Source organism: Spirillospora sp. NPDC052269, from assembly GCF_040679435.1.
Lineage (GTDB): Bacteria > Actinomycetota > Actinomycetes > Streptosporangiales > Streptosporangiaceae > Spirillospora.
The window spans coordinates 323,735-436,515 of record NZ_JBFAUU010000005.1; the positions used below are offsets into that span (position 1 = coordinate 323,735).

The 112,781-nt window shown below is 73.0% G+C and carries 102 protein-coding genes and 1 pseudogene (2 of these 103 running past the window's edge); 50 read left to right on the top strand and 53 right to left on the bottom strand.

Annotated elements, in window-relative coordinates; translation table 11 throughout:
* From AB0L06_RS12965 to AB0L06_RS12985, 5 genes are all read left to right on the top strand, one after another.
* Positions 1-76 carry the 3' end of a WXG100 family type VII secretion target gene (locus AB0L06_RS12965; RefSeq protein WP_500231145.1) on the top strand. It extends 245 nt beyond the left edge of the window, so the window shows 76 of its 321 coding nt (coding positions 246-321); the start codon falls outside the window, past its left edge; its stop codon occupies positions 74-76.
* Positions 77-131: 55 nt separating this feature from the next.
* A complete protein-coding gene (locus AB0L06_RS12970; RefSeq protein ID WP_500231146.1) occupies positions 132-425 on the top strand; it encodes a WXG100 family type VII secretion target in 294 nt (97 codons plus the stop codon).
* 125 nt (positions 426-550) lie between these two features.
* Complete coding sequence (locus AB0L06_RS12975; protein WP_500231147.1) at positions 551-1,135, top strand: hypothetical protein; 585 nt, start codon at positions 551-553, stop codon at positions 1,133-1,135.
* Positions 1,136-1,159: 24 nt separating this feature from the next.
* On the top strand, positions 1,160-2,359 hold the full coding sequence (locus AB0L06_RS12980; RefSeq protein ID WP_500231148.1) for a WXG100 family type VII secretion target: 1,200 nt from the start codon (positions 1,160-1,162) through the stop codon (positions 2,357-2,359).
* Between the two features lie 89 nt (positions 2,360-2,448).
* Positions 2,449-3,798, top strand: coding sequence for a S8 family serine peptidase (locus tag AB0L06_RS12985; protein ID WP_500231149.1), 1,350 nt, complete (start codon positions 2,449-2,451; stop codon positions 3,796-3,798).
* A gap of 96 nt (positions 3,799-3,894) precedes the next feature.
* Here the strand turns inward: AB0L06_RS12985 and AB0L06_RS12990 are convergent, their stop codons facing one another.
* The 14 genes from AB0L06_RS12990 to AB0L06_RS13055 all read right to left on the bottom strand — a co-directional run bounded on the left by AB0L06_RS12990 (position 3,895) and on the right by AB0L06_RS13055 (position 19,185).
* Positions 3,895-4,335 carry a hypothetical protein gene (locus AB0L06_RS12990; RefSeq protein ID WP_500231150.1) on the bottom strand — a complete coding sequence of 147 codons (441 nt, stop codon included), beginning with the start codon at positions 4,333-4,335 and terminating at the stop codon, positions 3,895-3,897.
* Between the two features lie 143 nt (positions 4,336-4,478).
* Complete coding sequence (locus AB0L06_RS12995) at positions 4,479-5,138, bottom strand: hypothetical protein (protein WP_500231151.1); 660 nt, start codon at positions 5,136-5,138, stop codon at positions 4,479-4,481.
* A gap of 255 nt (positions 5,139-5,393) precedes the next feature.
* Positions 5,394-7,148, bottom strand: coding sequence for a hypothetical protein (locus tag AB0L06_RS13000; RefSeq protein ID WP_500231152.1), 1,755 nt, complete (start codon positions 7,146-7,148; stop codon positions 5,394-5,396).
* Complete coding sequence (locus tag AB0L06_RS13005; protein WP_500231153.1) at positions 7,145-7,531, bottom strand: YbaB/EbfC family nucleoid-associated protein; 387 nt, start codon at positions 7,529-7,531, stop codon at positions 7,145-7,147. Before AB0L06_RS13005 ends, AB0L06_RS13000 begins: the two co-directional genes overlap by 4 nt.
* A gap of 623 nt (positions 7,532-8,154) precedes the next feature.
* Positions 8,155-8,643, bottom strand: coding sequence for a hypothetical protein (locus tag AB0L06_RS13010; protein ID WP_500231154.1), 489 nt, complete (start codon positions 8,641-8,643; stop codon positions 8,155-8,157).
* Positions 8,644-8,721: 78 nt separating this feature from the next.
* Positions 8,722-9,270: a hypothetical protein gene (locus AB0L06_RS13015; RefSeq protein ID WP_500231155.1), complete on the bottom strand. Its 549-nt coding sequence runs from the start codon at positions 9,268-9,270 to the stop codon at positions 8,722-8,724.
* A 166-nt stretch (positions 9,271-9,436) separates the two neighbouring features.
* The gene (locus tag AB0L06_RS13020; protein ID WP_500231156.1) at positions 9,437-10,372 is read right to left on the bottom strand and encodes a hypothetical protein; all 936 of its coding nucleotides are present in this window, start codon (positions 10,370-10,372) and stop codon (positions 9,437-9,439) included.
* A gap of 9 nt (positions 10,373-10,381) precedes the next feature.
* Entirely contained in the window at positions 10,382-11,623 is a 1,242-nt protein-coding gene (locus AB0L06_RS13025; RefSeq protein WP_500231157.1) for a hypothetical protein, read from the bottom strand.
* A 127-nt stretch (positions 11,624-11,750) separates the two neighbouring features.
* Entirely contained in the window at positions 11,751-12,197 is a 447-nt protein-coding gene (locus AB0L06_RS13030) for a TY-Chap domain-containing protein (RefSeq protein WP_500231158.1), read from the bottom strand.
* Positions 12,198-12,201: 4 nt separating this feature from the next.
* Entirely contained in the window at positions 12,202-12,690 is a 489-nt protein-coding gene (locus AB0L06_RS13035) for a DUF6301 family protein (RefSeq protein WP_500231159.1), read from the bottom strand.
* Between the two features lie 9 nt (positions 12,691-12,699).
* The gene (locus AB0L06_RS13040) at positions 12,700-17,430 is read right to left on the bottom strand and encodes a DUF8616 domain-containing protein (RefSeq protein WP_500231321.1); all 4,731 of its coding nucleotides are present in this window, start codon (positions 17,428-17,430) and stop codon (positions 12,700-12,702) included.
* Between the two features lie 158 nt (positions 17,431-17,588).
* Positions 17,589-17,894, bottom strand: coding sequence for a WXG100 family type VII secretion target (locus AB0L06_RS13045; RefSeq protein WP_500231160.1), 306 nt, complete (start codon positions 17,892-17,894; stop codon positions 17,589-17,591).
* Complete coding sequence (locus AB0L06_RS13050) at positions 17,891-18,304, bottom strand: YbaB/EbfC family nucleoid-associated protein (RefSeq protein WP_500231161.1); 414 nt, start codon at positions 18,302-18,304, stop codon at positions 17,891-17,893. The genes AB0L06_RS13045 and AB0L06_RS13050 overlap by 4 nt, the downstream gene beginning before the upstream one ends.
* A gap of 212 nt (positions 18,305-18,516) precedes the next feature.
* Positions 18,517-19,185 (bottom strand): hypothetical protein, encoded by a 669-nt coding sequence (locus AB0L06_RS13055; RefSeq protein WP_500231162.1) that lies wholly within the window; start codon positions 19,183-19,185, stop codon positions 18,517-18,519.
* Between the two features lie 509 nt (positions 19,186-19,694).
* Between AB0L06_RS13055 and AB0L06_RS13060 the strand changes: the two genes are divergently transcribed.
* Both AB0L06_RS13060 and AB0L06_RS13065 read left to right on the top strand, forming a co-directional pair.
* Entirely contained in the window at positions 19,695-22,214 is a 2,520-nt protein-coding gene (locus tag AB0L06_RS13060; protein ID WP_500231163.1) for a nucleotide-binding protein, read from the top strand.
* On the top strand, positions 22,214-22,651 hold the full coding sequence (locus AB0L06_RS13065; protein ID WP_500231164.1) for a hypothetical protein: 438 nt from the start codon (positions 22,214-22,216) through the stop codon (positions 22,649-22,651). Before AB0L06_RS13060 ends, AB0L06_RS13065 begins: the two co-directional genes overlap by 1 nt.
* Before the next feature lie 187 nt (positions 22,652-22,838).
* Here AB0L06_RS13065 and AB0L06_RS13070 read toward each other — a convergent pair whose 3' ends face one another.
* From AB0L06_RS13070 to AB0L06_RS13085, 4 genes are all read right to left on the bottom strand, one after another.
* Positions 22,839-23,285, bottom strand: a complete 447-nt coding sequence (locus tag AB0L06_RS13070; RefSeq protein ID WP_500231165.1) for a YbaB/EbfC family nucleoid-associated protein — start codon at positions 23,283-23,285, stop codon at positions 22,839-22,841.
* Positions 23,286-23,291: 6 nt separating this feature from the next.
* Positions 23,292-24,215 (bottom strand): hypothetical protein, encoded by a 924-nt coding sequence (locus tag AB0L06_RS13075; protein ID WP_500231166.1) that lies wholly within the window; start codon positions 24,213-24,215, stop codon positions 23,292-23,294.
* Between the two features lie 4 nt (positions 24,216-24,219).
* Positions 24,220-24,684: a hypothetical protein gene (locus AB0L06_RS13080; protein ID WP_500231167.1), complete on the bottom strand. Its 465-nt coding sequence runs from the start codon at positions 24,682-24,684 to the stop codon at positions 24,220-24,222.
* Between the two features lie 86 nt (positions 24,685-24,770).
* Positions 24,771-25,721 (bottom strand): DUF6177 family protein, encoded by a 951-nt coding sequence (locus tag AB0L06_RS13085; RefSeq protein WP_500231168.1) that lies wholly within the window; start codon positions 25,719-25,721, stop codon positions 24,771-24,773.
* Positions 25,722-25,836: 115 nt separating this feature from the next.
* On the opposite strand from AB0L06_RS13085, the gene AB0L06_RS13090 reads away from it, so the two are divergent.
* Together AB0L06_RS13090 and AB0L06_RS13095 are read left to right on the top strand one after the other, a co-directional pair.
* The gene (locus AB0L06_RS13090; RefSeq protein WP_500231169.1) at positions 25,837-27,474 is read left to right on the top strand and encodes an LCP family protein; all 1,638 of its coding nucleotides are present in this window, start codon (positions 25,837-25,839) and stop codon (positions 27,472-27,474) included.
* A 182-nt stretch (positions 27,475-27,656) separates the two neighbouring features.
* Entirely contained in the window at positions 27,657-28,556 is a 900-nt protein-coding gene (locus tag AB0L06_RS13095) for a glycosyltransferase (RefSeq protein WP_500231170.1), read from the top strand.
* Between the two features lie 69 nt (positions 28,557-28,625).
* Here the strand turns inward: AB0L06_RS13095 and AB0L06_RS13100 are convergent, their stop codons facing one another.
* Positions 28,626-31,637: a hypothetical protein gene (locus AB0L06_RS13100; RefSeq protein ID WP_500231171.1), complete on the bottom strand. Its 3,012-nt coding sequence runs from the start codon at positions 31,635-31,637 to the stop codon at positions 28,626-28,628.
* A gap of 107 nt (positions 31,638-31,744) precedes the next feature.
* Positions 31,745-33,250 (bottom strand): sulfatase family protein, encoded by a 1,506-nt coding sequence (locus tag AB0L06_RS13105; RefSeq protein WP_500231172.1) that lies wholly within the window; start codon positions 33,248-33,250, stop codon positions 31,745-31,747.
* Positions 33,251-33,403: 153 nt separating this feature from the next.
* Between AB0L06_RS13105 and AB0L06_RS13110 the strand changes: the two genes are divergently transcribed.
* Positions 33,404-34,960 carry a family 43 glycosylhydrolase gene (locus AB0L06_RS13110; protein ID WP_500231173.1) on the top strand — a complete coding sequence of 519 codons (1,557 nt, stop codon included), beginning with the start codon at positions 33,404-33,406 and terminating at the stop codon, positions 34,958-34,960.
* A gap of 844 nt (positions 34,961-35,804) precedes the next feature.
* On the opposite strand, the pseudogene AB0L06_RS13115 reads toward AB0L06_RS13110, so the two are convergent.
* From AB0L06_RS13115 to AB0L06_RS13130, 4 genes and pseudogenes are all read right to left on the bottom strand, one after another.
* A pseudogene (locus tag AB0L06_RS13115) lies at positions 35,805-36,320 on the bottom strand (glycosyltransferase family 39 protein); the annotation flags it as partial.
* 184 nt (positions 36,321-36,504) lie between these two features.
* The gene (locus AB0L06_RS13120) at positions 36,505-37,497 is read right to left on the bottom strand and encodes a glycosyltransferase (protein ID WP_500231174.1); all 993 of its coding nucleotides are present in this window, start codon (positions 37,495-37,497) and stop codon (positions 36,505-36,507) included.
* On the bottom strand, positions 37,494-38,672 hold the full coding sequence (locus AB0L06_RS13125) for a hypothetical protein (protein ID WP_500231175.1): 1,179 nt from the start codon (positions 38,670-38,672) through the stop codon (positions 37,494-37,496). Before AB0L06_RS13125 ends, AB0L06_RS13120 begins: the two co-directional genes overlap by 4 nt.
* A gap of 8 nt (positions 38,673-38,680) precedes the next feature.
* Positions 38,681-40,051: a hypothetical protein gene (locus AB0L06_RS13130; RefSeq protein ID WP_500231176.1), complete on the bottom strand. Its 1,371-nt coding sequence runs from the start codon at positions 40,049-40,051 to the stop codon at positions 38,681-38,683.
* Positions 40,052-40,199: 148 nt separating this feature from the next.
* Between AB0L06_RS13130 and glf the strand changes: the two genes are divergently transcribed.
* The 12 genes from glf to AB0L06_RS13190 all read left to right on the top strand — a co-directional run bounded on the left by glf (position 40,200) and on the right by AB0L06_RS13190 (position 59,463).
* Complete coding sequence (gene glf, locus AB0L06_RS13135; RefSeq protein ID WP_500231177.1) at positions 40,200-41,369, top strand: UDP-galactopyranose mutase; 1,170 nt, start codon at positions 40,200-40,202, stop codon at positions 41,367-41,369.
* Positions 41,366-43,411 (top strand): glycosyltransferase, encoded by a 2,046-nt coding sequence (locus tag AB0L06_RS13140; protein WP_500231178.1) that lies wholly within the window; start codon positions 41,366-41,368, stop codon positions 43,409-43,411. Before glf ends, AB0L06_RS13140 begins: the two co-directional genes overlap by 4 nt.
* Complete coding sequence (locus AB0L06_RS13145; RefSeq protein ID WP_500231179.1) at positions 43,411-44,772, top strand: ABC transporter permease; 1,362 nt, start codon at positions 43,411-43,413, stop codon at positions 44,770-44,772. The genes AB0L06_RS13140 and AB0L06_RS13145 overlap by 1 nt, the downstream gene beginning before the upstream one ends.
* 1 nt (position 44,773) lies before the next feature.
* Positions 44,774-45,577, top strand: coding sequence for an ABC transporter ATP-binding protein (locus AB0L06_RS13150; protein WP_500231180.1), 804 nt, complete (start codon positions 44,774-44,776; stop codon positions 45,575-45,577).
* The gene (locus AB0L06_RS13155) at positions 45,570-48,305 is read left to right on the top strand and encodes an HAD family hydrolase (RefSeq protein WP_500231181.1); all 2,736 of its coding nucleotides are present in this window, start codon (positions 45,570-45,572) and stop codon (positions 48,303-48,305) included. Before AB0L06_RS13150 ends, AB0L06_RS13155 begins: the two co-directional genes overlap by 8 nt.
* A gap of 71 nt (positions 48,306-48,376) precedes the next feature.
* Complete coding sequence (locus tag AB0L06_RS13160) at positions 48,377-49,378, top strand: class I SAM-dependent methyltransferase (protein WP_500231182.1); 1,002 nt, start codon at positions 48,377-48,379, stop codon at positions 49,376-49,378.
* Positions 49,375-50,991: a DUF2142 domain-containing protein gene (locus tag AB0L06_RS13165; protein WP_500231183.1), complete on the top strand. Its 1,617-nt coding sequence runs from the start codon at positions 49,375-49,377 to the stop codon at positions 50,989-50,991. Before AB0L06_RS13160 ends, AB0L06_RS13165 begins: the two co-directional genes overlap by 4 nt.
* Positions 50,894-51,784, top strand: a complete 891-nt coding sequence (locus tag AB0L06_RS13170; protein WP_500231184.1) for a class I SAM-dependent methyltransferase — start codon at positions 50,894-50,896, stop codon at positions 51,782-51,784. The genes AB0L06_RS13165 and AB0L06_RS13170 overlap by 98 nt, the downstream gene beginning before the upstream one ends.
* A gap of 270 nt (positions 51,785-52,054) precedes the next feature.
* The gene (locus tag AB0L06_RS13175; RefSeq protein WP_500231185.1) at positions 52,055-53,938 is read left to right on the top strand and encodes a hypothetical protein; all 1,884 of its coding nucleotides are present in this window, start codon (positions 52,055-52,057) and stop codon (positions 53,936-53,938) included.
* 66 nt (positions 53,939-54,004) lie between these two features.
* Positions 54,005-57,088, top strand: coding sequence for a helicase HerA-like domain-containing protein (locus tag AB0L06_RS13180; protein ID WP_500231186.1), 3,084 nt, complete (start codon positions 54,005-54,007; stop codon positions 57,086-57,088).
* A gap of 213 nt (positions 57,089-57,301) precedes the next feature.
* On the top strand, positions 57,302-59,086 hold the full coding sequence (locus AB0L06_RS13185; protein ID WP_500231187.1) for an AbeC-like domain-containing protein: 1,785 nt from the start codon (positions 57,302-57,304) through the stop codon (positions 59,084-59,086).
* A 20-nt stretch (positions 59,087-59,106) separates the two neighbouring features.
* Positions 59,107-59,463: a DUF5955 family protein gene (locus AB0L06_RS13190; RefSeq protein WP_500231188.1), complete on the top strand. Its 357-nt coding sequence runs from the start codon at positions 59,107-59,109 to the stop codon at positions 59,461-59,463.
* Positions 59,464-59,489: 26 nt separating this feature from the next.
* Here the strand turns inward: AB0L06_RS13190 and AB0L06_RS13195 are convergent, their stop codons facing one another.
* Positions 59,490-60,740 (bottom strand): hypothetical protein, encoded by a 1,251-nt coding sequence (locus AB0L06_RS13195; protein WP_500231189.1) that lies wholly within the window; start codon positions 60,738-60,740, stop codon positions 59,490-59,492.
* A gap of 156 nt (positions 60,741-60,896) precedes the next feature.
* The gene (locus AB0L06_RS13200) at positions 60,897-62,531 is read right to left on the bottom strand and encodes a hypothetical protein (protein WP_500231190.1); all 1,635 of its coding nucleotides are present in this window, start codon (positions 62,529-62,531) and stop codon (positions 60,897-60,899) included.
* Between the two features lie 390 nt (positions 62,532-62,921).
* On the opposite strand from AB0L06_RS13200, the gene AB0L06_RS13205 reads away from it, so the two are divergent.
* The 3 genes from AB0L06_RS13205 to AB0L06_RS13215 all read left to right on the top strand — a co-directional run bounded on the left by AB0L06_RS13205 (position 62,922) and on the right by AB0L06_RS13215 (position 66,399).
* Complete coding sequence (locus AB0L06_RS13205) at positions 62,922-64,172, top strand: MurT ligase domain-containing protein (protein WP_500231191.1); 1,251 nt, start codon at positions 62,922-62,924, stop codon at positions 64,170-64,172.
* Complete coding sequence (locus tag AB0L06_RS13210; RefSeq protein WP_500231192.1) at positions 64,162-64,890, top strand: type 1 glutamine amidotransferase; 729 nt, start codon at positions 64,162-64,164, stop codon at positions 64,888-64,890. The genes AB0L06_RS13205 and AB0L06_RS13210 overlap by 11 nt, the downstream gene beginning before the upstream one ends.
* 90 nt (positions 64,891-64,980) lie before the next feature.
* Positions 64,981-66,399 (top strand): purple acid phosphatase family protein, encoded by a 1,419-nt coding sequence (locus tag AB0L06_RS13215; RefSeq protein WP_500231193.1) that lies wholly within the window; start codon positions 64,981-64,983, stop codon positions 66,397-66,399.
* A 43-nt stretch (positions 66,400-66,442) separates the two neighbouring features.
* On the opposite strand, the gene AB0L06_RS13220 is transcribed toward AB0L06_RS13215, so the two are convergent.
* Positions 66,443-66,805: a DsrE family protein gene (locus AB0L06_RS13220; RefSeq protein ID WP_500231194.1), complete on the bottom strand. Its 363-nt coding sequence runs from the start codon at positions 66,803-66,805 to the stop codon at positions 66,443-66,445.
* A gap of 228 nt (positions 66,806-67,033) precedes the next feature.
* Here AB0L06_RS13220 and AB0L06_RS13225 point away from each other — a divergent pair, with 228 nt between their 5' ends.
* The 4 genes from AB0L06_RS13225 to AB0L06_RS13240 all read left to right on the top strand — a co-directional run bounded on the left by AB0L06_RS13225 (position 67,034) and on the right by AB0L06_RS13240 (position 70,205).
* Complete coding sequence (locus tag AB0L06_RS13225) at positions 67,034-67,534, top strand: heme-binding beta-barrel domain-containing protein (RefSeq protein WP_500231195.1); 501 nt, start codon at positions 67,034-67,036, stop codon at positions 67,532-67,534.
* A 365-nt stretch (positions 67,535-67,899) separates the two neighbouring features.
* Positions 67,900-68,316, top strand: coding sequence for a Fur family transcriptional regulator (locus tag AB0L06_RS13230; protein ID WP_500231196.1), 417 nt, complete (start codon positions 67,900-67,902; stop codon positions 68,314-68,316).
* A 68-nt stretch (positions 68,317-68,384) separates the two neighbouring features.
* Complete coding sequence (gene ygfZ, locus AB0L06_RS13235) at positions 68,385-69,374, top strand: CAF17-like 4Fe-4S cluster assembly/insertion protein YgfZ (RefSeq protein ID WP_500231197.1); 990 nt, start codon at positions 68,385-68,387, stop codon at positions 69,372-69,374.
* A gap of 279 nt (positions 69,375-69,653) precedes the next feature.
* Positions 69,654-70,205 (top strand): hypothetical protein, encoded by a 552-nt coding sequence (locus AB0L06_RS13240; RefSeq protein WP_500231198.1) that lies wholly within the window; start codon positions 69,654-69,656, stop codon positions 70,203-70,205.
* A 33-nt stretch (positions 70,206-70,238) separates the two neighbouring features.
* On the opposite strand, the gene dtd is transcribed toward AB0L06_RS13240, so the two are convergent.
* Positions 70,239-70,664 carry a D-aminoacyl-tRNA deacylase gene (dtd, locus tag AB0L06_RS13245; RefSeq protein WP_500231199.1) on the bottom strand — a complete coding sequence of 142 codons (426 nt, stop codon included), beginning with the start codon at positions 70,662-70,664 and terminating at the stop codon, positions 70,239-70,241.
* Between the two features lie 19 nt (positions 70,665-70,683).
* On the opposite strand from dtd, the gene AB0L06_RS13250 reads away from it, so the two are divergent.
* Together AB0L06_RS13250 and AB0L06_RS13255 are read left to right on the top strand one after the other, a co-directional pair.
* Positions 70,684-71,517: a beta-keto acid cleavage family enzyme gene (locus tag AB0L06_RS13250; RefSeq protein WP_500231200.1), complete on the top strand. Its 834-nt coding sequence runs from the start codon at positions 70,684-70,686 to the stop codon at positions 71,515-71,517.
* 161 nt (positions 71,518-71,678) lie between these two features.
* A complete protein-coding gene (locus AB0L06_RS13255; RefSeq protein ID WP_500231201.1) occupies positions 71,679-72,638 on the top strand; it encodes an asparaginase in 960 nt (319 codons plus the stop codon).
* Between the two features lie 69 nt (positions 72,639-72,707).
* On the opposite strand, the gene AB0L06_RS13260 is transcribed toward AB0L06_RS13255, so the two are convergent.
* From AB0L06_RS13260 to AB0L06_RS13270, 3 genes are all read right to left on the bottom strand, one after another.
* On the bottom strand, positions 72,708-73,979 hold the full coding sequence (locus AB0L06_RS13260; protein WP_500231202.1) for a CynX/NimT family MFS transporter: 1,272 nt from the start codon (positions 73,977-73,979) through the stop codon (positions 72,708-72,710).
* Positions 73,980-73,988: 9 nt separating this feature from the next.
* Positions 73,989-74,678: a FadR/GntR family transcriptional regulator gene (locus AB0L06_RS13265; protein WP_500231203.1), complete on the bottom strand. Its 690-nt coding sequence runs from the start codon at positions 74,676-74,678 to the stop codon at positions 73,989-73,991.
* Positions 74,679-74,824: 146 nt separating this feature from the next.
* Positions 74,825-76,540, bottom strand: a complete 1,716-nt coding sequence (locus AB0L06_RS13270; RefSeq protein ID WP_500231204.1) for a DUF2207 domain-containing protein — start codon at positions 76,538-76,540, stop codon at positions 74,825-74,827.
* Between the two features lie 41 nt (positions 76,541-76,581).
* On the opposite strand from AB0L06_RS13270, the gene AB0L06_RS13275 reads away from it, so the two are divergent.
* A complete protein-coding gene (locus tag AB0L06_RS13275; RefSeq protein ID WP_500231205.1) occupies positions 76,582-77,736 on the top strand; it encodes a neutral zinc metallopeptidase in 1,155 nt (384 codons plus the stop codon).
* A 57-nt stretch (positions 77,737-77,793) separates the two neighbouring features.
* Here the strand turns inward: AB0L06_RS13275 and AB0L06_RS13280 are convergent, their stop codons facing one another.
* Positions 77,794-78,576 carry an SDR family NAD(P)-dependent oxidoreductase gene (locus AB0L06_RS13280; RefSeq protein ID WP_500231206.1) on the bottom strand — a complete coding sequence of 261 codons (783 nt, stop codon included), beginning with the start codon at positions 78,574-78,576 and terminating at the stop codon, positions 77,794-77,796.
* 66 nt (positions 78,577-78,642) lie between these two features.
* Between AB0L06_RS13280 and AB0L06_RS13285 the strand changes: the two genes are divergently transcribed.
* The 5 genes from AB0L06_RS13285 to AB0L06_RS13305 all read left to right on the top strand — a co-directional run bounded on the left by AB0L06_RS13285 (position 78,643) and on the right by AB0L06_RS13305 (position 81,967).
* Entirely contained in the window at positions 78,643-79,254 is a 612-nt protein-coding gene (locus tag AB0L06_RS13285) for a TetR/AcrR family transcriptional regulator (RefSeq protein WP_500231207.1), read from the top strand.
* 98 nt (positions 79,255-79,352) lie between these two features.
* Complete coding sequence (locus tag AB0L06_RS13290) at positions 79,353-79,787, top strand: helix-turn-helix domain-containing protein (protein WP_500231208.1); 435 nt, start codon at positions 79,353-79,355, stop codon at positions 79,785-79,787.
* Entirely contained in the window at positions 79,784-80,374 is a 591-nt protein-coding gene (locus tag AB0L06_RS13295; protein ID WP_500231209.1) for a hypothetical protein, read from the top strand. Before AB0L06_RS13290 ends, AB0L06_RS13295 begins: the two co-directional genes overlap by 4 nt.
* Before the next feature lie 188 nt (positions 80,375-80,562).
* Entirely contained in the window at positions 80,563-80,925 is a 363-nt protein-coding gene (locus tag AB0L06_RS13300) for a DUF2516 family protein (RefSeq protein ID WP_500231210.1), read from the top strand.
* 163 nt (positions 80,926-81,088) lie between these two features.
* Positions 81,089-81,967 (top strand): oxygenase MpaB family protein, encoded by an 879-nt coding sequence (locus tag AB0L06_RS13305; RefSeq protein WP_500231211.1) that lies wholly within the window; start codon positions 81,089-81,091, stop codon positions 81,965-81,967.
* A 34-nt stretch (positions 81,968-82,001) separates the two neighbouring features.
* Here the strand turns inward: AB0L06_RS13305 and AB0L06_RS13310 are convergent, their stop codons facing one another.
* Positions 82,002-82,943 carry a cytochrome d ubiquinol oxidase subunit II gene (locus tag AB0L06_RS13310; RefSeq protein ID WP_500231212.1) on the bottom strand — a complete coding sequence of 314 codons (942 nt, stop codon included), beginning with the start codon at positions 82,941-82,943 and terminating at the stop codon, positions 82,002-82,004.
* A gap of 94 nt (positions 82,944-83,037) precedes the next feature.
* On the opposite strand from AB0L06_RS13310, the gene AB0L06_RS13315 reads away from it, so the two are divergent.
* Positions 83,038-83,418 carry a BlaI/MecI/CopY family transcriptional regulator gene (locus AB0L06_RS13315; RefSeq protein ID WP_500231213.1) on the top strand — a complete coding sequence of 127 codons (381 nt, stop codon included), beginning with the start codon at positions 83,038-83,040 and terminating at the stop codon, positions 83,416-83,418.
* Positions 83,415-84,326: a M56 family metallopeptidase gene (locus tag AB0L06_RS13320; protein WP_500231214.1), complete on the top strand. Its 912-nt coding sequence runs from the start codon at positions 83,415-83,417 to the stop codon at positions 84,324-84,326. The genes AB0L06_RS13315 and AB0L06_RS13320 overlap by 4 nt, the downstream gene beginning before the upstream one ends.
* 14 nt (positions 84,327-84,340) lie before the next feature.
* On the opposite strand, the gene AB0L06_RS13325 is transcribed toward AB0L06_RS13320, so the two are convergent.
* Complete coding sequence (locus AB0L06_RS13325) at positions 84,341-85,744, bottom strand: MFS transporter (RefSeq protein WP_500231215.1); 1,404 nt, start codon at positions 85,742-85,744, stop codon at positions 84,341-84,343.
* 128 nt (positions 85,745-85,872) lie between these two features.
* Between AB0L06_RS13325 and AB0L06_RS13330 the strand changes: the two genes are divergently transcribed.
* On the top strand, positions 85,873-88,521 hold the full coding sequence (locus tag AB0L06_RS13330; protein ID WP_500231216.1) for an ATP-binding protein: 2,649 nt from the start codon (positions 85,873-85,875) through the stop codon (positions 88,519-88,521).
* Between the two features lie 14 nt (positions 88,522-88,535).
* On the opposite strand, the gene AB0L06_RS13335 is transcribed toward AB0L06_RS13330, so the two are convergent.
* A complete protein-coding gene (locus AB0L06_RS13335; protein WP_500231217.1) occupies positions 88,536-89,486 on the bottom strand; it encodes an aldo/keto reductase in 951 nt (316 codons plus the stop codon).
* 94 nt (positions 89,487-89,580) lie between these two features.
* Between AB0L06_RS13335 and AB0L06_RS13340 the strand changes: the two genes are divergently transcribed.
* Positions 89,581-90,729, top strand: coding sequence for a type III PLP-dependent enzyme (locus AB0L06_RS13340; RefSeq protein ID WP_500231218.1), 1,149 nt, complete (start codon positions 89,581-89,583; stop codon positions 90,727-90,729).
* Here the strand turns inward: AB0L06_RS13340 and AB0L06_RS13345 are convergent.
* The 3 genes from AB0L06_RS13345 to AB0L06_RS13355 all read right to left on the bottom strand — a co-directional run bounded on the left by AB0L06_RS13345 (position 90,705) and on the right by AB0L06_RS13355 (position 93,389).
* Complete coding sequence (locus AB0L06_RS13345; RefSeq protein WP_500231219.1) at positions 90,705-91,172, bottom strand: pyridoxamine 5'-phosphate oxidase family protein; 468 nt, start codon at positions 91,170-91,172, stop codon at positions 90,705-90,707. The two genes, AB0L06_RS13340 and AB0L06_RS13345, sit on opposite strands and share 25 nt — an antisense overlap.
* Positions 91,173-91,186: 14 nt before the next feature.
* A complete protein-coding gene (locus AB0L06_RS13350; protein ID WP_500231220.1) occupies positions 91,187-92,632 on the bottom strand; it encodes an MFS transporter in 1,446 nt (481 codons plus the stop codon).
* Between the two features lie 148 nt (positions 92,633-92,780).
* Positions 92,781-93,389, bottom strand: a complete 609-nt coding sequence (locus tag AB0L06_RS13355) for a CatB-related O-acetyltransferase (RefSeq protein WP_500231322.1) — start codon at positions 93,387-93,389, stop codon at positions 92,781-92,783.
* 91 nt (positions 93,390-93,480) lie between these two features.
* On the opposite strand from AB0L06_RS13355, the gene AB0L06_RS13360 reads away from it, so the two are divergent.
* Entirely contained in the window at positions 93,481-94,119 is a 639-nt protein-coding gene (locus AB0L06_RS13360; protein ID WP_500231221.1) for a TetR/AcrR family transcriptional regulator, read from the top strand.
* A gap of 61 nt (positions 94,120-94,180) precedes the next feature.
* Here AB0L06_RS13360 and AB0L06_RS13365 read toward each other — a convergent pair whose 3' ends face one another.
* Positions 94,181-94,669 carry a MarR family winged helix-turn-helix transcriptional regulator gene (locus AB0L06_RS13365; protein WP_500231222.1) on the bottom strand — a complete coding sequence of 163 codons (489 nt, stop codon included), beginning with the start codon at positions 94,667-94,669 and terminating at the stop codon, positions 94,181-94,183.
* 227 nt (positions 94,670-94,896) lie between these two features.
* On the opposite strand from AB0L06_RS13365, the gene trpS reads away from it, so the two are divergent.
* Positions 94,897-95,922, top strand: a complete 1,026-nt coding sequence (trpS, locus tag AB0L06_RS13370; RefSeq protein WP_500231223.1) for a tryptophan--tRNA ligase — start codon at positions 94,897-94,899, stop codon at positions 95,920-95,922.
* A gap of 10 nt (positions 95,923-95,932) precedes the next feature.
* Here trpS and AB0L06_RS13375 read toward each other — a convergent pair whose 3' ends face one another.
* Together AB0L06_RS13375 and AB0L06_RS13380 are read right to left on the bottom strand one after the other, a co-directional pair.
* Complete coding sequence (locus AB0L06_RS13375) at positions 95,933-96,562, bottom strand: TetR/AcrR family transcriptional regulator (protein ID WP_500231224.1); 630 nt, start codon at positions 96,560-96,562, stop codon at positions 95,933-95,935.
* Positions 96,510-97,403: a class I SAM-dependent methyltransferase gene (locus AB0L06_RS13380; protein ID WP_500231225.1), complete on the bottom strand. Its 894-nt coding sequence runs from the start codon at positions 97,401-97,403 to the stop codon at positions 96,510-96,512. The genes AB0L06_RS13375 and AB0L06_RS13380 overlap by 53 nt, the downstream gene beginning before the upstream one ends.
* A 223-nt stretch (positions 97,404-97,626) precedes the next feature.
* Here AB0L06_RS13380 and AB0L06_RS13385 point away from each other — a divergent pair, with 223 nt between their 5' ends.
* Entirely contained in the window at positions 97,627-98,217 is a 591-nt protein-coding gene (locus AB0L06_RS13385) for a hypothetical protein (protein WP_500231226.1), read from the top strand.
* Positions 98,218-98,259: 42 nt separating this feature from the next.
* On the opposite strand, the gene AB0L06_RS13390 is transcribed toward AB0L06_RS13385, so the two are convergent.
* On the bottom strand, positions 98,260-98,841 hold the full coding sequence (locus tag AB0L06_RS13390) for a TetR/AcrR family transcriptional regulator (protein ID WP_500231227.1): 582 nt from the start codon (positions 98,839-98,841) through the stop codon (positions 98,260-98,262).
* 83 nt (positions 98,842-98,924) lie between these two features.
* On the opposite strand from AB0L06_RS13390, the gene AB0L06_RS13395 reads away from it, so the two are divergent.
* On the top strand, positions 98,925-99,251 hold the full coding sequence (locus tag AB0L06_RS13395; RefSeq protein WP_500231228.1) for a rhodanese-like domain-containing protein: 327 nt from the start codon (positions 98,925-98,927) through the stop codon (positions 99,249-99,251).
* Positions 99,252-99,299: 48 nt separating this feature from the next.
* Here AB0L06_RS13395 and AB0L06_RS13400 read toward each other — a convergent pair whose 3' ends face one another.
* Positions 99,300-99,758 (bottom strand): winged helix-turn-helix transcriptional regulator, encoded by a 459-nt coding sequence (locus tag AB0L06_RS13400; protein WP_500231229.1) that lies wholly within the window; start codon positions 99,756-99,758, stop codon positions 99,300-99,302.
* Between the two features lie 118 nt (positions 99,759-99,876).
* Between AB0L06_RS13400 and AB0L06_RS13405 the strand changes: the two genes are divergently transcribed.
* The 3 genes from AB0L06_RS13405 to AB0L06_RS13415 are packed head-to-tail and all read left to right on the top strand — an operon-like array spanning position 99,877 to position 102,889.
* Positions 99,877-101,295: an MFS transporter gene (locus AB0L06_RS13405; protein WP_500231230.1), complete on the top strand. Its 1,419-nt coding sequence runs from the start codon at positions 99,877-99,879 to the stop codon at positions 101,293-101,295.
* Positions 101,296-101,355: 60 nt separating this feature from the next.
* Positions 101,356-101,790 carry a GNAT family N-acetyltransferase gene (locus tag AB0L06_RS13410; protein ID WP_500231231.1) on the top strand — a complete coding sequence of 145 codons (435 nt, stop codon included), beginning with the start codon at positions 101,356-101,358 and terminating at the stop codon, positions 101,788-101,790.
* Between the two features lies 1 nt (position 101,791).
* Positions 101,792-102,889: a winged helix DNA-binding domain-containing protein gene (locus tag AB0L06_RS13415; RefSeq protein WP_500231232.1), complete on the top strand. Its 1,098-nt coding sequence runs from the start codon at positions 101,792-101,794 to the stop codon at positions 102,887-102,889.
* A gap of 12 nt (positions 102,890-102,901) precedes the next feature.
* Here the strand turns inward: AB0L06_RS13415 and AB0L06_RS13420 are convergent, their stop codons facing one another.
* The 5 genes from AB0L06_RS13420 to AB0L06_RS13440 all read right to left on the bottom strand — a co-directional run bounded on the left by AB0L06_RS13420 (position 102,902) and on the right by AB0L06_RS13440 (position 106,960).
* Positions 102,902-103,282 (bottom strand): MmcQ/YjbR family DNA-binding protein, encoded by a 381-nt coding sequence (locus AB0L06_RS13420; protein WP_500231233.1) that lies wholly within the window; start codon positions 103,280-103,282, stop codon positions 102,902-102,904.
* A gap of 43 nt (positions 103,283-103,325) precedes the next feature.
* Positions 103,326-103,967 (bottom strand): LuxR C-terminal-related transcriptional regulator, encoded by a 642-nt coding sequence (locus AB0L06_RS13425; RefSeq protein WP_500231323.1) that lies wholly within the window; start codon positions 103,965-103,967, stop codon positions 103,326-103,328.
* A gap of 5 nt (positions 103,968-103,972) precedes the next feature.
* Entirely contained in the window at positions 103,973-105,238 is a 1,266-nt protein-coding gene (locus AB0L06_RS13430; RefSeq protein ID WP_500231234.1) for a sensor histidine kinase, read from the bottom strand.
* 84 nt (positions 105,239-105,322) lie between these two features.
* Complete coding sequence (locus AB0L06_RS13435; protein WP_500231235.1) at positions 105,323-105,907, bottom strand: MarR family winged helix-turn-helix transcriptional regulator; 585 nt, start codon at positions 105,905-105,907, stop codon at positions 105,323-105,325.
* Positions 105,908-106,126: 219 nt separating this feature from the next.
* Complete coding sequence (locus tag AB0L06_RS13440) at positions 106,127-106,960, bottom strand: NAD-dependent epimerase/dehydratase family protein (protein WP_500231236.1); 834 nt, start codon at positions 106,958-106,960, stop codon at positions 106,127-106,129.
* Positions 106,961-107,320: 360 nt separating this feature from the next.
* Between AB0L06_RS13440 and AB0L06_RS13445 the strand changes: the two genes are divergently transcribed.
* Positions 107,321-107,839 (top strand): O-acetyl-ADP-ribose deacetylase, encoded by a 519-nt coding sequence (locus tag AB0L06_RS13445; protein WP_500231237.1) that lies wholly within the window; start codon positions 107,321-107,323, stop codon positions 107,837-107,839.
* Positions 107,840-107,857: 18 nt separating this feature from the next.
* Here AB0L06_RS13445 and AB0L06_RS13450 read toward each other — a convergent pair whose 3' ends face one another.
* Both AB0L06_RS13450 and AB0L06_RS13455 read right to left on the bottom strand, forming a co-directional pair.
* Positions 107,858-108,496, bottom strand: a complete 639-nt coding sequence (locus tag AB0L06_RS13450) for a response regulator (RefSeq protein ID WP_500231238.1) — start codon at positions 108,494-108,496, stop codon at positions 107,858-107,860.
* Entirely contained in the window at positions 108,463-109,710 is a 1,248-nt protein-coding gene (locus AB0L06_RS13455; protein WP_500231239.1) for a sensor histidine kinase, read from the bottom strand. The genes AB0L06_RS13450 and AB0L06_RS13455 overlap by 34 nt, the downstream gene beginning before the upstream one ends.
* A gap of 68 nt (positions 109,711-109,778) precedes the next feature.
* Here AB0L06_RS13455 and AB0L06_RS13460 point away from each other — a divergent pair, with 68 nt between their 5' ends.
* Positions 109,779-109,994 carry a hypothetical protein gene (locus AB0L06_RS13460; protein WP_500231240.1) on the top strand — a complete coding sequence of 72 codons (216 nt, stop codon included), beginning with the start codon at positions 109,779-109,781 and terminating at the stop codon, positions 109,992-109,994.
* A gap of 90 nt (positions 109,995-110,084) precedes the next feature.
* On the opposite strand, the gene AB0L06_RS13465 is transcribed toward AB0L06_RS13460, so the two are convergent.
* From AB0L06_RS13465 to AB0L06_RS13475, 3 genes are all read right to left on the bottom strand, one after another.
* Complete coding sequence (locus tag AB0L06_RS13465; protein WP_500231241.1) at positions 110,085-110,549, bottom strand: universal stress protein; 465 nt, start codon at positions 110,547-110,549, stop codon at positions 110,085-110,087.
* Between the two features lie 80 nt (positions 110,550-110,629).
* Positions 110,630-111,403: a TIGR03084 family metal-binding protein gene (locus AB0L06_RS13470; protein WP_500231242.1), complete on the bottom strand. Its 774-nt coding sequence runs from the start codon at positions 111,401-111,403 to the stop codon at positions 110,630-110,632.
* A gap of 10 nt (positions 111,404-111,413) precedes the next feature.
* Positions 111,414-112,781 carry the 3' portion of an AMP-binding protein gene (locus AB0L06_RS13475; RefSeq protein ID WP_500231243.1) on the bottom strand. 288 nt of this gene lie beyond the right edge of the window, so 1,368 of the gene's 1,656 nt are visible here — the last part of the coding sequence; the start codon falls outside the window, past its right edge; it ends in the stop codon at positions 111,414-111,416.

Sequence of the window (112,781 nt, forward strand, 5' to 3'; positions counted from 1 at the left end):
CCAGTACGAGAGCACCGAGCAGGAGCAGAACGACGCGGTCAACAAGATCAACGCGCTGCTCAACGGCGGCACCTGATCCCCCCGGATCCCTCAGTCCAGACCGGTCTCAGACCACTCGAAGGAATTCCATCGTGAGCGACAGCTACACCAAGGCCAATTTCGGCACGATGCAGCAGGCGCAGGCCGACTTCAGCCTCACCTACCGCGCCCTGGTCGACGAGCTCCAGGACCTGGAGAAGGAGCTCGAGAAGCACCTCCAGCAGTGGGAGGGCGACGCCGTCTCGGCGTACTGGGACGCCAAGCGCCAGTGGGACGCGGCCGCCCAGCACATCGGCACCGTCCTCAACCAGCTCGGCGTCGTCATCGGCGAGGCGCACTCGAACTACAGCGCCGCCGAGCGTAAGAACGCGGGCATCTGGGGTTAGTGACGCAGCCTCGTGTTCTTTCCGGCTGCGTCGCTCGGGCCGTGCTCAGCTGTGAACGGTTGGGTCGGGACGAGCTGACGCGGCCGGTTCCCGGGCCGTGACCCTCCGTAGCCAGGAGAACCAGCATGAGCACCAAATACCAGCTGACCGACGGTCAGCTCGCCCAGATCGACCACGTTTACACTGTCGGCTACGGCGAGTACTCGCAGGTCAAGGAACAGCACGGGCTGACGCGGCAGGAGTTCAACAACCTGCCGGAGTACGAGCAGCGCCAGTACTACTACAAGTACGGCCCGGGCAAGCATGCCGGGGCGCCCGGCGACGACGACCACAAACTTCCCAGGGATGAGCCGGACCGCGCCTGGAAGGCCGACGCCAACCCCGGCTACAAGGTCGACCCGGCAGAGCTGCGTCAGATCGCCAAGGACATGAAGTACAAGCTGGCCCTGTGGCAGGACAGGCTGAGCGGCGTCAACGGGGTCGCGATCTCCGCTGAGCACCTGGGCGGCGTCAAGGGGTCGGACGACTTCATCAAGCTGACCGAACGGTCGAAGAGAAATTTCGGGCTCTACCTCCAGGACATCGTGAACTCCTACAACGGTGTCATCACCAAGCTGAACGCGGCCGCGGACGCCTACGAACAGGCGCACGACACCACCAAGCAGCAGGTGGCCAAGGTCGACAACAGCGGCACCCCGAACCTGACGTGATCTGAGACCGGGAGACGCTCACCCATGGGAGACAACAAGGACTCGCTTCCGATCCGTGACGGGATGGCCTGGGGTAAACAGGACTTCTCGGACATGGATTTCGACGCGATCAAGGGCCAGCTGAAGAAGGTCAACCCTGACCCGGTCATGGCCGCCGCGAACAAGTACAAGGACGCGGCCGACGCCCTGGCGGAGATGACCAAGGAGCTGTCCAACAACTTCAGGCCGCGCATCATCGAGCACTGGGAGGGCGACTCCTCCCAGAAGGCGCTGGACCAGATGGGCCAGATCCACTCGACCGCGGTGAACCTGTCGGACAGCAGCCACACCAACGCCGAGCTGTACAACTGGTACGGCTCCCCCTCGATGCTCGGCTGGTACAAGAACGTCGGCCACGACATGTCGGACGGCTGGATCCACACGGACGGGGACGACAAGCGTGCCCGCGAGACGATGGACCATTTCAGCAGCCGGATGGGTGAGGCGTTCAACCACCACCCCATCAAGATCGACAAGGATCTTCCGGGGGACATGGGCTCGCTGGGCGACGGTCCCGGCGGCGGTCCCGGTGGTGGCCCGGGCGGCGGCCCCGGTGGTGGCCCCGGCGGCTTCCACCCTGGTGGCGGTCCCGGCGGAGGGCCGGGCGGTCTGGGCGGCGGTCCGCACAGCAACTTCCCGAGCTCGGACCCGAGCAAGAGCTTCCACCCGAGCAGCAACTTCCCGACGCAGGACCACAACAACCCGTTCAACCACAAGCCCGACAGCAACAACCCGTTCCAGGACCCGAGCAAGAACCACAACAACTACCCCTGGAACCAGAACCACAACAACCCGTTCAACCCGAACCACAAGACCGACCTTTCGTCGTTCAACCCGTCCAGCGGACCGGGCGGCGGCGGAGGCGGTGGCGGCGGCCTTGGTGGCGGTCCCGGTGGCGGTTTCGGCGGCGGCGGTGGTCTCGGCTCCGACGGTGGCGGTTTCGGCGGCGGCGGCGGTGGCATGGGCGGCGGCGGCATCGCCGGTGTCCCGGGCGGGGCGGCCGGTGGCCTCGGCTCGGGGGCGGGCGCGGCCGGTCGCAACGGCATGGGCGGCATGCCCATGGGCGGCGGCCAGCACGGCGGCCAGGGTGAGGGCGAGAAGGAGCGCGAGCGCTCCACCTGGCTCACCGAGGACGAGGATGTGTGGGGCGCGGACGACGACACCGCGCCTCCGGTGATCGGCTGACCACTGCGAGAACATCGCACGACCCGGGTGGACGGGGGCCACGGCCCCTGCCCACCCTCTTCGCTGTCTGGACAAAGGGAGATCAACTCATGCGACGGCTGATTCGATCGGCTGCGGCGGCCACGGCCGCGGTCGGCCTGGCCGTGATCCCGACCGCCTCCGCCAACGCCGCTCCCGGCCCCGGCCCGAGCCAGTGGTGGTTCAAGGGGTGGAGCATCCAGCAGCTGGTCTGGCCGCAGACGAAGGGGGCGGGCGTCACGGTCGCGGTCATCGACAGTGGCGTCAACGCGAAGCTGCCGGACATGAGGGACGCGACGGTGCCTGGCGCGGACTTCTCGGAAGGCGGCACCGACGGCAGGACCGATGTCGACACCGCGGAGGGGCACGGCACCGCGATGGCGAGCCTGATCGCGTCGCGCGGGACCAGCTCGGGTTTCGTCGGCATCGCTCCCGAAGCCAAGATCCTTCCGATCGTGGTCCGGGCGGTGAGCCCGGACAGCGAGGCCAAGGCCATCCGGTTCGCCGTGGACCACGGGGCCAAGGTGGTCAACATCTCGCAGGGTGAGGGCAACCCCCAGTTCAAGCAGGACCCGTGCCCGGACCCCCTCCTGGGGGCGGTGCAGTACGCGGCCCAGAAGGACGTCGTCATCGTCGCGGCGGCGGGCAACGAAGGAGACTCCGCCAACCTGCCGTCCATTCCGGGTTCGTGTCCCGGGGTGGTCTCGGTCGGCGCGCTCGGCAAGAACGGCAAGGCATGGGTCTCCTCTCAGCGGCAGCCGTACGTGACCCTCGGCGCGCCGGGCGCCGACGTCGGTGGCATCGGTAAGACCGGTCACGTCTACACCACGGGCGAGGGGACCAGTCAGGCGAGTGCTCTCACCTCGGGCGCCGTCGCACTGCTCCGGGCGAAGTACCCGCAGGAGTCCGCGCGCAGGATCGTCCAGATCCTGACCAACACCACCAAGGACTTCGGGTCGCCCGACCAGCTTGGCCACGGTGTCATCAGCATCCCGCGCGCCCTTCGCGTCAAGGTGCCCGCGAGCGCGCCGAACCCGGTGTACGAGCGCCTCGACAAGGCCGGTGGGGCGAAGCCCAAGAGCTCCGGCGGCGGGGACACCTCGTCCGCTCCGGCCGAGAAGAAGAGTTCCAGCAACACGATGCTCTACCTGGGCATCGGTGTGGTCGTCATCGTCGTCCTGGTGGTCGGTGGTGTCGTCCTGATGCGGCGTGGCAAGGGCAAGAGCGGTGTCGGCGCGCCGCCGCCCGCGCCGATGGGGCCGCCGTCGTTCGGGCAGCAGCCGGGTGGGCACGCCGGGCCGCAGCAGTCGCCGTACGCGAATCCGCAGCAGCCGTCCGGTTTCGGGCAGCCTGGCGGTCAGCCTGGTAACGGCGCGCCGCAGTTCCAGCCCCCGGCGGGCGGTCAGGAGCCGCGCCAGTAGGCGCCGAGGCCGCAGTACTCGTCAGCGGGATGGCTCAGTTCGTGTTCACGGACTGAGCCATCCCGCTTTCGTTTCTCCTCGACGGGTCGTCCGGCGTCAGGCGGTGTCCTGGTGGGGTGTCGGGCGAGTCTTCCTTCGTGCCTGGCGCCGGGTCAGGACGCGGTATCCGAGAAAGCCACCGATGCCGATCAGGATGGCCAAGTCCAGAGGATCGCCCATGAGGAACTCGGTGTTGAGGGCGACCGCGTGGTCTCCAGAAGCGTGGACGGCCAGGACCTTTCCCCGGCTGTCGGAGCCGGCTCCGAACACGCGGCCCTGTCGTGGTTCGCCGCCTGGTGACGTCCAGTGGCCGGTGCATGTCAGGCGAAGAAGGTTCCGGTGCGACTCGTGGCGGCATCCGTCGACGGTCGCGTGCGTGGCGGTTCCGGTGGCGTACCACCAGGTGGGCAGGACGGCCCGGGTGATCACCGCGTAGAGCAGCCCACCGAGCACCAGGGTCACGACGCACCCCACCGAACTCAGACGTTTCGTACGCATGGCCCTCCCAGGACCGTCGGACGGCATGACATGGGCTTCGTCGCGGGGGGCATGCTCACCGAGACCCTGACCGGAACGGGATGTCCCGTCCGCCGTTGGAGGGTGCCGCCGCCGTCATCGGCCGCCTCGTTTCGAGGAGAGGGTCAGGAAGGAGTTCGGCAGGGAGCGCAGGAGGTGAGGGCGGTGACGACCTCGCGGGCGAGGGCGTCGGTGGAGGGGCGGCCGGCGGTGGCGGTCAGGGGCGTTGAGGCTCCCCGGTTCGTCCCGCCGGAGCGGTCGGCGGTCGCGTCGAGGCCGCGGTAGGAGACGATCACGACGGCGTTGCGGACGCGGACGGTCTCCTCGGCGGTTCCGAGGGTGCCGAGGCCGCTGGTGGCCGTGCGGTGAGTGAAGAACGCCTGGTCGCCGATGCCGTCGACACGGATGGCGGCGTCGCTGTGCAGGGTCCCGGGGGACGTGGCGCCGCTGGTCTGGAGGGCGCCCCGCCAGGCCGTCTCGAAGTCGCGCCTGGCCGCGGTGTCGTTCGCGCTCAGCCGGACGGCGACCATGACGCCGCGCTCGTCGCCGCGCTTCGCGCCGGGCCGTGCGTCCGTCGAGGAGCTCCAGCCGCAGTAGGTGTAGCGCCGGCCCGGATACGTCCCCGACGCGGGCGGAACCTTCGCGTCGGGGACGAGCCGGTCGAGTGTCGCCCGGGACACCGCCTCGCACATGGCCGGGGCCGCGGCGAAGGCCGCCCGCTCCTTCGTACCGTCCGAGCCCCCGGCCGCCCAGGTGGCGCCGCCCACCGCGACGAGCAGCGCCAAGGCCGCGCCGATGATCCACCGCCTCCTTCTCCCCAGAGGCGTGGGATGTCCAGCCGGCGCCGGGGGAGCCGAAGAGGCGGGCGGAGCCCCGGGCTCGTCGCCCGGGGCTCCGCCCGGGGAAGGAAACGTCGGTCGGTTCATGGCGACTGGAAGGATAGACGCCACTCGGCCTCGGGCCGACGTGTTCGTCGTCGGCGGTCATCCCCTGCCCAATGTGCGCTTCATGCGATCTGGCAGCAGGCCGGTGCCGTTGTCCTAGAGATCACGGCGTATGCGGCCGGGCTTGTCGTCTGGTTCGATGCCGAAGACGTGGTTGATCGCGTCTTGTGCTCGTCGGTCGGCCTCGGTCGGCTCGGGCTGGGGTTCGGGGTGTATTAGTTTGTCGACCCAGCTCGGTTCGTGGGGTTGCTGGTCTTGTTGTTGGGCGTCTTTCACGAAGTCGAGCCAGTTCTTGTCGGGTTCGAAGCCCAGGGCGTGGTTGATCGCGTCTTGTGCTTTTCGATCGGCTTCGGTCGGCTCGGGTTGCGGTTCGGGGTGTAGCAGTTTGTCGACCCAGCTCGGCTCGTGGGGTTGTTGCTGGTCTTGTTGTTGGGCGTCTTTCACGAAGTCGAGCCAGTTCTTGTCGGGCTCGAAACCCATGGCGTGGTTGATCGCGTCCAGTGCTCGCTTGGCGGGGTCGTCCTGGGCGTTGGGGTCGAGGTTCAGCATGTGCTCGAGCATCTTGCCGTCCGGCACCTTGCTGTCGTTGTCCTGGATGCCCTGGAAGAGGCCGCCCCCGATCTTGTCGGCGGCAGCCCTCTCGGCGTCCACGGGGTCGTAGCCGAACGGCAGGCGCTTCCCGTCGCGTGCCGCCTCCGCGGCATCTTTGCCGTCCTTCAGCAGGTCCTTGCCGAACTTGGCGTCGGAGAGCTTGGACAGGCCCTTGATGTGGGACAGCCGGGTGAGGATCCGGCCGATGGCCTCCGAGAGGCGCCGGAACTCGGCGAGGAGTCGCTGGATGATGCGGCCGCCGCGGGACACCGCGGTAGACACCTCGGCGCTGGTCGCGGCCGCGGCGGCCCCCTCGCTCGCGCCGAAGGAGAAGGGCGCGGCGGCCTGCGCGGCGAGCCAGGTGACGATCAGCCACTCGACGAGCTGCGAGATCAGATCCTTGAGCGCGGACATCGCGGTGTCCATGACGGACGCGCTGACCGCGAGGATCCCGGTGATGCCGCCGATCTCGCCGCCGATGTCGTTGACCCCCTGGAGGAAGTCCCCGATCCGCTTGTGGGCCTGGTCGCTGGCCTGCCCCCTCCAGTCGTCGAGGTCCAGCGACAGCCGCGCGGCCATTTCGTGGGAGAGCCCGCGGAGGTTGTCGGCGACCTGCTTCCACGCCTTCCGGTGGTCGCTGATGGCGCCGTCGTCCCCGGTGGCCATGGTGAGCATCTTGTGGAGCGGCTCGATGTAGTCGACCAGGAACCCGACGCCCGCGCCGACCAGGGCGCCGAGCGGGTCGAAGAACGTGCTGACCGTGGTGAGGGCCGCATCGCCGACGTCCGAGCCGAGCAGGCCCCAGTCATCGCCGCTCGTGTGCTCGATGATCTTGAAGGTCTGGCTGACGAACGGGGTGTTGTCCTGGAACGCCTTCACGGCGCCGTCCGGCTCGTCCCCGCCCCCGCCCCCGGCGCTGGCCCCGGGCTTCCCCTGGGAGATCGTGGGAAAGTCGCTCTCCAGCGCCTTGATCTTGGCCACCAGCGCCGCGTCGGTGACCGCGTAGGTGAGGGCGGTGGCCTCGATGGCGGCCTCGATGGACGAGAGCGTCTGGTTGAGCGTGGTGAGGTGCCCGTCGACCTGCCTGGCGTAGTCGTCGTAGAAGCTCTTGAAGCCCAGTCCGACCATGCCCCACTCGTTGCCGGAGATGGTGATGTCCCGGGCCTCGGACTGGATGTACTTGGCGTCGTTGCTGAACATGTCGAGGTCTTCGGCGGCCTGCTCCAGCTTGTGCACCTTGACCAGGAACTCGTCGCTCATCGCCGCTCTCCGTTCGTCGGGTCGTCCACGGAGGCGGGCGACTGGGACCGCATCATGGACGCGATGTCCAGGCCCGGCGGGGTGACGTCCTGGACGAGTTCCGCCATCTGCCGGGACACGTCCGCGCTCGCCGTCGCGACGCACGACATGAGCAATCCGCGCAGGCCTTGCGTGCCGTGCCGTAGCGCGGCCTCGGTGAGCCGGATGTCGGTGACCACTCCACCCGGCGCGACCGTCACGGTCACCGAATCGTCGGCGGACTGGGCGGTGGCGCGCAGCGCGGGGATCCGACCGCGAATCTCCTCGTACTTCTCCATGTTGCGTTCGGCGTCTTCGATAAGGCGTTCCAGCGCCTTCTCCATGGAGGTCGGCTCGCTCGTCACGGGGCTCCTTCGTGAGTGCGGGGGTAACTCGACTCGGGCCAGGACGGCCGTGGCGACGGTGAGGGCGCCGCCCTCGGCCTGGTCCTGGGCAAGGGGGCGCGGTAGGGCGCCAGGGGCGGGTGCGACGCCCGAACGGCGGAGGATGACCACGACGTCCCTGGGGCGCGCGACCTTGTGTGGCGACTCGGCCTTGAGCGGGGGCTCGGTCTTGAAGCTCGTCCTGTCCGTCGGTCTCACCTCCAGGGCTCCGACGTGTTCGCCGGACATGGCGTTCCAGGCATTTGCCCGGCGGACGCGACGGGGCGGGGAACGAACGCGTCGGCGTCGTGCCCCGCCCTCAGGACGGCTCTGTCGGCGGACTATCCCGAATCCAAGGGTCGAATTTTCCGACCATAGCGGGACGCTGACCGCGTCAGGTGTTCAAAATTGACCATTACTGGACTGGCCGGACCGGTCGGCAGGTTTCTGCGAGGACGAACGGCGTGATGGTCTCGGAACGTGGTGGTCGTTCAGGGGTTGAGATGGGTGACGCCCAGATCGCCGAGCGTGTTCATGAAATACGTGGACTCGGCCACGTGAAAGGCGAGTCGCCGTAATATTCGGCCTTTTACTTGGGCCCGGAATCAGTTGCTGGAGCGGGTGGAGGCCAGGTCGCCGACCGCGTCGGCGTAGTAGGACGATTCGTCCATATGAAACGCGATCTGCCGGAACGTCCAGCCGGTTCCGGGGGAGTCGTCCAGGAGCTCTGGGGAAAGGGAGTTCAGGCGGGCGGACCAGATCTCGGCCAGGCGTTCCAGGCGGCTGCGGGCCTCGTCCAGGTCCTGCTGGGTGAACAGGGCGAGATCGGCCGGGGTCGTACTTGCCGAGGCGTGCCAATGGTCAGGGAGGGGAGTCCGGCCGACCAGGCGTGCCTCGATTTCGGCCAGGTGGTCGACAAGGTGATCGGTGACCCGGCGGATCGCCTTGTGCGGGGTGTAGACGCGGTCGTCGGTGTGGAACGGGCGCCCGTCCCAGGACGTCCAGGTCGAGGCGAGGTTCAGCACGTGATCGACCATTTCGGTGACGATTCCGGCGGGGTCGCGGTCATCGGTGAGTGGAGTTTCATCGGACATGGTCGAGCCTCCTCGAGAAGAGAGAGGCTCAACATACTCGCCGGAAAATGCGGCGGCCGTCGAAATATGCGCGTCCGGTCAGGCGGTGGCTTCGGCGGGCGCGGGCGCGGGCACGGGCTCGGGGGTGTGGGTTCGGCGGAGGTAGTAGGCGACGGTGACGATGGCCAGAAGCGGCCCCCAGAGAAGGAGTGGCGCGTAGCAGGCGGTCATGACGGCCCCGGCGAGGCCGTGCGGGGCGTCGGGGTCGCCCATCGCGCCGGGGTCCGTCCAGAGCACGGCTCCGGTGAGGGTGATCGCGGTGACGGCGAGGGAGCCGAGGGCCGCCGGGACGGCCGCGGCCAGTGTCGGGATCCGCCGTCCGCCCAGGAAGGGGATCCAGGACGGCATGACCTCGCCCCACGGCCGGACGAGGCCCATGGTCAGCATGGCCAGTCCCTCCGCGATCAGGCTCAGCACGATCACGTACGACGCCAGTTGCCAGCCCGGACGGTACAGGTCGGCGAGTTCGCCGGAGAACCCGACCGGGACGCCGAACCCGAGCGCGATCCGCCAGAGCCCGGAGGGCAGTGCCGCGAGGCTGGCGACGCGAGCCGTCCATTCGATCCAGCGGGGGGTGGTGGCGTCCATGAGAACTCCCAGGTCGAGGGGCCTTTCTTCATGGACCATGCTGCTGGGAGGCAGTGGGGCGGCACTTCCCCCGCCGGGCTCGGGACCGTCCCCGGACGGGGCATTTCCCTGCTCCCCCGCATGGGGGAGACGGCCGGGCGGTGACGCCCGGCGCGTCCGGGTTCGGTCAGATGCGGTGGCGGCAGGTCGTGCAGGCGTTGAGCGCGTTGACGGCGTCGTGGGCCAAGGCGTCCGCGCCGGGACGGCCCGTCGCGCTGTCGAGCGGGGTCTGGCCCTTCGTCGCGGGGGTGCCCAGCTCGTCGGCGGGGGCGTTGAAGCCGTTGACGGTGACGGTGAGCATCAGGTTCCGGACGCGGATCGTCTCCCCGGACTCACCGGATCGGCCCAGTGCCGTGGTGCTCGTGCGGTGGTAGTAGAACGCCTGGTCGCCGAGCCCGTTGATCGGCTCGGAGGCGTCCCCGACCAGCTTTCCGCCCCCGATGGTCGAGTTGGAGCCGGAGAACGCGATGGCGGTCCGCCAGGAGGCGTCGTACGCGGACTTCGCGGACACGATGCTCTCGTAGGCGACGATGTCGATCCGGGCCGTCCGGTACAGGATCCGCTTGCTGCCCGGCTCGGCGCGCAAGGGCCCGGCCCACATGCACCAGGAGTGCTGCTTCGAGCCGGATTTGTCGCCCACAGGCGGCTCGGCGCGCGGGACGAACTGGTCGAGCGTGGGCTTCGTGACCACCGCGCAGGCGGCGGGGAAGGACGTGTAGCGCTCTTCCGTCGGCTTGTCGTCGGACGGGCCGCCGACCGCCCAGGCGGCGCCGCCGAGGATCGCGAGGGCGGCCACACCGGCCGCACCGGCGATCAGAAGGCGACGGTTGCCCCGTGGGGTGGCGGGCGGAGGCGGGCCCGGGGTGAGGACGTCCGGCGCGGACGGGGCCACGAACGGGTCCTCGGGCGGGAGGAACTGGGGTCGGGGAGGCGCCGTCGGCGAGGCGGCCACAGGCTCCGCCGGTGCGGGCTCGGCGGGCAGGAACTCCACGGCCGCCCTGTCAGACGGCGTTCCCGCGGACGAGTCGTCCGCGGGGACGGGGAGGGAGGTCTCGTCGGTCATGTGATCGGATCAGGTCCGGATCAGCGTGACCGCGGCGTCGCGCGCCGCGTCGTCCACCTCCGGCAGCTGGAAGCCGTTGCCGCGCACGTGCGCGACCAGCTCCGGGTCGGGCGCGACGCCGTGCGCCCGCAGGTAGTAGCCGACCGCGCCCGGCCACACCCACGTCCCGTCGGTGTGGAACGTCAGCGGCACGCGCGCGGCGCGCTCGGGGTCGAGTTCGTCCACGTCCAGGCTGCGCGCCGCCAGGACGATCGGCGCCCGCGTCAGATACTGGACGAGCGCCTCCTTCTCGTCCTCCGGGACGTCCGGACGCGACTCGCCGTCCGTCGGCAGGGACACCCCCGACATCCGCAACCCGCCCGGGGCGTCCTGCCCGTCCACGGCCTCCGGCGCGTCCTGTTCCGCCGGAGCGGCCTGCTCAGGCTGGGGAGCGGCCTGCTCTGCTGGAGCGGTCTGCTCGGCCGGAGTCGGTTGCGGAGGCTGAGGGACGGCCTGGACGGGCTGCTGTGGCGGAGCGGCGGGCTCGTAGGCGATCTCGTGGGTGTCCGGGAAGGTCAGGCGGAAGGTGGCCGCCGTCCACGGCTCGGAGGCGCCCTGCCTGAGGACGGCGAACATCTCGTTCAGCGCCGGGGGCGCGGCGAACGCGCTGGTCCGGCCGTCGAGCCCGGTCACCTGGACGGACGAGCCCTCCGGCGCGAAGCGGGCGGTGCTCTCCGTCCAGCCGGACGGCAGGAACATGCCGAGCAGCTGTGCGACGTCGCCCAGCAGTTGCGCCTGCTCGTCCGCGGTCAGGGCCCGGTCGGTCGACCGGGGAGCGCCGCCGAGCCAGACGGGAAGCCAGTTGCGCGGGAAGGCCATCAGGTCGCGCCGGTACGCCTCGCCACCGAGACCCGGGTCGAGATCGGCGTCGAACCACGTCCGGTACGCGCCGGGCGGCTCCAGCATGAATCGCATCCCGAACCACGTGCCCTCGCCGGGCCGGTACATCATCGACCGCAGCTCGGCCGCCACGCCGACGAACTCGCGCGGGGCCTGGTACTCCTGGACCGCGCCGTCCGCCATCACGACCGCCAGCGCGGCCCGTGAGGCCCCGCCCGCCATCGCGACGCGCAGGTCGACGCGCCGCCATCCGGCGGGGGCGAGCGCCGCCATCGCCGTACCCATCCACTGCACGAGCTGGTCGTACCGCGCCTGGTCGTACGGCCACGGCCCGTACCCGGCCGGCGGCCGCTCTCCGGGCCCCTGAGTCATCGCTTCACCCTCCTCGACGATCCGCCCGATCCTAGTGCTTTCCCGACGACTTCCCCGGTCCGCACGCATTCCGTCACGATCAGAGCCCCTGACCCACGGCCCGGCCGCCCTCGGCCGCGTGGCCGTCCTAGCGGGCGGACGTCCGGGGCAGGCTCAGACTCTGGAGCGTGATGGGGGCGTTGCCCTCGCGCTCGTTCCACGCGCGGTACTTCCAGCCGTCCGGGGACGCGATGCCATAGCCGTCGCGGAACGCGGTCGCGATCATGTCGGTGAGCCGCCGGTAGGCCGCGGAGGACGAGGGCCAGGGCAGGCGGAACCACCAGTCCTCGTGGCCGCTCCGGGGCTCGGGGTCGTTCCAGCCCGCCGACGCGATGACCTGCCGGGCCTCCGGGGAGGCCTGATCGTCCGGAGCGAGGAAGGTGTTGTCGCTGACGTAGGCGACGAGCGCGTCGTCGTCCTGGGCGAACTGCGTGAAGCGCCCTCCGTCGTCCCGCTCACTGATCACCAGGAGCGCCCCCGCCGGAAGCACGGCGAGGTCGTCGGCCAGTTCGGCGGCGAACGTCTGCCAGTCCATCAGATCAGACTTCCTCGTCCCAGGTCTTGAGATAGTCGTTCACGGCGACGAACAGGGTGACGCGGACCTCCGAGGACCGTACCCCGACCGTGGTCCGCGGGCCCTCCCAGCGGACCTCCGGGGACTCGCCGTGGATGCGCGCGGAGGGTTCGCCGAGGCGTTCGGTCGTCAGCCCGACGACGCGGGCGAACTCGTCCCGAAGCCGGGCGCGGTCGCGGGCCGCCTCGGGGCCCGTCGCGTCCGGGTTCGCCGACGAGCAGGTGGCGGCGTTGACCATGACGGCGTCGGTGCCGTTCTCGAGCTTGACGCTGCCGCTGGTCGGGCCGAAGCCGACGTTCAGCCACACGGTGCTCTGAAGCGCGACGTGCACGCTCCAGCCGAGGGCCGCGACGAGTCCGGGGACGTCCTGCGCGGCCCAGGACCAGTGCAGGTCCCGGAACGCCGCCGCCAACTCGCCGATGCGTTCGTCGGGCAGAATGGCCGTCTCAGTCATGGAGTGATCCTATCCGCGGGGTTCCAGGCCGGAGACGCGACGGAAATCGAAGGGCTTGTCGTCCCGTGTGAGATCGAAATCCGCGAACTTGACGACGCCGCTCTTGCTCGCGTGGACCCAGACGTACTCGAGCTTCAGCGTTCCCGCGTTGAGGTGGTCCTGGAGTTGCTGTTTCTTCTCCGCCGACAGGTTGTTCAGAGCCTTGTGCAGGTCGGGGTCCAGGGACAGCACGAAGTCGAGGTATTCGGGGCTGCCCTGCGCCGCCTTCTTGAAGTCCTCGATCGTGCGGCCCATGAGGGAGGAGCCCACACCCTTGGCCTCGATCGCGGTGATCGTCGCGGAGTGCTCGTCCATGCTGTACCCCACGATGTCCAGGGTGTCGGGCTTCCCCTTGCCTTCGGTGGTCGGGGTGAGCAGTGTCCGCTCGAGCTTGTGGACCAGGTAGTCCTTGCCGCCGGCCATGCCGAGCTTCTCGCTGTGCTCCGCGAGCTCCTGGCCGAGCCTGTTGTGGTCCTTCGCGAGCTTCTCCATCTCCTCCAGCTTCTGGAGGACCTTCGGATCGGAGCCGAGGCGCTCGATGGCCTTCTCCTTCTGCGCCTCGATCTTCTTCTCGCTGTTGACGTCCTCGTGCTTCTTGATGCCGAGCTCGTCCAGCACCGGCTTCAGCCTGTCGCGGACACCCTGGCGTTCGACGTCGATGTCGTTGCGCTTCCCGGCCAGATCTTCCAGCTCCGCCCGAGCCTTCTCGCTCTGATGCTCCGGCTCGTACGTCTCCTTATCGCCGAGCTTCTTGTCGAAGTCGTACGGGCGCTCCTTGAGCGGGTCCTCGACGAACGTGCCCTTTTTGGAATCCTTGAGCTGGTACTTGTCCTCGGTGCGGTGGGTGTGCTCCGGGTCGGGGTCCTTCTCGTGGTGGAGCCTGCCGTCCTCGGTGCGGAAGAACCCGTCGGGGTCCCCCGCCCTGTGGAGAAGGCCGTCCTCTCCGCGGTGCAGCGTGTTCGGGTCGTGGTCGGGCCCGTCGCCGTCGGGGGGATCGTCGCCGCGGGCTCGGGCGTTGTCCGAGGGGGGTTCCTCGCTGGGGTGGCGGATCTCGTGGGAACTGGGGGCGTAGCCCTTGCCGGCCGGGTCGCTGCTGCCGTCCGGGTAGTGGGTCTTCCAGCTGCCGTTCATGGGCTCGTCGGGGACCACCTTGAGGTTGACGTCGCGGTGGGCGCCCGTGGCGTACACGTTGCCGTTGTGGTCCGACCAGGCGAACGTGTCGGGGGCGGTCACGCGGACGCCGAGGTGGTGCGCGAGCTGGGACGCGTAGTCGCCGTTGGCGGTGTGGCAGGAGAGGAGGAGGACGTCCTTCCCATCCCAGTTCGGGTCGCTGTAGATCAGCTCGGCCAGGTCCTTGGCCGAGATCTTCTGGCCGTCGATGGTGACGCCGTCCGCGGTGCCGTGCGCGTCGATCACGTAGCGGTCGGGCTCGGCGGTGACCTGGCGGGCGAAGTTGCGCATCGCCTCGTCGTTGGGGCCGTACAACGAACGGCCCGCCGGGGTCTCCTCGCTGTTGCGCCAGATGTCGTGCAGGTGCTCGGGCAGGTTGCGCGGGACGTCGTCGGCCGGGGTGTGCGGCTCGTCGTGGGCCGGGCGCGGCTCGGACTCGTTCTCGTGCGGACGGCTCGCCGCGTCGCGCTCCGGACGCGGCGCCGCCCCGCGGTCGTTGCCACCGGGGCCGGAGCCCGGACGGTCCCGTTCCGATGAGGGCGTGCGCTCGGTGGGGGCGTGGTCGGTCGTAGGGGACGGGTCGGCGGACGGAGCCCGTTCCGACGGGGACGAATTCCGGTCGGACGGAGACGAGGGCCCGTCGTTGGACGGCCCCTGATCCGACAGGGTCGTGCCGTTGTCGTCCGCGGTCGGGGTGCGCTCAGACGTGGACGGGGCGTCCTCGTTGTGCGGACCCGCCTCGTGGTCCTGCGGCTCGCGCGACGTGGGCTCGGTCTCCTGCGGATCCCGCGTGGACGGCTCGTGGTCCTGCGGCTCGCGTGAGGTCGGCTCGTTCTCCGGGGAGTCCCGCGTGGTCGGTTCGTGCTCCTGGGGCTCGCGGGACGCGGGGTCGTTCTCCTGGGGGTCCCGCGTGGAGGGCTCGTTCTCCTGGGGATCCCGTGTGGACGGCTCGTTCTCCTGCGGGTCGCGCGAGGTGGGGTCGTGCTCCTGCGGGTCGCGGCTCGTGGGGTCGCGGTCCGGGCCAGGGCCGGACTCGTGGTCCTGCGGGTCGCGGGTGGTCGGCTCGCGGTCCTGCGGAGTGACCGGGTCGTGCTCGCCGGTCGACGCCGGGTCGCGGTCGTGCTGGGGCGCCGGGTCGCGGTCCGGTGGGGTCGCGGGTTCCTGCTCGCCGTGCGGGTTCGCGGGGTCGCGGTCCTGCGGAGCGGGGTCGTGCTCCTGGGGCGTGGACGGGTCGTGCTCGGGGGTGGGAGCGGCCTCGTTCTCCTGCGGGGCGTGGTCCTGCGGCCCCTGCTCCGGGGAGCCTCCGTGCTCGGCCGGGGGCTGGTCGCTGTGGATGAGGCCCTGGTCGTCCACGCGCGGGCCGGCCGTGGGCTGCTGACCGTCCTCGGACGGCGGGGTCGTGCGCCCGTCCTCGCGCGGGGTGCGGTTCTCGGGCCGTCCGCCAGGCTCGTTGCCGGAGCCCGCCGGACGCGTCGAAGCCTCGCCCGGCGTACCGGACGGCCCGGACGCGCGGCCGGACGAGGACGACGAAGAACCGCCGCTCGATGCTCCGCCGTCGCCGCCCGGCATGAACACGGGCATCGGCGCGACGGACGGGCCGTTCGCGTTCTGCGGGTCGGCGCCCTGGTGGTCGCCTTCGCCGTCGGCGGTGTTCCGGTTGCGGGTGCCGTCCGGAGACGAGGACGAGGACGGAGAGGCCAGGTTCGTGTTGCGCTGCCCGGGTCCGCCGCTGCCCGACGAACTCGTCGGAGACGTCGACGGACGGTCCGACACCGACGGCCCACCGGCCGAGGACGGCCCGCCGGCCGAGGATGGTCCACCAGCCGAAGAGGGCGCGGACGAGGACGGCCCCGAGGAGACGGGTCCCGCCCCGGACGGTCCCGAAGAGACCGGCCCGGCGGAGGACGGCCCGGAGGAGACGGGCCCGGCGCCAGGTCCAGAAGAAGCGGGTCCGGACGACATGGGTCCGGACGAGGACGGTCCGATGCCCGACGGGCCGCTGTTCTGCGGCGAGGACGTGGACGGTCCCGGGCCGCCGTCCGGCATCGCCGACGACGAAGGTCCGGGGGACGAGGACGACGGCATCGACGAGTGGCTCGACGACGGGCCCGAGTCGCCCCCGCCGGCGGACGCCAGGCTGGTGTGCGAGTTGTTGCCCCCGCCGTTCAGCATCGACTCGATGCGGTTCCCGCCGCCGGACGACGAGTGGTCCCCGCCGCCACTTTGCGACGGCGACGAGGACGGCGAGTTGTCGCCGCCGCTGTAGTGCGAGGGCCCGGACGAGGACGGCTCGCTGCTCGGCCCGGAGCTGTGGGAGGGCGCGGGCGAGTTGTCGCCGCCGTTGCTCCCCTGCGTCGAAGGCTCGGAGGACGGCGAGTGCGACGGCGACGAGGACGGCTCGGACGAGGGAGAGTGCGAAGGCGAGGACGACGGATCGGACGACGGGGAGTGCGAAGGCGAGGACGACGGATCGGACGCCGACGACGTCGTCGGCCCCGAGGACGACGGCCCGTGGTCCGACCCGGACGTGCTCGGCTCGTGCGTGCTGGGCGTGTGCGTGGTGACCGGGTCGGCCGTCGGGGTGGTCGTCGGGTCGCCCCCCGACGTGTTCGGCGTGTTGACGTGCGTGTTGTACTCGTCGAGACCGCCCTTGGCGCCGCCGATCGCGCCGCCGAGGCCGCCCGACACGCCGCCCTTCACGGCGGCGTCGAGGTCGATGGAGCGGCCGTGCGCGAGGTCGGTCGCCGCGGAGCCGAGCGCGCCGCCCGCCGCGCCGCCGATGGCGTCGCGGGTCGCGCCCTTGAGCATGTTGCCGGCCGCGCTGTCGGCCACGCCGGACAGCCCGGGGATCTTGCCCGCGACGTGCCCGGCGGCGCCGCCGACCGCGCCGCCGATGGCGCCGTCCAGCATGGAGGTGCCGACCTGCTTGAGGTCGACGCCGTCGCGGTGGCCCTGCGCGACCTGGATGCCCTGGATGAGCAGGTCCAGCCCGCCGCCCTGCAGCAGGCCCATGATCGCGCCCTTGACGATCGAGGACAGCAGGTTCTCGCCGAGCCGCTCCAGCAGCTGGGTGGCCATCGTCCGGGCGGCGGCCCACGCGCCCGCCTCGACCGCCGGGATCGCCGCCGTGGACGCGCCGAACGTCGCGAACGCCGCCGCGATCAGCCAGGCGATCTGCGCCGCCGTGATGATCAGCAGCGCGATGAACATGTACTTGCCGTACTCGATCTCGGTGGCGCCCTGGTCGAGCACCTTCCCGAGCGCGTCGCACGCCTCCGCGAGCTTGGGCAGGATCTCCGGGTCCGTGGTGGTCCACTTGTCCCAGTTCTGGCGGAACTTGTCGGCCGCGCCGCTGTCCAGCGCGCCGAGCACGTCAGAGGCGGCCCGGTTCAGTTCGCCGATCAGGGAGGTCACGTCCGAGGACGCCGAGGTCCATGCGGCGGCGGCCCGCCGCATGGCGGTCTCGTCGCCTTCGGGCCAGTCCGCGCCGATGAGCCAGGACAGCCACTTGACCTCGTCGGGGATCTCCATGCCCACGGGAAGGCCACCTCAGGGGGAGTCGGGGAGCGGGGGGATGTGCCGGGCCATGATCGAATCGACCGATGGGGCCCTTTTATAGGCGGTCGCCCGGAAGGGGGCAACCCGGTGTGCCCCGTCCGCGCGCGGACGGGGCGGACAGGGCGGACGGGTCAGCGGACCCTTGAGGCGTGCTCGGCCTTGTCGTAGTTGTCGGCCATCTCGTCGACGCCGTCCTTGATGTCGCGCAGGCCCTTGCCCGTGTCGCCGAAGGACTTGAGCATGTTCGTCGAGGGCGTCTCGTAGTTCTTGCCGAACTCCTGGCCGGTCTTGTCGTTGCCCCAGCACTTGCCCTCGGCCTGGAGCTTGCTGTTGAGCCGGTTGAAGATGTCCCGCAGGTGGTCCGCGCCCGTGTCGAAGCCCCCGCCGGCCTTGCGCAGGGACTTGGTGTCGACTTCCAGGTATCCGCCGTCGCTCATTTGCCCAGCAATCCGTAGTGCTCGCGAATGGAGTCCATGTCGAACTTCTCGGGCAGCAGCTTGCCCAGGTCGGGGATGCCGCCGGTGGCCCCGTCGCCGGCCGGGCCGGTGGGGACGACGTCCTGCATCGCCTGGCTGATCTTCTCGGCGACCTGCGCGGCGGCCTCGCGGGACGCCTCGAGGACGGCGTCGGACAGCTCCTCGGACCCCAGCTTGCGGTACACGCGCGGGTCGAGTGTCAGCGCGCTCAGCCGGCCCTGCCGGTCCACGGTGACCTGGACCATCCCGTCGGCGGCCTCCGCGGACGCCTCGATGTCCGCGAGCCTCTCCTGGAGCCCCTTGAGCTTGTCCCGCTGCTCGCGGTACTGACCCAGCAGCTCGTCGATGTGCGCCTGGTACTCAGCGCGCATGCCGCTCCCTCCGCCTCGTCCGCCCGGACCGCGGTTCACCCCGGTCCGTGGTTCAACCTGGTCCGCGGTTCGACCCGGTCCGCGGTGCGGATCCGGGTCGCCGTCCGTCCGGTTCGTCGCACGGCCGGACGGTCGTTCGCCCGGACCGTCGTCCGCCAGATCGTCCCGAAGACGTTACATCGGCACGTGTCGGACTTCGACCTTATGTGTCGTCAGTTCTTCCAGTTCAGCGTGGTCTGCACTTCGACGCCGAGCTCCGTCGCGGTCAGGTTGACCGCGCCGGCGGCGCCGCCGGCCGCTCCGCCGCGCGCGTTGTAGGACTGCACGAACACGACGCTGCTGCCCTGCGAGTACGTCCGCGTCCAGCGCTCGGGGTTGCCGCGCAGCACCGGGATGCCGCTGCTCCTGGCCGGGCCGAGCAGCTTCGGCTCCGCGTGCAGGTTCACCGACCGGACGACCGTCCGCGCGTCCAGCGCGCTCTCGAACTTCGCGAGCGACACGACGGTCACGATCGTCCGGGACGGGTTGAGGTACACGCCCGACGCCATCCGCCCGGAGCACGGGTGCGTGCGCAGCGTCGTGAGCAGCCGCGTGTTCGCGCGCAGGATGCACGACTCGTAGCGGGTGCCCGCCTGCGTGAAGGTGGTGCCCCTCGCCGTCTTGATGGTCCGGGTCAGGACGCTCCACGGGTCGGTCGTCCCGCCACCGCCACCGCCACCGCCGGCGGCCGGGGAGGTCGGCCTGGTTCCACTCGGCGCGGAGGGCGCCGGAAGGACGGCCGTGTGCCTCTTCGGCTTGTCGTCACCGGACAGCAGGAAGAACGCGCCGATCCCGCCACCGATCAGGACCACGACGACGACCGCGATCACGATGAAGAGCACCGCGCTGCTTCCGTCGCCACTGTGCGGCGGGTGGGGCGGGGGGAATCCGGGTTGCCCGACGGGTCCGCCGGGAGGCCCCATCGGGGCGGCGGGCGGTGGTCCCATCGGCCCGCCGACCGAGCTCGGGGGGAACGGCTGCGGCCCGCCCATGGCCTGGTTCGGTGGGAATCCCGGCTGACCAGCGGGAGGCTGGCCGGGCCACTGAGGGTTCAATGCGCACTCCGGACGAGGTTGGGGTCACCGGGGCTGGCGGGGTTCGGCAAGAGTAACGGCAGTCTCCCGGCGTGTTCGTCCTGTTTTCGACGGACTGGAGGGGAAAACGGTGCCGTCCGAATTCCGGGAATTCCTGACGCGGGCGGGCCGGTCCCGGTCCGGGTGCCCTTCTGGACTTTCGCCCGACCACCGGTGGGACGCCCGGAAGGCCCGAGATCGTGCGATCTCCGGGCCCGCGTGCGGTGCGTTGGGCGACGGGAGTCTCGTAGGCTTGCCGATCGAGGGAAGGGAGGCAGGTGACCGACTCCAACTGGCAGCTGGCCGTATTGCGCGACCTCGGCGCGACTCAACGGGGCTTCGCCGACACCGCACCTGCCGAACCCCGTCCCGCCCCTGTTCAGGTCCCGGATCCGGCCGAGATCGCCGGCACCGCGCAGGTGCCCGCCCAGATCCCGCCGCAGGACCCGGCCACAGGGACGGGCGGATTCCCCGGTCTGCCCGGTCTCCCCGCGTCCGGCGAGCCCGCGACGTCCGCCGCGTCCGCGCCCGCGATGGGGTTCGAGCCGTCCGGAGGCGACGGGTTCGCGACCGGGAGCCGTCCCGTGCCCACGCCGCACGCCGACGCGCCCGTCGCGGGTCCCGCCGCGCAGGCCGTCCCCGACCTCGGCACCTCCACCGGCCCCGCGCCCGCTCTCGGCCCCGTGGCCACGCCGCACGCCGACGCGCCGGTCGCCGGTCCCGCCGCCGCGGATCTGGGCACCTCCACCGGTCCCGGGCCGACCCCCGGCCCGGACGCGCCGTGGGGCGCGCCGTCGTCCGCCGGCGACCAGCCGTCCACGGGCGGCGACGGGGCCACGAACTCCCAGCCTTCCGCGAGCGGCGGTACCGGTCAGTGGAGCGCCCCCCCGGCCTCCGGCGGCGGCGAGAACAAGAACGCCTCGGGCGACTCCGCACCCGACGCCAACGCCTGGAACGCGCCCGCCGACGGCGGCGCGACCCCCGACAACACCTGGGGCGCATCCAATACCGGCGCGAAGCCGGACAACACCTGGGGTGCACCCGAATCGGGCGCGAAGCCCGGCAACACCCGGGGTGCGCCCGACACGGGCGCGAAGCCGGACAACGCGTGGGGTGTGCCGGACACCGGTGCGAAGCCGGACAACGCTTGGGGCGTGCCGGACACCGGCGCGAAGCCCGACAACGCTTGGGGGGCACCCGAAGCGGGTGCGAACCCGGATAACTCGTGGGGTGCGCCAGCGAGTGGCGGCCAGCCGGACAACGCTTGGGGTGCGCCTGTCGGGGGTGACGGCGGCCAGGTCGCCGCGGCGTCCTCGGGCGGTGAGCAGAACGTGCAGGGGGACGCGTCGTGGGGCGCGCAGCCCGCGAACACCGGAGGCGGAACGCCCCCCGCGCAGGACGGGTTCCCCGGCATCGCGGCCCAGCAGAACCCCGAGCCCGCGCAGCCGCTCGGAGCCCCGCCCGCCCCGCCCGGCCCGGACGCGTCGTGGGGTCCGGCCGCGGGCGGCGAAGGCCCGTCCGGCTTCCCCGGCATCCAAGGCCCAGGCCAGCCCCCGGGCCCCGGACCCAACCCAGGCCCCGAGAACTTCTCGGCGCCGGGCTTCGAAGGCATGCCGGGCGGACCCGGGATGGAGGGCATGCCCGGCCCCGCCCTCGACCACACGATGGGCGGACGGCAGGGCGCGCAGGACGGGATGTCCGGCCAGCAGGGCCAGGGCGAGCCGCTGCTGCACGCGGACTTCGCGTGGGAGGCGGCGATCAACCCCGTCCTCGGCGGCGGGGGCGGCGAGCAGCAGGATGAGGCGCAGGACCAGGAGCAGGGGCAGGACGCGTGGCAGCAGCAGGCTGAGCAGTCCGCGCCGAATCCGCAGCAGCAGGCGGCGGCCGCCGGGCCGCACCCGGCGAGCGAGCTCGTCCGCAAGAACGTGCACGGCGACCGGATGGGCAAGCGGCTCGGGCGCGGGGTGCGGAAGGCGGTCGGCGGCGGGTCCGCGATGTCCGCGCAGCAGCAGGCCGCGTTCGCCGACCTGATGGCGCGTCCGGTGCCGAGCTTCCGGCAGATCGCGATCGCGAGCGTGCGCGGCGGCGCGGGCAAGACCACGATCTCCGCCCTGCTGGCCAGCGAGCTCGCCCGGCACCGCCAGGACCGGGTGGTCGCGATCGACGCGGACGCCGAGCTCGGTTCGCTGCCGCTGCGGCTCGGGATCGTCCCGCAGCTGTCGCTGTTCGAGCTGGCGCAGGCGAACCCGGCCACGTTCGACGAGGCGGCGCGGTTCATGTCCCAGACGCCCGAGGGGCTGTGGGTGCTGTCGTCCACGCGCGGCGGCCGGATGTCGCGGGAGTTCGACGTCCCGACGTTCCAGCGGGCGCTGAGCTCGGTGAGCCGGTTCGTCAGCGCGGCCGTGGTGGACTGCGGCGCGGGCATCCTGACCGGCGTCAACCAGGAGATCATCGCGCAGACGCACGCGCTGGTGCTGGTCACGCCGGGCACGGTGGACGGGGCGCTGAGCGCGCGCGGGGCGCTGGAGTGGTTCGCCAACAACGGAAGGCAGCACGTGTTCCAGCGCGCCGTGGTGGCCATGGTGTCGCACGCCCCGCAGATCAACGCCGACCTCGGCCGGGCGGAGGAGATGCTCACCCAGTGGGGGCTGCCCGTCGTGCACGTCCCCTACGACCGGCAGGTCGCGACCGGCGCGGCGCTCGACCTGGACAAGGTCGGCGGCGCCACCCGGCAGGCCGCCGCCAAGATCGTCTACCAGGCGTTCGCGCGCTCGCTCGGCATGCCGGGGGTGCAGTGATGAGCGTGGACTACGTGGCCCTCGCCCGGCGCCGTCCGGACGTGTTCGCGGTCGCGGACGGCCTGGCCGCGATGGGCGAGCCGATCCACGTGCGGGGCGGCGAGAACGAGCCGCCGACCCGCCTGTTCGACGCCGCCGGACGCCTGCTGGTGTCGATCGAGGAGCCGGTCGAGGTGACCGTCGCCAGCGAGATCGCGCGGCTGCTCGGCGCCGAGTTCGCCGCCCGCGTCGGCGCGCCGGTCTGGTGGGTGGACGTGCGCGCCGTCGCCGACATCCCCGAGGCCGCCCGCGTCGCGCGCCGCTTCTCCGACGCGCTCGTCCACTGGGTGGGCGGGACGGTCTATCCGGAGGGCGAGTCCGACGGCCCGGCGCGCAGCTGGCGTGCCGAGGGCGCGTCCGGCGACGACGCGTCGTCGGTCCCCGGCGTCACCGGCTGACCGTTCCGGCCACCGCCCGCGCTGTTCGTCCGGACCGTCTGAAGGACGTGGCCGGAGGGTGTGATCTGTGTCGCGTCCCGCATGAGTGCGCAGGGTGCGGGTAGTTGCGGCCCGGGGTCGGATGTTGGACGAGGGCCGTCACGGATGTTCGTGACGGCCCTCGGCACGTCCGCCCACCGGGCCGTCTTCAGCGGCGGTCGAGAGACGTGCGCAGGGTGGCGAGCAGTTGGTCGGCGCTGCGCAGGTCCTCCTGGAGGGCGCCCGTGGCGTTGCGGAGGCGGTCGCCGATCTGGGCGCGTTCGCGTTCACCGAAGACCGAGCCGTCCGCCGCGAGGAGTTCGGCGGCGCGGGCGCGTCCGGCCTCTTCGGCCTCGGCGCGGGCACGGCGGATCAGGGCGAGCAGCGTCGCGGAGAGGTCGGCGGCGGGCATCCGCATGGCGCGCGGGTCGATGTCCAGCGCGCGGACGCCCTCGTCGGCCGAGTACTCGACGCGCACCCGCCCGTCCTCGGACGCGGCGGACGCGACCGCCCCCGCGTTCGCCTCGTACACCTCGCGGACGCCCGCGAACAGCCGGTCGGCGTCCGCCGCGAGCGCCTGCGGGTCGAAGCCGAGGATGCGCTTGAGATCGTCCATCGAGGTTCACTCCCAGGGGTACTTGTAGGAGCCGTCCGCCTTCTGGCCCGGGGTGAGGCCGCCGGTGACGGTCTGGCCGCCGGTGCGGACGTCGTTGACGCCCTTCGCCCCGGCTGCTTGCGGAAGGCCGGGCGGCAGGGACGTCCCGGCGCGGTCGCCCGCGATACGTCCCGGCACACCCTCTTCGGGGAACTTGCCGCCGAGGCCCCAGGCCGTCGCGTCGCGCTCGATCCGGTTGGCGGTGCCCCAGACGAGCAGCGGGCCCTGCGCGATCGTGCCGTCGATGAAGTCCTGGAGGCCGCTGAAGTCGCCCTGCACCGCGCCGACGAACACGTCCCCGGCGACGAGCGCGCCGAGGACGCCCGCGCAGGCGTGCAGCGTGGTGTTGAGGGCGCCCTCGACCTCCTTCAGCGTCGCGTTCATCTCGATGATCGCGTTGAGCGCGGCGATCCGGGCGAACGCGGCGCTCAGCGGGAAGACCGTCGCGACCGCGACCCAGGCGGCGAGCGCGACGAGCACGGCGGCGAGCAGCGCCATGAACAGGATCACGGCCATGGTGAGCAGCGCGGTCAGGAACAGCACGCTCGCGACCGCGACCGCGCGGATCTCGACGCTCAGCAGTTCCCGCAGGTAGCGGTCCATGCGCTCGTCGAACGCGCGGCCGTCCTCGCTGTGCCAGGCGTCGCCGCGCGTGACGTCCTTGACGGTCTTCTCGACGTCGGCGCGGGCCTGCCGCATGTCCTGGGCGACCCTGGTCCAGGCCATGCCGCCGTCCCAGAACGCCTGCGGGTCGTACTGGTGCATGTAGAAGGACGGCACGAGCGGCCACGCGGCGGGCAGCCCGAGCGCGGACAGCGCCAGCGCCGCGCCCGTCGCGGCCTCCAGGCTGTACCGCGCGACGTCCGCGCCCGCGCCGAGGACGGCGGTCACCGCGTCACCGCCATCGCACCGTGTTCCGTTCCTCGGCGGCCTTCCACGACTCGGCGTTCAGCCGGACGCCCTCGTGGATCTGGACGGTCTCCTCGGCCTTGTGCCTCAGCTGCCGGATCGTGAACGCCTCGACCTCGTTGTAGGCGAGGGCGAGCGAGTAGGTGAACGAGGTGAAGGACGCCTCGGAGACCGTGAGCCCGACGAGCCGTCCGGACGCCTTGGCGACCGGTTCGGCCGCCTCGGGCAGCCTGCGGGCGAGGTCGGCCAGGCGGTCGTGCTCGATCCGGACCTCTTCGGGTGAGGCGGGAGGAGGCGGCTGGAACGGGCTTCCAGGCGGCCAGGGCGAACTCCCAGGCGGCCAGGGCGAACGTCCGGGCGGCAATGGAGAACGTCCGGGCGGCGGGTTCCGTGGTGGAGTGGTTCCGCCACCACCGCCCGAGGTGTTGATGATGTCGGCGATGCGGTTCACGCCGTCCATTCAAGATCGCCCGCGCGGCCGCGCGAAGACCTCTTCACGGGACCTTGACACCGTCCCCCGGGGCTTTCTCGCCCTTTTTACGCGTGCGGGGTCTGGAGGTGCTGGAGGAGGCGGCGGTGGCGCTGCCAGCCTTCGGGGGAGCGGCCGTCACCGAGCGCGAACAGGGTCATCGGGGCGCGCGGCGGGCCGACCTGCTGGCCGGGGATGCCCTGCGGCGACTGGACGGCCCCGGCGACGGCCAGCGCGACGGGCGAGGCGGTGCCGGTCCAGCGGGGCTCGGTGGTGAGGTCGGCGCGTCCGGGGGTGAGCTGGACCAGCAGGGACGCGACGGGACGGTCGGCCGCGACGGCGCCGATCAGCTGGGGCAGGTGCGCGAGGGGCGGCGGGTCCTGCGGGGCGTAGCCGACGGTGACCGTGGTCGCCTCGTTCACCGCGCCGCCGCCCGCTCCGGTGAACGAGCAGACCGCCTGCGCGGGGCGCGGGCCGTCCCCGGCGACGACGACGCGCGCCGACTCCCGGTTGCGGACGTGCTCGGTGAACCGGTCCGGACGCCAGGGCTCGGCGACCGGCTCGGCGGTGCCCCAGCCGAGCGGCGACTTGCCGGTGAGCAGCTGCAGCATGCGCTCGACGGTGCCGCCGACCTCGGGGTCGGCCGCGCCGTGCCGGACCCGGTAGGTCAGCCCGAGCTGCGCGCCGACCGGACCGGCCGGACGGGAGGTGAAGCCGGGCGCGTAGTCGCGCGCGTCCGGGACGGGCTCGAAGGCCGCGCCGTTCCAGCGCATCGGACGTCCGCTGAGGCCCTCGTAGTAGGCGTCCCCGTCGCGGACGACCCAGTGCGGGCCGGAAGCGGCCGCGCCGAGCCGCAGCGGCAGCGTGATCCGGGACTGCGGAGGCGTGACGAGCTGGACCGCGCGCCCGGATCCGGCGGCGTCGGCGAGCGCGTCGACCAGCCAGGCCGAGAGCGGTACCACGGGCCGGTCCTGGAGGACGATCATCGCCCGTTCGGTCAGTGCGTCCACGGTGCTCATCGTTCGCGCAGTCTAATCCCGCCGGGGCACCGTGCCGTGCGGCGGATACGGGTGCGTCCGCGGGACGGGACGAATTTCCCGTGATTCGAGGGATGAAAGTCGAAGATGTGCTGAAATGTCCGCGATGTCGGAGGAGAGCCGCGCCCGCCCGGGGACGCACGCGCCGCCACCCGCGCGGACCGGGACGCACACCCTGCCGCCCGTGCGGATGTCGTCGCAGGGGTCTCCGTCCTCCCGTCCGGAGACACAGGCGTCCGCCCACCCGGGTGCGCAAGCGCACGCGTCCGCCCACCCGGGGGCCCAGGCACAGGCGTCGTCGCGGTCGGTGTTCGAGAGCGCGCCTCCGGCTGAGGAGCCGCCGCCGCCCGCGCGGACGGGACGGGCGTGGCGGGTGCTGGGCGTCCTGTCGGTGATCATGTCGGTCGTGCTGGTCGCCGGGAGCATCACCGCGTACATGCTGTGGCGCCGGATCGACGGCCAGATCGGGCGCGAGGACGTCACCGCGCAGTTGCCGCAGCACCGTCCGCCCAAGCTGAACGACGCGATGAACATCCTGCTCATCGGCTCGGACTCGCGGATGGGCGCGAACGCCCGGTACGGGGCGGAGGTCGGCGAGCGGTCCGACACCACGATCCTGCTGCACTTCTCCCCGGGCGGGGACCAGGCCCTCGGCATCAGCTTCCCGCGCGACTCGATGGTCCGGATCCCCGACTGCAAGCGCAGGAACGGGTCGGTGATCCCCGGCCGCCTGGACATGATCAACTCCGCGTTCGCGCTGGGCGGGGCCCCCTGCACCTGGGCCACGATCGAGTCGCTGACGAGGATCCACATCGACCATTTCGTGAAGGTCGACTTCACCGGCTTCAAACGGGTCGTGGACGCCCTCGGCGGCGTCGAGATCTGCGTCCCGCGCCGCATCGACGACCCGAAGGCCGAACTGCACCTGCGCCGGGGACGCCAGATCGTCCACGGCGACCAGGCCCTCGGCTACGTCCGCACCCGGTACGTCCTCGGGGACGGTTCGGACCTCGGCCGCATCCGGCGCCAGCAGCAGTTCATGGCCTCGGTGGTCAAGAAGGCCACCGACAAGGGCATGCTCAAGGACCCGGGCAAGGTCTTCGCGTTCCTCTCCGCGGTCGCGCGGTCCATCAAGGTGGACCGGGAGTTCACCATGCAGGCGATGGAGAAGTCCGCGAGCGGCCTGCGCGGGATGAGCGCGGGCAAGGTCCGCTTCGTGACCGTCCCGGTCGAGGCGTACCCGGCCGACAAGAACCGCGTCCAGTTCAACACGGCCCAGGCCGAACCGCTCTTCCAGGCGATCCGCAGCGACAACGCTCCGCCCCCGGCCGCCCCCGGACCGGGAGGCCCCGGCGGCGGTCCGCCGAAGAAGCCCGTCACGCCCGCCGACGTCAAGGTCACCATCCTGAACGCGACGAGCGAGGAGGGCCTCGCCGGACGCGTCGGCGACCGCCTCAAGGCCCGCGGGTTCCAGATCGTCAAGACCGGGACGAAGAAGAGCGGCTCGCACTCGAAGACCGAGATCGTGTTCGGGCTGGGCGCGCGGGAGCAGGCGGCGGCCCTCGCCGCGGTGCTCCCCGGCCATCCGCCGAGGCGGGACCTGAACCTGAAGCCCGGCACGGTCTACCTGGTCATCGGCACGGACGGCGCGACCGTCGGCCCGTCCGTCCGGCGCCCCGTCCCGAAGATCGCCGGTGAGATCCGCGCCGACCGCGACGTCTGCCGCCAGCAGTGACCCCGCGTCCGGGCGGACGCCGAAGGAGAGAGCGCCGAAAGACATCGACGCTTGTCGCTGACTCTGAAAGTTCACTGCCAGATCTGACCTGTATGACGGATTAGCGGTATCTTGTGCCCCGCGCCCCAGCATCCGTTCACCCCGCCTCGAGAGTCATGCAAGACGAACCTTTTTGTTTGCTCATGACCGTGTACGGCGGCGACCACCCGGACTATCTCCGGGATGCGTTCCGTAGTGCGGTGCACGACCAGACCCTGCGTCCGGACCAGGTCGTGCTCGTGCAGGACGGCCCCGTGTCGCCCGAACTAGAGGCACGTATCGACGAACTGGTCGCGGCCGCCCCGGTCGAGGTCACGTTCATGAAGACCGACGACAACCGCGGGCTCGGGCCCGCGCTCGACCTCGGGCTGTCGGCCTGCCGGCACGACATCGTCGCGCGCATGGACGCCGACGACGTCGCGATGCCGCACCGCTTCGCCGTGCAGGTCCCGATCGTCCGGGACGGGGCGGACCTGGTCGGCGCGGGACTGCTGGAGTTCGGAGCCGACCTGGACGACGTCGTCGGCCTCCGCACCCCGCCGAGCGACCCGTCCGACATCGCCCGGTACGCCCGGCTGCACGACCCGTTCAACCATCCGACCGTGGTGTACCGGCGCAGCGCCGTGGACGCGGCGGGCGGCTACGGGGACCTGCCGCTGATGGAGGACTACTGGCTGTTCGTCCGCATGATCGCGGGCGGCGCGCGGGCGGTGAACGTGCCCGAGCCGCTGGTCTACTACCGCGTCGGGGACGGCGCGTACGAGCGCCGCGGCGGCCGCGACCTGCTCCGCTCCGAGCTGCGGCTCCAGCGCGAGATGTTCCGCGCCGGGCACCTCACCCGATCCCAGTACCTCCGGAACCTGGTCGTGCGCGGCGGCTACCGGTTCGTCCCGACCAGTATTCGCCGCCCCGTGTACCGCCTGGTGGTCGCTCCATACGGCGCGCGCCGCAACCGCGCCCGCGACCAGGTCGCCGAGCCGCCGGTGGAGATGTCGCCGGACGTCTCCGCGCCCAACGAGATCCGTCCTGACACCGCGGTCTGACCACGGGTTCGAACACGAAAGAGGCCACGCAGGGAGGAAATCCCCGGCGTGGCCTCTTCGCATAACGGATCAGGGGACGGGACGGGTCCAGAGGACGGGCAGGTCGCCCTTGCCGCTTACCGAGCGTCCGACACCGAGGAGCTTGTCGCCCAGCGGCGCGAGGCCCGTGACGCGCTGGTCGCCCTCGTCGCCGAGGCCCGCGCCCTTCTGCAGGGCCGCAGTCCAGGACGAGCCGTCCGCCGAGGTCAGCGAGAGGACGTCGACGCCGCCGTCGCGGGTGACGGCCGCGGTCGCGGCGAAGCCCTTGGGCGTCGCCGTCAGCGCGGTCACGACCGCCTGGTCCGCGCCGCCCGGCGTGGGCAGCGGCTTCCAGGTCTTGCCGCCGTCCGCCGAGACGTAGCCGAGCCAGCCGAGCCCCTGCGGGGTCGCCGCGAGGCCGGTCGCGACCAGGGTGGAGCCCTTGGCCGCCACCTGGGTCAGGTGCCCCTCCTTGACGCCGCCCGGCAGCGGGAGCTGCTCGAGCCTCCACTGGCGGCCGTCCGCGGAGTTCCACACGGCGGGACGGTTACCCTCCTTGCCCCGGACGCCGCCGACCGTCGCGTAGCCGAACGAGCCGCCCGCGACGTCGAGCGCCCAGCGGGTGTCCCGGTCGGCGGCGAGGCCGTCGTGGCCGGAGCCGCGTCCGCGCTCCCAGCCCTGCAGGTCCTTGGAGAACCAGGCCGCGGCCGACGGGCCCTCGGCCCCGATGACCACGTACCCGGCGGGTCCCGCGGCGGCGGCGACGGTCGACGGCGCCGCCGCGCCGGTGCCGCGGAACGCGGCGGCCGTGTCGGCGGCCCGCCAGGTGGCGCCGTCGGACGAGGTGACCACCAGCGCGTGGCCCTGGTCGGAGCCGACCGCCAGCCAGCCCGCGGTCCCACCGGTCACCGCGGTGAGCCGCTGCGCGCCGGGCCGGGTGAACGCCGCGCCGAGGCCCTGCGCGAGCTTCCAGGCCGAGCCGTCGGACGACGTCCAGGCCGCGGCGTCGCCGCCGGTGCTGCCGACCGCGACCGCGTGCCCGTTCGCCGCGCCGACGCCGACCACGGTGTGGTCGCGGCGGACGGCGCCGGGGACCTTGGCGAGGTCGAGCGGGTCGCCCGCGCCGCCGGCGTCCCAGCCCGCGAGCAGGCCGTTGACGTCGCCGCTGCCGGGCTGCTCGCCGACCACGACGGTCCGGCCGTCCGCGGCCGCGGCGTCCGCCACCTTCTGCCCCGGACGGACCGGCAGGCTGCCCGCGTCATGCCAGGAGCCGCCGTCGTTGCTGCGCGCGATGAGCAGGTCGTTGCCGCGCTGGACCAGCGCGGCGTAGCCGCCGCCGTCCGCCAGCAGGCGCTGGGTGCCGCGGTAGCCGCTCGGGGTGAGCCGTCCGGCCTGCTTCCAGGACGAGCCGTCCTTGGAGGTGAACGCTTGGCCGAACTGCCGGTTGCCTTGCTTGAGCTCGCGGACGGCCACGAACCCGGCCCCGCCGCCACCGATCATCAGGCCGCGCGAGCCTTTCGGCGCCGGGATCTCCGAGCCGGACCAGCTGCGGCCCGCGTCGGTGGAGCGCCAGGCGAGCCGGAACGGCGCGGCCTTCCGGTTGTCCGGCGTGACGGTCGCCTCCAGCAGCATCGCCGAGCCGCTCGCGGCGGCCTCGGTGAGCTGCACCCTGCCCTTGCGCGAGCCGAGCCCGATCTGCTGGAGGTCGCGGCGGGCCTCCCACGCGTTGCCGTCGCCGGACAGCCACACCGTCGGGACGGCGTCGGAGTAGTCGCCCTTCGCGGACGTCTCGCCGATCGCGGCGAAGCCGCTGTCGGTCGCGATGAGCCGCCGGATCCGCGCGTTCGGCCCGAACGCCTCGCCCACGGCGTCCGGCCGCCGCTGCCAGGACCTGCCGTCGCCGCTCGTCCAGACCAGGCCGCCACCGCCCTGCCGGGAGCCGATCGCGACCCAGCCGTGCGCGGAGCCCGCCACGGCCTTCGGCGCCTCGCCCTGCCCGGACGAGCCGTCCTCGGGGCCGCGCACCGTCGCGGCCGTGAACGACTTCCCGCCGTTCTGGGAGACGAGGAACATGCCGCGCGTGTCCTGCGCGTCGCTCTCGCCGCCGATCGCGACGACGGTCGTGCCGACCGCGGCGACACCGGCGAGCTGCTGGTCGCGTCCGTCGGACGGGAGGTTGGCGGGCAGCGGGAACAGCGCGTCGTCGGCCTTCGCGCCCGCCGGGGAGTCGCTGCCGCCGCCACCGCGCAGCTGCGTCACCGCGAAGACACCGCCACCGGCGATCGCCACCACGGCGAGGCCCACACCGCCGAAGATCAGCGCCTTGCGTCCGCCGCCACCGCCGCCGCTCTTGGGCTGCTTGGGTTGCTTGGTCTTCTTCGGATTCTTGCCCTTGCCCTTGCCCGCGTCCTGGGTGTTCAGCCAGGGCTCGTTGAACTGCGGCGCGTTCTGCTGTGGGATGTCGAGACGGGTGCCCTCGCCCTGCTGCGGGACGTCGAAGCGGGTTCCTTCGACGCGCGTCGCGTTCGCCGGGGGACCGGACGCCAGCGCGCCCGGCGCGGGCGTCGTCTGACCGGGGATCTCCTGCGCCCACGGGAACGGCTCGGCCGCGGGCGGCTTCTTGTCCGGGATCTCCTGCGCGAACGGGAAGGGCTCGGCGACGGTCGGCGGAGCGGCCGGGATCTCCTGCGCGTAGGGGAACGGCTCAGGACCGGACGACTGCGGCGTCTGCGACGTCTGGGTGACGTCCCGCGCGGGCGGCGTGGGCGGCATCTCCTGCGCGTACGGGAAAGGCTGCGCCTGGGGAACCTGCTGCGCGTACGGGAACGGGTCCGACGACGGCGACGAGGACGACGGCGACTGCGGCGGCTGCGGTGGCCCGGCGGGTGGCTGGGCAGCCGGGGGCCCGGGCAGGTCGGGAAGCGCCGGGAGGTCGGGGAGCAGCCCGGCGTCCGGACCCGCGCCGAACGGATCCGCCTGCCACTGGGGAGGCGGCGGCGGGGGAGCGGACTCGTCGTGCGTTCCGTCCCCGTCCGAGTGGTTCGGAGTGGTGGGTGGTGTCACGCCCGTCTCCCCTGGTCGCCTGCGTTCGGCCGTTTTCGCCCCCGGATCATATCCGGGCGTTCGGGACGTCTCATCTGCGCCGGACCGCGGTCCGGCGGCGCGGCCGGTCAGCGCGTCCGGTCGGCGGTCGCGCAGGTCGGACCGGAGCAGCGGACGAGCGCGTACAGCAGCGCCGAAAGCGCCCGCGCGCGCGGCTCCGGCAGCGTCTTGGCGAGGTTGTTCAGGTTGTCCGGATCCTTGGTGAGGTCGTAGAACTCCTTCTCGCCCGTGTCGTACTCGACGTACAGCTCACCGGGCAGGCGGAGCGCGTTGTAGCTGGGCGGAGCGCCGGGCGCTGAGTCCTGGCGGTCGGGGTCCTCCGCGGAGGGCGCGGGTTTGACGTGCTCGATCAGCGCCACGTCCCGCCAGCCGGACGGCTGCTGCCCGCGCAGGAACGGAACCAGCGACCGCCCGTCGACGCCGCTCGGCACCGGCAGTCCGGCGAGTTCGAGGAAGGTCGGCGCGAAGTCGGTGTTCTGCCCGAGCGCGTCGGTCCCGCGGCCCGCCGGGACGCCCGGCCCGGTCACGACGAGCGGCACCTGGACGTCGCTGTCGTACGGCGTCATCTTGCCGCCCGCGAGCCGGTGCTGCCCGAGGTGGAAGCCGTTGTCGGACCCGAACATGACGTAGGTGTCGCGGTCGCGGCCGACTTCGGCCAGGGTCCTCTGGAGGCGGCCGATCATCTCGTCCACGGCCTGGACCATGCGGGCCCGGTCGCGGAAGCCGTTGTCCACCCCGCGCAGGCCCGGCCTGCGCAGCTTGGGATGGGACCGCAGCCAGCCCGGCTTGTCCGAGACGTCCGCCTCGTTGAAGGACGGCGTCCGGGGCGCCATCAGGTTCGGGAACAGGCCGGTGTGCCGGGGGGCGGGCACGAACGGCCCGTGCGGCGCGAAGCTGGCGATCTCCAGGAAGAAGGGCCGCTTGTCCTTCGCGGAGCGCTTGACGAAGTCGACGCCCTTCCCCGCGATGACGTCGGTCAGGTAGTCCTGCGGCTGGTGCCCGTACTGGACGAGCTTCCCGTTCTCGTTGAGCCGGTAGTCGTACTCGGGGTAGCCGTTGCCCGCGACGGCCCACTCGTCCCAGCCCGGCGGGACGTACGGGGTCGCGCCGCCCTGCGTGTCACCCGGCAGGTAGCCGTTGAGGTACTTGCCCATCATGCCGGTCCGGTACCCGGCGGCGTGCAGGGCCGGGGCGAACGAGAGCTTCTCGTCGCCGCGCGCCTTGAACACCCCGTAGCCGCCCAGCGGCGGGAAGTTGGTGCGGACGCCGGTGTTGTGCGGGTACCGCCCGGTGAAGATCGAGGCGCGGGACGAGCAGCACAGGGAGTCGGCGACGAAGAACTTCGTGAACGTCAGTCCCTGCTGTCGCATCTGGACGACGTTCTTCATGTACTGGACGAGATCCCAGGACAGATCGTCGGTCAGCACGAAGATGACGTTCGGCTTCCCCGAACCGGCCTTCCCGTGCCCCGGGGGCTTGTGCCCGCCTCCGCCCCCGCATGCGGTCAGCGCGAGCAGCAGTGCGGTGAGCACGGCTGCCGGGGCCGACGCGAGGCGGGAGCGACGGCTCGGCACGGACGTTCTCCGTCGGTGCACGAGTCCTGTCTCCTCTCGTGGGCAACGGTTGGCAACTGTACCGATCTCGATCAGTCCGTGCGCGTACGTACCGCTATGACGGCAGGTCATCGGTTGTTTGGCATGATGGCGGACCGTTGGAGGGGAGGTTCGGTGGACCTGCGCACGAGCGGATGGACGAGCGGTCACGGCGCGATGCCGCCCGGCCGCGGTCCGCGGCGCGGATCGCTGCCCGGCCGGCTGGACCGTGCCCTGCGGCGCCTTCCGCCGCGGATGCGGCCGGGCGGTCCCCTCCTGCCGCTCGTCGCCGGAGCCCTGGTCAGCCTGCTGGTCATGGGGATCGGGCTGGCGGTCGGGACGGACGGCGGTGCCCCGCACAAGAAGAGGCACCGCCCGGAGGCCGTCCCCCCGAGCCCGGCGGGTACCCCCACCCCGCTTCACGCGCCCGGCTACGCCCCGGACAAGCCGGTCGTCGATCCGGGCTTCGCCGACCCCGACGTGATCAAGGTGGCGGGCGTCTACTACGCCTACGGCACCAACGACGGCGCGGCGACGCTGCCGGTCGCGACCGCCCCGTCCCCGACCGGCCCGTGGACGCGCCGTCCCGGCGACGGTCTCGCCCGGCTGCCCGCCTGGGCCTCGACCGGCCGGACGTGGGCGCCGGAGGTAGTCGAGCCGACCGGCCCCGGGCAGCCCTTCGTGCTGTACTTCTCCGCCCGCCGCCGGGACCGGGACGTCCAGTGCGTCGGCGCCGCCACCGCGATCTCGCCCGCCGGGCCGTTCGTCCCGGTGGACGGCGACCCGGTCGTCTGCCCGGCCGATCTCGGCGGCGCGATCGACCCCGCGCACCACGTCGAGCCGGACGGCACGCGCTACCTGCTCTACAAGTCCGACGGGCGGGCGACGTCGGCGATCTGGGTGGTCAAGCTCGACCCGGACGGCCTGCACACCGCGGGCGAGCCGCCGCACCGGCTGATCGCGCGCGACCCGTCCGACCCGATCCTCGTCGAGGCGCCGGCACTGGTGCGGCACGGCGGGCAGTACGTGCTGTTCTACTCGTCCGGCTGGTACTACACCTCCGGCTACCAGACCCGGTACGCGGTCGCTCCGTCCCTGTTCGGGCCGTACCGGAAGGCACCCGGGACCCTGCTGTCCACGGGCGGGTTCGGCGGGACGGTCCAGGGGCCGGGCAGCGTGTCGGTGCTGTCGTCGAGCGACGGCGCCGACGACTACCTCGTCTACCACGGCATCCGGCAGTACCTCGGCGGGTCGCGGGTGAGCCGCGCGATGTACGTCGGGGCGCTCGGCTGGGACGGCGCGCGCCCGGTCGTCCGCGGCCCGGCCGTCCGGTACGAGGCCGAGCGCGGACGGCTGAACGGGTGCGTGCAGGTCCAGCGCCGCGAGCGGGCGTCCGGGGCGGCGGCCGTCGGGCCGTTCGACCGGGACGGCTGCGCGCTGGAGATCCCGGTGTTCGCGCCGGAGACCGGCCGCTACAAGGTCCGCGTGCAGTACGCCGACTGGGCGAAGGACGAGGCCCGGCTCGAGCTCACCGTCAACGGCGCGTCCCCGAAACAGGTCCGGATGTCCCCGACCCGGACGGGTGTCTGGTCTTCCGTGACGCTCGACGCCGATCTGGGCAACGGGTGGAACTCCTTGGCGCTGCGCCGTGTTTCCGGACGCACGCAGGTCGACTTCGTGGAGGTGCGGTGACGGCGGGGACGCGCTCGTAGAGGGCGAGCCACCCGCCGCGGTAGCGCCACATCCCGAGGGTCCTCCACGGCCCGGCCTTGGCGATCACCCCGTGCCGCCGCGCCACGGCGTCCCCCGGCCGGACGGGCACCGACCGGCTGCCCATCACCCACACCCGGTCCGCCTTCAGCAGCTCCGGGCGCAGCGCGACCGGCTCCTTGTCCCGGCCGGTGAAGTTCCCCGCCCGCACGGGGTCCACGGCCTGGCCGAGGTCGCGCAGGCGGCCGAACGCCCCCGGGTAGGCCGACGCGTCCCAGCGGACCACGCCCGCGAGGTAGACGATCGCGTCGCCCCGGCGGCCGTGCTCCTGGACGATCCGCGCCGCCGCGCGCAGGTCGTCCGGCCGCGAGTCCTGCTCGCGGATGCCGGCCTGCGCCGGGACGGTCAGCGTCGCGAGCAGCACGACGGCCGCCGCGAACGTGGTCGCCCCGGTGGCGCGTCCCGAGGTGCGCAGTCCGGCCCGCCAGAGCCGGGCCAGGCCCGCGCCGACCAGGAGCGCGAGCGCCGGAAGCGAGAAGAACACGTAGCGGAAGATGAACACCGGCTGTTCGGCGGTGGACCACGAGAGCAGGACCAGCGAGGGGAGCAGCAGCCACGGCGCCGCGAGGGCGGTGAGCGAGGCGGCGCCCTCGCGCCGCCAGGCGATCAGGGCGCCGAGCAGCGCCAGCCCCAGCACGGGGACGACCAGCCGGGCGTCCCCCGCGAAGAACTTCACCAGCCGCCAGACCATCAGCTCGCCCGGCTTCGGCAGCCAGTCGATCTGCCGGTCCTGGCGGGACGCGGCCAGCGCGAAGGGCGCGAGCGCCGCTCCCGCCACGGCCGCGGCGAGCGTCCAGCGCCCCCAGAGGCCGCGCCTGGTCCTGCTGAACGCGAGCGTCACCAGGTGCGCCGGGACGAGCAGCAGCGCCTCCAGGTTGAGCAGCCCGAGCAGCGCGACCGCGAGGGCGTAGCCGGCGAACCAGGGCCAGCGGCGGCGCTTCTCCGGGCCGTCCTCTATGCCCCTGACCAGCAGGTATGAGGTGAGGACGGCGACCGCGCCGACCGTCGCGTACGAACGGGCCTCCTGCGCGTACCGCGTGACCGACACCAGCGACGCGTACACCAGCCCGGACGCCAGCCCCGCGGTCTTCCCGGCGCAGCGGCGGCCGAGGACGGTCACCCCGGCGGCGGCGAGCGCCGTCACCAGCGTGCTCGGCAGCCGCAGCGCGGTCTCGCCGGTGCCGAACACGTGCGCCCACGGCCAGAGCAGCAGGTAGTAGCAGGCGTGCACGAGGTCCATCTCGTGGAACACGCGGAGCAGGTCGGGCAGCGGGCGGTTCATGGCGCTCACCGTCGCGGCCTCGTCCAGCCAGTAGGACGGGCGGCCGAGCTCGAAGAGCGAGACGACCAGCGCGACCGCGGCGGCCGTCAGCGGCAGCGCGAAGCCCGGGACGCGGCGGCGGGGCCGCGTGTCCGGTTCGGGGGCCGCGTCCTCGGGCGGACGGTTGGTCAGGAGCACCCGCCGATCATCCCTTCGGCTTCTCGAACTCGTCCAGCCCGACGGTCGCCCCGGCCTCGCGGAGCACCGCCGCCGTCGGCGCGGGGCGCGAGAACAGGCCCGCCCGGACGCCGCTCCCCAGCCCGGCCCGCAGCGTCGCCCGGTCGCCGGACGCGGCGAACGTCCGCGACCAGCGGCGCAGCGTGGACCCGGCGTAGAGGACGCGCTCGACCGGGCCCAGCCCGGAGCTGCGCGTGAACAGCCAGAGCTTGTTGCGGACCTCCAGGTGGAACCGCGCCCCGGGGTCGGTCTCGGTGCCGCCGAACACCCGGGTCTTGTGGACGACGAGGCTCCCTGGGCAGAGCAGGCCGCGCCGTCCGCGCAGAATCCGGGTCGTGAACTCGAAGTCGTCGTTCCAGAGGAAGTAGTCCGCGACCGGCAGGCCGCGCTCGCGCACGGTCGCCGCGTCCACCAGGATGGACACGAACGACGCCGACCGGATCGGGACGCAGTCCGCGGCCTCCGCCCGGGCCCGCTCCGCGGCGGACGCCATCGGCTTCGGGCGCGGCGTGTTCATCGGGTGGTCGCGTCCGTCCGTCCAGACGACGCGGCTGGCCAGCAGGACGGGCGGACCGTCCGGGCCGGTCGCGGCCTCGCGCGCGTCGAGCAGCGCCGCGAGCGCGGACGGCTCGGGCACGGTGTCGTCGTCCAGCAGCCACAGCAGGCCGGGCCCGTGCGCGGCTTCGTCCGCGTCCGAGCCCGCGAGCGCGTGGGCGATCCCCGCGCCGAACCCGCCCGCGCCGCCGATGTTGCGGCGCAGCTCCACCAGCTCGGCCTCGGGGAACCGCTCGCGGACCAGCCCAGACGAGTCGTCCGGCGAGGCGTTGTTCACCACCACGACGCGGTCGGCCCGCCGGGTCTGCGCGCGCAGCGCCTCCAGCGCCTCGGCCAGCAGGTCCCGGCGGTCGTAGGTGACGACGACGGCCGTCACCCGCACCGCCGCCTCGTTCGTCCCGGTCATCGCGGACGCCTCGCGGCGGCGGCCCGCCGGGCGGCCCGCTGGAGGCCGGAGGTCGGGGCCGCGGCGGTCTCGACCAGGTGGTCCAGGCTGTCGCGGACGTCGGCGAGGCGGCCGCGCAGGTGCGCGAGGCCGACCCGCTGGCGGGCGTCGGCCAGCCGTTCCAGCAGCGTGGCCACGACCTCCAGGGACGCGGCGGCGATCACCTCGTCCGGCACGTCGTCCGGCTGGAGCGCGTCCGCCGGGGACGGCGCGACGGCCAGCTCGGCCAGGTCGCCGACGATCCGGTGGCCGCCCGACCGCAGGGCGCCGGTCAGCTCCTCGGTCCGGGCGGCCGCCCAGTCGTGGTGCCGCGCGGGCAGCCCCATCGGCGCGTCGCCGGTGCCGAGGCCCGCCTCCAGGTGCTCGCGGACGGCCCACTCGTAGTCGCCGCCGAGCGCCGGGCCGATCCGGACGTTCAGCCGCCGCAGCAGTTCGGCCCCGACCGCGGACAGCGGCGCGACGTCCTCGACCCCGCCGAGGTCGCACGCCCGCGGGTCGATGCCGGTGACCTCGCAGTACCGCTTCCACAGGACGTCCGGACCGGCCTCCGGCGCGGGCAGGGTGATCACGTGGATGTTCTCGCGCGGGACGACCCGCTCCCACGTCCCGAGGACGCGCAGCGGGTCGTGCAGGCCCCAGAACATCGGCCCGTACGGCTCGGGCGCGGCGGCGCCGAACTCGACCAGGTCGTCCACGAACCGGCCGAAGGGGACGGTGTGCGTGTGCCGGAGCTGCTCCTGCCAGTCGAGCACGAGCTGCGAGCCGAGGTCGCGGGTCGCGAACACCACGTGCACGTCGGCGGGCTCGAACGACGCGACCGCGCGCTTCGCCTGCTCCTCGGACACGCCGCCGAGCAGCTCCTGGGAGAACACGACGGTCCCGCCTCCGAACGCGCGGGCGCGGGCGGCGATCCGGTCCCACGCGCCGTCCCAGGCGGGGTCGCGATGGCCGCCCCAGGACATCTCCCGAAGGTCCATGACCGCGCCGAAGTGCTCCCGCGGCCCGGACACCGGGTACGACACCCCGGCGGCCCCCAGCCGGTTCCGGTTCGCCCACAGCGCGCGCTGCAGGAAGCCCGCCCCGGCCGCGGGCGCGCCGACGTGCAGGAACACGGACCTGTCGGATCGCTCGGGCATCTTCGCGGTCACCTCGGATCGTTCGGAGTGGCGGACTGGGACGGCTGCACGCCCTCACCGGACGTGTCGGACGCGTCGGACGCGTCGGACGCGTCGGACGGCTCGGGAGGCGGTGGGCGCAGCCGGTGGTAGGCGCGGCGGACGGCCGGGTTCCCCTTCACCGAGCGGGCAGCCCGCTCGGTGAACGGGGCGGTGTCGGCGATGATCCGGTGGATCTCGTCGTCCAACCGGTCGGTGTCCGCGGCCAGCTCGTCCAGCTGCTCGTCCGCGTCGAGCAGGCCGTCCGGCAGCTCGGCGAGGATCTGCTCCTCCTCGCGCAGCCGGTGCAGCAGGGCGGCGACCGCGTCGGCGGCGGAGTCGGCGATCTCGGCCCAGCGCTCCCGGTCGGGGTGCCCGCCGGACGCGTCGCGCACCGTCCCGGAGTAGGTCGGGATCAGCTCGTACAGGTCGCCGACCACGCGGTACCCGGCCGCGCGCAGCCCCTCCACCGCCTCGACGGACCGCTCCACCGCCCAAGGCATGTGCTCGACGGGCAGCCCGATCCGTCCGGACGGCCGCTGCGTCAGCACCTGCTGCGCGAGCCGGAGCTTGACCTCGTCGTTGTAGAGGTGCCAGTCCACGCGCTCCTCGACGGCCACGTTGAGCAGCCGCAGGAACTGCGTCTCGGCGAGGCCGAGGGACGGGTTGGCGAACACGGCCGACAGGTCGCAGGCGTCCGCCGGGATGCCGACGGCCTCGCTGAACCGGCGCCACAGCAGGTCGTGCGGCGCGCCCGGCCGGGGCAGCGTCACCACGTGCACGCGCTCGGGCGGCAGGTCGGCGGCCCAGCGGCCGAGCACGGCGACCGGGTCCTGGAGGCCCCAGAAGAGGCGGGCGACGTCGAAGGAGTCCCAGTCCGGCCGGGAGAGGGCGTCGACGAAGTCGCCGAACCCGGTCGTGAACCGGTTCTTGACGTCCTCCTGCCAGTGCGCCGGGATCTGCCGGGCCAGGTCGCGGACGGTGAACACGACGTGCACGTCGGCGAAGTCGAGGTCGGCGAGCGCCCGCCGGACGCGCCGGGGCGCGGCCGGGGCGAACAGCTCCTGGGAGATGACCGAGACGCCGGGCCAGTCGCGGATCTCGTCCACCAGCTCGGTCCAGGCGCCGTGGACCTCGGGGTCGGACGCGCCCGCGAAGAACGTCTTGCGCAGGTCGAACGCGGCGCGCACATGGGCGGGGAAGTCGCGTCCCGGGTACAGGATCCCGTGTCGCCGCAGCACTTCGCGGTTGTGCCAGAGGACGCCCTGGAGATAGGTCGTTCCACTCTTGGCCGCGCCCACATGCAGGTAGACCGCGGGCCGGGCGGGCGCCGCCGCGCCGCCGTCAGGGGTGCTGACCACCGTGATCTCCGCGAGTTTGCACCTGTGTCGACCGAACCGCGGGTATCTTAGCTCCGCATCTGTCCCTCTTTGACCAGTATCCCGGACGGGGAGCCCTGACCCGGCCGGCCCTCAGTCGCTCGTTCCCGCAGAGACGGACGAACCCCCAGTGAACACCGATCTCGTCGTCGCCGGTTCCGGATTCTTCGGCCTCACGGTCGCCGAACGCTGCGCGACCGACCTCGGACTGCGCGTCCTGGTCGTCGAGCGCCGCGACCACGTCGGCGGCAACGCCTACAGCGAGGACGACCCGGAGACCGGCATCGAGGTGCACCGGTACGGCGCGCACCTGTTCCACACGTCCAACGAGCGGGTGTGGGACTACGCGCACCGGTTCACGCGGTTCACCGACTACCGGCACCGCGTGTACACCACGTTCAAGGGCCGGGTCTACCAGATGCCGATCAACCTCGGCACGATCTGCGAGTTCTTCGGCCGCGCCTTCTCGCCGGACGAGGCGCGCGCGCTGGTCGCCGCCCAGGCCGCCGAGATCACCGCCCCGGCCAACCTGGAGGAGAAGGCGATCTCGCTGATCGGGCGCCCGCTCTACGAGGCGTTCATCCGCGGCTACACGGCCAAGCAGTGGCAGACCGACCCGCGCGAGCTGCCCGCCGAGATCATCACCCGGCTGCCCGTCCGGTACACCTTCGACAACCGGTACTTCGCCGACCGGTACGAGGGCCTTCCCGTGGACGGGTACACGGCGTGGCTCGAGCGGATGGCCGACCATCCGAACATCGAGATCAGGCTCGAGACCGACTTCCTGGACGACCTGCGGGACGACGCGGCGGGGAACGTCCCGGTCGTCTACACCGGCCCGCTCGACCGCTACTTCGGATACGCCGAGGGCGACCTCGGCTGGCGCACGCTCGACTTCGAGACCGAGGTGCTGCCGACCGGCGACTTCCAGGGGACCCCGGTCATGAACTACGCCGACGAGGACGTCCCGTACACCCGGATCCACGAGTTCCGGCACTTCCACCCCGAGCGCGACCGGTACCCGTCCGACCGGACGGTGATCATGCGCGAGCACTCCCGGTCCGCCGGACGCGGTGACGAGCCGTACTACCCGGTCAACACCCCGGCCGACCGCGCCCGCCTGCTGGCCTACCGCGACCTCGCGCGGGCCGAGGACGGCGTCCTGTTCGGCGGGCGCCTCGGCACCTACAAGTACCTCGACATGCACATGGCGATCGCCAGCGCCCTGAGTCTGGTGGACAACAAGCTGCGCCCGCACTTCACCGAGGGCGCGCGTCTCGCAGGGGGAGCCGACCAGTGACGACCGAGCCCTCGACCGAGCCGTCGACCGGCGCCGCGGCGGAGCCCGCGGGCGACCTGAGGGTCCTGCAGCGGGTCGTGCTGCCCGCCGACCGCGACCTGGACGTCCTCAAGCTGTACGTCGAGGGCGGGATAGTGCGCGGCGCGGAGGCCCTCGCCGCGCAGGACTGCACCGGCGACGACCGGCACACCGTCGTCGTCCCGGTCGGCGCGCGCGTGTCGTTCGCGACCTACTTCAACGCGTTCCCGGCGAGCTACTGGCGGCGCTGGACGAACCTGGACGAGGTCGTGCTCCGCGTCCGGGTGCGCGGCCAGGGCAACCTCGTGGTGTACCGGTCCAGCGCCAAGGGCCACGTGCAGCGCGTCGCGGCCGTCCCGGTCGACTCGGACGAGCCGGTGGAGGAGACGCTGACCCTGACCCTCCAGCCGTTCATCGACGGCGGCTGGTACTGGCTGGACGTCCTGGCGGGCGAGCGCAGCGCCGTCCTCGAGCTGGCCGAGTGGTGCGCCGACCCGGCGGAGGCGCGGAACGGGCGGCCGGGCCGCGTCAGCCTCGGCATCACGACCTTCAACCGCGCGAAGTTCTGCGTGGACCAGCTGCTCGCGCTCGGCGGCGCCCCCGAGGTGCTGGACGCCGTGGACGCGATCCACGTCGTCGACCAGGGCACGGGCCGCGTCCGGGAGCACGCCGACTACGACCGCGCCGCCGCCGCGCTCGGCGGGAAGCTGAACCTCGTCGAGCAGGGCAACCTCGGCGGCTCGGGCGGGTTCTCGCGCGCGATGGACGAGACGCTCCGCGCCGGGGCCAGCGACTACCTGCTGCTGCTCGACGACGACGTCGTCACCGAGACCGAGGGCGTGCTGCGCGCCGTCGCGTTCGCCGACTTCGCCCGGACGCCCACGATCGTCGGCGGCCACATGTTCAACCTGTTCGTCCGCTCGCAGCTGCACGCCTACGGCGAGACGATCGAGCGGTACCGGTGGTGGTGGCAGGAGGCGCCGCACACCCGGCGCGAACACGACTTCGGGAAGTCCGCCGACCCGCGCGCCGGGAAGCAGGAGAGCGCCGGGTCGCTGCTGGAGACCGACTGGCTGCACCGCCGCGTCGACGTGGACTACAACGGCTGGTGGATGTGCCTCGTCCCGGTCGAGATCATGCAGAAGGTCGGCCTGTCCATGCCGATGTTCATCAAGTGGGACGACGCGGAGTACTGCGTCCGCGCCGGGGAGGCGGGCTTCCCGACCGTGTCGCTGCCCGGCGTCGCGGCCTGGCACGTCCCCTGGCAGGACAAGGACGACGGGATCGACTGGCAGGCGTACTTCCACGAGCGGAACCGCCTGGTCACCGCGCTGCTGCACTCGCCCTACGACCGCGGCGGCAACCTGGTCAAGGAGAGCTTCATCGTCACGGTGAAGCACGCGCTGTCCATGCAGTACTCGACCGCCGAGCTGATGCTCACGGCGATCGAGGACGTGCTCGGCGGACCGTCCCACCTGCACGCCGGGATCGGCGCGAAGCTGGCCGAGATCCAGGCCTTCCGCGCCGCCTTCCCCGACGCCCGGGCGCGCCCGTCCCACGAGGAGTTTCCGCAGGTCAGGCGGCGGGTTCCGAAGAAGGGGCGCGGAGTGCACGCGCCGCACGGCCGGGCCGAGGTGCTCACCCGGGCGGCGCTCGGCGCGCTGCGCCAGCTCCGGCCGCTGGACGCCGGGGCCGAGGGCAACCCGCAGATCGTCGTCCCGCACGTGGACCGGCACTGGGGCGTCCTGTCGAAGTTCGACAGCGCCCTGGTCTCCTCGGCGGACGGCACGAAGGTCGCCTGGTACCGGCGCGACCCGGACCGGTTCCGCCGGATCATGACGCGCGCCTCGGCGCTGCACGCCCGGCTCGGCCGCGAGTGGCCGGACCTCGCCGTCCAGTACCGGGCAGCGCTGCCGGAGCTGACCGCGCCCGAGACCTGGCGGCGCACCTTCGAAGCCAACCCCGCCACCCCTGGCCCGGCCCCTGCCCCCGCCCCGGCTCCGGCTCCGTCCGCGGACGGCTGATGGTCGTGTCCTCCCCACGCACGCCGGACGATCCGTACCCGCGGCGCGAAGAGTTCATCCCGGGCGGCCCACCCCCGTCCGGGCCCCCGTCCGACCCGGTCCCCGGCCACGGCCGTCACTCCCGTCCCCAGGACCCGGAGTCCGACCCCGGCATCCTCTTCGCCCCGGACCCCGCCCCCTTCACGCACCCCACGCCACCGACGCGTGCCTCCTTCGAGACCCCCATGCCACCCCTGGAAGCGCCCCCCGAACCCCCCACCGCCTACGACCGGTACGCCCCCGCGGCCTTCGAGCCGCCCGCAGGGCCGCGCGACGCTTCGCTGCGGGACGCTTCGCCGTCCAACGAGCCGTCGCAGCCCGCGCCGCCGTCCCCTGCCGCTGCGGTGCCGCAGCCCGCGCCGCCGTCTCTTGCCGCCGCGGCGCCGCCGGTGTCGCCCGCGGTCGCTCCCGAGCCGCTCGCGCCCGCGCAGGGCGGGGGGCTCGTCAGGGATCCCGCGCTGCTCACGGCGGACGACCTGGCCGGGATGCGGCCGCCGGAGGCGGGCGGTGGGCTGGAGCAGGTGTTCCGCCGCCGGTACCTGCTGCGGCTGCTGGTGCGCCGGGAGCTGAAGGCCCGCTACAAGGGGTCGCTGCTCGGCCTCGGCTGGTCGTACGTGCGCCCGGCCGTCCACTTCGGCGTGTACTTCTACATCGTCGGCGTCTTCCTGGGCGTGAACAAATCGGTCGAGGACTTCCCGATCTACCTGTTCTCCGGGATGGTGCTGGTCAACCTGTTCACCGAGACGCTGCACTCGTGCACCCGGTCGGTGACGGGCAACGCCCCGCTGGTCCGCAAGGTGTTCCTGCCGCGCGAGATGTTCCCGGCGGCGTCGCTGCTGGTCTCGCTCGTCCACTTCCTGCCGGGGCTCGGCATCCTGTTCGGCGGGGCGATCGCCTACGGCTGGCGGCCCACCCCGGACGGCCTGTTCGGCGCGGCGATCGCGTTCGCGCTGGTCGTGTCGTTCGGGCTCGGGCTCGGGCTGATCTGCGCCGCGGTCAACGTGTTCTTCCGCGACCTGGAGCAGGTCGTGGACATCCTGATGATCGTCATCACCTGGTCGGTGCCGATGATCTACCCCTGGATGCACGTGCGGAGCAAGGCCCCGCACTGGGTGCTGGACCTCTACCTGGCCAACCCGCTGGTCTCGGCGGTCAGCCTCTTCCAGCGCGCGTTCTGGTACCCGGGCACGACCCGGACGTTCGTCTTCCCGCCGCACATGCTCGACCGCGCGTCGTTCTCGCTCGCGGCGTCGCTGCTGGTCCTGGCGTTCGGCCAGTTCCTGTTCGCCCGCGCGCAGCGCCGGTTCGCCGAGGAGCTGTGAGATGACCGGCCCGTCCATCGTGATCGACTCGGTGAGCAAGCGGTTCACGCTGCGGCACGCCCGGTCGATCAAGGAGATGACCGTCCGCGCGTTCCGGCGGCAGAGCCTGTCGGAGACCTTCAACGCGCTGGACGACGTGAGCATGGTCGTCTACCCGGGCGAGACCGTCGCGCTGATGGGGCTGAACGGCTCGGGGAAGTCGACGCTGCTGAAGATGATGTCCGGGGTGATGCGCCCGGACACCGGCCGGGTGCTCGTCGGCGGGCGCGTCGCCGGGCTGATCGACGTCGGCGCGGGCCTGCACCCCGAGCTGACCGGCCGGGAGAACGTGTACCTGAACGCGGCGATCCTCGGCATGGGCGACCGCGAGACCAAGGAGCGGTTCGAGGAGATCGTCGAGTTCTCCGGCGTCGGCCGGTTCCTGGACAACCAGGTCAAGTTCTACTCGTCCGGCATGTTCATGCGGCTGGCGTTCTCCATCGCCGCGCACACCGAGCCGGACATCTTCCTGATCGACGAGGTGCTGGCGGTGGGCGACCCGCCGTTCCGGGAGAAGTGCCTCGACCGGATCCGGGAGCTGCGCGGCGAGGGCCGCACGATGGTGATCGTCGCGCACGACATCGCGATGCTCACCGAGCTGTGCGACCGGGGCGTGATGATGCGCGCCGGCCGGAAGATCTTCGACGGGGACGTGGCGGAGGCGGGCGCGATGTGGCGGACCGACCGCCGCTCGCGCCGGGCGCTGGTGGACGCGCCGCCCGCGGCCCCCGCGGGCGGACGGAAGGAAGGGCAGGGCGTTGGCTGAGCAGGAGACCGGACGGCTTTCCGCCGGGCGCCGGGAGTCCGGGACGCGGGTGTCCGGGCGGCCGGAGTCCGGGACGTGGGAGACCGGGCGGCCGGAGCACGGGCGGCCCGTCCTCGCGGACGTGCACAGGGTCCTCGCGGACCGGCAGTGCGCGGCGCTGTCGCTGGACGTCTTCGACACGGTCCTGTGGCGCCGGGCGCCCCGTCCGACCGACGCGTTCGCGCTGCTCGCGCACCGGCTGCGCGACGCCGGCCTGTGCCCGGAGTGGGTCACGGACGCCACCTTCCGCCGGATGCGGATCGCCGCCGAGAAGAAGGCCCGCACCGAACGCGGCGGCCTCGGCTCCGAGGTGTCCCTCTCCGACATCTGGGCCGCCATGCCGCTGGACGGCGACCCCGGCCGCCTCACCGCCGCCGAGGTCGCCCTCGAACGCGAGATCACCGTCGTGGACGAGGACATCGCCGCCGTGATCCAGGCGGCGGCCAAGCACGGGATCCCGATCGTCCTGGTCTCCGACACCTACTTCAGCGGCGACCAGCTGGACCGCCTGCTCGACCGTCCCGGCCTGGAGCCGCTGCGCGACGCCCGTGTGTACCGCTCCAACCAGCACGGCACCGACAAGGGCAAGGGCCTCTGGGAGATCGTCCTGAACGACCTGGGCCTCTCGCCGCAGCAGGTCGTCCACATCGGCGACAACGAGATCGCCGACGACCGGGTGCCGGGGGAACTGGGCGTCCGGACCGTCCACTACGTCCGGCTGGACGACCCCTACCGGGCCATGCTCGAACGCGAGGCCGAACCCCTCGACGGCGACGGCCCCGACGCGCCCGACCTGGACCCCGTCCACGGCGACCACGGCCTGACCAGCCTCCGCGCGAAGGCCCTGCACGCCACCGGGCCCCACCCGTCCACCGCCCTGGACGTCGCCTGGCGCTTCGGCGCGGCCGTCATGGGACCGGTCCTCACCGGCTTCGCCGAGTGGGCCGCCTACCGCGCGCACGAGACGGGCGTCCGCACCCTCTGGTGCCCGATGCGCGAGGGCGAACTCCTCAGCGAGCTCATCAACGCCGCCGCCCGCGCCCGCGGCCTGGACGTCACCGCGAAGCCGGTCTGGCTGTCCCGCTTCACCACCTCGCTGGCGGGCCTCGACCCCCACGACGAGGACGCCGTCCACGCCTTCTGCCGCAGCGGCTACCGGATGACCGTCCGCCAGGCCCTGGAGGCCCTCGGCCTGCAAGCGGGCGAGGTCCCCGGCCTCGCCACCGAACTCACCACGATCATCGACAACGGCGACATCGCCGAACGAGTGGCCCGGACCCTCACCGAAACCCCGCACCTGCGCAACCGCATCGCCGAAACCGTCACCGCCGTCCGCGAACGCCTCCTGAAGTCCCTCCGCGCCGCGGGCGCCCTGGACGGCGACGACCTCACCCTCGTGGACCTCGGCTGGGGCGGCACCATCCAGCGCCAACTGGGCACCGTCCTGGAACTCGCCGGAATCGACCTCCGCCCGTCCGGCCTCTACCTCGCCACCGACCGCCGCTCCGAACGCCTCTACCTGGCCGGCCTCCGCGCCGAGGGCTACCTGGCCCAGGCGGGCCACCCGTCCTGGATCGCGGGCACCCTCACCCGCAGCCCGGAGATCATCGAACAGAGCGTCAACGCCCTCTGCGGCTCCCTCATCGGCTTCACCACCGACGGCGGCCCCATCCTCGGCCCGGTCTCCGACTCCCCGTCCCAGAACGCCGAACGCCGCCTCGTCCACGACGGGGCGCGCGCCTTCCAGCGCCTCTGGAACCGGCACGCCGAGCAGGACGGCTGGCCCACCCTCGCCGAGGACGGCCCGGTCCGCACCCGCCTCGCCCGCATCCTGGTCGCCGCCCTGGAGCAGCCGGCCCCCGAGGAGGCGGCCGTGTTCGGCGTGTGGGGCCACGAGGACAACTTCGGCTCCGACCTGGTCACCCACCTCCTCCCGGACGACCTGCGCGCCGCGATCCCGTACCTGCACCCGGCCGCCCTCGCCGACCTGCACATGCGGGACTCGTTCTGGCCCGCGCTCCTCGCCGCGTCCGACCCGCAACTCGCCGCCCTGACCCGCGCCGTCGCGCGCGGCGACCTCCCCGCCGCGGCCCTGGAACCCGCCGGGGACCCGACGGAGACCCGCCTCCGCTACCGGACGGACGACGACCGCTGGCACGAGGAGATCCGGTCCCGCGTCCGGGTCAACCACAACGGCCTGTCCTTCGCCCGGCTGCGCTTCGAACACCACGACACCGTGGACATCTCGCTCGCGGTTCCCGGCCGTCCGGCGATCGTCCGGGTGGACTGGATCGAGGCGAAGGTCCTCGCCGAGGGACGCCGCGGCGAGCGGGTCCTTCGCTGGGACGACCCGGAGGACTTCGTCGGCCTGCACTACGCCGACTGCCGCTACCTCGGCGGCAACCTGGTCGAGTTCTTCGTCCCGCACGCCGCGATCTGGCTGCCGCTCGCACGCCGCGCGGGGGTGCCGGTCGTGTCGTCCGGCGAGATCACCGTCGCGTTCGCGATGCTGCCGCAGTCCCGCTCCGGATCGGCGGCGCGGATGCCGGTGGACCGGCAGGCCGCCAACTCCGCGCGGCGGACGCGGCTGACCAACCGGCTCAGGGAGGAGTACCAGACCACGGGGGTCAAGGGCGTGGCGGCGGGCGCGAGCCGCGTCGCGCGCCGCAAACTCGGAGGGACACCTTGACATCGGGTTCTCGGGACGACCCGCACGCCCAGGCGCGTGCCGCACGTGAGCTTCCGCTTCTCCTGCACTCCATGGCGTTGTTCCGGGAACTCTTCGCCGCGCTCTTCGCGGCCCGGACGATCACCTCGGTGGTCGAGGTCGGTGTCGAGTCCGGCCGGGTGAGCTCGGTCTACGCCGACCTCGGCGCGACCGTGTCCTGCGTCGAGCCGTACCCGACCCCCGAGCTGCGCGAGGCGTTCGCCGCCGACCCCCGGCTGACCCTCGTGGAGGGCCTGTCGCCGCAGGCGCTGGCCGACCTTCCTCCGGCCGACCTGTACGTGCTGGACGGCGACCACAACTACGCCGTCGTCCGCGCGGAACTCGACTGGATCACCGCCAACGCGCCGGATGCCGTCGTCGTCCTGCACGACGTGCTCTGGCCTTCGGGCAGGCGCGACCTGTACTACCAGCCGACCCCGCTCGCACCCGGCGACGTCCTCCCCGACTCCCCGGACGGCCCGACCGTCTGGCATGACGCACTGACCCCGGCGGGCTTCGTGGGCGGCGGCTCCTACACGACCGCCCTCGCGGCGGGCGGAGAGCGCAACGGGGTGCTCACAGCCGTCGAGGACGCGATCGCGGCGGCGACCGGCGACTGGCGGCTGGAGATCGTCCCGGCCGTGTTCGGGTTCGGCCTGCTCGCCCGCCAGGACGGCCCCGGCGCATCCGCGCTGTTCGAGGCGATCGCGCCGTTCACCTCGTCCGCGCTGCTCGCGGCGATGGAGAACAACCGGATCGCGCTCTACACCCGCGTCCTGCAGCTCCAGCACGAGACCGAGGCGCGCACCGGCGACGCCAACCGGCTCGTGGAGACCATCACCGCCCAGCGCGGCGAGATCGAGCGACTGCGCGCCGAACTCGTCCAGGCCGACAAGGAACTGGTCGTGCGCCGCGCCGAACTCGACGAACTTCGGGCCGAGGCGGCGGCGGTCAGAGCAGCCGCCGCCGAACCGGACGAAGACCTCGGCGCGGCCCTGACCGGCCTGCGCCGCGCCGCCCGCGCCCGCCTGCGCGGAGCCGGAGGCTCCCGATGACCGCCGGACGGCTCCGCCTCGTCACCCTGCTCGCCTTCCTCGGCTTCTTCGGGACCGGCGCGGGCTGGGCCATGTCCACCCCCTGGGACGGCGGCCCCGACGAGCAGGCGCACATCACCCGCGCCGTCGGCGTCGTCAAGGGCGGCTTCACCGCCGGACCCGACCACGTGACGGTGCCCGGTCTGGAGTACCCGCTCGCGGGCGTCTACCAGAACGTCCCCGCCGACGACGTGCACGTGACCCCGCCGTGCTTCGTCGGCAAGCCGGGCAAGGTGCCGAGCGACTGCAGGAACCGGAACTGGCGGCCGGGGCCGTCCGGAACCGACGTCCGGTACTTCACCACCACCGGCCGCTACCAGCCGACCTACGGGCTGCTGGTCGGCTGGCCGCTGCGCTGGTGGCCGGGCACGACCGGCCTGCTGCTGTCCCGGCTGGTCGCCGCCGCGCTCGCGGCCGGGCTGCTGGCGTTCGCGGTGCGCGCGGCGGTCGGCTGGGCCCGGCGGCCGATGCTGCTCGCCGGGATCCTGGTCGGGGCGACCCCGATGGCGCTGCACCTCACCGGTGTGATCAACCCGAACGGGCTGGAGATCGCCGCGGCGGTCGCGATGTGGACGGCGCTGGTGCCGCTGGTGCTGGACCGGGACCGTCCGGTGGACCGCAGGCTGCTCGTGCTCGCCGGGATCGCCGCCGCCCTGCTCGCCTGGACCAGGCCCGCCGGGCCGGGCGCGGTCGCGGTGGCCGGGATCGTGCTGCTGCTGACGGCGGGCCGCGAACGCCTGCTGCGGCTGGTGCGCGACCGCGCCGTCCTGTGGACCACGGGCCTGGTCTTGTCCGCCTGCCTTGCGTCCGGCGTCTGGACGCTGGTGATGAAGGCGACCGAACTCGTCCCGCAGCCCTACGGCAGGGACCTCGGGATCGTGGACGCCGCCCAGCTCGTGCTGGTCGAGCGGATCTCGTTCTACCTCAAGTCGATGGTGGGCTTCTTCGGCTGGGTGGACGTCCCGCTGCCGGACGGCTTCTACGCGGTCTGGTTCGCGGCGGCCGGGTTCCTGGCGCTGACCGCGCTGGTCGTCGGACACCGCACGGACCGGCTCCGGCTGGCCGTCGCGGTCGCCGTCGCGTTCGCGCTGCCGCTGGAGATGGACGTCGTCGGCGCCAAGCAGGACGGCATGACGGCGCAGGGCCGCTACATCCTGCCGTTCGCGGTGGGCGCGGCGCTCATCGCCGCGTACACGATCAGCGAGCGCTCGACGTTCGGCCCGGCGGTGAGCCGTTCGCTGCTGGGCTGGCTGGCGGTGGCGGTGCTGCCGATGCACTTCGTCGCCCTCGCCTACACGATGGTCCGGTACCAGCACGGGCTGGTGTCCGGCGGTAGGGTCCCGTCGATCAACCCGCTGACCGGACGCTGGATCCCGCCGTGGGGGGCGTTCCCGCCCGTGGCGGCGGCGGTCCTCGGCCTCGCCGCGCTCGGTACGGTCGTCTGGTTCGCGACGCGGATATCCGGTAAGGACGGACATGAGCGACTACATCTCCAGCGTGGCCATGCACCAGGAGACCTGGGGCACGTTCCTGGAACCGGACCGGTCCCTGGTGGACGCCCCGAACCTGCATGAGGCCCTGCGTATCCCGATCAGGAGTGGGCACCGCGCGGAGATCTGGGACTTCAAGGGCCGCAACCCGGTCTTCGACCGGACCGTGGACCGCGTCACCGGCTTGGACCTGGCCTGCGAGGACCAGTGCAGCGCCTACCACTACTTCGACCTGTTCGAGAAGGTCGAGGTCGATCACGAGGCGCTGACCCGGATCGTGGACCTCGGGGTCTTCATGGGGGGCTCGTCCGCCGTCCTCGCCGGGTGCGTCGAGCCGATGGGGCTCGAACTGGACCTGGTGGACGCGAACGCGGACTATCTCCAGTTCACCTGCGAGCGGTTGCGCCGGACGTTCCCCGGTGCGGTTCCGCGCGTCCGGATGTTCCATGGCGACCTGCCGACCTACACGGCCGAGGTGCTGAGCGCCGAGCCGCGGACCCGCGCCCTGGTCCACCACGACGGCGCGCACGACTTCGAGCAGGTCGTGAAGGACGTGAGCGCGCTCTGGTTCGTTCGGGACCGCGTCCATGCGCTGGCGGTGCACGACACGCACCTGCGCGGCGGCGTCACTCGGCTGAACTTCGTGGACGCGGCCGTGCACGCGGTCTTCGGCCCGGGGGTTCCGCACGAGGGCTTCGGAGCGCGTTTCCCGCACGACGCGCCGGTCACCGCCCCCAACGAGTGGGACGGCAACTATTTCCTGGCCGACCAGCCCGAAGGCATGTACATCCGGTTCGAGGGCGTGGAGTGGAGGTACCCGCACCCGTCGATGACGCTGGACGACTTCCTGCCGACGAAGGCCGCGCCGTCCGCCTGAGCCTGATCGCGGATGCCGGTGGCCGGATGCGGTCAGTTGTGCTGAGGGAAAAGGTTGATCTTCGGTGCAGGTGGACCCGGTGACCGGAATGGGGGTTCGAGTCGGGCATCGGGGGCCGTGTTCGGTTGAACGGGGCGCGCGGGCGGGAGAAGGTCTTTACTCTGGGCGGGGAGGATCCGCAGCCGAGCCTGCCCTGAAGTGTCCGCACCGTCCTGTGACCTGGGGTCTGCCGACGTGACCGATGTGCCGAGCGGTTCCGTGGGTGCGCGCATGGTGCAGGCCGACCGCCTGTACGTCGGGTGGCGGTACGCGCAGGTGCACCAGGATCCCGGGCCTCCGCCCACGCCGGACGAGCCGGAGCCGCCGCGTCCGGAGGACGGCCGGGACGGCCCGGACGGACGGTCCCCGTATGCGACCACCCGCGTCCTGAGTGACGACCTCCTGACCGGACGGCCCCTGCGCGTCATCGCGGCCGGAGGCGGCGCGTTCGCCGCGCTCATCATGCTGTGCGCGATCCTCGGGGTGCTGCCCTGGGCGTTCGCCGGGGCGGGCCTGGTCGCGTGCGCGGTGGTGCTCGGCATCACCGGGGCGCCGCTGTGGCGTAGCCGCCAGAACGCGCTGGCCCGGAACGAGGCCGAGGCCGTGCGGGCCGCGCGTGAGCGGATCGTGCGGGAGAAGGAGCGTGCGGCCCTCGCGCGTGCGCACGAGGACGCCCAGCGCGCCTGGGAGCGGAAGCGGTCCGCCTACGAGGCGCAGCGCGAGTGGTACCCCGTCGCCGTCCCGCCCGGGGTCGACCGGGTCGACGTCGTCGGCGGGACGCTCGCGGGGTGGACGGCCGCCGTCACGACCATGGGCGCGGCGCGGCTCGCGGTCGGCGCGCGGGTCACGGTCATCGACCTCTCGGAGGGCGCGGTCGCGCGGGACCTGCTCGGCGTCGCGGCGCAGCGCGGGGACGACCCCCTCGTGTGGGTCCTGCCCGGCGACCTGCCCCGGCTGGACGCGACGCGCGGGCTCACCCCCGAGGCGCTCGCCGACGTGCTGTCGCTCGTCGTCGGCGCCGGGGAGGAGGAGGGCGGGACGCGCGACCTGTCGTTCGACAACTCCATCCTGGAGCGGATCCTCGAGGTGCTCGGCCCGGACGCGACGATCCCGCGCATCACGGCCGCGCTGCGCGTGCTCGCGCAGGTCGGCGACCCGCGCGACGACCTGCGGCGGGGCCTGCTGACCGATGACGAGCTGGCGCGCGTGGCGTCCCTGTTCGGGCGCGACGCCACCGACCGGATCGTCATCAAGCGGGCGTGGGCGCTGGAGGCGCAGCTGCGGAAGCTGGAACGGCTCGCGGCCGAGCCCGTCCGCCTGCCGCCCTCGCGGCTGCACGTGATCTCGATGGACCGGCGCGCGGGCGTCCTCACCAACCGCGTCCTCGGGACGTACGTGGCGACCGCGCTGACGCACCGCGTCCGGGAGGCCCCGCCGTCCGGGCACTGGGACCACACGCTCTTCCTGTGCGGCGCGGAGAAGCTGCGCGGGGACGTCCTGGACCGGCTCATCGACGCCTGCGAGGCCACCGGCACCGGGCTCGTCCTCATGTACCGCTCCATCACCCCGCACGTGCGCGAACGGCTCGGACGGCGCGGGCACGCGGCGGTCGGGTTCATGCGGCTCGGCAACACCGAGGACGCCCGCGTCGCCGCCGAGCACATCGGCGCGGGCCCGCCGCTGCTCGTCGCCGAGATCACCGACGTGGTGGGGGAGAACCTCACCGATCCGTACGACGGGTACGCCAGCACGGTCGCGTTCGCCCGGCGGCGTGGCGACGACCTGACCGACCCCCCGTGGACGCCGCTGCCCGGCCCCGCCGCCGACGACTCGGTGCTGGTCGAGCAGATCAGCACCGCCACGTCCTGGGGCGCGAGCCTGGCCGGGACGCCGGAGGGCAAGCAGCGGCACCGCGAGCTGGTCGTGGAGCCCGCGCAGCTCCAGGAGCTCCCGCCGACCGCGATGGTCTTCACGCACGCGGGCGGCTCGGGACGCCGGACGCTCCTCCTGGACGCCAACCCCGGGATCATCACCCTCCCGACCGCGCACACCATGGAGTTCGAGGAGTACCTCCGCGAGCAGCAGGCCCTCCCGGAAGCCGGGGACGAGGACTGACGCGACGGGCTCCGGGCGTCGTCAAGCCGGTGGCGTCCGCGCCGGGCGGAGGGTAAGGATGCACGGGTGACCTTCCCTCCCGGTACCCCGCCGCCCGGCTCGCCGCCGCCGAGCTTCTCGTCCCGGCACGTCGCGCCCCCGCACGTCCCGCCCGCGGCCGGCTCGGACGAGTGGACGAGCGTCGACGACCGGTACCGGTACGACGAGCCGCCGCCGAAGGCGGTCCTGCCGGGGCCGTGGTTCCGGATCCAGGCGATCCCGGCGCCCGAGCGCGGCGTGTCCGCCGAGGGGGACTTCGTGAGCGTCCTCCCGGCGGCGCTGTCCGCCGCGCGGCTCGGACGGCCGTTCGCCGTCGGGTGGCTGTCACAGGGCGGCGGCGCGCCGCTGGAGCTGGTCACGAACGCGGGCCCGGTCGGGCCGGGCGGCGGGCTGCTGTTCCCGTCCGGCGCGCGGGGCGTCGCGGTCGGCGAGGAGTGGCTGGAACGCGTCGAGCGCATGGTGTGGACGCGCTGTCCCGGACGCCTCGCCCCACCCGGTCCGTCCGCCACGGGCGATGCCGGATCCGGTCCCGGGCTGTTCGAGTCGACCCTGGTCACCCTGATGGAGCGGCCGTTCGGCTGGTTCGTGGTCGCCGACCCGTGCGACGAGCGCGAACTCGACGCCGAGATGCGCGAACTCCACCACGAGCTGCGGATGCTCCGCCGAGGCGAGGACGAGCAGGCCCGCCTGGCCGTCGCCCGCGCCGATCGCCGCGTCGCCGAGCTGGACGCGTTCCGCGAGGCCGGGCTGTGGCGGGTGCGGGTCCTGGCGGGCGCCGCGTCCGAGGCGGAGCTCGCGCAGATCGCGCCCGTCCTGGTCGGCTCGCTGGAGCTCGGCCACCACCCGTACCGGCTCCGGTCGGGCCACGGCAGCGGCGGCTTCGCCGAGATGCTCGCCCCCGACACCGCGCCGGACCGCTTCGGCGCGGGGACCGTTCGGCCGGGCGTCGCGGCCGTCCTGCCGGACGCCGAGCAGCGGTTCGGGTTCACCGCGACGGCGGGTGCCCTCGCCGCCCTCGCCGGGCTGCCCCGCCGCGAGGTCCCCGGCCTGCGCGTCCTCGACGCGGGCTACTTCGACGTGACGTCCGAGACCGGCGACGAGCCCGCCGGGGAGGTGATCGGCCTCGGCGACATCCTGGACGGCCAGGACCGCGTCGTCGGCCGGTTCGCCGTCCCGCGCTCGACCGTGAACCGGCACGTGTTCGTCACCGGCGCGACCGGCGGCGGCAAGTCGCAGACCGTCCGGCACCTGCTGGAGCAGCTGACCCGCGCGGGCGTCCCGTGGCTGGCGATCGAGCCCGCCAAGTCCGAGTACGCGGCGATGGCGGGCCGGATCGCCGACCTCGGCGCGAAGGTCACGGTGGTCAACCCGTCCGACCCGGGGGCGGTGCCGCTGTCGGTGAACCCGCTCGCGCCCGAGCCGGGCTACCCGGTGCAGGCGCACATCGACATGGTCCGCGCCCTGTTCCAGGCCGCCTTCGACGCCGAGGAGCCGTTCCCGCAGATCATGGCGCAGGCGCTGCAGCGCGTGTACGAGGCGAACGGCTGGGACGTGGTGACCGGCGGCGGCGTCCCCGGCTCGCTGATCGAGCCGACCGTCCCGACGCTGGAGCAGCTGCAGACCGCCGCGCTCCAGGTGATCCAGGAGGTCGGGTACGGCCGCGAGCTGATGGCCGACGTGCAGGGCTTCGTGGACGTCCGGCTGCGCTCGCTCCGGATCGGCTCGGCCGGACGGTTCTTCGAGGGCGGCCACCCGGCCGACATCGGCGGCCTGCTGCGCGACAACATCGTCCTGGCCATCGAGGACGTCGCGAACGACGAGGACAAGGCGTTCCTCATGGGCACGCTGATCATCCGGATCGTCGAGCACCTGCGGATGCGGTCCCGCGAGCACGGCCAGGCCAAGGGCCTGCGGCACGTGATCGTCATCGAGGAGGCGCACCGCCTCCTGCGGAACCGCGGCCCCGAGCGGACATCGAACCACGCGGTCGAGCTGTTCGCCGGGCTGCTCGCCGAGATCCGCGCGTACGGCGAGGGCATCGTGGTCGCCGAGCAGATTCCGACCAAGCTCGTCCCGGACGTCATCAAGAACACCGCGCTCAAGGTCGTGCACCGGCTGCCCGCCCACGACGACCGGCACGTGGTCGGCTCCGCGATGAACCTGGACGCCGACCAGTCCCGCGAGGTGGTGTCGCTGCGCCCGGGCGTCGCGGCGGTGTTCGCCGACGGGATGGACCGTCCGCTGCGGGTCCGGATCCCGCTCGGCGAGGGCCGCGAGGAGGTCCTGCCCGGCCCGCCGCCCCCGGTGGACGGCCGCCGCTCGGCCGCGTGCGGCGGCGAGTGCCGCTCCGGCCGCGCCTGCACCCTGTACGAACTGCGCGAGGCCGACCTGCTCGCCGCGCACGCCGACTGGCCGTGGCTGCGGTTGTGGGGCGAGACGCTCGTCCTCGCGCACGTCACGGACCGTCCGCTGCCCGCCGTCCCGGCCGAGCTGGGCCGCGCCTGGTCGCGGCTGCCGCAGCGGCTGCGCGAGTGCACCCTCGCGACGGTCGTCGACCGTGCCGTCACCCGCCGCTCCCGCGCGCTGCGCACGGCGTTCCCGCCCGCCGACCTGACCGCCGCCGTGGCCGCGGTCGGCGCGCGGCTGCTCGGCGGCGCGCACGACCTGGCGGGCGGACGGCCCGGAGGGCAGTGGGTGATCCCGCAGGTCCGCTGGCTGCACGAACTGGACCGGCTGTTCCCGTACGGCGCGGGCGCCCCCGACAAGCACGCCCTCGCGCCGCCGCTCGACTACCGGCTGCCCGGCCTGCGGGACGTCCCGGAGGCGCGCCTCGGCCACCGCCTGCGCGACCTGCGCCGCCACCCGCTGTCGATGGAGGTCGCGGCGAACCGTCCGCCGGCCCTGCTGGCGCTCGGCGGCGAGGACGACCACGCGGCCTTCTACACCGACCTGTCGCTCGTCACGATCGGCATGGAGGAGGACGAGCAGATCGAGCACGTCGCGTCCGCGATGCGCGTCGACGCTTGGCTCGAACCCGTCCTGAGCTGGCCGGACCGCTTCGTCGCGCCGTTCGAGGACCCGTCCGGCGGCCTCCCCTTCCTCACCGGCTGACACGCGGCGTCCCCGGACCGGGCGACGGTTTCGTCACGATCGCTCCCCGGGTCTCCCGGTATGCGGGGAGTGATGGGTACTTTTCTCCCCTCCCCGCATGCCGGAGGTCGGATGGTCACCGTCACCGAAGGTGCCGCGCCCGCGTCCGGGTCCGAAGGTGCCGGACCGCCGTTCGGTCATGTTCGTCCCGGGCCCGCGCCGTCCGCGCGCCCGATGCAGAGCACCACGCGGCACCTCTGCGCGGCCGTCTACCTGAACCGCGCCGTCTGCGCGGCGGTGATCGACGAGTACCTCCGCGACGAGCACCGGGCCGTCGTGCCGTCCTTCGGCTTCGACCTCGAACCGGTGATCCGGCACGCGCTGCGCGCCCGGCGGCTGCGGATCTACCGCGACCTGCTCCTCATCGTGACCTGGACGGTGCTGCTCGCCCTCGCGCCCGGCCTCGCGGTCTTCCTGGCGTGGGTGCTGGTCGCCCCGGCGATCGCCGCGCGTATCCGGTGGCGGTCGCTGAGCTGGCCGTGGCGGGTCGTGACCGCGGGGGCGCTGGCGGTCCCGTTCCTCTACGCGGAGATCACGCTCGTCGCGTCGTCCCTCCTCGGCGGCTCCTCGGGCGCCACGGAGTCGGCCGGCTGGAACCTCCAGCACGTCTGGACGGTGTTCCAGCTCGAACATCCCCGCGCGACCCTCGCCCTGGCCGGCCTGTCCTTCTCGCTGATCTACTTCGGGCACCTCGCGCTGCTGTTCCGGACGCTGTCCCACGAACTCGCGCCCGGCGCGCACGGGCCGGGGCCGCGCGTGTTCAGCCCCCGGGTGGAGGTCCTGCTGGAGCGGATCCGCGCCGCGCAGCTCGGCAACGTCACGTTGTACTCCGGTGACAACCCGTTCGTCGGCGCGGGCCCCGTCCGGTCCGACCTGACCCGGGCGTGGTCGATCGTGCTGGAGCTCGACCGCCCCGGCGCGGACCCGCTGACCGGGGAGTCCGGCGGCGACCCGCTGTCGATGGACTCGGCCGGACGGCCAGACCCGATGGCCATGCACCGGCGCGTCCAGGAGAGCGTCCGGGCGATGCGGGACGAGTGGCCGCCCACCCCGGACGGCGTGACACCCGAGCGCGGCTCCTGGCTGCCGCCCAACGAGCGCGTCGTCGGGCTGAACACCGGCTGGCACGTGGTCGCGCCGGGCCTGTGCGAGCAGCGGGAGCGGCCGGTGGGCGCGTCCGACCCGCGGCCGTTCAGTGGCCACCCGCTGATCGACGCGTCCGCGCGGCTGCCCTACTCGCTGGCCGGGGACGAGGCGGTGGACGCGCTCGTCCGGCATCCGCAGGGCGCGGTCCGCTGCTTCCAGCGGATCACCGTGGGCGCGGCGTCGCAGCCGGTGTTGCGCCGCGACGGCGGCCCGCTCGCGCCCGCCGCCGACCGCGACCAGACCCTCACCACCTTCGTCTACCTCGCCGTCGAGGGACGGATGCTGTACGGGCAGTTCGTCGCGACCGTCCTGCCGCCCGTCCGGTCCGAGTTCCGGGTCGTGGACCTGCTGCCGGCGTGGAGCGCGCCGGTCCTGCTCGGGCAGGCCGTCCGGGCCGGGTGGCGCGGCTTCGCCGAGGCCGTCCTGCTGCCGTTGCCGAGGACGATCGCTGTGGTGTGGGGGATGGCCGGCGGGGTGCTGGCGGCGTCGGCGGGCGGAGATCCGACGGCGCGGACCGTGCACGACTACGGCTCGCGGCTCAGCGTCCGCGAACTGGTGGCCGACACCGACCTGCACGACTTCCTGCAGGTCACAGACGTGGACAAGTACGCCAAGCTGATCGAGCGACGGGTCAACGAGGCGCTCCTGGACTACTTGGGGACCGAGTGCGGGGTGAACGTGTCGGCCTACCGCGAGCAGGCCAAGACCCTGCTGAACCAGGGCGTGATCATGACGGGTGGACGCGTCGACGGGCAGATCGCGGTCACGGGACGCGGCTCCCGCGTCCACCAGGCCCAGGGCGTGAACCCGTGACGCGAGGAGAGGAGAGCGGCATGGGGCGGCACGGCGACGACCGCGGAGTGCGCATCGGCGGGAACGCCCGGGTGTCCGGGCAGATCTCGACCGGCGACAACAGCGTCCAGATCCAGAACGCCACGGGTGGCGCGGACGAAGGGACGGCGAGCGCGATCGGCCGCGTCGCCGACCTGATCGACGCGCACGAGGCGGACCTCCCCGAGGCCGCCCGCGCCCGCCGCGACCTGGCCGACATCCGTGAGGAGTCCGAGACCGACGACCCCGACGGCGACCGCGTGTCCGGCGCCCTCGAACGGCTCACCCGCCGCGTCGGCGGCGTCGCGGCGCTCGCTGAGGCCGTCCACGCCCTCGCGGGCCGACTCGGCCTGGGCTAGGGAGTGCCCCGGTGGGCTGGATCGGGCTAGATCGCGGTCTCGGAACGCGGTGACAGGCCCGCCTTGGCCGCGACCGGGTTCCACAGGCCGATGAACTCGCGCTTGGCGTCGGTGGCCTGCTGGTTCACGTCCGCGACGTCGGAGTCCGACGGGCAGCCCGGCGACAGCTCGATGTACTTCGCGTTGGACGCCACGGACGCCTCCAGCGCGTGGACCAGGGCGTCCTTGACCTGCTGCCCGTTGTCGAGCGCGCTCACGTCCAGGCCCTGTGCGGTGGACAGCTCGGTCTGCCGGTCGCCCTTGATCCGCTGCAGCCCGGCGGTCTCGCACCCGCCCGACAGGACGGTCTGGAGCTCGCCGCGCGTCGAGGCCATGTCGTCCAGCAGCGTGTTCACCTTGCCCGCCTGTGCGGTCAGGTCACCGCTCGGCGACGGCGAGGACGCGGTCGCCGACGGCGTCTCGGACGGCTGGTCCTGCGTCGTCGCCGGTGTGGTCTGCTGCGTGGAGGTGGGGGAACCGCTGCTCGCCCGTCCGGCCTTCCCGGAGCCGCTCGGCCAGAACACGATGCCGAGCGCGACCGCCGCGAGGACGACCAGCCCGGTCGCGATCAGCAGGTAGGGCGGCCTCTTCCTCCTGTGCTCCTGTGGCGGGGGCGGACTCCACACCTGCGGCTCGTCCGCCCACGGCTCCGGCGACAGCGTGATCGTGTGCTCGCCCGGGGCGCCGGGATCGTCCGGCGGCGGAGGGGGCGTCGCGGACAGCCCCGACCCGCCACCCCACGGCTCGGGCGGCGGCCCGTACGCCGCGCCCGGATCGGCGGGCGGCACCGGCACGGGCGTCCCGGGGTCATAGGCCGTCGGCGGCGACGAGTATCCGGCGTCGAGCTCGGTCTGCTGCTGAGTCCCCTGCCCGAACTCCTGCGGTGGCTGCCCCATGCCGTACTCACCCGGCGGCACCGGCGGAGCCTCGTGCTCGGGAGGCCCGTACCCGGCCGGGTCATATCTGGTCGGGTCGTACCCGGACGGGTTGTGCTCAGAGGGCCCGTACTCGGACGGGTACGTCGCCTCGTGCCCGGCGGGGCCGCCGGGATACGGCTGAGGGCCGGGGGCGGGCTCGGACGGCCCGGCCTCGGACGGCCACGGGGGCGACGACGGCCGGCCGTCATCGCGTCGCGTCGCGTCACCGGAGGGGGACGCGCCGTCGTTCAGGGGCGCGTCGCACCGGGTGCAGCGGGGGAGCGCCGGGGTCGTGTCGCTACCGCAGGCAGGGCACCGCATGAAAGCCCCTCACCGGTCATGGTCCGTCGCGACCAACCTACCGTGACGGGCCGCACAGGGGATCCCCCCGTGCGGCCCGCGACCTGCTTGTGATCAGGCGCCCACCTGCGGCTGCGCCCCGAACCCGCGATGCGGTCCCCCGGACCGTCCTCCGGCTCAGACTCCCGTCCAGTGCCGGGCGGGCTGACCGGCCTTGCGGGCGACCGGGTTCCACAGCTCCACGAAGTTCTTCTTGGAGCTGGTGGCGCGGCGCTCGGCGTCGGCGCGGCCGGGCGCGTGACCCGCGTCCGGCTTCGGCTTGCCCTTGCAGCCGTGCTGCGACTGGGTGGCCCAGGTCAGCAGCGCGTTGTCCACGTTCAGGGACGCCTGGAGCGAGTCGTGCAGGGACGAGCGCAGCTTCTCGCCGCGGTCCAGCTTGTCGACCTTCAGGGCCTGGGTGTGCTTGAGCTGGTTCTGCCGCCGCTGCGCGACCTCCCGGAAGGAGTCCAGCGCGCCCGGCAGGTCCTTACAGGTGCGGGACTGCCCGAGGCCCTTGACCAGGGTCCGCTTGGTGTCGGCGCTGGCGTTGAGGATCGAGTTCAGCGCGTCCGCCTGCTGCTTGGTCGCGTCGTCGACCTTGATCTTGCTCTTCTGCGCGACCGGGGAGTTGGAGGTGTTCGGCGCCGCGTCGCTCTTGCCGCCGGTCGGCCACAGGACGACCGCGACCGCGACGACCGCCGCCGCGACGAGCGCGCCGACGCCGATCAGCAGCGGCTTGTTCGCCTTCTTGCCGCCTCCGGGCGGTGGCCCGCCCTGGAAGCCCTGCTGCCCGTAGCCGCCTTGATCGAAGCCGCCCTGGCCGTACCCCGCGTCCTGCTGGCCGCCGAAGCCGCCGCCCTGCCCGAAGTCGCCCTGCTGCTGACCGAACCCGCCCTGGGGCTGGCCGAAGTTGCCCTGCTGCCCGAATCCGGCGTCCTGCTGCCCGAAGTTGCCCTGCTGGCCGAACCCCTGCTGCTGCCCGAAGCCGCCGGGCTGCTGCCCGAACCCGCCGCCGGGCGGGACGGAGCCCGCGTCGATCATGGCGGTGGCCTGCTCGCCGGCGTCCTGCTGGAAGCCGCCTCCGGCCGGCTGCTGACCCCAGCCCTGGTCGGCCACCGTGTGCGGCTGCGGTTGCGGTTGCGGCTGCCACTGCTGCGGCCCGGCCGGCTCGGACGGCTCCTCCGGACGGCGCGGCTTGGCGTACCAGGACTCCGGGACGATCGACTCGGCCGGGTTCTCGGCCGCGCCGTCCTGCCAGTTCTGCGCCGGGGAGGCCGCCGCGGACACGGCGGGCGACGGCGCGATGATCGTCTTCATGTCGGACGGGTGCGGATCGGCCGGCGCCGACTGGTGCTCACCGGACTCGGTGGGGTCGAAGACCCACCCCGCCGTGGACTCGGAGTCGCCCGCGCCGCCGGACGGGCCGGAGTCGGACGACGCCCACGCCGGGGCCGGCGGCGGGGGCACGTCACCCCCGACCCCTCCACCGGACGGCGCCGGCGCGAGTGCCGGCGGTGCGGACAGCGGCATGCCGGGCTGTCCGCCGCCGAACCCGGGCGGAGGCGCCTGCCCGCCGCCGGGGCCCGCCGAGAGGGCGCCGGGACCGGGGACGACCATGGTCTGGTCTCCGAAGCCCCCGCCCGCCATTCCGGGAGGCCCGCCGTGGCCGGCGCCACCCGGGTTCTGGGCGGCCGCCGCACCCGTCGGCGTTCCGCAGTTCGCGCACTTGTCGAGCGTCCCGGCCGTGGTGGACCCGCACGTCGGACACTGCATCGCTCAGACCTCGCTTGTCGCCGCTTCGCACGCCTCGCGGCCCACGCCCTCCACGGGGCGGACCTCCCCACACCGGCCGCGGGGTACTCGACAAAAGGTACTGCGTACCGTCGGTCGCGTACGCGGTGACGGGAATCCGCGGGGCCTTCCTACGGCCACCGTCGCAACGCCACCGGGGCTGGCACCGAATCACGACATGTCGTCCACGGTCAAGGTCCGCCGCCGAGGTTTACCGCGACCCCGTGTGATGCTCGTCGCATTTCCCCGCCCCGGCCGTCCCGCCCGCGGTCCGCCGGAACCGGGGACGTGATCACACCCACGACGAGCGCCGCCCGGCACCGACTACCCTCGGGAAGGTCGCTGAGACACGGAACAGAGAAGACGGAGTTCATGAGCGATCTTCCGCTGCGTTCGCAGCTGGCCGTCGCACTCGGTCGTACGGCCGCGAAGATGTCCCGGATAGCGGGCAAGGGAGACGGGTCGGTGATCGGCGGGAAGGTCGGCCTCCGGCTCGACCCGGAGCTGCTCACCCGGCTGTCCCGGGACCGCAAACTCGTCCTCGTCTCGGCCACCAACGGCAAGACGACGACGACCCGGCTGATCACCTCGGCGATGACGCCGCTGGGGGAGGTCGCCACCAACGCGTTCGGCGCGAACATGCCCACCGGGCACGTGTCGGCGCTCGCGTCCGCGCCCGAAGCCCGCTACGGCGTGCTGGAGTGCGACGAGAAGTACGTCCCCATGGTGCTGCGGGAGACCGGCGCCAACCTGCTCGCGCTGATGAACCTGTCGCGCGACCAGATGGACCGCGCGGGCGAGATCTGGCTGCTGGCGGGCAAATGGCGCAAGGCCCTGGCCGAGTCGCCCAACACCCATGTCATCGCCAACTGCGACGACCCCCTGGTGACCTGGGGCGCGGCCACCGCCAAGTCGGTGACGTGGGTCGCGGCCGGCCAGCACTGGCGTGAGGACTCCTGGTGCTGCCCCGAGTGCGGCGGCCCCCTCGACCGCCAGGACGGCGAGGAGAACTCCGACTGGGCCTGCCGCCAGTGCCACTTCCGCCGCCCCCGGCCGGACTGGGTGCTGCACAACGGCGCGGTCTACGACCCGCACGGCCGCGCGTTCCCGCTGGACACGATCCAGCTGCCCGGCCGCGCCAACCGGTCGAACGCGGCCGTCGCGCTCGCCGTGGTCGCGCAGTTCGGCGTCCCGCCGGAGCAGGCGCTGCCGCTGCTGGCGACGGTGAAGTCGGTCGCGGGCCGGTACACCAGCGTGGAGGCCCAGGGCCGGACGCTGCGGCTGCTGCTCGCCAAGAACCCGGCGGGCTGGCTGGAGGCGTTCGACGTCCTGAAGCCCGCGCCGTCCCCGCTGATCCTGTCGATCAACGCGCAGGGTCCGGACGGCCGCGACACCTCCTGGCTCTGGGACGTGGACTTCCGCATCCTGCGCGGACGCCCGGTCTGGGTCGGCGGCGAGCGCCGGATCGACCTGGCCGCCCGCCTGGAGGCCGCCGACGTCCAGTTCACCCTGGTGGACGACGTGGAGCAGGCCATCCTCGCCGTCCAGCCGGGGCACCTCGACGTGATCGCCAACTACACCGCCTTCCAGAGCATCCGAACGAGGTACGGCCGTGCCGTCTGACCGCTTGAAGATCGTCTGGATCTACCCGGACCTGCTGTCCACCTACGGCGACCAGGGCAACACCATCGTCCTGGAGCGGCGGGCCGCGCTGCGGAACATCCCGACCGAGACCGTCAACCTGCGCTCGGACGAGCCGGTCCCCGCCGACGGCCACATCTACCTGCTCGGCGGGGGCGAGGACCGTCCGCAGATCCTCGCCGCCCAGCGGCTGCGCGCCGACGGCGGCCTGACCCGCGCCGTGGACAACGGCGCGGTCGTGTTCGGGGTCTGCGCGGGCTTCCAGATCATCGGCAACGAGTTCGGCGGGGACGAGGGGCAGCCGCTCCCCGGCCTCGGCCTGCTCGACATCCGCTCGTTCCGCGGCCAGCAGCGCGCCGTCGGCGAGGTCGTCTCGGACGTGGCGTCCGAGCTGCGCGTCCCGCGCGTGACCGGCTTCGAGAACCACCAGGGCGCGACCAGCATCGGCCCGAACGCGCGGCCGTTCGCCAAGGTCGTGTCCGGCATCGGCAACGCCGACGGGCAGGGCTTCGAGGGCGCCTACCAGGGCCACGTCCTCGGCACCTACATGCACGGCCCGGCGCTCGTCCGCAACCCGGCGCTCGCCGACCTGCTGCTGACCTGGGCCGTGGGCCGCGAACTCCAGCCGATCGACGACTCCTGGGCCGGCCGCCTCCGCGAGGAGCGTTTGGCAGCGGTCGTGGGCTCGACCCCCGCGTAACGGGTCTGTTCACCGGCCGTCCCCGTTTCCGGGGGCGGCCGGTTTCGTTTGGGTCTGGTGGGGTTCGCGGGGCGCTGCGACAGTGCGTTCATGATCTGCTGCGTGGTGAGCCGCCGCGACCTGCTCCGGCTGAGCGCGGTCGCGGCCGGGTTCTCGCTCGTCCCAGCGACTGAGGCTCTCGCGGCGGACGCGGTGTCGCCGGTGAACCTGGAACTGGTCACGCTGACCGAGACCGGGGCCGTCCTGACCTGGTACACCGGCGTCCCCGGGACGGACGACGGGCTCGGCCGGATGAAGCCCGCCCCCGCGGACGCCGAGGTCCGGTACGGGACGCATCCCGCCCGGCTGACCAAGGTCGCGCACGGGCCGTCCGGCACGCCGTACCACCACGTCGAGCTGCGCGGACTCGAGCCGGGCCGCACCTATTACTACCGGGCGTCGTCCCGCGGACGCGCCGCGTCCGCGACGCCGCTGACCGGCGGGACCGCCGCCGGGACGCCGCGCGGCGACGGGATCTTCGCCTTCACGACGCAGCAGCCGCCGCCCGGCCGGTTCCTGTTCGCGGTCGCGCTCTGCAACGACCTGCACCTCGGCGAGACCGTCGCGGGCCTGGTCGGCGCACTCCCGTGGATCAAGGGGGTCTCCCAGGTCCCCGGTCACCCGCCGTACCCGGAGATCATGGCGACCGCGCTGGTGGACGACGCGAAGGCGCGCGGCGCGACGCACCTGCTCGCCGCCGGGGACGTCAGCGCCGAGGCCGCCCCCGCCGACCTCGCCCGCGCCAAGGGCCTGCTCGACCGGTTCGGCGGCCACGGCGCCGACTACCTCGTCACCCGCGGCAACCACGACCGCGCCCACGACGGCCACCCGTCCTGCACGCCCGGCCGCTGGCAGGGGAACGACTGCTTCGGCGACGTCTTCTTCCAGGGCCGTCCGAGCCACTTCTCCCGCGAGCTGAACGGCCTGCGGATCATCGGCCTCGACACCTACGACAAACCCGGCGACGGCGGCGACGCGGGCGGGCTCGGCCGCGACCAGTTCGCGTGGTTCCAGGACGAGCTGAAGCGCGACCCGGACCGTCCGACGCTCGTGTTCGGCCACCACCCGCTCTTCACCGAGAACGACCCGCTCGCGATCACCGGCGCGCACTCGCTCGACGCGGGCCAGTCGCTGCGGATCCTCGCCGCCTACAACAGGACGCCCGGTGTGCTGCTGCACCACGCGGGCCACACCCACCGGAACCGGCGCTCGGTGTTCCCGCTCGCGCCCCGGGTCGTCCAGCAGGAGGTGGCGGCCGTGAAGGAGTACCCCGGCGGGTTCACGCTGCTGCGCGTCCACGAGGGCGGGTACGCGCTGAACTTCTACAAGACGCGCGCTCCGCTGGCCCGCGAGTGGAGCGAGCGCAGCAGGCAGGAGCTGTCCGGGATGTGGCCGCGGCTGTCTTTCGGCGACCGGATCGCCGACCGCAACAGCGTCGTCCGCCGCGACCTGTCCGGCCTCGGCTCGTGATCAGCGCCCGCCGCCCGCGCGGGTGCCGCTGGACGAGGGCCTGTCAGTAGACGAGGGCCTGGACGTTGTCCGCGGTGACCTCTTCGACGAAGGTCGGGGCGCCCGCGATGCGGATGCCGGGGATCACGTCGTCCGGGCCGATGTCGCGGCGTCCGGCGCACTGCGTGCAGAGCGTCACCTGCCCGCCCGCCATGATGACGTGGAGCAGCTCGTCCAGCGGGGTCGCGAGCGGCAGGTTCAGCTCGGCGGCCCGGCCCGGCAGGGCGTACCAGGCGGACTCGCCGGTCAGCCACAACGAGACGTGAAGGCCGCTGGCGACGGCCGCCGCCGCGACGGTGAACGCCTGGTTCACCCGCTCCGGGCCGTCCGCGCCCGCCGTCGCCTTGATCACCAAAGAACGCGCCATACCGGGCACTGTAGCCGGGCGCGCCCTCCGAGCCGGGGACGTCCCCGACGGTTAGGGTGAGGCGCCATGGGCGGACTGGTGAACGCGGGCGTGCTCGTCCTGGCCTGCGCGGGGCTGGCGATCGCCGCGCTGCTGCTGGTCGTGCGGCTCTTCCGGCTCCGCTGAGCCCGCGCCGCGGAGCGGTGTCAGAGGCGAGCCGAGGGCCCTCCAGCCGGTAGCCTTCCGGGCATGGAGCCTGAGCTGCACGACGACCTCAAACCGCTGGAATTCCTCCTGGGCACCTGGAAGGGCGCGGGGGTCGGCGACTACCCGACGATCGAGGCGTTCAACTTCGGTCAGGAGATGTCGTTCAGCCACAACGGCAAGCCGTTCCTGATCTACACCAGCCGCAGCTGGCTGATCGAGGCGGACGGCTCGGTCGGCCGCCCGCTGGCGACCGAGACCGGCTACTGGCGGCCGAAGCCGGGCAACAAGGTCGAGGTGACGCTCGCGCACCCGACCGGGATCATCGAGATCTACCTCGGCACGATCGCCTTCCACCAGATCGAGATGGGCACCGACGTGATCGCCCGCACCGACACCGCCAAGGAGGTCAAGGCGGGCAAGCGGCTGTACGGGCTGATGCCGGAGAAGAACGGCGCCCGCGACCTCGGCTGGGTCTACGAGATGGCCGCGATGGGACAGCCGCTCCAGGCGCACCTGTCGGCGCAGCTCAAGAAGGCCGACTAAACCCCGCCGAAAGGCGGCCGAATGGTGTCCGGGGGGGCGTCCGTAAATGGGAACGACCCCCGGACCGTTCCCGCCGGGTGGCGGGATGCGCACAGGACTGATGCGCAGGTCCGGGGGCCGGGTAACTGCCTGGTATTCGCCGATCACCGTCCGGTGATCGGCCACCGCCGTGCTGTGACGACGGCGCCGCGGCAGGACGGCGACTAGCGGACAGTCACCTCGCGAGTCCCAGAATGAATCATTTCTTGGACCACCTCCTTTCGCGCGTGCCGCCAAGCTATGCGACCCTCCGGCCGGGGGGCAAACTCTTTTTTCGGACGATTTCACTGCGGCGGTCCACCGCCCCCGAGACGTAGGATGCGGGCATGGCCGAGACGTGGCAGGAGGAGCTGCGGGCGAAGGGTTACCGCGTGACCCCGCAAAGGCAGCTCGTGTTGGAGGCCGTCACCAAACTGGAGCACGGCACTCCTGAGGAGATCTGCACCGAGGTGCAGCGCACCGCCGGCGGCGTCAACATCTCCACCGTCTACCGGACGCTGGAGCTGCTGGAGGAGCTGGGCCTGGTCAAGCACGCCCACCTCGGCCACGGCCCGCCGAACTACCACCTCGCCGCCGAGGCCCAGCACATCCACCTGGTCTGCCGCGACTGCGGACGGGTGAACGACGTGTCCCTGGACGCCGCAGCCGGCCTCGCCGCCGGGCTCGACAGGGATCACGGCTTCGAGACCGACGTCCAGCACCTCACCGTCTACGGCCGCTGCAAGGACTGCCGCGCCCGCTGACGCCCGTCCCCCCGCCACGGCCCTGGCCCCGCGTCGGAAGTGGCGTCGCGCCGCATAGTCTGGGCTGCATGGAGAGCCCGCTGCTTAAGGTGCACGGGGCCGTCGCCGCCGACGCCCCCGACCAGGAGATCGCCGCGCACTACGGGGATCCGGTCCGTGAACAACGGCTGCTCGAAGCGGGTAAAGCCTTCGTCGACCGGAGTGATCGCGGAGTCCTCACGGTCACCGGCCCGGACCGGCTGTCCTGGCTGCACAGCCTGCTCAGCCAGCACCTGGAGGCGCTGGAGCCCGGCGTCGCGACCCAGGCGCTGCTGCTGACGATCAACGGCCACATCGAGCACCACCTGTCCCTGGTGGACGACGGCGAGACCGTGTGGATCCACGTCGAACCCGGCGCCGCGCCCGCGCTCGCCGACTTCCTCGACCGGATGCGGTTCTTCCTGCGCGTGGAGGTCGAGGACGTCTCCGACCGCTACGCCGTGGTGACCGGCCCGGCGGGCGACGGCCCGTCCTTCCCGGACGTCGCGGGCCTGACCACCCGGATCGTCCCGCGGGCCGAGCTGGACGAGCTGGCGTCGGGCGACCTGCCCCCGGCGGGCCTGTGGGCCTACGAGGCGCTGCGGATCGCCGCGCACGTCGCCCGGTTCGGCCTCGACACCGACCACCGGACGATCCCGCACGAGATCGGCGTGATCGGGACGGCCGTCCACCTGAACAAGGGCTGCTATCGGGGTCAGGAGACGGTCGCGCGGGTCGAGAACCTGGGCCGTCCGCCGCGCCGCCTGGTCTTCCTGCACCTGGACGGCAGCGTCGACCGGCTGCCCGCGCACGGCGACCCCGTGGAGATCCCCGGCGGACGGCAGATCGGCTTCGTCGGCACCGCCGCCCGCCACCACGAGCTGGGCCCGATCGCGCTCGCGCTGGTCAAGCGCAACACCCCGGTGGACACCGAGCTGCTGGCCGGGGGAGTCGCGGCGTCCCAGGAAGTGGTCGTCCCGCCGGACACCGGCGCGAACGCCAAGATCGAACTGCGCCGGACCGCCGCCGACCGCCCCTAGCCGAACCGCCGAAGGGCGCGTAGAACCCGGGTCCCAGGGGCAGAATCGTTCTCACGGGAGAGGCGGCCGTCCGAGTGGCCGCCTTCACCGGAGGAGGTGGGACCCGTCGCCGCATCCGTGGATCCCCCAGGCCGCCCGCCCGAAGACGGCGACCGCCGGGTCGCGGGCCCGAAAGGCCCACCGCCCCTGCCGCCCGACCACTTCACCCGACCCGAGCCCCTCCCATTTCCCGGGCCATCCGAGCCCCTCCCGCCTCCCGGGCCGTCCGAGGAGCGGCCGGTGACCGCGCCGCCGGTGCAGACGGCGGCGGGCGGACGCGGGGTGCGGCGGAGGCCGCGGCGGGAGCCGCCCGGCGTGTGGTGGGGCGGTCTCGTCCTCTGGGAGCTGCTGGCCTGGTACGCGGGCTCCTGGCGGCTCGCCCTGCTGGGACTGGCCGGGTGGTGCCTCTACGAGTTCCTGCTGATCCCCACGGTGTGCCGGGTGATGACCGAGCAGGGATATCCGTGCCGTGAACCGGTGCGGGGCAGGCTCTTCGCGTGCGGCCCGGACCACCAGGCGTTCAAGAACGAGGGGATCATGCGGCTGCTCGGGCTGCGGCCCCGGCGTCCGGCGCGGGACGGCCGTCCGCTCTCCACGCCCGTCGGGGACGAACGTCCGGCCTCCCCGCCCGTGGGAGGCCCGGCCTCCCCGCCCGCCGGGGGCGAGCGGGGGGTGGTCCACTCGCGGGCCGTCCGCGCGCGGCTGGCGCAGGCGGACCAGGTCTGCCTGATCCTCGCCGGTGCGGGGACGGCCGCCGCGATCGCCGGGATGATCTACGGGTTCGGCGCCTGAGACCCGCCCGGCCACGTCGTCGAGACCGCGTGGTCAGAACTCGAGCAGGACGGTGATGGGGCCGTCGTTGACCAGGTCGACCTTCATGTCCGCGCCGAAGATCCCCGTCTCGACCTTGGCGCCCAGGGCGCGCAGCTCGGTGACGACGGCGTCCACCAGGGGTTCGGCGACCGGGCCGGGGGCGGCGGCGGTCCAGGTGGGACGGCGGCCCTTGCGCGCGTCGCCGTAGAGGGTGAACTGGCTGACCACCAGCAGGGGCGCGCCCAGATCCGAGCAGGACTTCTCGTCCTCCAGGATCCGCAGCCCCCACAGCTTCGCCGCCATCTTCGCGGCCTTCTCGGGCGTGTCGTCATGGGTGACGCCGACCAGGACCATGAGGCCCGGCCCGTCGATCTCTCCCACGACGCGACCCGCCACGGTCACGCTCGCCCTGCTCGCCCTCTGGACTACCGCACGCATGACACGACATTCTGCCTGCATGGGAGCAACGACGCTCATCACGGTGGCCCCGACCGGGGCGGAGTCGGCCAAGGCCGATGTCCCCGCCCTCCCGGTCACCCTGGACGAGCTGGTACAGACGGCCAAGGAATGCGAGGCGGCCGGCGCCGCCGTCATCCACGTGCACATCCGCGACGACGACGCGCGGCCGACCCTGGACCTCGCGCGGCTGCGCGACACCGTCCAGGCGCTGCGGGAGGGCACCGGACTGATCGTCCAGCTGTCCACGGGCGGCGCGGTCACCGACCCGTACGAGCACCGGCTGCGGGTGCTGGACGCCGAGCCGGACGGCTGCTCGCTGACCTGCGGGACGGTCAACTTCGGCGACGACGTGTTCATGAACCCCTGGCCGTTCATGGTGGAGCTCTACCAGCGGACGCAGGAGCGGCGGGTCGTCCCGGAGTTCGAGCTGTTCGACCTCGGGCACATCCGGTCGCTGCACCGGCTGCTGGACAAGTACGGGGCGCCGTTCGGCGGGCACGTCCACTGCGACCTGGTCATGGGCGTCCCGGGTGGGATGCCGGGGGACGCGCGGACGCTGGTCGCGGCGGTCGAGGCGCTGCCCGAGGGCGCGACCTGGTCGGCGACGGGCGTCGGCCGGACGTCCCTGCCGGTGATGTTCGCGGCGCTGTCGGCGGGCGGGCACCTGCGGGTCGGCATGGAGGACACCCTCACCTTCGCCAAGGGGCAGCCGGTCACGGCGAACGCGCAGCTCGTGGAGCGGGCGGCCGAGGTCGCCCGGCACGCGCAGCGGCCGCCGATGAGCGCCGCCGACGCCCGCGTCCTGCTGGGCGTCCGCGAGGCCGGTTCCTAGGGCGTGTCTCAAAGCCACCTGCCCTACTGCGCGACGGGCGCCGGCTTTGAGACACGCCCTAGACCGCGGCTTCGGGCCGGGGCCGAGGTCGGGCACACCCCACCCCATCGGGTATGAGTGATGGAGAGAATGTCTGACTTGTGGGGGTTGCTGTGACAACGGTGTCCACGCCTGTGCTGGTCGAGGTGGAACGTTCCGGCTTCGTGGAGTCGCGCCACCGCGGCAGTGCGGTGGGCCTCGCCGCGGACGGCACGGCGGTGGTCCGCGCCGGGTTCCCGGACGAGCCGATCTTCCCGCGTTCGGCGAACAAGCCGATGCAGGCGGTCGCGATGGTCCGCTCGGGGCTCGCGCTGGAGGGCGAGCTGCTCGCCATGGCGGCGGGCAGCCACTCCGGTGAGGACTTCCACGTCGAGGGCGCCGAGCGGATCCTGGCGTCCGCCGGACTGTCGGCGACGGCGCTCCAGTGCCCGGAGCAGTGGCCGCTCGACCAGGAGGTCGCGCTGGACGTGGCACGCCGCGGCGAGGGCCGGACGCGGCTGCGGATGAACTGCTCCGGCAAGCACGCGGCGATGCTCGCGACCTGCGTGGCCGCCGGGTGGTCCACCGACGACTACCTCGACCCCGCGCATCCGCTGCAGGTCGCATCGCGCGAGGCGGTCGAGGCGCTGGCGGGCGAGAAGGTCGCGGCGGTCGGCGTGGACGGGTGCGGCGCGCCGCTGTTCGCCCTGTCGGCGACGGGCGTCGCGCGGGCGTTCCGGGCGCTGGTGACGGCCGGTCCCGGCACGCCCGAGCGCAAGGTCGCCGACGCGATGCGCGACCACCCGGCCTGGACGTCCGGCACCCGGCGCGAGGAGCGTCAGCTGATGGACGCCGTGCCGGGCCTGCTGGTCAAGTGCGGCGCGGAGGGCGTGGACGCGTTCGCGTTCGCGGACGGCCGGGCCGGGGCGATCAAGATCGACGACGGCTCCATGCGGGCCCGGACGCCGGTCACCGTGGCCCTGCTGCGCGCGCTCGGCGTCGAGCCCGCCGATCCGGCCGTGCTGGACGATCTGGCGACCGTCCGCCTGCATGGCGGCGAGGCGGTCGTGGGCGAGATCAGGGCCGTCCGAAACCTGTTCTGACCTGGGACGAAACGGCCGGAGGCGCGATCCTGGAGCGTTCCAGGGTCGCGCCTCCGGCCGTGTCCGGGGTCAGTCGAGGACGCGGCCCCGGCTGGCACCGAGGCCCGGCAGGATCTCGGCCAGCGCGATCATGATCACCAGCGCCACCGGGACCGTCCAGCCGGACGTCGCGTCCCGCAGCGCGCCGATCAGCAGCGGGCCGAACGCGGAGATCACGTAGCCGACGCCCTGCACCATCCCGGAGAGCTGGGCGGCGGTCGCAGCGTCCGGGGAGCGCAGCCCGATCATGGACAGCGCGAGCGCGAACGACCCGCCCTGGCCGAGCCCGAGCACCACGACGAACAGCCACATCCCGCCCAGCGGCGCGAAGGCCAGCCCGGCGAACCCGATCGCCGTGAACACCCCGACCATCAGCACGATCGGCCGCTGGTCCCGGAGCCGCGCGGCCACCAGCGGCAGGCACATGTTCCCGACGATCTGGACCAGGCTGGACGCGGCGGTGACGAACCCCGCGCTGCTCTCCGACAGGCCGCGGTCGGAGAGCATGGTCGGCATCCAGGCGAACAGGACGTACGCCAGCGACGACTGGAGCCCGAAGAACAGCGTGATCTGCCAGGCCAGCCGCGACCGCCAGACCTTCCGCGCCACGTCCCGGTTCGCGGTGGGGGCCGGGCCCGCGGCCGCCGCGGCGCGGCGCACCCGCAGCAGCTTGGGCAGCCACACCAGTGCGGCCAGTGCCGACGGGATGGCCAGTAGCGACAGCGGAACCCGCCAGTTCCCGCCCGTCGCGTCCTGCATCGGGACGGCGAGCCCGGACCCGAGCGCCGCGCCGCCGCTCAGCGCGACCGTGTAGAGCGCGGTCACCGCCGTGATCCGGTGCGGATGGTCGCGCTTGATGATGCCGGGCACCGCGATGTTGCCGATGCTGATCGCCATCCCGGCGACCAGCGACCCGGCGAACAGCGCCGCCGTCACCGGGATCATCCGCAGCCCGATCGCCGCGGTGAGCGCGATCATCGCCGCCACCAGCAGGGCCTCGGGACGCGGCGGACGGCGCAGGAACGCCGCGAGCAGCCCGTACGAGCCGAGGAACATCAGCGGCAGCGTGGTCAGCGCCCCCGCCGCCGTCCCGGACAGGTGCAGGTCGTCGCGGATCCCCCCGACCAGCGGCCCGACGGCGGTCAGCGCGGGCCGCAGGTTGACCGCCACCAGGACGATCAGCAGCAGCCCGGCGACCGCTCCGGCGCGTCCCTGCCCGTCCTGGGCGGGATCGGAGGGGATCGAGGGGGTCGGGGGTGTCGAGGTCGAGGGCGGAGTGTCGGAGTCCTCGCGGACACTCAAGGGGGGCTCCTAGGGGGTGTCGGGGGTGACCAGCGCGTCCAGTTCGGCCAGGGTGGGCTCGATGATCGTCCGGACGGCCCGCTCGGCCGCCTCGGGATCGCGGACGGTGACGGCGTCCAGCACGGCCTGGTGCGCCTCCTGGCTGGCCTCGGCGATCGCGACGTCGGCGCGCAGCGCGGCCATCGCCTCGCCGAGCCGTCCGGTGAAGTACCGGTAGGCCTCGACCAGCAGGGGGTTCTTGGCGGCCTCGACGACGCCGAGGTGGAAGCGGGCGTCGGCCTCGCCGAACTCGCGGTCGTCGGCCGCGGCGCCGCGCGCCGCGAGCAGGCCCTCCAGCCGGGCCAGGTCGGCGGCGGTGCGGCGGCGCGCGGCGAGCCGGGCGGCCTGGACGTCGTAGGCGAGCTGCACCTCGAACACGTCGATCAGGGTCGAGCGCGCCACGCCGGTCAGCATCGGCCGGGGGTCGACGCGGCTGCGCACGTACGTCCCGTCGCCCCGGCGGACCTCGAGCACGCCGATGTGGGTGAGCGCGCGGATCGCCTCCCGGACGGCCGGACGGCTCACCCCGAGCTCGCCCGCGAGCCGGTGCTCCCCGGGCAGCCGCTCGCCCACCTCCCAGCCGCCGCCGGTGATCTCCGACTGCAGCTGGTCGAGCACGGCGTCCACGGTCGAGCCCGTGGGGACCGGGTTGAGGGCCATGCCACCTCCATGGAAGGTCAGATGTCAGACATCTTACCTATGCTCCGAACACGGCATTCGGCCGAGGTGTCCGGACGCGAGAACGCCCCGCCCACCGGAGGGATTCCGGGTGGACGGGGCGTTCGGCGTTCGGAGCGCCGGTGGCGTCACATGCCGCGCGACTGGGAGATCGAGCCGGACGTGGCGAGGGTGAAGGTGCGCATGGACTCGGCGAACCGGGACAGGTCCCACTCGGCCGGGCCCTCGTACCAGTAGAGGTTGTCGGCGCCCTCGGCGCGGACGCCCGCGTCCTCGACGGTGCGGGCCCAGCGGTCCACGACGTCGAAGACGACCGCGTACGGCAGGAACCGGGAGAACAGGGCGATGCGCTGCTGGGATGGCATGCCCTCGTCCGGCAGGGCGCCCCGCTCCAGGAACGCGCGGAACCCGATGGTGTGCGCCAGGACGGTCGAGCCGCGCGCGGTCTTGGCGGGCATGTACTGGCCGCCGTAGGCGAGCGCCGCGCCCGCGACGATCGCCGCGAGGCCGACCAGCGCCAGGTCCGTCGTGACGGCGAGGACGACGGTCGCGATGATCCCGAGCCCGGTGACGCCCATGCCCGCGATCGTCCAGCGGGATCGGACGGTGTCCGGGCGGCGCGCGAACCAGCCCTGCTCGACCACGTCGTCGTACATCGCCGACCGGACGCGCTGGAGCTGCGTCGAGAACGTCCCGCCGAGCGAGGACAGCTTGACCGTCTCCCGGCCGTCGAACAGCGCCCCGAGCAGGATCCGCTCGTACCGCAGCAGGTCGGCGTCGCCGCCGGGGCGCTGCAGCCGGCGCAGCGTCCAGTCGAGGCGTCCGGTGGTGCCGCGGTCGTCCTCCTCGATCAGCAGGTGGCCGCGGACGGCCAGGTCGACGATGGTCGCGGTGACGTCGATCACGTCCGCCTGCTCGTCGATCAGCGTGCCGATCTGGCCGGGCCGGACGCCGTTCGGCGGCTCGAACTCCTCGCCGCTGACGTGCCCGTGGTCGCCCTCGGCGGCCCGCTTGCCGACCACCCGGGTGTCCCGCCCGCGCACCATGTAGAGGGCGAGCACGCCGCCGACCAGCAGCACGAGCAGCCCGCCCAGCGCGGACGCGGTGACGCCGTTCACCGAGAACGCGGTCGCGGCGGTGTGCCGCCGCTCGGAGATCGCCTTGCCGCCGGTCGCCCCGGCGGGGAGCCCGACGACGACGGTCAGGTTGTCGTCCGACAGCATCTGGCTCTGGCTGAACACGCCCTGCGTGTGCGTGTGGTTCGTGTAGAACTGCGTGCACCCGATCGTGCTGTCCAGGGCGCCCGCGAAGCAGTTGACGTTCTGGACCATGGCGGGCACGTCGACCGTGGCGCGCGCCTGGACGACGGGGACCTTCCAGCCGCCGATCGCCGTCCAGCGGAACTCCTCGGCGTCCTTCATCTGGTTGACCGCGCCGCGCACGTCGTACTCCAGCACCACCGAGTGCTGCCCCGACGCCGCGCCGCCGGTGAGCTTCACCTCGGTGGTCGTCCCGGACGAGGAGACCGAGGTCTTCGTCGGCCCGCCGTCCGGGCTGGACGCCTTGACGTTCTCGATCTTCCAGACCCGGTCGTGGGTGACGCTGGAGTGCACGCGGGTCGTGAAGGTGCGCTCGAACCCGGCGCTGGTGAACTGGTAGACGATCGTCTCGCGGACGTGCGCGACGCCGCCCTTGCCGAGGGTGATCGCCGCCTCGTCCCTGACGACGCGGTCGGACACCCGCAGCGTCGATCCGCTCGCGGCCTGCGCGGGAAGCGCCAGGCCGGCGGACAGAACCGCGGCGAGCGGCAGGGAGGCGACCAAAGGCCGCAGGCGACTCGACATGGCGGCAAATCGTAGCGGTCCCGCCCGTATAGTTCTGCACTATGGCTGGTCATTACCCCCCTCCGGCCGGACGGCCGGGGCAACCGCCGTACGGTCCGCCGCCCTCGCGGCCGCCCTACGGCGGGCCTCCGAACGGCGCGCCGCCGGCGCAGCCGTACGGCGGTCAGCCCCGTCCGGCCTACGGCGCGCCGCCGCCCCCGCCGCCGCAGGGACCGCCGCCGCCGTACCGGGGAATGCCGCAGCCCTACCCGCAGGGCGGCCAGATCGCCTACCGGTACGCGCCTCCGCGCCGTCCGCCGCGGCGCAGCGCGGGCGGGACGGTCGCCGGGATCATCGGCGGCTTCGCCGCGCTCGGCCTCGTCCTGATCGTCGTCCTGTCGGCGATGTCGTCCAACCACACGACGGTGCAGTCCGACGGGGGCGGCATGACCGCATCCGGCCGGGGCAGCGGCAGTGGCGGCGGCTCGCCGCAGAGCGCGACCCGCGCGACCGCCACGAACAGCAAGCTGTACACGAGCGGGGCGCTGAGCTCGGTGAGCTGCCACCTGCCCGCGCTGGACCAGACGTCCGACTCGATGCGCCGGTTCATGAACCAGCTGAGCGACTGCCTGGACGCCACCTGGAAGGCGCAGTTCAGCAAGATCGGCACGTCGTTCGCGCCGCCGAACCGGGTGTTCTGGCTCTCCGCGGGCAGCAGCCCGTGCGGCCAGTACCCCGCCCCTGGCGCGTCGGCGTTCTACTGCCCGTCCAACAACACGATGTACGTCGGCCTCAAGCACGTCATCGAGACCTCGGGCGAGGAGTCGGTGGCGCACTTCGCGGTGTTCGCGCGGGTCATCGCCCACGAGTACGGCCACCACGTCCAGGACCGGGCGGGCATCCTGCTCTACGGCGACCGCCTCATGGACCAGAGCGACCCGCTCGGCCGCGCCGAGGCCAGCCGCCGCATCGAACTCCAGGCGCAGTGCTTCGCGGGCGAGTTCCTCGGCGCGAACCGCACCACCCTGCCGCTGGACCAGGATCAGTACTCGGCCCTGGTCGTGGACGTCCAGGGCCGCGGCGACGAGAACCAGCCCGCCGACAAGCGCGACCACGGCTCCGGCAGGCACTACGCCGGGTGGGTCGTCCGGGGCATCCGGTCGCAGAACCTGTCCGTCTGCAACACCTGGACGGCCGCGCCCGGCGCCGTCTCCTGACCGTCTGACCGCCCGGGCCTTCGGGCCGGGCGGCCAGGCAGAGCTTCGAACGGCGGGTCAGAGCTTCGAGCCGCCGGTCGCGTCCAGGATGGACCCGGTCACCCAGCGGCTGTCGTCGGACGCGAGGAACGCGACGATGTCCGCCACGTCCTCGGGCTCGCCGACGCGTCCGAGGGCCGCCATCGCCGCGGACGCGTCCCAGGCCTCCTGGTTCCCGCGCAGCCAGGCCGCGTTCACGTCGGTGTCGATGATCCCCGGGCGGACCGAGTTGACCGTGATGCCGCGCGGCCCGAGCTCCACGGCCAGGTTCATCGTGAAGTTGTCCAGCGCGGCCTTGGTCGCGCCGTAGGCCATGATCTCGGGCATCGCGATCCGGGACAGGCCGCTGGACACGTTGACGATGCGCCCGCCGTCGTTCAGCCGCGGCAGCGCCTGCTGGACGATGAAGAACGGCGCCCGGACGTTCACCGCGAAGACCTCGTCGAAGCCGTCCTCGGTGAGGTTCGCCAGGTCGGCGCTGCGTCCGATGCCCGCGTTGTTGACGATGACGTCGACGCGCGCGCCGCCGGTGGCCTCGTCGTAGGCGGCCCACAGGCGCTCGGCGTCGCCGTGCGCGCCGACCTCGGCCTGGATCGCGAAGGCCTTCCCGCCGTCCTTCTCGATCCGGGTGACCGTGTCGGCCGCCGAGTCCGCATCCCGTGCGTAGGTGAGGACGACGGTCGCGCCGTCCGCGGCCAGACGCTGCGCGATGGCCCGTCCGATGCCCCTGCTGCCACCGGTGACCAGCGCGAACTTTCCGACCAGACGTCCCGTGCCCATGATGATGCGACCGCCTCTCACTTGTTGAATGATCGCTCAAGAAAGAATCTAGCACACATTCTTGAGCGGTCGATCTATAATTGGGGCATGACCGAGACCCGCCGGGGTCGTCCCCGGGCCTTCGACCGGGACGCCGCCCTCGCGGCCGCCACCCGGATGTTCTGGGAGCGCGGCTACGAGGCCACGTCCATCGGTGACCTGACCGAGGCCATGGGCATCCGCCCGGCCAGCCTCTACGCCGCGTTCGGCGACAAGAAGACCCTGTTCAGGGAGGTCGTCGAGAGCTACCAGCGGACGGAGTGGGCGGACTTCGTCGGGCGCGCCCTCGACGAGGAGGCCACCCTCTACCGCGGGCTCGCGCGGGCCCTGCGCGCCGCCGCCGGGATCTACACCGACCCGTCCCACCCGGCGGGCTGCCTGGTCATCCGGGCGGCGACGAACGTCGCGCCGCGCGACGCCGAGATCGAGGCGTACCTCCGCGACATCCGCAACGCGAACGTGGAGGCGTTCGCCGGGCGGGCGCGCGAGGCCGTCCGGCGCGGCGAGCTACCGGACGGCACCGACCCGGACGCGGTGGCCCAGCTGTTCGCGATCACCCTGCAGGGGCTGTCGCAGCGCGCGGGGGACGGCGCGACCGCGAGTGACCTGCTTCCAGGGGTCGAGATGATCCTCGCGGGGTGGCCGGGGAGCCGGGATTGAGCGACAACGACGCTGGTCATGAAGGCTGTGAGCAGTCTCACCGGGGAAGTGCTAGCAAGCCGCTTGCAATTGCAAGCACCGTGACGGAGGGTGGGGGCATGGCGAGTTCGAAGGTCGGCTCCATCGGGGAGTACATCCGGGAGCACCGCACGCGGGCGAAGATCTCACTTCGCCAGCTCGCGGACGTCTCGGGCATCTCCAACCCGTACCTGAGCCAGATCGAACGCGGTCTGCGCAAGCCGAGCGCCGAGATCCTGCAGCAGATCGCGAAGGGGCTGCGGATCTCCGCCGAGGCGCTGTACGTCCAGGCGGGCATCCTCGAGGCCCGCGAGGCCGAGAGCGACGTGCAGGCCGCGATACGGACCGACCTGATCCTCACGGAGCGTCAGAAGCAGGTGTTGCTCGACATCTACGACTCGTTCCGCAAGGAGAACGAAGCAGCCGGAGTCGTCCCCGAGGCCGCGCCACCGGGCGCGCGCGAGGCGGACGGCGAGCGGGCACCCGCAGCACAGGAAGGGGAACAGGTCCCATGACTTTTGCCGACACCCTCCGAGACAACAAGGTCGTCCACACCGTCGCCGGCGCGGGCGATCTCGCGGTCGCCAAGCTCCGCGAGGCGCCCGAGCAGGTCGGGAAGGCGCGCGAGACGGCCGCCAAGTACCAGGGCGAGGTCCGCGAGAACCTCGGCAAGTACCGGGGCGAGGTCCGGGAGAACCTGGACAGGTACGGCGGCGAGGTCCGCGAGAACCTCGGGAAGTACCGCGGGCAGGTCCGCGAGACGGTCGCGAAGTACGGCGGCCAGGTCCGCGAGAACGTCGGGCAGGTCCGCGAGAACGTGGGCAAGTACCGCGGCGAGGCCCGCGAGAACGTCGGGAAGATCCAGGAGAAGGTCGAGGTCAAGGACCTTCCGGGCGCGGCCGTCGCGTACGTGGCGCACGTCGGCACCCGCGCCGTGGGCTTCGTGGACGACCTGGCCGAGCGCGGCAAGAAGGTCGTTCAGGGCGCCGCCACCGAGGTCGCCCAGGGGCTCGACGCCGTCGCCGAGGTCGGCGCGGGCGACCAGGACAAGGACGCGCCCAAGCCGAAGGCCCCCCGGACGAAGAAGACGACCGGGGAGTAGACCCGCTCCGGCGCGTCCGACCGCGGGTCCGGCTCCTGATCCACATCGGCGAGGGGCCCGGCCGGGAACACCCGGCCGGGCCCCTTCGTCGTTCGGGGTACCGGTTGGACAGGCCGCATAGGGTGGGGATTCCACTCGCCGAACAAGCGGCGCCCACCCGGCGTCGCCCGGAACGGACAGGAGCGTTGATGTCGGTGACCGGCTTCGGTGTGCTCGACTACTTCTTCTGGATCCTGCTGATCATCGCGTTCGTCATGGAGGCGTGGGCGCTGATCGACGCGCTGACCGTGCAGCCGAACGCCTACGCCGCGGCGAGCAAGCAGAGCAAGAAGCTCTGGATGATCATCCTGATCGTCGCGGCCGTGGTGGGGCTCGCGGCGGCCGTCCTGCCGCTCAAGGGCTCCTCGCCGGTCGCGGTGCTGTTCGGGATCCTGCCGGTGGCCGCGTTCATCGCCGCCGCCGTCTACCTCGCCGACGTCCGTCCGGCGGTCAAGCAGTTCAAGGGCCGCGGCGGCCGGGGCTCCAACATGGGCCCCTACGGACCCTGGTAGGCCGCTGATCCGTTCCCGGGACCGACGCGCGCCGAGGTTCCGGGGCGATTCCCGACATTTGCAAGTAAGTTCTTACTTCGGGCATTCTGGGCTGGTCCGCCGATCCGTGACGGGCGCCCGCCGGCGGGATCGCCGGCCGGACGCCGTGCGAAGTGAGGCTCCCGTGACCAGTGCCCCCGCCGTTCCGCTGCCCACCGGCCCCGGCCCTCGCGGGGGCGGCGCCGCCGTCGAGCCGATCCCGCCCGTCGTCCGGGAGCTGGTGAGCGGACCGTCCCTGGCGGCGGGCGGCGCGAACGTGATCATGCAGCTGTCCCGGCTGCCGGTCGGGCTCGGCGTCGTGAAGTCCGAGGTCGAGTCCGGACGCATCGACCGGCACCCGGTCAAGCGCACCCGCACCACGCTCACGTACCTGATCGTCGCCATGATCGGCGGTGACCACGAGCGCGCCTGGATCCGCGAGGAGATCAACCGCCAGCACCGCCGGGTGCGCAGCGGGCCCGGCGCGGACGTCCGGTACAACGCGTTCGACCGCGAGCTCCAGCTCTGGGTCGCCGCCTGCATCTACTGGGGCATGGAGGACGTCTACCGCCGCTTCTACGGCGAGCCGTCCGAGGCGGCGCTCGCCGACTTCTACCGGCACGGACGCCGGTTCGCGACGACCCTCCAGGTGCCGGACGACATGTGGCCCGAGACCCGCGAGGCGTTCGAGGAGTACTGGCGGGACGGCCTCGGAAAGCTCAGCAGCACCCCGGAGACCCGCGCCTACCTGCGCGGGATCGCGAACGCGGGATTCCTGCCACGGTCCGTCCAGCGGGTCGTCGGCCCGGCGAACCGGCTCCTCACGGTCGGGTTCCTGCCGCCGGAGTTCCGCGACGAGCTGGGCTTCACCTGGACGGCCCGGGAGCAGCGGGCGTTCGACGCGGCCGTCCGGGCGCTCGCGCTCGCCAACCGGACGATGCCGAAGCCGGTGCGCCGGTTCCCGTTCAACGCCTACCTGTGGGACTTCCGCCGCCGCATGCGCACCGGCCGCTCCTTCGTCTGAGCCGCCCGCGCAGTCCGCGCCCGGTGCGAACCGCTCACGCCCTGGCGGCGGACCCCCGCTGGACGAGCACCCAGGCCGCCGACGGGACGAGGACGAGCGCGCCCGCGCCGATCGCCGCGAACACCATGTCCAGCACGGCGTTCCCGGCGACCGTCCCGGACAGGTCGAGATGGGCCATCGACGCCGCGCCCCACAGCACGCTGACCACCGCGAGCGCGCCGGTCACCCGGACGGCCCGGAACCGCCGCCGGACGACCAGGACGATCGAGGCCAGCCCGGCGAGCGCCGACACCAGGATCAGCGGCGAGCCGACGCCGAGCGCCAGCGCGCCCGGGATCGCGAACAGCCCGATCGTGACGCCGGAGACGATCGCGTAGCCCTGGAAGTGCAGGAGGACGTCCTGGTCGCCGACCCGCCGGGCGTCCCAGATCAGCCGGACGGCGGCGAGGTAGGCGCACAGCGACGTGGTCAGCGCGCCGCCGTACACCCCGGACACGCTCATCCAGCTCGGCTCCCCGGTGACGACGGCCGCCGCGACCGCGCCCAGGAAGTAGGGCGTGAGCAGCGACAGCGCCTCCAGGAGGGACTCGAGCCGGAACCGGCCGGGCGCGACCTGGGCGAACACGGACGCGCCGCCGCGGGCGAGGAGGCCGAGTCCGGCGAGCCCCAGTGGGAGCCGGTACGCGGTCACGACATCGGCGAAGAGCGCCGGGAACGCCGTCCAGGACAGCAGCAGGACGAGGGCCAGCCAGAGGTGATGTGCCTCCCACAGGGGGCCCATGGCCCGCTCGATGACCCTCTGATCGCCGATCCGCTCGCGGGAGAGCAGGTGCCAGATCCCGGCCCCGAAGTCGGCCCCGCCGAACAGCAGGTAGGCCGAGAGTCCGGCCAGGATCAGCGCGGAGGCGATGTCGGCGTGCGTCATCGGAGGGGTCACCACCCGGGGGTCGGCGGACGTGAGCGGGAGGGCACTCACGTCGACTGACTGTAGTACTACGAGGCGTAGTACTTGACTGGGTAGTACTACCCCGCGTGGTGATCTGTCTCACCCGTCGCTTACAGTGGACGGCGTGAAGGGTCTGGGAGAGCTTGAACGCACCGTCATGGAGGTCTGCTGGGCGCGCGAGGAGGCCGGTGTGGCCCCCGCCACCGCCCGCGATGTGAGCCGCGCGCTGGCCGACCAGCGCGACCTGGCGCACACCACGGTCATGACCGTGCTGGACCGCCTGGCCAAGAAGGGATTCCTTGATCGTGAGCGGGACGGTCGCGCGTGGCGGTACCGTCCGAGTGCGAGCAGGGAGGGATATGTGACCGAGCTCATGCTGGGCGCGCTGAACGAGACCGGCGACCGCGACGCCGCGCTGGCGTACTTCGTCCGGTCGGTGTCGCAGGACGAGATCGACGTCCTCCGCCAGGCCCTCGAAGAGATCACCCTGGAGCCACCGGCATGACCGGCCCGGCCCTGCTCGCGGCGGTCGCGCTCCTGACCGTCCTCGGCGCGCACGGGCTGTCGAAGGCTCGCTGGACGTGGCGCACCCCCCGCATCGCGATCGGACTGTGGCAGGCCCTCGGCCTCGGCTGGGGCATCGCCACGATCGGCGCGCTGCTGAGCGTGGCCCTGCTCCCGTACGGGCAGGGCATCGTGCACGGGGTGCCCGGTCTGGTGGGCGACAACGCCGCACGGCTCGACGTGGTCCACATGGCCGCGCTGCTCGCCGCCGTGGCGCTGACCTTCGTGCTGCTCACCATGCTCGCCACCGCGGTCGTCCGCGTGGTGCGCGCCCGCCGCCGGCACCGCGCCCTGCTCGCGCTGGTCGCCCGCGGCGACTCGGCCGCCCCCGACGCGCTGGTCCTGGACCACCCGGGAGCGGCCGCGTACTGCGTTCCGGGCGTCCGGTCGTCCAAGGTCGTGGTGAGCGCCGGGACGCTGGAGCTGCTCGACGACCGGGAGCTGGCGGCCGTCCTCGCGCACGAGCGCGCGCACGCGCGCGAACGGCACGACCTGGTGCTGCTGCCCTTCTACTCGCTGCGCCAGGTGTTCCCGCACTTTCGCCTCGTCGGACGATGTCTGGACGCGGTAGAGCTGCTCATCGAGATGGCCGCCGACGACCGGGCCCGCCGTCACCGCCCCGCGAAGGAGCTGGCGACGGCGCTTCTGCGTTTCGCGGCGGCCCGTCCGGCGGCCGCGCCGTCCGGCACCCTCGGCGTCGCGGCGGCGGACGACCTCCCGGTCCTGGCCCGGGTGAACCGGCTGATGCGTCCCGAGCCCCAGCCCCGCCGCATCCGCGTCGCCGCCACCGTCGCGATCCCGTTGGCGGTCATCATCCCGGCCTTCCTCTGGATGCTGCCGCCCCTGTAACCCCCCTTCACCCCTCACACACGCCGGTCCAGGACACGAACCTCGGACCGGCGTTCCGTTGTCCCCACCCGGCGCGCCGTCCGGGGGAGCAGCAGGGACAGGGGGACGGTCGCCAGCGTGAGCGCCAGGTCTCCCAGCAGGGTGAGGCGCGCCGCCCCGACCAGGCCGTGCCGTCCGGCCAGTGTGAAGAACACCGCGCCGAACACGGCGACGCCGATGGCCGCGGCGAACTGCTGGAACGTCGTGAGCAGCCCGGACGCGGCCCCGGCCCGCTCCGGCCGCACCCCGGCCAGCACCGCGCCGATCACGCTCGGAAGCGTCAGTCCGCTGCCGAGGCCGAGCAGCGTCAGCGGAGCGAGCAGGGACGCCGGCCCGCCGCCGCCGTACAGGGCCACCTCGATCCCCGCGATGCCGAACGCGGTGATCACGCAGCCCACCGTGAGCACCCGGTAGCCGAACCGCGCCACCAGCCGCCGTCCGCCGAGGGACGCCGCCATCGTCGCGAGCGCGAGCGGCCCGAACGTCAGCCCGGCCCGGACGGGACTCTGCCCGAAGCCGTACTGGAGCAGCAGGGTGTTCACCAGCATCAGGCTGCCGAACGACATCATGAACGCGACGTTGAGCGCGGACCCGACGGTGAACGAGCGGGCGCGGAAGAGCGCGAGGTCCACGACCGGTTCGGCCGTCCGGCGCTCCCAGAGCAGCGTCGCGGCCAGCACCGGGACGCTCGCGCCCAGCGACAGCCAGGTCCACAGCGGCCAGCCCTCCTCGCGCCCCAGCACCAGCGGGACCAGCGCCAGCCCGAGTCCGGCCGAGACGCCGAGCACGCCGGCCACGTCCAGCCGCGGCGTCGCCCGGGCCTCGGCGCGGGGGAGGACGCGGGTCGCGAGCAGCGCCGCCGGGACACCGACCGGCACGTTCACGAGGAAGATCGTCCGCCAGCCGAGGCCGAACAGGTCGGCCTGGAGCAGCAGGCCGCCGAACACCTGCCCGCAGACGCCGCCGAGCCCCATGACGACCCCGAACCAGGCCATCGCCCGCGCCCGCTCGTCCGCCGCGAACGACGCGCTGATCAGCGCGAGCACCTGCGGGACCATCGCGGCCGCCGTGAGGCCCTGGAGCAGCCGCGCCGCGACCAGCGTCCCGGCGTCCGGCGCGATCCCGCACAGCAGCGACGCCAGCGTGAACGCGGCCATGCCGAGCGCGAACATCCGGCGGTGCCCGAACAGGTCGCCGAGCCGTCCGCCGGTCACGAGCCCGGCCGCGTACGTGAACGCGTAGCCGCCGATCACCAGCTCCAGCGCGGCGGACCCGGCGTGCAGGTCGCGTTGCAGCGACGGCGCGGCCACGTTCACGACCATGTAGTCGAACGAGGCCATGAACGTCGCCGACAGGATCACCGGCAGGGTGAGTCTCATCGGATCCCTCCTGAGATCGCCTTCTAAAATCGCCTTCGTGTCGAAGGTGGCGTTCTGAAGAGGTCCGGCACATCTGCCGGAATACGTACGCCGTCGCCACGGGCTCTTCAGATGCGGGAGGTGGTCCGGTGGTCTTCGTCGGACGGACGGCCGAGCTGGCGGCCCTGGACGAGGCGTTCGCGGCGCCCGGCGTCACGGCCGTGCTCGTCGGCGGGGACGCGGGCCTGGGCAAGTCGGCGCTGGTCGCGGAGTTCGCCGTCCGGCACGCCTCGGGCGCCCGCGCGGTCACCGGCGACTGCCTGGAGCTGGACGGCCTGCCCTACGCGCCGCACGTCACGGTCGCCCGCCGCCTGGTCGCAGGCCTGGGCGCCGCGCGGGTGGCGGAGCTCGTCCCCGGCGGCGGACGGCGCGGTCTCGCCCGCTGGCTGCCCGCCCTCGGCTATCCCGAGCCCGCGGCGGATCCGTCGCTGGGCCGCACCGCGCTGTTCGAGGACGTGCTGGCCCTGGTGGAGGCCGCGGCGGCGGACCGTCCGCTGATCGTCGTCCTGGAGGACCTGCACTGGGCCGATCCGTCGAGCCGTGACCTGCTCACGTTCCTCGTCCGGAACCTGTCCGGCGCGAACGTGCTGGTCATCGGCACATATCGGCCCGTCCCGGACGGCCATCCGCTGCGTGCCGTGCTCACCGGCCTCACGCGCTCGCCGTCCGTCCGGACGATCGACCCCGCCCCGCTGGACGCCGCCGACGTGCGGAGCCTGCTCGCGTCCCGGCTCGGCCACGCCCCGCCGGGACGCCTCGCCGCCGAGATCCACCGGCGCAGCGCGGGCAACCCGCTGTTCGCCGAGGCGCTGGCCGACGCCGGTCCGGACGGCACGCCGACGCCCCTGCGCGACCTGCTGCTGACCGGTTTCCGCGCGCTCCCGGACGCGTCGCGCCAGGTCGTCCGGGCACTGTCGGCGTCCGAGGGACCGGCCGGGCTCGCCCTTCTCGGCGCCGCCGCCGACCTGCCCGAACCCGAACTGGAGGCGGCGCTGCGGTCCGCGATCGAGCAGGGCGTGCTCGCGCGCCCGGACCGCGACTGCCACGCCTTCCGGCACGATCTCGTCCGGCAGGCGGTGTACGAGGACATGCTGCCGAGCGAGCGTGCGCGCCTTCACCTGCGGTTCGGGCGCGCGCTCCAGGGCGAGCCGTCCCTGGCGTCCGCCGACCGCGTGCTGCCCCTGCTCGCCGCCCACTGGCAGGCCGCGGGTGAGCGCGAGGAGGCCCTCGCCGCCTGCTGGCGTGCCGCGCAGGCCGCCGCCGACATGCACGCCTACCCCGAGCAGCTGCGGATGCTCGAACGGGCCCTGACACTCCTGCCTCCCGACGCCGACCGCTCGATGGCGCTGTCCCTCGCCGCCGCGACGTGCCTCTACGCGGGCGAGGCCGGACGCGGCGTCGAGCTGGTGACCGAGGCCCTGTCCTTGATCGACTCGCCCCGCCGCCGGGCCCTCCTGCTGGACCTGCGCAGCACGCTGGCCCACCGCCTGGGCGAGGACGGCCTGTCCGACCTGCGCGAAGGCGTCGCCCTCCTCGAGGACGGCCCGGACCGCGCCCGCCTGACGTCCACGCTGGCGAACCGCCTCTACCTGATGGCCCGTTTCGACGAGGCCCGGACGCTCGCGCACCGGGCGCTGGAGATGGACGGCGACGAACGCGTCCGGGCCTGGGCCCAGCTCACCCTCGCCGCCCTCGCGGCCCTCTCCGGCGACCTGGACGAGACCGCGACCCGCACCGCCGAGGCCGAGCGTCTGGCCCTGGCCTCGGGCGACGCCACGTCCCGGTGCATCGCGATCATGTGCGAGGCCGACGCGCTGCACGCCATGGGCGAGGACGAACGGGCCTGGGAGCGCGCTCTCGAGGGCATCGAGGCGGCCCGCGAGCACGGCCTCGCCCGCGACCAGGGAGCCGGGCTGACCGCCCTGTCCGCCGAGGCCCTGGTCGCGCTCGGCCGCTGGTCCGAGGCCCGTGCCGTCCTCACCGCCTGCCTGGACCGCGATCCGCCGCCGCTGTTCCGCACCCTCGCCCTGACCACCCTCGGCAAGATCGAGCTGGCCGAGGGCGACGCCGAAGCCGCGGCCTCGGCCGCCATGGAAGCGCGCCGGAACCTGAGCGCCACCTATGGCGGCCGCATGTTCCAGCTTCGCCTGCTGGATCTCGAATGCGCCGTGGCCTCCGATCCGGACGCGCTGCTGGCGGACGTCCTGTCGGCCCCGGACCTGACGGCCCACCCACGCCAGGTCTGGCCTCTGCTCGACACAGCGGCCCGCCGGACCAGGACACATCGCCCCCGGATCCGGGCGCTGGCGGCGGATCTTCCTGTCGTCGGGCCCGTCCAGGAGGCGCATCGGCTCTCCGTCCTGGCCGAACTGGGCGACGCGTCCGGGCAGCACGCCTCCTGGCAGGACGCGGCCGACGCCTGGCGGGCGCTGAAGCATCCTCACCGCCTGGCGTACGCCCTCATGCGCGCGGGCGCGGTGGGGGAGTCGACCGCGCTGACCACGTCGCTGGGCGCGACCCCTTTCGTCTCCGAGACATCGTCCCTGCCGCTGACGCCGCGTGAGACCGAGGTGCTCCGGCTGGTCGCGCTCGGCTACAGCAACCGGCGGATCGGCGAGCACCTGTTCATCTCGGGCCGCACGGCCGGAGTCCACGTCTCCAACATCCTCGCGAAGCTCCAGGTCTCGTCGAGGACCGAGGCGGCGGCGGTGGCGCACCGGCTGAAACTGGTCGAATAGCCGGATTGGCGGGGCTACTCGTGGCCGATGACGCGGTGCGGCCTGTAGGGCTCCTCCAGGCGCTTGATCTCGTCCTCGGAGAGTTCGAGGTCGGTGGCGGCCACGGCGTCGTCCACGTGCCTGCTCTGGGTCGCGCCGACGATGGGGGCGGTGACGCCGTCCTTGCCCATGAGCCACGCCAGGGCGATCTGGGCGGGCGCGACGTCGCGTTCGGCGGCCACCTCCCGGACGGCCCGGACGACGTCCAGGTCGGCCTCGTCGTAGAACTGCTTCAGGATCGGGTCGCCGTCCAGGCGGGCCGTCCCGGCCTGGCGGGCGAGCAGGCCGCGCGCGAGCGGACTGTAGGGCAGGACCCCGACACCCTGGTCCCGGCAGAGCGGGATCATCTCCCGCTCCTCCTCGCGGTAGACCAGGTTGTAGTGGTTCTGCATCGAGACGAACGGGGTCGGCGCGCTGTGCTGAGCCTTCGCGAACTGCCAGGCGAACATGCTGGACGCGCCGAGGTACCGGGCCTTGCCCGCCCGGACGATGTCGTGCAGCGCGTCCATCGTCTCCTCGATCGGCGTCTCGTCGTCCCAGCGGTGGATCTGGTAGAGGTCCACGTAGTCGGTGCCGAGGCGGCGGAGCGAGGCGTCGACGGACGCCATCACGTGCTTGCGTCCGAGGCCGCGGTCGTTGGGGCCGGTGCCAGTCGGGAAGTAGACCTTGGTGGCGAGCACGTAGTCCTCGCGGCGGGGGAACATCGAGGCCAGCAGCTTGCCGGTGACCTCCTCGGACCGGCCGCCCGAGTAGACGTCGGCGGTGTCGAAGAACGTCACGCCGCTCTCCACCGCCCGCCGGACGATCGGCTCGGCCCAGTCCTCGGGCAGGATCCACGACCGGTTCGCCGGGTCGCCGTAGCTCATCATGCCCAGGCAGATCCGCGAGACCCGCAGCCCCGTCGATCCGAGCCGGACCTGTCGCATCTCGTGCTCCTTCACTCGGTGCGTTGGACGATCCACGTCCCGGACGTTCCGGTGTACCCGGCGATCATCCTCGCAGCCTGGCGAGAATGGGGAAATGCTCACCGACCGGCTCCGGGCATGGATGGGGGAAACCCCACGGACGCCCGCCTTCGTGTACGACCTGGACGTTCTCGGCGCCCACGCGCGCCGCATCCGGGACGCGGTGCCGATCGAGGTCTTCTACGCGGCGAAGGCCAATCCGGACGCGCCGGTCCTGCGGACGCTCGCGCCGCACCTGGACGGGTTCGAGGTGGCCTCGGGCGGCGAGTTCCGGCACGTCCGGGACGTCCTGCCGGACGCGCGGCTCGCCTTCGGGGGCCCCGGCAAGACCGACGCCGAGCTGGACCTGGCCGCGGGCCGCCTCCGTGGCGGCGACCGCCTGCACGTGGAGTCGCCGTTCGAGCTGGCCAGGCTGGCCGCGAACCGCCGCCCGGCGGACGTGCTGCTGCGGGTGAACCTCGCCGGGGACCGGGAGGGCGTCGCGCTCGCGATGTCCGGGCCGTTCGGGATGGATCCCGTCCTGATCGAGGAGTGCCACGCGATCCTGGCGTCCGCGCCGTGGCTGCGCCTGCGCGGCGTCCACGCGCACCTGGCCTCGGGCCTGGACGTCCCGGACCTGCTGGCCCAGTCCCGCGACATCCTGGACTGGGCGCGTCCGTGGACGGAGAAGGCCGGGGTCGAGGAGCCGGAGCTCAACCTGGGCGGCGGCATGGCGGTGGACTACGCGTCCCCGGCCCGGACGTTCGACTGGGAGGCCTACGGACGCGAGATCGCGCGGCTCGTCCGTCCGGGGGAGACCCTGCGGATCGAACCCGGACGGGCCGTCACCGCCTACTGCGGCTGGTACGTCACCGAGGTCCTGGACGTGAAGCCCGCGCACGGACGCTGGTACGCCGTCCTGCGCGGCGGGACCATGCACCTGCGGACCCCGGCGGCGAAGCGGCATGACCAGCCGTTCACCGTCGTCCCCCGGCGGACGGGACGCCCCGGCGCTCCGTCCGTGCGGGACGCCGAGGTCACGCTGGTCGGGCAGCTGTGCACTCCCAAGGACGTCTTCGCGCGCGATGTCCCCGTCGCCGGGATCGGCGTCGGGGACATCGTCGCCTTCGGCATGTCAGGCGCTTACGGCTGGAACATCTCCCACCGCGACTTCCTCATGCACGACCCTCCGGGATTCCACTACTTGAGCAGCGAGGTCCCGTAAAGGCGCTCGACGCGGAGGCGGATGACGACGCGGCGGTCCTTGACCATCTGCTCGAGGAAGGCGGCCTCGTCCGCCGGGTCCGAGAAGTCCCCCAGCATGTCCAGCAGTTCGCGGGAGACCGCGTCGCCCGCCTCCGCGGCGACCTCCGACAACTCCGCCGTCCCTTCCGCGACGCCGAACGCCATGTGGTCGTCGCTGGAGACATAGAGGGACGCGCGCGGGTCATTGCGGAGCTGCCGGACCTTCAGCCGGTCCGCGGTGGTCGAGACGCGGACGATCCGCTCCTTCTCGTCCCAGGAGAAGACGACCGTCGACATGTGCGGGTGCCCGCTGCGCTTGACCGTGGCCAGCACGCCGAAGGTGGTCTCTTCGATCAGCTTGGACACTTCCTCGTCGGTGAGAACCGAGGGGGCGGGACCGTCTCCGGGGCCATACGTGGTCATCGTGGATTCCTTTTCTAGAGGCCGGCGATCGCCGGGGCGTCGGCGGGAGAGGACGCGGACTCGGGAGAGGCGGACAGGGCGGGGGTGGGGGAAACCCGGCGCAGGACGGCCAGCGACAGGACGATCCCGGCGGTCAGCAGCCCGGCGCCCACCCAGAAGGCGACGTGGTAGCCGTGCGTCAGCGCCGCGCGGGACGTCCCGTCGGTGTTCGCGGCGGCGACGGCCGACAGGGCCGCGACGCCGAGGGCCGCGCCGATCTGCTGCGTCGTGTTGAAGACGCCCGACACCACACCGGCGTCCTCGGGCTTCGCGCCCGACATGCCGAGCCCGGTGAGCGCGGGCAGCACGAGCCCGCCCCCGCCCGTCAGCAGCATGAGCGGCAGCAGGTCCTGGGCGAAGTGGCCGTCCACCGGGAGGCGGGTGAGCAGCACCCGTGCGGCGAGCAGCAGGACGAGCCCCGTCACCAGGACGGCCCGGGCCCCGAACCGGTCGATGAGCCGCGCCGCGGCGAACAGCGACACGACGCCGATCGCGCCCGCCGCGGGAAGCATCGCGAGCCCGGTCTCGGACGCGTTGTAGCGCAGCACGTTCTGCATGTAGAGCGCGACCATGACCTGGAAGCTGAACAGCGCGGCCAGGATGACGAACTGGACGAGGTTCGCGCCCCACACGTTCCGGTCGCGCAGCACGCGCAGCGGCATCAGCGGGACGGACGCGGTGGCCTGCCGGGCGACGAACCCGCCGAGCAGCGCCAGCGCGCCGAGACCGAGGCCGAGCGTCGGCAGGCCCCAGCCGGAGGACTCGGTCCGGACGATCGTGTAGACGACGAGCATGCTCCCGGCGGTCACCAGCAACCCGCCGAGGACGTCCACGCCCGCCGAGAACCCCAGGCCCCGGTCGGACGGCAGGTACCGCAGCGCCGCCAGCGCCGTGACCAGCCCGAGCGGCAGGTTGATCAGGAAGATCCAGTGCCAGTTCAGCGCGTCGGTGAGCACCCCGCCGAGCACCTGCCCGAGGGACGCGCCGACCGCGCCGGTGAACGCGAACGCCGACAGCGCGCGGTTCCGCTCGGCGGGCGCGCTGAACAGCGTGGTGATCATTCCGAGCGCGACCGCCGAGGTCAGCGCGCCGCCGACGCCCTGGGCGAACCGCGCCGCGATCAGCATCGCGGGTCCGGTGGCCGCCCCGCACACCGCCGAGGCGAGGGTGAACAGCGCGATCCCGGTGACGAACACGGCCCGCCGTCCGGCCAGGTCGCCGAGCCGGCCCGCCAGCAGCAGCAACCCGCCGAACGCGATCACGTAGCCGTTGACGACCCAGGTCAGGCCCGCGTCGCCGAGCCCGAGGTCGCGCTGCATCGACGGCAGCGCGACCGTCACGATCGACCCGTCCAAGATGATCATCAACGGCCCGGCGCACAGCACGGCCAGCGCCAGGGCCCGCGATCGAACGCTTCCCACAACCTTCTCCTCCGCCACGCCGCGGGTCCGGTGCGAGACGACCGGGCCCGGCCGCGCCTCGACGGCGCGACGGAAGAGACGTTAACAGATAGTTCTGTTGCGGACTATATGTTTCGGATCTAGATAATCCGGGATGTGATGGAAGGGGTCAGGCGCGGTCCGGGGCGGCGGCCTCCAGCTCGTCGACGCCGCCGGACATGATCGTCCGGAGGTTCGCGGTGATGTGCTCGACCGGCCAGTCCCACCAGGCGATCTCCAGCAGGCGGGCGACGTCCCCGGGGGAGAAGCGGCTGCGGATGAGCCGGGCCGGGTTGCCGCCGACGATCCCGTAGTCGGGGACGTCCGAGGTGACGACCGCGCCCGAACCGATGATCGCGCCGTGCCCGATCCGGACGCCCGGCATGACCGTCGCGCCGTTCCCGAGCCAGACGTCGTTGCCGACCACGGTGTCGCCGCGGTTCGGCAGGCCGGTGAGCAGGTCGAAGTGCGCGGCCCACGCGCCGCCCATGGTCGGGAACGGGAAGGTCGACGGGCCGTCCATGCGGTGGTTGGCGCCGTTCATGATGAACCGCACGCCGGTCGCCAGTGCGCAGAACCTCCCGATGACCAGCCTCTCCGGCCCGTAGTGGTACAGGACGTTGCGGGCCTCGAAGGCGGTCGCGTCGTCCGGGTCGTCGTAGTACGAGTACTCGCCGACCTCGATCAGCGGGGACGTCACCAGTGGCCGGAGCAGCACCACCCGCGGCTGTCCGGGCATCGGGTGCAGCACGTCCGGATCGGTCGGCAGGGCGTTCGGCGCGGTCATCGGCACTCCATTAATGCGACAAGTGATGCATTAAGATGCTGGCATGACCCCGTCCCGCGAGCAAACCCCTTCAGACGACCCGGAGGACGGCGCGCCGCGTCGCCGTCCGGGCGGACGGACCGGACGCGTCCGGCGGCAGGTGCTCGACGCCGTCCAGACCGAGCTCGCCGAGAACGGCTACGACGCGCTGACGATCGACGGCGTCGCGGCCCGCGCGGGCGTGCACCGCGCCACGGTCTACCGGCGCTGGCGCGACGTCGGAGGACTGCTCGCGGACGTCTTCGACGCGGCGGGCGACGACGACTGGCGGCCCGCCGACACCGGCTCGCTCCAGGGCGACCTCACGGCCCTGAACCAGGAGAGCCAGACGGCGCTGACCGCGCGGCCGCCGCTCGTCTCCGCGCTGATCGCGGCGTCCTTCCGCTCCGACGAGGCGGCGCGCGGCGTCCGCGAGCTTTGGGAGGACCGCTACATCCGCTGCGAGGTGATCGTCGCGCGGGCGGTCGAGCGCGGCGAGATCCCGCCCGGCACGGACGCGCGGCAACTGCTCGTCGCCGCCACCGCCCCGATCTACCACCGGCTCGTCCTGCTCCGGACGCCGCCCGACCCGGACCTCCCCGAGCACGCGGCGAGAACGGCCGTCCTCGCCGCCTCCGCCGGAGCCTTCGCCGCGGGTACGTAGCGAGCACGCCCGCCTCGGCTAGCAAGCACGCCCGCCTCGGGTGACGGGCACGCTCGCCTCGCTAGAGGGCGCGTTCGCGGGTGCGTCGGGCGGAGGTGGAGGCGACGGGCTCGGCCAGCAGGCCGGTGGCCAGCCGGTTCATGGCGCGCACGAAGACCTCGCGCTCGTCCTCGGGCAGCGCGGCGAGCACCTCGGCGTGGACGGAGTCCACGATCTCCTGGCTCCGCGCGGCGACCTCGGCGCCCTTCTCGGTGACCGCGATGACGCGGGCCCGGCGGTCCTTGGAGGACGGGCGGCGCTCGGCCAGGCCGCCGCGCTCCAGGGCGTCCGCGGTGGCGACCATCGTGGTCTTGTCCATGTCGCCGATCTCGGCCAGCTGGTTCTGGGTGCGCTCCTCCTCCTGGGCGTGGACGAGGACGCAGTGCATGCGCGGGGTCAGCCCGATCTCGGCGAGCGCCGCCGACATCCGGGTCCGCAGGACGTGCCCGTTGTGGTCGAACAGGAAGGAGACGTCGTGCTCGACGCGGGAGGCGGGTGCGAGAGAGGTCATGCACCCATACTAGTTCCGTAGTGGATTATCCGCTTCGGTGTTGATCACGGTTCCGGGCGGCGACGCGTCCGGACGGGTACAGTGAGCGCATGCATCTCAGCGTCTGTCTTGGTTGGTGGCCGTCCTCGGACGGCTGACCCAGGCATACGCGCAGGCCGTCCGAGTACCGGGCGGCCTTCTCCTTTTCGAGGGGTCCGCCCCGGAACCGCCCTTCGAAGGAGAAGAGCATGACCGTCACCGCCCCGGAACTCCACGAACGCGTCGCCAGGGACGCGGCGCGGCACCGCGTCCTCACCGGTGACCGCCCGACCGGGCCGCTCCACCTCGGCCACTACTTCGGCACGCTGGAGAACCGCGTCACGCTGCAGCGCGCGGGCGTCGAGGTCTTCCTGATCATCCCCGACTACCAGGTGATCATCGACCGGGACGTGGCCGACCGGCTGGAGGAGCGCGTCCTCGGCCTGATCGCCGACTACCTGGCCGTCGGGATCGACCCGGCCACCGCGATGATCTTCACGCACTCGGCCGTCCCGGCGCTGAACCAGCTGTTCCTGCCGTTCCTGTCGCTGGTGTCGGTGCCGGAGCTGAGCCGCAACCCCACCGTCAAGGACGAGATCGAGCACTCCCGGCAGAACGCGGTCAGCGGGCTGATGTTCACCTACCCCGTCCACCAGGCCGCCGACATCCTGTTCTGCAAGGCCGACCTGGTGCCGGTGGGCCGCGACCAGGCCCCGCACCTGGAGATCACCCGGACGGTCGCGCGCCGCTTCAACGAGCGGTACGGCGAGGTCTTCCCGGTGCCGGAGTGCCTGCTGTCCGACGTCCCGCTGCTACTCGGCACCGACGGCCAGAAGATGAGCAAGTCGCGCGGCAACGCGATCGCGCTGTCCTCGACGGCGGACGAGGTCGCGCACCTGGTCAAGCGGGCCAAGACCGACGCCGACCGGAACATCGCCTACGCGCCGGAGACCCGTCCCGAGGTCTCGAACCTCGTGCAGCTCGCCGCGCTCACCCAGGGCCGGGCCCCCGAGGACGTCGCGGCGGAGATCGGCGACCGCGGCGCGGCCGAGCTCAAGCGCGTCGTCACCGAGTCGGTGAACGAGTTCCTGCGTCCGATCCGGGAGCGCCGGGCCGCGTTCGCCGCCGACCCGGCGCAGCTGCGGGCCGTCCTCGCCGCGGGCAACGCGCGCGCGAACGAGATCGCCGAGACCACGCTGGCCGAGGTCCGCAAGGCCATGGCGATGACCTACTAGGCGAGCACGTCTAGGGAGCGGTCGGGCTGGTCAGGGCCGGGAGAACGGCCCTGACCAGGTCGTCCAGCCACGTGCTGGGCGGCGGTTCGGGCGTGGCCGGAATCCCGCGCAGCAGGTGGTTCAGGACGGTCTCGTGGCACACGCCGACGATCATGGCGGCGACGGCGTCCACCGGCGCGGACGCCGCGATCCGGCCGAGGTCGCGTTCGGCGCGCAGCCAGGCGAGCAGGCGGTCACGCCAGTCCTCGGCCGGCGGGTGGGCGGCGGCGATGCGGGCCAGGAACTCGGGGCGCACCAGCAGGGTGGACATCCCGGGCATCACCGCCTGGTGGAAGCCCAGGCCGTACGCGAGGTGGGCCCGCACGCCGTCCGCGACGGTGCCCTCACCGGGCACGGGCAACGCGGGAAGGCTCTGCTCGACGGCGCGGATGCGCGCCCACCAGGCCTCCGCGAGCAGCTCGTCCTTGTCGGCGAAGTGGTTGTAGAGGACGCCGTCGGCGACCCCGGCGGCCCGGGCGATCGCGCGGACCGTCAGGTCGGCCATGCCGCGCTCGGCGATCAGGCGTTCGGCCGTCGCCACCAGGTGGTCACGCAGGCTGCGGTCGCCGTCCCGCACCGCCGCCGCTGTTCTCGGGGACATCGGCCCCATCGTAATGCGCGGTCACCAGCCAGGCCGTCCCGAGCGTCGTGACCCCGTCCGGCCCCTCGAAGCGGGCCATCTCGCGCCGGACGGCCTCGCGCGCGGCGACGACCGCCTCGGGCCGGGCCTTGGAGAACGCGAACGTCATCGGGCCCCAGCCGCAGAGGAACTCCGCCGCGTCCGCCGCGTCCTTGCCCCAGACCTGCGGGGCCTCGACGCGCCGGATGTCGACGCCCGTGTAGCCCGCCCTCGTCAGGACGTCCTCGGTGCGCGCGGGGTCGGCGAACGAGGTCGGGCCGGTGCCGTCAGAACCGCTGGTCGGCCGGGCCGTGCCCAGTGCCGCCATGGCCGCCTGGAGGATCGTCCCCATGTCGGTGCCCTCCAGGGACGTCAGGCAGGCGAAGGCGAGCCGTCCGCCGGGCCGGAGCGCGCCGGCGATGTTCGCGAAGGCGGCGACGGGATCGGCGAAGAACATCACGCCGAACCGGCTGAGCACGATGTCGGCGGACGCGGGGGCGAACGGGAAGACCTGCGCGTCCCCCTGCTCGAAGCGCACGTTCGGCACGTCCTCGGCCTCGGCCCGTTCGCGCGCACGCGCGAGCATCGGCTCCGACAGGTCCACGCCGAGCGCGCTCGCCCCGCGCCGCGCCGCCAGCCGGGTGAGCTGCCCGTTGCCGCAGCCGATGTCGAGGACGGCGTCGCCCTCGCGGACGTGGGCGAGGAGATGGGCGTTCATGGGCCTGTTCAGCCGGTCGTAGCGGTCGTGGTGCGCGGCCCAGTGCGCGCCCTCTCCACCGTTCCACGCCTCGGCCTGCGCGGTGTTCACGATCTGCACGGTCATGCCGTCCTCCTAAATGAACGCGTATTCATGAACGTAGGTTCATAATGGTCCGGTCGTCAAGGAGCCAGGGATTCGCGCAGGTGGTGGGCGTGTGGTTCCCCCGCCCGGGGCAGGGCCGGACACGACCTGCGGGGGAGGCGGATGGTGATCACGGGGGAGGTGTGCCGGACGGGTCGCGGCGGAGGCTGGGGCAACGAGATTGCCGTCCCCCTGGGAGCAGATCATGATCGACACCGCTCGGCCGCGCCGCCGGAACCCGCTCGCCGCCGCGTACGCCCGCCTGCACGGACGCCCCGTCGAAGGCGTGCCGCGCTGGGTCGTCATCGCCGCCCACGCGACGACCTGGGCCGTCCTGCCGTCATGCCTGTGGCGGCTGGCCTTCGGTGTGTTCCACCTGCCGATCTCCGAGCATCCGCCCATGTCGGACGGCGTGAACGGCGACACGCCCTCATGGCTGCCGCAGTGGGGCTACATGATCCTGTTGTGCCTGGTCAGCGAGGGAGCGGCGTTCCTCACCGTGGGTCTGGTCAGCACCTGGGGCGAGCGCGTCCCGCGCTGGATCCCCGGGCTCGGCGGACGCAGGATCCCCACGCCGGCGGCGGCCGTCCCGGCGGCGCTCGGGGCGATCCTGGTGACCGCGATCTGCATGTACGCGGCCTTCTTCGCGCACTCGACGCCGGAGTTCGACCAGACCTTCGCCCACCAGTGGCAGCTCAACCTGCTCCTCGCCACCTACGCGCCGCTGCTCGCCTGGGGACCGCTCCTGGGCGTCGTCACGGTCGCGTACTACCTCCGCCGGACGCGCCGATCCTGAGTAAGGCGCCGACTCCGACTACGGCGCCGGTGGCGCCCCTGGCTACGGCGCCGGTGGCGTCACGGCCCGGGCCAGGCGGGTCAGCGCCGCGCGCAGGCGCTCCTCGCCCAGCTCGGGCAGCAGCGCGGAGACGTGTTCGGCGCTGAGTGTGGCGAGGAGGCCGTGCGCGGCGGCCTCCGGGTCCGGGTCGCCGTTCAGTAGCAGCGCCAGGTGCTGGTGCCAGAACCGGTACGCGCCGATGCGGTACCGCGCGCCGGGGGACGCGGTCTCCGACATCCGCACCAGCGGCAGGTGTTTCAGCAGGTGGTCGAGGTAGGCGAGGACGAACGCCTCGACCCGTTCGGCGGCCTCCGCCCCCGGGCCGAGCGGTGGCGGGCCGCCGAGGATCGCCTGCTGGAGGTCGCGCTCGCGGGCGTCCAGCAGGGCGACGGCGAGCCCCGCCTTGTCGCCGAAGCGGCGGAACAGCGTCCCCTTGCCGACCCCGGCGGCCGTGGCGATCTGGTCCATGGACACGCCTTCGGGGCCGTGCTCGGCGAAGAGCCGGGCGGCGGCCTCGAGCACGGCGGCGCGGTTGCGCGCCGCGTCCGCCCGTTCCTTGGGCGGCGGCGTGCGCAGCAGTTCCAATGGCGTTGCATAACCGGACCGTGGTCCGTTACTGTCCTCAGACACGAAACGGACTATAGTCCGTCTCTCGAGAGGATGTCGTCATGACCGCACTCATCACCCGTGACGAGCTGAAGACCGCCATCGACGGCGGGAAGGTCACGGTCGTGGACGCCCTGGGCGGCGAGTACTGGGCCAAGCAGCACCTGCCCGGCGCGATCCCGATGAACCCGGGCGAGGTGGACGCCGAAGCGGCGAACCGCCTGCCCGACCGCGACGCCGCGATCGTCACCTACTGCTCGAACGAGGCGTGCCCCAACAGCGGCCAGGTGGCCGACCGGCTCACCGCCATGGGCTACACCGACGTCCGCAAGTACAAGGAGGGCATCCAGGACTGGACCGAGGCGGGCCTCCCCACCGAGTCCGCCTGAACGCCCGCCGGGCCCGGCCCTCGCGCGCGCGTTCTCGGCGGTCGCCCGTCAGGAGGCCGCGTGCCGGAGGGCCGGGGCCGTGGCCGCGATCTCGGCCTCCTCGGCGGCGCGCCGGTCGTAGGCGTCCCGCGCGGTGGCGATGGCGCCCTTGTTGAGCTCGGTCCAGTCGACCAGGGCCTTGATGGTCGAGTGCAGGCTCGCGCCCAGCGGCGTCAGCGTGTAGTCCACGCGCGGCGGGACGACGGGGTGGACGGTCCGGTGGACCAGGCCGTCCCGCTCCAGATGCCGCAGGGTGCGGGTCAGCATCCGCTGGCTCACGCCCTGCACCGACCGGCGCAGCTCGGTGAAGCGCAGGCTGCGCTCGTCCAGCAGCGCGATGACGAGCAGCGACCACTTGTCCGCGACGCGGTCGAGGATCTGCCGGGTCTCGCAGTCCTCCCGAGAGTCCCAGTGCGAGATGTCGAAGCCCTGGTCAGAGGCGGTATCCGCGCAGTAACCGGGGGACATAGAAGTGCCGTCTTCCATAGTGCTCGATGGTGCCCGACGATGCTGTCGGTATCAAGAGGTAACCGACGGGCCCAAGGGGAACCGTCGGTTTGCGCTGTGGAGAGGTAGCGGGACCGAGATGAGTACTTCACGCCGTTGGGGCGCACTCCTGGTGTTGTGCGGGGCGATCTTCCTCGAGGGGATCGACATCGCGATGCTGAACGTCGCCCTGCCGTCCATCCAGGCCGACCTGGGGCTGTCCACCGGCGCGCTGAGCGGCGTCGTCAGCGCCTACGTGCTCGGATACGGCGGCTTCATGCTGCTCGGCGGACGCGCGGCCGACCTGTTCGGCCGCCGCCGGATGTTCCTGTCCTGGCTCGTGGTGTTCGTGGTGTTCTCCGGGCTCGGCGGCCTGGCGACCGAGGGCTGGATGCTGCTGGCCGCGCGGTTCGCCACCGGCGTCGCCGCCGCGTTCCTCGCGCCCGCCGGACTGTCGCTGGTCACGGCCGCGTTCCCGGAGGGCCGCGAGCGGACCCGCGCGCTGTCGGTGTACGCGGCGACGGCCGCGGGCGGCTTCACGCTCGGCCTCGTCGCGGGCGGCCTGCTCACCCCGCTCGGCTGGCGCTGGGTGTTCTTCGCGCCGGTCGTCCTGTCGCTGCTCATCCTGGTCGCCGCCGTCCCGCTCGTCCGGGACGACGAGGAGAACGCGCGCGGACGCCTGGACGTCCCGGGCGCCCTGCTCGCCACGACCGCGATGTCCGCGCTGGTCTACGGGGTCGTCCGCCTGGAGCACGCCTCGGACGGCCCGCTCCTGACCGCCGCCGTCTTCGCCGCCGGGATCGTCCTGCTCACGGCGTTCGTCGTGGTCGAGCGACGCGTCCAAGAGCCGCTCGTGAGGCTCGGCGTCCTGCGCTCCGCCCCGCTCCTGCGCGCGAACGCCACCGCGCTCCTGTTCATGGGCGCGTTCGGCGGCTTCCAGCTGCTCATGACCTTCTACCTCCAGGAGGTCCGCGGCTGGACGCCGATGCAGACCGGCCTGACCATGCTCGTCGCGGGCCTGGACCTCGTCCTCGCGCCCACCCTGACGCCCCGCCTGGTCGAGCGCTTCGGCCTCACCCGGGTCATCCTCGCCGCGACGCTCCTGGCCACCGCCTGCTACGCGATCTTCCTCGGCGCGGGCCCGCACTGGACCTACGTCATGATGCTCCCCGGCCTCGTCCTCCTCGGCCTGGCCTTCACCCTCGGCTACGGCCCCCTGACCATGGCCGCCACCGAGGGCGTGGACGAGTCGGAGCAGGGCCTCGCGAGCGGCCTCCTCTACACGTCCATCCAGTTCGGAACGGCCCTCGGCGTCTCCGTCGTCACCGCCGTGAACGTCGCCGCCCTCACCGGCGACGGCCCCGCCGACAAGCTCGACGCCCTGCACACCGCGATGCTCGTCCCCGTCGCGATCGCCGTCGCCGCAGCCCTCATCACGACCCTCGGCCTCCGCCGCCGACGCGCGACCCCGGTGCTGGCGCCGGTGCCCGCCGCCGAGCCCGTCCGGACGGAGGTCTGAGCAGGATTCGGGCCCGTGGCGCGGACGCCCGATGTCGGTGGGACATGGCAGGATGCGGGCATGATCGAGATTGGGCCGCTTCGTCCGGATGAGCGGGACGCCTGGGAGGTGCTCGCGCGCGGGTACAAGGCGTTCTACCGCACCGAGGTCCCCGACGAGGGGTACGACCTCGCGTGGACGCGCCTGCTGAAGGGCGACGAGGTCCTCGCGCTCGGGGCGCGGCTGGACGGGCGGCTCGTCGGGATCACCCACTACCTGTTCCACGTCACCGTCTGGGACGACGGGGGCTGCTACCTGCAGGACCTGTTCGTCGACGGTGACGTGCGCGGACGCGGCGTCGCGCGGGGGCTGATCGAGGCCGTCGCCGACGCCGCCCGCGAGCGCGGCATGTCCCGCCTGTACTGGACGACCCAGGAGCACAACGAGACCGCGCGCGCCCTGTACGACAAGGTCGCCCGGTTCAACGGGTTCCTCCGCTACGACTACACGCTCTGACATGGCCGCCACGCTGGGACGGCGTGAGCTGAACCGGGCGCTGCTCGCCCGGCAGCTCCTCCTGCGCCGCCACCGCATGGGCGTGCTCGAGACCATCGAGCACCTGGTCGGGATGCAGGCACAGGCGCCGAACCCGCCCTACCTCGGCCTCTGGACGCGGCTCGAGGAGTTCGACTTCGACGAGCCCGGACGGCTGCTGCACGAACGCCAGGCCGTCCGCATGGTCCTCATGCGCGGCACGTTGCACCTGGTCAGCGCACGTGACGCGCTCAGCATCCGGCCGCTCACCCAGGCCGTCCTGGACGGCTACCTGCGCACCCAGAGCACCGTCCACGGCCTGGACGGCGCCGACCTCGACGCGGTGCGGGAGACCGTCCGCGAGCTGCTGATCGCCGAGCCGCTGTCGGACAAGCAGGTGCGGGAGGCCCTCGCCGAACGCTTCCCCGGGTACGGCCCCGCGGATCTCAACTGGGCGGCGCGCTGCATGCTGCCGCTCGTCCAGGTGCCGCCGCGCGGGGTCTGGGGATCGTCCGGGCTGGCCCGGCACACGGTTCTGGACGCCTGGCTCGACGCGCCCCTGGCCGAGCCGGACGTCGAGGCGCTCGTGCTGCGCTACCTGGCCGCGTTCGGGCCCGCGAGCGTGGCCGACGCGCAGCACTGGTCCGGCCTGACCAGGCTCGGCGAGGTCTTCGGACGGCTCGAACCCCGGCTGCTCACCTTCAGGGACGAGGCCGGCCGCGTTCTCTACGACGTGCCGGACGCGCCCCGTCCGGACGCCGACACGCCCTCGCCCGTCCGGTTCGTCCCGGAGTTCGACAACCTCACGCTGTCGCACGCCGACCGGGCCCGCATCGTCAGCGACGAGCACCGCAAGCGGCTGTTCACCGTGAACGGGATCATCCGCGCGGCCGTCCTCGTGGACGGCTTCGTGCGCGGCATGTGGAAGGCCGAGGCCAAACGCGGCGCCGCGACGCTCCGGATCGAGGAGTTCGAGCCCATCTCGGACACCACGCGCGAGGAGTTGACGGCCGAGGGGCTGCGCCTGCTGGACGCCGCCTACCCGAAGGCCGCCGACCGAACCGTCGCCTTCATGTCCTGAGCCGCGACCGGCTCACAGCGTGAGCTGGTCGACCAGACGTTTCGGGGCGTGCAGCCGGTAGCTCTCGGTGACCAGCTCGGTGACCTCCTCCCAGTCGACGTCGGGGAGGTCGAGCCGGACGCCGACCCAGCCGTGCTGGCCCATGTAGGGCGCGCTGAAGAACCGTTCGGGATCGGACCCGAGGAGCGCCTCCTGCTCGTCCAGCGTGACCTTCACCCACAGGGACACACGATCGTCACCGTGGTGGTTGTCCACGTACCAGGCGAACGTCTTCTTCCGCACGCGGTAGACGACGTGCGGGCCGTGCCCGGACGCCTCGGATCCCGCTTCCGGCAGGCTCGCGCAGATCTCCGTGAGCCGTTGCTTGCGCCGCTCGGTCTCCGTCTCGTCCATGCCGCCATCATGCGCGACGGCACTGACAGTTCCGCGACCCGGGTCAGGCGTCCAGGTACCGCAGGACGGCCAGGACGCGCCGGTGGTCGCCGGGCGCGGGCGGCAGGCCGAGCTTGGCGAAGATGTTCGCGACGTGCTTCTCCACGGCGCGTTCGGACACCACCAGCGCCGCGGCGATGGCGGCGTTCGAGCGTCCCTCGGCCATGAGCCCGAGCACCTCCCGCTCGCGCGGGGTCAGGCCGGGCAGCCGCGCGCCGCCGTTCCCGCCGAGCAGCTGCGCCACGACCTCCGGGTCGAGCGCCGTGCCGCCGGACGCGACGCGCCGCAGCGCCGCCTCGAACTCGGCGAGGTCGGACACGCGCTCCTTCAGCAGGTAGCCGACCCCGGCGGGCGACCCCGCGAGCAGCTCGGCCGCGTACCGGGTCTCGATGTACTGCGAGAACAGCAGGATCCCGACGGACGGATGGTCGCGGCGAAGCGCGAGCGCGGCCCGCAGGCCCTCGTCGGTGTGCGCCGGCGGCATCCGGACGTCGACGACCGCGACGTCCGGTGCGTGCTCGGCGACGGCCGTGACCAGGGCGTCCGCGTCGCCGACCGCCGCGACGACCTCGTGCCCGCGCAGCCGCAGCAGCTGGACGAGGCCGTCCCGCAGGATCACCGCGTCCTCGGCGATCACCACCCGCAGCGACGTCACGGCGTGTGGAGGGGGAGGGAGACGGACACGGCGGTGGGGCCTCCAGACGGGCTGTGCACGGTCAGTTCGCCGTCCACGGTAGCGATCCGGCCGGCCAGCCCGGCCAGCCCGCCGCCCGGCCGGACCTCCGCGCCGCCGCGCCCGTCGTCGGTGACGCGCAGCAGGAGGCGGCCGCCCGCCACCCGCGCGTCGATGCCCAGCAGCGACGCGTCCGCGTGCTTGGCGGCGTTCGCGACCAGCTCGGCGGCGCAGAAGTAGGCCATCGACTCGATCGCCGCGGACGGACGTTCGGGCAGGTCGGTGGCCAGTTCGGCGCGGACCGGGCTGCGCGCGCCGAGGGTCGCGAGCGCCGCGTCCAGGCCCTTGTCCAGGACGGGCGGGTGGATGCCGCGGACCAGTTCGCGCAGCTCGCCGATCGCGGCGCGGGCCTCCTCGTGCGCCGCGTCCACCAGCTCGCGGACGGCGTCCGGCGCGTCCGGCGGGAGGGTCTCCTTGAGCATCGCGAGCCGGATCGTGACCGCGACCAGGCGGACCTGCGCGCCGTCGTGCAGGTCCCGCTCGATCCGGCGGACGGTCGCGACCGCGTCCTCGACCGCGTACGAACGGCTCTCCTCCAGCGCCCGGATGCGCACCTCGGACGCCCCTGGACGGAACACCAGCCGCAGGATCCACACGTCCAGACGGGCGACGGCGCGCGTCGCGACGGGCGCGGCGAGCAGCAGCAGCGCGCCGACCGCGGAGAGCGCGGCCGTGCGGGGCCAGGAGTCGAAGAGGATCCCCGAGAACATCAGCCCGTGGCGGACGCGCCCGGACCCGTCCGTGATCGTCGACTCGTTCGCCCCGAGCCGCCACTGCACCGGGGACGTCAGCAGGAGCACCCCGTACACCCAGGTGAGCAGCACGGTCATCAACCCGAGCAGCCCGGTCGGGACGCTCACCGCCAGGTATCCGAACGCGCGGTACCCGAGCGGCCCGTGCTGGTCACGCACCCATCCGCGCAGGCCCCGCGCCTTCTCCCGGGACGGCGCGGGCACGTCCGCGCCCAACAGCCGGACGGCCAGGGCGCGCCGTCCCGCCGCCATCTGGACGGACCCGTACAGTACGGCGGCGGACGCGGGCGCCCCGATCCGCGTGACGGCCAGAAGGAGGGCGGCGAAGCCCGCGTAGATCGCGTAGAGGACCCCGACGGCGCTCAGCGCGCCGCTGCCGACCAGATAGAGCGCGGGCGCCCAGCAACGCCGATCGAAGGGGGTCCACCGCATCCGCCCAGCGTCCCCGACGACGGCGTCCGCGTCGATCGTGCCTCCACGAGGACGGGGGTTCGGTCGCCCCCACCCCTCAGGGGCTCAGGCGGCGTCACGCCCCGAGTCGTCGTCAGGGGCGTCCAGGGCCGCGCCGGCGGCGCAGATCTCGACGCCCGCCGCGGGCGGTTCGGGGTCGTTGGGACAGACCGGGGCGTCCGGGCAGACCGGCGCGTCCGGGTCGAGCCCGGCGAGCAGGGTGGTGAGGACGTCGTCGAAGGACTCGCGCTGCGCGGGCGTGAGCCGGTCGAACACCAGGCGGCGGACCTCGCCGACGTGCCCCGGCGCGGCCTTCTCGAGGACCGCCATGCCGTCGTCGGTCAGCGACGCGATGATCGCGCGCCGGTCGTCCGGATGGCGGCTGCGCACCACCCAGCCGTTCGCCTGGAGCTTGTTGACCGCGTGCGACAGCCGGCTCGGGGACGCGCGCACGTCCGTGGCCAGCTCGGTCATGGTGAGCGACCGGCCGGGCGCCTCCGAGAGCATCGCCAGGATCAGGTAGTAGCTGAAGGGCAGGCCCTCATCGCGGCTGAGCTGCCGCTCCATCGCCTCCGACAGCAGCCGGGAGAACGCGATGAAGGCGCGCCAGGTCCGCTGCTCCTCCTCGTCGAGCCACCGGGTGTCCGTCATGCGACCATCATACTTGAAGTTTCAATGATTCGCCCGGTCCGCCCCCATGGAATATCCCGAAGGCGGACGGACGGTACAGATCGGACGACCGAGGGCCGCACCGCCCCCGGGCGTGTCGCACCGAGCCCGATCAAGGCCGGTCTGGCCCGATCAAGGTCCGTCAGAGCACGATCAAGGTCCGTCGGAGCACGATCACGGCCCGGCGGAACCTCGCGGAACTCAGTCGATCTCGGCGAAGCCCTCGCGCCAGGACGCCAGGCGCGGCTTCCAGCCCAGTTCGAGCGCCCGCGCGTTGGACACCGGACGGCCCTGCAGGGCGGCGTGCCGGGCGGTCGGCGGGGTGGGCGCGCCGAGCGCCGCGCTGTAGACCGGCACCCATTCGGCGGCCGTCGCGGGCTCGTCGTCCACGATGTTCACCGGGCCCTCGGGCCAGTCGAGCGCCGCGACCGCCGCCGAGGCGGCGTCGTCCACGTGGACGAAGCAGGTCCAGGACGGGGTGAGCTTCAGCGCCTCCGCGTGCACCTGCTGGGCGATGGCGCCTTCCGGGGCGTACCAGGTGCCGGGGCCGTAAAACGCTCCATAACGGAGCACGACGCCGTGCGGCATCTCGCCGACGGCCTTCTCCAGCGCGGCGACGGCGGGGTACGGCTGGAGCGACGGGTCGAGGTCGTCGTCCTCGGTGGCCGGGTCCTCGCCGGGGCGGTAGACCCAGGCGATCGACTGGGCGATCATCTTCTCCACGCCGGCCGCGCGCGCCGCGTCCACCAGGTTGCGCGTGCCGTCGATCCGCAGCCGCGCGTTGGCGTCGAAATCCCCCGCGGACAGATCGGTGAGCTGGTGGATCACCACGTCGGGCGCGTGCTCGGTGAGCGCCGCCGTCAGTGCTTCGGCGTCGAACACGTCCACGACGCACGGGGTGGCGTGCTGGTCGGCGATCAGCTGCGCGCGCTCGGGGCTGCGGGTCGTTCCGACGACCTCATGACCGGCCTGGACCAGCAACGGGACCAGCCGCCGCCCGACCACGCCGGTCGCGCCCGCGACGAGAATCTTCAAGGGGGGCACCTCCACGACTTTCACACCATTGTGGTCGCTGTAGCGGCAGGATAGTGCCGCCTGTGACGACGTTTTCTCCGGCGGTTCGCTCGTTCGTGACCTGGCCGCCACCACGGGCCCAGCGGTCAGGCCCGAGATCGGCCGCCGAATTATCGGTACTTTCCGGTATTCCATGAAACCCGATGACGCCCGCTCGCGCCCGCCGTTTGGCCCGTCCCGGCCCCGATTTCGCGCGCCCGCACCGGGTTTAACGTTCCGACCCCCTGAGCAGGGTTCCCGACGGGATCAGAGGACGGTGTGCCTGTCCAGAAATGCGCGTTTTATGGTGGACACGCCGTTGGTAGGGGTGAAAGGGAAGCGATGAAGATCACTCTGGTGCGCGGGGACATCACCGCCCAGCGCGTGGACGCGGTGGTGAACGCGGCCAACTCCTCGTTGCTCGGCGGAGGCGGGGTGGACGGCGCGATCCACCGCAACGGCGGACCGGAGATCCTGGAGGCGTGCCGCAAATTGCGGGCCTCACATTACGGCGGCGGCCTGCCCACCGGCCAGGCGGTCGCCACCCCGGCCGGACGCCTTCCCGCGCGCTGGGTCATCCACACCGTAGGCCCCGTCTACTCCGCCTCGGAGGACCGCTCGGCCCAGCTGGCGTCCTGCTTCCGCGAGTCCCTCCGCACGGCGGACGAGCTCCGGGTCGCCTCGATCGCCTTCCCCGCCGTGTCCGCCGGGATCTACGGCTGGCCGGTGGACGACGCCGCCCGCATCGCCGTGACCACGGTCGCGTCCACCCCGACCACCGTGGAGGACATCCGGTTCGTCCTGTTCACCGAGGAGGCGTACACGGCCTTCGAGCACGCCCTGAAAGCACTGAGCGGATAGTTCCTACTGGCGTTCCGGTCAGGGCGGGCTTTCGGCGCCGATCAGGCCCCGGCGCATCGCGGCCATCACGGCGGACGTGCGGTCCGACACGCCGAGTTTGCCGAACACCCGCAGCAGGTGCGTCTTCACCGTGGCCTCGCCGATGTGCAGGCGCGCCCCGACCTCGGCGTTGGTGAGGCCGCGCGCGACCAGTTCGAGCACCTGCCGTTCGCGTTCGGACAGGCCGGGGGCCGCCTCGGCCGCCGCGAGCCGGTCCGCGACGTCCTTCGACAGGGCCCGTCCGCCGCCCGCGACGGTGCGCACGGCCACGGCCAGTTCGGCGCGTGACGCGTCCTTGAGCAGGTAGCCGGACGCCCCGGCGGCGATCGCCCGCGCGATGTCGGCGTCGCCCGCGTACGTCGTCAGCACGATGATCCGGAACTCGGGGGCCAGCAGCCGGAGCGCGTCCAGGCCGCCCCCGCCCGGCATGCGCAGGTCCATGAGGATCACGTCCGGGCGCAGCCGGGGCGCGACGGCGACCGCCTCCGGCCCGGACGCCGCCTCGCCGACCACCGTCAGGTCCGGCTCTGCGGCGAGCATTCCGCGCAGGCCCTCCCGGATGATCGGATGGTCGTCCACGATCATCACGCCGAGTGGACGGTCGCTTTGGCCGGGCATGGGATCACCGCCTCCACGGTCGTTCCCGAGCCCGGCGCGCTGGTGAGGGACAACGTGCCTCCGGTCTGCTCGATACGGGTGCGCATGCCGCCGAGTCCGTAGCCGCCGCTCGTGCACGCGGGGTCGAAACCCGGACCGTCGTCGGTCACCGTGAGAAGCGCGGTGTCCGGCGCGAACTCGATTCGGACGAGCACATCGCGCGCGCACGAGGCATGCCGCCGGATGTTGGCCAGCCCCTCCTGCGCGACGCGGAGCATCGCCGTCTCCACGTCCATGTTCAGCGGACGCGGCGGACCGTCCACCTCAAAGAGTGCGGGAAGGGCGGAGTCGTCCACCAGCCGCCGCAGCGCCTCGACCAGGGATCCCGTGGTCAGGGAGGGCGGCGCGAGGGCGGCGACCACCGCGCGCGTCTCGGCGAGATGCTCGCGGGCGGTGCGCGCGGCCAGTTCGAGCCGCCGATCCGGGCCGAGGTCGGCCATCGCGGCCTGGAGCAGCATCCCGATGCCGGTCAGGCCCTGCGCGAGGGTGTCGTGGATCTCGCGGGCGAGCCGCTCGCGCTCGCCCAGCGCGCCGCGCTCCCGGCTGATCTCGGCGAGTTCCGCGCGGGTGCGGCGCAGCTCGTCGATCAGCTCGGCGCGCTCCGCGCTCTGCCGGGAGACCCGGTCGATCAGCCAGCCCAGCAGGGCGTCGCAGGCCAGCAGACCCAGCATGACCGAGACGGTCAGCACCCACGGGAAGCCGGTCTCCCGCAGGATCCCCACGATGATCCCGATCGTCAGCAGCCCGACCAGGGCGGTGCCGCGCACCGGGCGCAGCAGCATGAACGCCAGCGGGGTCAGCGCGCCCATGATCGTCGCGGTCGCCGGGGCCAGCATGACCGCCGGGACGAACAGCACGACCATGATCACGGCGAACGGGTACGTCCCGGGCGCGGGACGCGCCGGATGGCGCAGCGCGCGCCGTCCCAGAGCGGCGTACGCGACGGCCAGGCCCACCAGCAGCCCCGCCGCGACCGCCTCCCTGAGGTCTCCGCGGCCCTCCTCGGGGAGGGCGGTGACCGTCACGAGGGTCAGGACGAACAGGAGGGCGAAGTAGGCGTCCCAGTACCGGAACGACCTCCGCCAGAAGTCGTCGGCGCCCGAAGCGGCGGACGCGCCGGAGTCCGGGTCGGCCGGAAGGCCGCTGTCCGATTCAGTCGGAATGCCGCTGCCCATGCGCCGCCCTTGCCTGTCCACCGATCGGTGGATAGTACCGGCGCGGATCGGCTCACATCATGCTCTGTATGGACAGACGCATCTATTTTCGGGTGATGATCGCGGTCAGCGCGCTCTTCGGTGTCACCGTCGGCATCGTGGCCATGGTCTCGGACGGGCTGGTGGGCCCGACCGCCGCGATCGGCGGCATCGTCGTCGCCGCCGGCTGGGCGATCGGCGCCATGGTCACCCGCCCGGCCGGAGGCGGCCGCGACCGCGGCCGGGACCGGACCCGGGGCAGGTAGTCCCCGGCCGGCCGGAGACCGTTTCGTAGCCGCCGTGCCGGGGCGTCGTGGCCGCCGCGTCGGGCGGGGGCGTTCGGGGAGCGCGGCCGGTCAGTCCTCCTTCTTGCCGTGCGGGACGACCAGGACGGCGCGGTGGGTCTTGTGCAGCACGCGCGTGGACACGCTGCCGAGGATCACCGAGCGGGTGGCGCCGAGGCCGCGCGAGCCGGTGACGATGACGTCGGCGTCGAGCTCCTCCGCGACGTCCACGATGCCCGCCCAGATCGGGCCGGTCGTGCGCGCGGACCGCGCCTCGACCTGCTCGAACCCGGCCTTGCGGGCGATCTCGGCGCCGGCCAGCGCGAGCCGCCGGGCCTGCTCCTCCTCGGGCCACTCGTCGGACTCCTTGTCCACCGACAGTGCCCCGGCGGCGGCGAGGGGGGCCCAGTTGATCTGGCTGAGCAGAGGCTCCCAGACGGTCAGGATGGCGACGGGCTCCTGGCGGAGCGTGCGGGCGGCGAACTCGATGGCGGTGCGCGAGTCGTCGGAGCCGTCGAAAGCGATCAGGATGGTCATGCTTCAGTCCTATCCCTTGATCGGCCGAATTCAACCCGAGGTGCCGAAGATCACCGTCCGGGGCCGTCCGTCCGCCGAGGTCAGCCGCGCGCCGGACGGTCGCCGCCGGGCGGTCCGGCGAACGTCTGGACCACCTCCAGCCAGCGGTCGGCGTCGGGTCCGGCGGCGGTGACGGCCACGTCGGCGCGGTTCCGGCGGCGGGTGGCCAGGAGGCAGAAGTCGAGCGCGGGGGCGGTCACCCGCTGGGCGGCGTCCGCGGGGCCCCACGTCCACGGGTCCCCGCCGTCCGGTGGGGTGATCTCGACGCGGAACGCCTCGGCGGGCGGCGTCAGGCCGCGGTTGAGGAAGGCGAAGTCGCGTGCCCGGACGGCGATGTGCGCGACGTGCCGCAGCCGGCGCGTGGGGGCGCGGGTCACGCCGAGCGCCTCCGCGACGTCCTCGCCGTGCGCCCAGGTCTCCATGATCCGCGCGGTCGCCATGGACCCGGCGGCCATCGGCGGGCCGAACCACGGCAGCCGCGTGCCGGGCGGGAGCGCGGCGAGCGCCGTGCGCAGCTCCGCCAGGCCCTCGCGCCAGCGGCCGAGAAGCTCGGCGGGGGCGAGCTTCGCGCCCTCGGCGGCGGCGAGGTCCACGTCCTCGATCCGGGGGAGGTTCGCCAGGAACGCGCCGGGATCGGTGGCCGCGCGCAGGGCGGCCACCTCCGTCCAGGTCAGGTGCGCGATCTGGTGGGCGATGGTCCAGCCCGCGGCGGGCGTGGGCGTGGCCCACGCGGCGGCGTCGAGGGGAGCGACGAGCGCGTCGAGGGACGCGCCCTCGTCGGCCATGTCGGCGAGCAGCGCGTTGAGATCCGGCATTCCGCCAGCATCACCCGCCGCACGCCCCTGGCGGAAGGCCCGGACCGAGCAGGATTCGGGCCGCCGCGTAGTCGGCCTTGCCGTTGGGCAGCCGGAGTGATCCGTCCGTCCGGACGAACGCCTTGGGGATCTTGTAGCGGGCGAGATGGCCCGCGCAGCCCCTCCGCAGGTCGGCGTCCGAGGGGCCGCCGGACGCGGCGGTCCGCACGACCGCGACGATCTCGCTTCCCCAGCGCTCGCTCGGACGGCCGACGACCAGCGCGTCGGCGACGCCGGGCAGGCCGCGCAGGACGGTCTCGACCTCCTCGGCGAACACCTTCTCGCCGCCGGTGTTGATCGTGGTGGCCTCGCGTCCGCGCACCTGGACGGTGCCGTCCGGGAGGATCCGGGCACGGTCCCCGGCGACCACGACGCGCGTCTCGTCCAGGGTCACGAACGTCTCGGCGGTCTTGTCCGGATCGTTGAGGTAGCCGAGCGGGATCGTGCCGGTCTTGGCCAGCCAGCCCAGCTCGTCCTCGCCGGGCGCGAGCACGCGGGACCGGTCGGCGCTGAGCACGACCGCGCCGGGCGAGGCGGCGAACGGCCGGTCGTCCGCGCCCTGCCGGGTCACCTGGAGCCCCGTCTCGGACGACCCGAGCACATCGACGATCCGCGCGCCGGGCAGCAGCTCCAGCAGGCGTCTCTTCACGCCCGGGCTGATCCCGGCGGCCGAGTTCAGCAGCGTCCGCAGCGCCGTCAGGTCGTGGTCGCGGCGCTCCAGCTCCGCGGCGAGGGGACGGGCGAACGCGTCGCCCACCAGCGGGATCCGGGTGATCCGCTCGCGCTCGGCGACGGCCAGCAGGTCGGCCGCGTCCAGGCCGTCCACACGCGCGGGGAAGACCACGCACGCGCCGCCGCACCAGGCGCCGAGCGCCGACCACGTCCCGGCGCCGTGCATCAGCGGCGGCCCGACCAGCACCCTCGCCGCCGACCGGACGGCCCGCGCGACCGCCTCGTCCAGGTCGGTGATCGCGGTGTGGTCGCCGCGGCGCATGCCGAGCGGGCCGAGCATCAGGTCCCCGATCCGCCAGAGCACGCCCTTGGGAAGCCCGGTCGTCCCGCCCGTGTACAGGATGTGCAGGTCACCGGCATCGGGAACGACCCCCAGCGGCTCGTCGGAGGTGGCCTCGAGGGCCGCCTCGTACGCGCGCGCGTTGGTCGGCTGCGGGGTGCCGGACCCGTCGTCCACAAACAGGAGCAGGGGTTGGAGGCCCGTGCGCTCGAGGACTTCAATGATCTGTGGGGCGTACCCGGCGTGGTAGATCACCGCGCTCGGACGGGCGTCCTCGAAGAGCCGCACCAGCTCGTCGCCGGTGTAGCGGTAGTTGACGTTGAACGG

What these genes read in the sequence shown, in the direction of transcription:
- AB0L06_RS13025 (WP_500231157.1), bottom strand. Translation starts at nt 11,623, where the DNA reads ATGACTCAGGGGCCCGGAGAGCGGCCGCCGGCCGGGTACGGGCCGTGG.
- AB0L06_RS13295 (WP_500231209.1), top strand. Translation starts at nt 79,784, where the DNA reads ATGACTTTTGCCGACACCCTCCGAGACAACAAGGTCGTCCACACCGTC.
- AB0L06_RS13410 (WP_500231231.1), top strand. Translation starts at nt 101,356, where the DNA reads ATGATCGAGATTGGGCCGCTTCGTCCGGATGAGCGGGACGCCTGGGAG.
- AB0L06_RS13460 (WP_500231240.1), top strand. Translation starts at nt 109,779, where the DNA reads ATGGACAGACGCATCTATTTTCGGGTGATGATCGCGGTCAGCGCGCTC.
- AB0L06_RS13340 (WP_500231218.1), top strand. Translation starts at nt 89,581, where the DNA reads ATGCTCACCGACCGGCTCCGGGCATGGATGGGGGAAACCCCACGGACG.
- AB0L06_RS13275 (WP_500231205.1), top strand. Translation starts at nt 76,582, where the DNA reads ATGGCTGGTCATTACCCCCCTCCGGCCGGACGGCCGGGGCAACCGCCG.
- AB0L06_RS13185 (WP_500231187.1), top strand. Translation starts at nt 57,302, where the DNA reads ATGCAGAGCACCACGCGGCACCTCTGCGCGGCCGTCTACCTGAACCGC.
- AB0L06_RS13095 (WP_500231170.1), top strand. Translation starts at nt 27,657, where the DNA reads ATGACCGTGTACGGCGGCGACCACCCGGACTATCTCCGGGATGCGTTC.
- AB0L06_RS13430 (WP_500231234.1), bottom strand. Translation starts at nt 105,238, where the DNA reads ATGCGGTGGACCCCCTTCGATCGGCGTTGCTGGGCGCCCGCGCTCTAT.
- AB0L06_RS13090 (WP_500231169.1), top strand. Translation starts at nt 25,837, where the DNA reads ATGTCCGCGATGTCGGAGGAGAGCCGCGCCCGCCCGGGGACGCACGCG.
- AB0L06_RS13405 (WP_500231230.1), top strand. Translation starts at nt 99,877, where the DNA reads ATGAGTACTTCACGCCGTTGGGGCGCACTCCTGGTGTTGTGCGGGGCG.
- AB0L06_RS13070 (WP_500231165.1), bottom strand. Translation starts at nt 23,285, where the DNA reads ATGGACGATCTCAAGCGCATCCTCGGCTTCGACCCGCAGGCGCTCGCG.
- AB0L06_RS13020 (WP_500231156.1), bottom strand. Translation starts at nt 10,372, where the DNA reads ATGACCGACGAGACCTCCCTCCCCGTCCCCGCGGACGACTCGTCCGCG.
- AB0L06_RS13010 (WP_500231154.1), bottom strand. Translation starts at nt 8,643, where the DNA reads ATGTCCGATGAAACTCCACTCACCGATGACCGCGACCCCGCCGGAATC.
- AB0L06_RS13205 (WP_500231191.1), top strand. Translation starts at nt 62,922, where the DNA reads ATGAGCGATCTTCCGCTGCGTTCGCAGCTGGCCGTCGCACTCGGTCGT.
- AB0L06_RS13380 (WP_500231225.1), bottom strand. Translation starts at nt 97,403, where the DNA reads ATGACCGTGCAGATCGTGAACACCGCGCAGGCCGAGGCGTGGAACGGT.
- AB0L06_RS13385 (WP_500231226.1), top strand. Translation starts at nt 97,627, where the DNA reads ATGATCGACACCGCTCGGCCGCGCCGCCGGAACCCGCTCGCCGCCGCG.
- AB0L06_RS13040 (WP_500231321.1), bottom strand. Translation starts at nt 17,430, where the DNA reads ATGGAGATCCCCGACGAGGTCAAGTGGCTGTCCTGGCTCATCGGCGCG.
- AB0L06_RS12985 (WP_500231149.1), top strand. Translation starts at nt 2,449, where the DNA reads ATGCGACGGCTGATTCGATCGGCTGCGGCGGCCACGGCCGCGGTCGGC.
- AB0L06_RS13030 (WP_500231158.1), bottom strand. Translation starts at nt 12,197, where the DNA reads ATGGACTGGCAGACGTTCGCCGCCGAACTGGCCGACGACCTCGCCGTG.
- AB0L06_RS13175 (WP_500231185.1), top strand. Translation starts at nt 52,055, where the DNA reads ATGGTGCAGGCCGACCGCCTGTACGTCGGGTGGCGGTACGCGCAGGTG.
- AB0L06_RS13035 (WP_500231159.1), bottom strand. Translation starts at nt 12,690, where the DNA reads ATGACTGAGACGGCCATTCTGCCCGACGAACGCATCGGCGAGTTGGCG.
- AB0L06_RS13230 (WP_500231196.1), top strand. Translation starts at nt 67,900, where the DNA reads ATGGCCGAGACGTGGCAGGAGGAGCTGCGGGCGAAGGGTTACCGCGTG.
- AB0L06_RS13465 (WP_500231241.1), bottom strand. Translation starts at nt 110,549, where the DNA reads ATGACCATCCTGATCGCTTTCGACGGCTCCGACGACTCGCGCACCGCC.
- AB0L06_RS12990 (WP_500231150.1), bottom strand. Translation starts at nt 4,335, where the DNA reads ATGCGTACGAAACGTCTGAGTTCGGTGGGGTGCGTCGTGACCCTGGTG.
- AB0L06_RS13285 (WP_500231207.1), top strand. Translation starts at nt 78,643, where the DNA reads ATGACCGAGACCCGCCGGGGTCGTCCCCGGGCCTTCGACCGGGACGCC.
- AB0L06_RS13225 (WP_500231195.1), top strand. Translation starts at nt 67,034, where the DNA reads ATGGAGCCTGAGCTGCACGACGACCTCAAACCGCTGGAATTCCTCCTG.
- AB0L06_RS13435 (WP_500231235.1), bottom strand. Translation starts at nt 105,907, where the DNA reads ATGACGGACACCCGGTGGCTCGACGAGGAGGAGCAGCGGACCTGGCGC.
- AB0L06_RS13200 (WP_500231190.1), bottom strand. Translation starts at nt 62,531, where the DNA reads ATGCAGTGTCCGACGTGCGGGTCCACCACGGCCGGGACGCTCGACAAG.
- AB0L06_RS13045 (WP_500231160.1), bottom strand. Translation starts at nt 17,894, where the DNA reads ATGAGCGACGGCGGATACCTGGAAGTCGACACCAAGTCCCTGCGCAAG.
- AB0L06_RS13320 (WP_500231214.1), top strand. Translation starts at nt 83,415, where the DNA reads ATGACCGGCCCGGCCCTGCTCGCGGCGGTCGCGCTCCTGACCGTCCTC.
- AB0L06_RS13150 (WP_500231180.1), top strand. Translation starts at nt 44,774, where the DNA reads ATGACCGGCCCGTCCATCGTGATCGACTCGGTGAGCAAGCGGTTCACG.
- AB0L06_RS13190 (WP_500231188.1), top strand. Translation starts at nt 59,107, where the DNA reads ATGGGGCGGCACGGCGACGACCGCGGAGTGCGCATCGGCGGGAACGCC.
- AB0L06_RS13290 (WP_500231208.1), top strand. Translation starts at nt 79,353, where the DNA reads ATGGCGAGTTCGAAGGTCGGCTCCATCGGGGAGTACATCCGGGAGCAC.
- trpS (WP_500231223.1), top strand. Translation starts at nt 94,897, where the DNA reads ATGACCGTCACCGCCCCGGAACTCCACGAACGCGTCGCCAGGGACGCG.
- AB0L06_RS13355 (WP_500231322.1), bottom strand. Translation starts at nt 93,389, where the DNA reads ATGCCCGGACAGCCGCGGGTGGTGCTGCTCCGGCCACTGGTGACGTCC.
- AB0L06_RS13365 (WP_500231222.1), bottom strand. Translation starts at nt 94,669, where the DNA reads ATGACCTCTCTCGCACCCGCCTCCCGCGTCGAGCACGACGTCTCCTTC.
- AB0L06_RS13145 (WP_500231179.1), top strand. Translation starts at nt 43,411, where the DNA reads ATGGTCGTGTCCTCCCCACGCACGCCGGACGATCCGTACCCGCGGCGC.
- AB0L06_RS13120 (WP_500231174.1), bottom strand. Translation starts at nt 37,497, where the DNA reads ATGACCGGGACGAACGAGGCGGCGGTGCGGGTGACGGCCGTCGTCGTC.
- AB0L06_RS13265 (WP_500231203.1), bottom strand. Translation starts at nt 74,678, where the DNA reads ATGGCCCTCAACCCGGTCCCCACGGGCTCGACCGTGGACGCCGTGCTC.
- AB0L06_RS13270 (WP_500231204.1), bottom strand. Translation starts at nt 76,540, where the DNA reads ATGTCGAGTCGCCTGCGGCCTTTGGTCGCCTCCCTGCCGCTCGCCGCG.
- AB0L06_RS13000 (WP_500231152.1), bottom strand. Translation starts at nt 7,148, where the DNA reads ATGAGCGACGAGTTCCTGGTCAAGGTGCACAAGCTGGAGCAGGCCGCC.
- AB0L06_RS13420 (WP_500231233.1), bottom strand. Translation starts at nt 103,282, where the DNA reads ATGGACGAGACGGAGACCGAGCGGCGCAAGCAACGGCTCACGGAGATC.
- AB0L06_RS13455 (WP_500231239.1), bottom strand. Translation starts at nt 109,710, where the DNA reads ATGGGCAGCGGCATTCCGACTGAATCGGACAGCGGCCTTCCGGCCGAC.
- AB0L06_RS13300 (WP_500231210.1), top strand. Translation starts at nt 80,563, where the DNA reads ATGTCGGTGACCGGCTTCGGTGTGCTCGACTACTTCTTCTGGATCCTG.
- AB0L06_RS13085 (WP_500231168.1), bottom strand. Translation starts at nt 25,721, where the DNA reads ATGAGCACCGTGGACGCACTGACCGAACGGGCGATGATCGTCCTCCAG.
- AB0L06_RS13345 (WP_500231219.1), bottom strand. Translation starts at nt 91,172, where the DNA reads ATGACCACGTATGGCCCCGGAGACGGTCCCGCCCCCTCGGTTCTCACC.
- AB0L06_RS13360 (WP_500231221.1), top strand. Translation starts at nt 93,481, where the DNA reads ATGACCCCGTCCCGCGAGCAAACCCCTTCAGACGACCCGGAGGACGGC.
- AB0L06_RS13215 (WP_500231193.1), top strand. Translation starts at nt 64,981, where the DNA reads ATGATCTGCTGCGTGGTGAGCCGCCGCGACCTGCTCCGGCTGAGCGCG.
- AB0L06_RS13170 (WP_500231184.1), top strand. Translation starts at nt 50,894, where the DNA reads ATGAGCGACTACATCTCCAGCGTGGCCATGCACCAGGAGACCTGGGGC.
- AB0L06_RS13470 (WP_500231242.1), bottom strand. Translation starts at nt 111,403, where the DNA reads ATGCCGGATCTCAACGCGCTGCTCGCCGACATGGCCGACGAGGGCGCG.
- AB0L06_RS13220 (WP_500231194.1), bottom strand. Translation starts at nt 66,805, where the DNA reads ATGGCGCGTTCTTTGGTGATCAAGGCGACGGCGGGCGCGGACGGCCCG.
- AB0L06_RS13325 (WP_500231215.1), bottom strand. Translation starts at nt 85,744, where the DNA reads ATGAGACTCACCCTGCCGGTGATCCTGTCGGCGACGTTCATGGCCTCG.
- AB0L06_RS13400 (WP_500231229.1), bottom strand. Translation starts at nt 99,758, where the DNA reads ATGTCCCCCGGTTACTGCGCGGATACCGCCTCTGACCAGGGCTTCGAC.
- ygfZ (WP_500231197.1), top strand. Translation starts at nt 68,385, where the DNA reads ATGGAGAGCCCGCTGCTTAAGGTGCACGGGGCCGTCGCCGCCGACGCC.
- AB0L06_RS13050 (WP_500231161.1), bottom strand. Translation starts at nt 18,304, where the DNA reads ATGCGCGCTGAGTACCAGGCGCACATCGACGAGCTGCTGGGTCAGTAC.
- AB0L06_RS12975 (WP_500231147.1), top strand. Translation starts at nt 551, where the DNA reads ATGAGCACCAAATACCAGCTGACCGACGGTCAGCTCGCCCAGATCGAC.
- AB0L06_RS13450 (WP_500231238.1), bottom strand. Translation starts at nt 108,496, where the DNA reads ATGCCCGGCCAAAGCGACCGTCCACTCGGCGTGATGATCGTGGACGAC.
- AB0L06_RS13160 (WP_500231182.1), top strand. Translation starts at nt 48,377, where the DNA reads ATGGCGTTGTTCCGGGAACTCTTCGCCGCGCTCTTCGCGGCCCGGACG.
- AB0L06_RS12980 (WP_500231148.1), top strand. Translation starts at nt 1,160, where the DNA reads ATGGGAGACAACAAGGACTCGCTTCCGATCCGTGACGGGATGGCCTGG.
- AB0L06_RS13065 (WP_500231164.1), top strand. Translation starts at nt 22,214, where the DNA reads ATGAGCGTGGACTACGTGGCCCTCGCCCGGCGCCGTCCGGACGTGTTC.
- AB0L06_RS13375 (WP_500231224.1), bottom strand. Translation starts at nt 96,562, where the DNA reads ATGTCCCCGAGAACAGCGGCGGCGGTGCGGGACGGCGACCGCAGCCTG.
- dtd (WP_500231199.1), bottom strand. Translation starts at nt 70,664, where the DNA reads ATGCGTGCGGTAGTCCAGAGGGCGAGCAGGGCGAGCGTGACCGTGGCG.
- AB0L06_RS13445 (WP_500231237.1), top strand. Translation starts at nt 107,321, where the DNA reads ATGAAGATCACTCTGGTGCGCGGGGACATCACCGCCCAGCGCGTGGAC.
- AB0L06_RS13195 (WP_500231189.1), bottom strand. Translation starts at nt 60,740, where the DNA reads ATGCGGTGCCCTGCCTGCGGTAGCGACACGACCCCGGCGCTCCCCCGC.
- AB0L06_RS13125 (WP_500231175.1), bottom strand. Translation starts at nt 38,672, where the DNA reads ATGCCCGAGCGATCCGACAGGTCCGTGTTCCTGCACGTCGGCGCGCCC.
- AB0L06_RS13335 (WP_500231217.1), bottom strand. Translation starts at nt 89,486, where the DNA reads ATGCGACAGGTCCGGCTCGGATCGACGGGGCTGCGGGTCTCGCGGATC.
- AB0L06_RS13415 (WP_500231232.1), top strand. Translation starts at nt 101,792, where the DNA reads ATGGCCGCCACGCTGGGACGGCGTGAGCTGAACCGGGCGCTGCTCGCC.
- AB0L06_RS13250 (WP_500231200.1), top strand. Translation starts at nt 70,684, where the DNA reads ATGGGAGCAACGACGCTCATCACGGTGGCCCCGACCGGGGCGGAGTCG.
- AB0L06_RS13165 (WP_500231183.1), top strand. Translation starts at nt 49,375, where the DNA reads ATGACCGCCGGACGGCTCCGCCTCGTCACCCTGCTCGCCTTCCTCGGC.
- AB0L06_RS13015 (WP_500231155.1), bottom strand. Translation starts at nt 9,270, where the DNA reads ATGGACGCCACCACCCCCCGCTGGATCGAATGGACGGCTCGCGTCGCC.
- AB0L06_RS13395 (WP_500231228.1), top strand. Translation starts at nt 98,925, where the DNA reads ATGACCGCACTCATCACCCGTGACGAGCTGAAGACCGCCATCGACGGC.